109 protein-coding genes and 1 riboswitch (2 of these 110 cut by a window edge) are annotated in these 113,302 nt (G+C 59.7%); of the genes, 59 read left to right on the forward strand and 50 right to left on the reverse strand.

Annotated elements, in window-relative coordinates:
- Together GIW79_RS01855 and GIW79_RS01860 are read right to left on the reverse strand one after the other, a co-directional pair.
- Positions 1–767: the start of a PepSY domain-containing protein gene (locus tag GIW79_RS01855; protein WP_236452327.1), read on the reverse strand. The gene continues 1,759 nt to the left of window position 1, outside the view; only the first 767 of its 2,526 coding nucleotides appear in the window; the start codon lies at positions 765–767; the stop codon falls past the left edge of the window.
- A gap of 123 nt (positions 768–890) precedes the next feature.
- Complete coding sequence (locus GIW79_RS01860; RefSeq protein WP_236452326.1) at positions 891–3,176, reverse strand: TonB-dependent receptor; 2,286 nt, start codon at positions 3,174–3,176, stop codon at positions 891–893.
- A gap of 205 nt (positions 3,177–3,381) precedes the next feature.
- Between GIW79_RS01860 and GIW79_RS01865 the strand changes: the two genes are divergently transcribed.
- Together GIW79_RS01865 and GIW79_RS01870 are read left to right on the forward strand one after the other, a co-directional pair.
- The gene (locus GIW79_RS01865) at positions 3,382–4,062 is read left to right on the forward strand and encodes a Fe2+-dependent dioxygenase (protein ID WP_236452323.1); all 681 of its coding nucleotides are present in this window, start codon (positions 3,382–3,384) and stop codon (positions 4,060–4,062) included.
- A 2-nt stretch (positions 4,063–4,064) separates the two neighbouring features.
- Complete coding sequence (locus GIW79_RS01870) at positions 4,065–4,808, forward strand: tetratricopeptide repeat protein (protein ID WP_236452322.1); 744 nt, start codon at positions 4,065–4,067, stop codon at positions 4,806–4,808.
- Between the two features lie 121 nt (positions 4,809–4,929).
- Here GIW79_RS01870 and GIW79_RS01875 read toward each other — a convergent pair whose 3' ends face one another.
- The 5 genes from GIW79_RS01875 to GIW79_RS01895 all read right to left on the reverse strand — a co-directional run bounded on the left by GIW79_RS01875 (position 4,930) and on the right by GIW79_RS01895 (position 9,988).
- A complete protein-coding gene (locus tag GIW79_RS01875) occupies positions 4,930–6,093 on the reverse strand; it encodes a type III PLP-dependent enzyme (RefSeq protein WP_014716890.1) in 1,164 nt (387 codons plus the stop codon).
- A 444-nt stretch (positions 6,094–6,537) separates the two neighbouring features.
- Positions 6,538–7,695 (reverse strand): osmoprotectant ABC transporter ATP-binding protein OsmV, encoded by a 1,158-nt coding sequence (locus tag GIW79_RS01880; RefSeq protein WP_014716891.1) that lies wholly within the window; start codon positions 7,693–7,695, stop codon positions 6,538–6,540.
- Complete coding sequence (locus tag GIW79_RS01885; RefSeq protein ID WP_003188473.1) at positions 7,692–8,345, reverse strand: ABC transporter permease; 654 nt, start codon at positions 8,343–8,345, stop codon at positions 7,692–7,694. The genes GIW79_RS01880 and GIW79_RS01885 overlap by 4 nt, the downstream gene beginning before the upstream one ends.
- Before the next feature lie 12 nt (positions 8,346–8,357).
- The gene (locus GIW79_RS01890; RefSeq protein WP_034126274.1) at positions 8,358–9,251 is read right to left on the reverse strand and encodes a glycine betaine ABC transporter substrate-binding protein; all 894 of its coding nucleotides are present in this window, start codon (positions 9,249–9,251) and stop codon (positions 8,358–8,360) included.
- Between the two features lie 20 nt (positions 9,252–9,271).
- Positions 9,272–9,988 (reverse strand): ABC transporter permease, encoded by a 717-nt coding sequence (locus tag GIW79_RS01895; RefSeq protein ID WP_003188475.1) that lies wholly within the window; start codon positions 9,986–9,988, stop codon positions 9,272–9,274.
- A 332-nt stretch (positions 9,989–10,320) separates the two neighbouring features.
- On the opposite strand from GIW79_RS01895, the gene GIW79_RS01900 reads away from it, so the two are divergent.
- The 3 genes from GIW79_RS01900 to GIW79_RS01910 all read left to right on the forward strand — a co-directional run bounded on the left by GIW79_RS01900 (position 10,321) and on the right by GIW79_RS01910 (position 12,653).
- The gene (locus GIW79_RS01900; protein ID WP_034126275.1) at positions 10,321–11,904 is read left to right on the forward strand and encodes a peptide chain release factor 3; all 1,584 of its coding nucleotides are present in this window, start codon (positions 10,321–10,323) and stop codon (positions 11,902–11,904) included.
- A gap of 153 nt (positions 11,905–12,057) precedes the next feature.
- On the forward strand, positions 12,058–12,303 hold the full coding sequence (locus tag GIW79_RS01905; protein WP_034126276.1) for a hypothetical protein: 246 nt from the start codon (positions 12,058–12,060) through the stop codon (positions 12,301–12,303).
- Between the two features lie 95 nt (positions 12,304–12,398).
- Positions 12,399–12,653 carry a hypothetical protein gene (locus GIW79_RS01910; RefSeq protein ID WP_072447040.1) on the forward strand — a complete coding sequence of 85 codons (255 nt, stop codon included), beginning with the start codon at positions 12,399–12,401 and terminating at the stop codon, positions 12,651–12,653.
- Positions 12,654–12,732: 79 nt separating this feature from the next.
- Here the strand turns inward: GIW79_RS01910 and GIW79_RS01915 are convergent, their stop codons facing one another.
- From GIW79_RS01915 to GIW79_RS01975, 13 genes are all read right to left on the reverse strand, one after another.
- The gene (locus GIW79_RS01915; RefSeq protein ID WP_236452320.1) at positions 12,733–14,991 is read right to left on the reverse strand and encodes a TonB-dependent siderophore receptor; all 2,259 of its coding nucleotides are present in this window, start codon (positions 14,989–14,991) and stop codon (positions 12,733–12,735) included.
- Positions 14,992–15,403: 412 nt separating this feature from the next.
- Positions 15,404–16,375 carry a peptide ABC transporter ATP-binding protein gene (locus GIW79_RS01920; RefSeq protein WP_236452319.1) on the reverse strand — a complete coding sequence of 324 codons (972 nt, stop codon included), beginning with the start codon at positions 16,373–16,375 and terminating at the stop codon, positions 15,404–15,406.
- Entirely contained in the window at positions 16,375–17,343 is a 969-nt protein-coding gene (locus GIW79_RS01925) for an ABC transporter ATP-binding protein (protein ID WP_034126279.1), read from the reverse strand. Before GIW79_RS01925 ends, GIW79_RS01920 begins: the two co-directional genes overlap by 1 nt.
- Positions 17,344–17,353: 10 nt before the next feature.
- Positions 17,354–18,265 (reverse strand): ABC transporter permease subunit, encoded by a 912-nt coding sequence (locus GIW79_RS01930; RefSeq protein ID WP_236452314.1) that lies wholly within the window; start codon positions 18,263–18,265, stop codon positions 17,354–17,356.
- Positions 18,266–18,275: 10 nt separating this feature from the next.
- A complete protein-coding gene (locus GIW79_RS01935) occupies positions 18,276–19,286 on the reverse strand; it encodes an ABC transporter permease subunit (RefSeq protein ID WP_003171721.1) in 1,011 nt (336 codons plus the stop codon).
- Between the two features lie 75 nt (positions 19,287–19,361).
- On the reverse strand, positions 19,362–20,960 hold the full coding sequence (locus GIW79_RS01940) for an ABC transporter substrate-binding protein (RefSeq protein ID WP_034126280.1): 1,599 nt from the start codon (positions 20,958–20,960) through the stop codon (positions 19,362–19,364).
- Between the two features lie 80 nt (positions 20,961–21,040).
- A complete protein-coding gene (locus tag GIW79_RS01945) occupies positions 21,041–22,435 on the reverse strand; it encodes an OprD family outer membrane porin (RefSeq protein WP_003188488.1) in 1,395 nt (464 codons plus the stop codon).
- A 171-nt stretch (positions 22,436–22,606) separates the two neighbouring features.
- Complete coding sequence (locus tag GIW79_RS01950) at positions 22,607–24,160, reverse strand: ABC transporter substrate-binding protein (RefSeq protein WP_371920470.1); 1,554 nt, start codon at positions 24,158–24,160, stop codon at positions 22,607–22,609.
- 356 nt (positions 24,161–24,516) lie between these two features.
- A complete protein-coding gene (locus GIW79_RS01955; protein WP_034126282.1) occupies positions 24,517–26,145 on the reverse strand; it encodes an ABC transporter substrate-binding protein in 1,629 nt (542 codons plus the stop codon).
- Positions 26,146–26,403: 258 nt separating this feature from the next.
- Positions 26,404–28,005, reverse strand: coding sequence for an ABC transporter substrate-binding protein (locus GIW79_RS01960; RefSeq protein WP_236452312.1), 1,602 nt, complete (start codon positions 28,003–28,005; stop codon positions 26,404–26,406).
- A gap of 97 nt (positions 28,006–28,102) precedes the next feature.
- Positions 28,103–31,447 carry a dermonecrotic toxin domain-containing protein gene (locus GIW79_RS01965; protein WP_057976840.1) on the reverse strand — a complete coding sequence of 1,115 codons (3,345 nt, stop codon included), beginning with the start codon at positions 31,445–31,447 and terminating at the stop codon, positions 28,103–28,105.
- Positions 31,448–31,631: 184 nt separating this feature from the next.
- On the reverse strand, positions 31,632–32,345 hold the full coding sequence (locus GIW79_RS01970) for an SIMPL domain-containing protein (RefSeq protein WP_034126285.1): 714 nt from the start codon (positions 32,343–32,345) through the stop codon (positions 31,632–31,634).
- A 125-nt stretch (positions 32,346–32,470) separates the two neighbouring features.
- The gene (locus GIW79_RS01975) at positions 32,471–34,918 is read right to left on the reverse strand and encodes a dermonecrotic toxin domain-containing protein (protein ID WP_125919866.1); all 2,448 of its coding nucleotides are present in this window, start codon (positions 34,916–34,918) and stop codon (positions 32,471–32,473) included.
- A gap of 214 nt (positions 34,919–35,132) precedes the next feature.
- Here GIW79_RS01975 and GIW79_RS01980 point away from each other — a divergent pair, with 214 nt between their 5' ends.
- The 3 genes from GIW79_RS01980 to GIW79_RS01990 all read left to right on the forward strand — a co-directional run bounded on the left by GIW79_RS01980 (position 35,133) and on the right by GIW79_RS01990 (position 38,772).
- A complete protein-coding gene (locus GIW79_RS01980) occupies positions 35,133–36,395 on the forward strand; it encodes an ATP-binding protein (protein ID WP_003188495.1) in 1,263 nt (420 codons plus the stop codon).
- A complete protein-coding gene (locus GIW79_RS01985) occupies positions 36,388–36,948 on the forward strand; it encodes a response regulator transcription factor (protein WP_236452310.1) in 561 nt (186 codons plus the stop codon). The genes GIW79_RS01980 and GIW79_RS01985 overlap by 8 nt, the downstream gene beginning before the upstream one ends.
- Positions 36,949–37,047: 99 nt before the next feature.
- Positions 37,048–38,772: an ABC transporter ATP-binding protein/permease gene (locus tag GIW79_RS01990; RefSeq protein ID WP_057976845.1), complete on the forward strand. Its 1,725-nt coding sequence runs from the start codon at positions 37,048–37,050 to the stop codon at positions 38,770–38,772.
- 195 nt (positions 38,773–38,967) lie between these two features.
- On the opposite strand, the gene GIW79_RS01995 is transcribed toward GIW79_RS01990, so the two are convergent.
- Positions 38,968–39,405, reverse strand: coding sequence for a YhcB family protein (locus GIW79_RS01995; protein WP_003171734.1), 438 nt, complete (start codon positions 39,403–39,405; stop codon positions 38,968–38,970).
- Positions 39,406–39,551: 146 nt separating this feature from the next.
- On the opposite strand from GIW79_RS01995, the gene GIW79_RS02000 reads away from it, so the two are divergent.
- The 3 genes from GIW79_RS02000 to zapE all read left to right on the forward strand — a co-directional run bounded on the left by GIW79_RS02000 (position 39,552) and on the right by zapE (position 42,727).
- Positions 39,552–40,181, forward strand: coding sequence for an alpha/beta hydrolase (locus GIW79_RS02000; RefSeq protein ID WP_236452309.1), 630 nt, complete (start codon positions 39,552–39,554; stop codon positions 40,179–40,181).
- Positions 40,182–40,197: 16 nt separating this feature from the next.
- Positions 40,198–41,553 (forward strand): tryptophan--tRNA ligase, encoded by a 1,356-nt coding sequence (locus GIW79_RS02005; protein ID WP_236452307.1) that lies wholly within the window; start codon positions 40,198–40,200, stop codon positions 41,551–41,553.
- 79 nt (positions 41,554–41,632) lie between these two features.
- On the forward strand, positions 41,633–42,727 hold the full coding sequence (zapE, locus tag GIW79_RS02010) for a cell division protein ZapE (protein WP_003188500.1): 1,095 nt from the start codon (positions 41,633–41,635) through the stop codon (positions 42,725–42,727).
- Positions 42,728–42,866: 139 nt separating this feature from the next.
- Here the strand turns inward: zapE and GIW79_RS02015 are convergent, their stop codons facing one another.
- Entirely contained in the window at positions 42,867–43,787 is a 921-nt protein-coding gene (locus tag GIW79_RS02015; RefSeq protein WP_236452354.1) for a GlxA family transcriptional regulator, read from the reverse strand.
- A 220-nt stretch (positions 43,788–44,007) separates the two neighbouring features.
- Here GIW79_RS02015 and GIW79_RS02020 point away from each other — a divergent pair, with 220 nt between their 5' ends.
- Positions 44,008–45,144 carry an acyl-CoA dehydrogenase family protein gene (locus tag GIW79_RS02020; RefSeq protein WP_236452306.1) on the forward strand — a complete coding sequence of 379 codons (1,137 nt, stop codon included), beginning with the start codon at positions 44,008–44,010 and terminating at the stop codon, positions 45,142–45,144.
- Between the two features lie 144 nt (positions 45,145–45,288).
- Here the strand turns inward: GIW79_RS02020 and GIW79_RS02025 are convergent, their stop codons facing one another.
- The gene (locus GIW79_RS02025; protein WP_054919333.1) at positions 45,289–46,329 is read right to left on the reverse strand and encodes an NADP(H)-dependent aldo-keto reductase; all 1,041 of its coding nucleotides are present in this window, start codon (positions 46,327–46,329) and stop codon (positions 45,289–45,291) included.
- 250 nt (positions 46,330–46,579) lie between these two features.
- Between GIW79_RS02025 and rplM the strand changes: the two genes are divergently transcribed.
- From rplM to GIW79_RS02065, 8 genes are all read left to right on the forward strand, one after another.
- Positions 46,580–47,008, forward strand: a complete 429-nt coding sequence (rplM, locus tag GIW79_RS02030; protein WP_003188508.1) for a 50S ribosomal protein L13 — start codon at positions 46,580–46,582, stop codon at positions 47,006–47,008.
- A 14-nt stretch (positions 47,009–47,022) separates the two neighbouring features.
- Complete coding sequence (rpsI, locus tag GIW79_RS02035) at positions 47,023–47,415, forward strand: 30S ribosomal protein S9 (RefSeq protein WP_002555064.1); 393 nt, start codon at positions 47,023–47,025, stop codon at positions 47,413–47,415.
- 265 nt (positions 47,416–47,680) lie between these two features.
- Entirely contained in the window at positions 47,681–48,274 is a 594-nt protein-coding gene (gene petA / locus GIW79_RS02040; RefSeq protein WP_003188524.1) for a ubiquinol-cytochrome c reductase iron-sulfur subunit, read from the forward strand.
- Positions 48,274–49,485 carry a cytochrome b gene (locus GIW79_RS02045; protein WP_003188526.1) on the forward strand — a complete coding sequence of 404 codons (1,212 nt, stop codon included), beginning with the start codon at positions 48,274–48,276 and terminating at the stop codon, positions 49,483–49,485. The genes petA and GIW79_RS02045 overlap by 1 nt, the downstream gene beginning before the upstream one ends.
- A complete protein-coding gene (locus GIW79_RS02050) occupies positions 49,485–50,264 on the forward strand; it encodes a cytochrome c1 (RefSeq protein ID WP_014716911.1) in 780 nt (259 codons plus the stop codon). The genes GIW79_RS02045 and GIW79_RS02050 overlap by 1 nt, the downstream gene beginning before the upstream one ends.
- 148 nt (positions 50,265–50,412) lie before the next feature.
- The gene (locus GIW79_RS02055; protein WP_003188529.1) at positions 50,413–51,030 is read left to right on the forward strand and encodes a glutathione S-transferase N-terminal domain-containing protein; all 618 of its coding nucleotides are present in this window, start codon (positions 50,413–50,415) and stop codon (positions 51,028–51,030) included.
- Positions 51,031–51,047: 17 nt separating this feature from the next.
- The gene (locus GIW79_RS02060) at positions 51,048–51,467 is read left to right on the forward strand and encodes a ClpXP protease specificity-enhancing factor (RefSeq protein ID WP_014716912.1); all 420 of its coding nucleotides are present in this window, start codon (positions 51,048–51,050) and stop codon (positions 51,465–51,467) included.
- Positions 51,468–51,626: 159 nt separating this feature from the next.
- A complete protein-coding gene (locus GIW79_RS02065) occupies positions 51,627–52,376 on the forward strand; it encodes a FadR/GntR family transcriptional regulator (protein ID WP_186527579.1) in 750 nt (249 codons plus the stop codon).
- A gap of 141 nt (positions 52,377–52,517) precedes the next feature.
- Here the strand turns inward: GIW79_RS02065 and GIW79_RS02070 are convergent, their stop codons facing one another.
- Positions 52,518–53,675 (reverse strand): phospholipase, encoded by a 1,158-nt coding sequence (locus tag GIW79_RS02070; RefSeq protein WP_236452305.1) that lies wholly within the window; start codon positions 53,673–53,675, stop codon positions 52,518–52,520.
- Between the two features lie 232 nt (positions 53,676–53,907).
- Between GIW79_RS02070 and kdgD the strand changes: the two genes are divergently transcribed.
- The 5 genes from kdgD to GIW79_RS02095 all read left to right on the forward strand — a co-directional run bounded on the left by kdgD (position 53,908) and on the right by GIW79_RS02095 (position 60,592).
- Positions 53,908–54,819 carry a 5-dehydro-4-deoxyglucarate dehydratase gene (gene kdgD / locus GIW79_RS02075; RefSeq protein WP_003188537.1) on the forward strand — a complete coding sequence of 304 codons (912 nt, stop codon included), beginning with the start codon at positions 53,908–53,910 and terminating at the stop codon, positions 54,817–54,819.
- A 54-nt stretch (positions 54,820–54,873) separates the two neighbouring features.
- Positions 54,874–56,319 carry an aldehyde dehydrogenase family protein gene (locus GIW79_RS02080; protein ID WP_054897027.1) on the forward strand — a complete coding sequence of 482 codons (1,446 nt, stop codon included), beginning with the start codon at positions 54,874–54,876 and terminating at the stop codon, positions 56,317–56,319.
- Between the two features lie 183 nt (positions 56,320–56,502).
- On the forward strand, positions 56,503–57,867 hold the full coding sequence (locus GIW79_RS02085; protein WP_003188541.1) for an MFS transporter: 1,365 nt from the start codon (positions 56,503–56,505) through the stop codon (positions 57,865–57,867).
- A gap of 10 nt (positions 57,868–57,877) precedes the next feature.
- Positions 57,878–59,431 (forward strand): galactarate dehydratase, encoded by a 1,554-nt coding sequence (gene garD, locus GIW79_RS02090; protein ID WP_032903376.1) that lies wholly within the window; start codon positions 57,878–57,880, stop codon positions 59,429–59,431.
- A gap of 219 nt (positions 59,432–59,650) precedes the next feature.
- The gene (locus GIW79_RS02095; RefSeq protein WP_034126295.1) at positions 59,651–60,592 is read left to right on the forward strand and encodes an AEC family transporter; all 942 of its coding nucleotides are present in this window, start codon (positions 59,651–59,653) and stop codon (positions 60,590–60,592) included.
- Positions 60,593–60,716: 124 nt separating this feature from the next.
- Here the strand turns inward: GIW79_RS02095 and GIW79_RS02100 are convergent, their stop codons facing one another.
- From GIW79_RS02100 to gatC, 6 genes are all read right to left on the reverse strand, one after another.
- Positions 60,717–61,100, reverse strand: a complete 384-nt coding sequence (locus GIW79_RS02100) for a carboxymuconolactone decarboxylase family protein (protein ID WP_034126296.1) — start codon at positions 61,098–61,100, stop codon at positions 60,717–60,719.
- Positions 61,097–62,176 (reverse strand): calcium/sodium antiporter, encoded by a 1,080-nt coding sequence (locus GIW79_RS02105; RefSeq protein WP_057976859.1) that lies wholly within the window; start codon positions 62,174–62,176, stop codon positions 61,097–61,099. Before GIW79_RS02105 ends, GIW79_RS02100 begins: the two co-directional genes overlap by 4 nt.
- A 26-nt stretch (positions 62,177–62,202) precedes the next feature.
- On the reverse strand, positions 62,203–62,574 hold the full coding sequence (locus tag GIW79_RS02110) for a septal ring lytic transglycosylase RlpA family protein (RefSeq protein ID WP_060764722.1): 372 nt from the start codon (positions 62,572–62,574) through the stop codon (positions 62,203–62,205).
- Between the two features lie 130 nt (positions 62,575–62,704).
- A complete protein-coding gene (gene gatB, locus GIW79_RS02115; protein WP_060764721.1) occupies positions 62,705–64,150 on the reverse strand; it encodes an Asp-tRNA(Asn)/Glu-tRNA(Gln) amidotransferase subunit GatB in 1,446 nt (481 codons plus the stop codon).
- Positions 64,151–64,160: 10 nt separating this feature from the next.
- Entirely contained in the window at positions 64,161–65,612 is a 1,452-nt protein-coding gene (gene gatA, locus GIW79_RS02120) for an Asp-tRNA(Asn)/Glu-tRNA(Gln) amidotransferase subunit GatA (protein ID WP_205548448.1), read from the reverse strand.
- 16 nt (positions 65,613–65,628) lie between these two features.
- Complete coding sequence (gene gatC, locus GIW79_RS02125; RefSeq protein WP_003188556.1) at positions 65,629–65,916, reverse strand: Asp-tRNA(Asn)/Glu-tRNA(Gln) amidotransferase subunit GatC; 288 nt, start codon at positions 65,914–65,916, stop codon at positions 65,629–65,631.
- A gap of 210 nt (positions 65,917–66,126) precedes the next feature.
- Between gatC and mreB the strand changes: the two genes are divergently transcribed.
- The 8 genes from mreB (at position 66,127) to tldD (ending at position 77,291) form a co-directional block, all read left to right on the forward strand.
- The gene (gene mreB, locus GIW79_RS02130) at positions 66,127–67,164 is read left to right on the forward strand and encodes a rod shape-determining protein MreB (RefSeq protein WP_002555108.1); all 1,038 of its coding nucleotides are present in this window, start codon (positions 66,127–66,129) and stop codon (positions 67,162–67,164) included.
- A 139-nt stretch (positions 67,165–67,303) separates the two neighbouring features.
- A complete protein-coding gene (gene mreC / locus GIW79_RS02135; RefSeq protein WP_072447076.1) occupies positions 67,304–68,377 on the forward strand; it encodes a rod shape-determining protein MreC in 1,074 nt (357 codons plus the stop codon).
- Entirely contained in the window at positions 68,377–68,865 is a 489-nt protein-coding gene (gene mreD / locus GIW79_RS02140) for a rod shape-determining protein MreD (protein ID WP_003188558.1), read from the forward strand. Before mreC ends, mreD begins: the two co-directional genes overlap by 1 nt.
- A gap of 51 nt (positions 68,866–68,916) precedes the next feature.
- On the forward strand, positions 68,917–69,513 hold the full coding sequence (locus GIW79_RS02145) for a Maf family protein (RefSeq protein WP_054897022.1): 597 nt from the start codon (positions 68,917–68,919) through the stop codon (positions 69,511–69,513).
- 70 nt (positions 69,514–69,583) lie between these two features.
- Positions 69,584–71,041, forward strand: a complete 1,458-nt coding sequence (gene rng / locus GIW79_RS02150; protein ID WP_003188562.1) for a ribonuclease G — start codon at positions 69,584–69,586, stop codon at positions 71,039–71,041.
- Positions 71,042–71,119: 78 nt separating this feature from the next.
- On the forward strand, positions 71,120–74,935 hold the full coding sequence (locus tag GIW79_RS02155; RefSeq protein WP_054897021.1) for a YhdP family protein: 3,816 nt from the start codon (positions 71,120–71,122) through the stop codon (positions 74,933–74,935).
- Between the two features lie 48 nt (positions 74,936–74,983).
- Entirely contained in the window at positions 74,984–75,832 is an 849-nt protein-coding gene (locus GIW79_RS02160) for a carbon-nitrogen hydrolase family protein (RefSeq protein ID WP_236452304.1), read from the forward strand.
- 16 nt (positions 75,833–75,848) lie between these two features.
- Positions 75,849–77,291, forward strand: coding sequence for a metalloprotease TldD (tldD, locus tag GIW79_RS02165; RefSeq protein WP_003188566.1), 1,443 nt, complete (start codon positions 75,849–75,851; stop codon positions 77,289–77,291).
- A gap of 45 nt (positions 77,292–77,336) precedes the next feature.
- Here the strand turns inward: tldD and yjgA are convergent, their stop codons facing one another.
- Positions 77,337–77,858, reverse strand: a complete 522-nt coding sequence (gene yjgA / locus GIW79_RS02170; protein ID WP_003188568.1) for a ribosome biogenesis factor YjgA — start codon at positions 77,856–77,858, stop codon at positions 77,337–77,339.
- 108 nt (positions 77,859–77,966) lie between these two features.
- Here yjgA and pmbA point away from each other — a divergent pair, with 108 nt between their 5' ends.
- The 6 genes from pmbA (at position 77,967) to GIW79_RS02200 (ending at position 83,219) form a co-directional block, all read left to right on the forward strand.
- Positions 77,967–79,313 carry a metalloprotease PmbA gene (gene pmbA / locus GIW79_RS02175; RefSeq protein ID WP_034126305.1) on the forward strand — a complete coding sequence of 449 codons (1,347 nt, stop codon included), beginning with the start codon at positions 77,967–77,969 and terminating at the stop codon, positions 79,311–79,313.
- A 146-nt stretch (positions 79,314–79,459) separates the two neighbouring features.
- Positions 79,460–79,855 (forward strand): hypothetical protein, encoded by a 396-nt coding sequence (locus GIW79_RS02180; protein ID WP_003188570.1) that lies wholly within the window; start codon positions 79,460–79,462, stop codon positions 79,853–79,855.
- Positions 79,848–81,224, forward strand: coding sequence for a class II fumarate hydratase (locus GIW79_RS02185; protein ID WP_054897019.1), 1,377 nt, complete (start codon positions 79,848–79,850; stop codon positions 81,222–81,224). Before GIW79_RS02180 ends, GIW79_RS02185 begins: the two co-directional genes overlap by 8 nt.
- Positions 81,225–81,251: 27 nt before the next feature.
- Entirely contained in the window at positions 81,252–81,680 is a 429-nt protein-coding gene (locus tag GIW79_RS02190) for a hypothetical protein (protein WP_054897018.1), read from the forward strand.
- Position 81,681: 1 nt separating this feature from the next.
- Complete coding sequence (locus GIW79_RS02195; RefSeq protein WP_054897017.1) at positions 81,682–82,293, forward strand: superoxide dismutase; 612 nt, start codon at positions 81,682–81,684, stop codon at positions 82,291–82,293.
- Between the two features lie 32 nt (positions 82,294–82,325).
- Complete coding sequence (locus tag GIW79_RS02200) at positions 82,326–83,219, forward strand: ZIP family metal transporter (protein WP_054897016.1); 894 nt, start codon at positions 82,326–82,328, stop codon at positions 83,217–83,219.
- Between the two features lie 117 nt (positions 83,220–83,336).
- Here the strand turns inward: GIW79_RS02200 and GIW79_RS02205 are convergent, their stop codons facing one another.
- From GIW79_RS02205 to GIW79_RS02250, 10 genes are all read right to left on the reverse strand, one after another.
- A complete protein-coding gene (locus GIW79_RS02205; protein ID WP_003188577.1) occupies positions 83,337–83,609 on the reverse strand; it encodes an HPr family phosphocarrier protein in 273 nt (90 codons plus the stop codon).
- A 16-nt stretch (positions 83,610–83,625) separates the two neighbouring features.
- Entirely contained in the window at positions 83,626–84,483 is an 858-nt protein-coding gene (gene rapZ, locus GIW79_RS02210; RefSeq protein WP_034126310.1) for an RNase adapter RapZ, read from the reverse strand.
- Between the two features lie 2 nt (positions 84,484–84,485).
- Entirely contained in the window at positions 84,486–84,950 is a 465-nt protein-coding gene (gene ptsN / locus GIW79_RS02215; protein WP_034126311.1) for a PTS IIA-like nitrogen regulatory protein PtsN, read from the reverse strand.
- Positions 84,951–84,960: 10 nt separating this feature from the next.
- Positions 84,961–85,266, reverse strand: coding sequence for a ribosome hibernation-promoting factor, HPF/YfiA family (gene hpf / locus GIW79_RS02220; RefSeq protein ID WP_003171804.1), 306 nt, complete (start codon positions 85,264–85,266; stop codon positions 84,961–84,963).
- A gap of 75 nt (positions 85,267–85,341) precedes the next feature.
- On the reverse strand, positions 85,342–86,835 hold the full coding sequence (locus GIW79_RS02225) for an RNA polymerase factor sigma-54 (RefSeq protein WP_034126312.1): 1,494 nt from the start codon (positions 86,833–86,835) through the stop codon (positions 85,342–85,344).
- 184 nt (positions 86,836–87,019) lie between these two features.
- Complete coding sequence (gene lptB, locus GIW79_RS02230) at positions 87,020–87,745, reverse strand: LPS export ABC transporter ATP-binding protein (protein WP_003188582.1); 726 nt, start codon at positions 87,743–87,745, stop codon at positions 87,020–87,022.
- Positions 87,745–88,278 carry a lipopolysaccharide transport periplasmic protein LptA gene (lptA, locus tag GIW79_RS02235; RefSeq protein ID WP_032893554.1) on the reverse strand — a complete coding sequence of 178 codons (534 nt, stop codon included), beginning with the start codon at positions 88,276–88,278 and terminating at the stop codon, positions 87,745–87,747. Before lptA ends, lptB begins: the two co-directional genes overlap by 1 nt.
- A complete protein-coding gene (lptC, locus tag GIW79_RS02240) occupies positions 88,265–88,837 on the reverse strand; it encodes an LPS export ABC transporter periplasmic protein LptC (protein WP_236452303.1) in 573 nt (190 codons plus the stop codon). The genes lptA and lptC overlap by 14 nt, the downstream gene beginning before the upstream one ends.
- An 8-nt stretch (positions 88,838–88,845) precedes the next feature.
- Entirely contained in the window at positions 88,846–89,370 is a 525-nt protein-coding gene (locus tag GIW79_RS02245; protein WP_034126313.1) for a KdsC family phosphatase, read from the reverse strand.
- Entirely contained in the window at positions 89,371–90,345 is a 975-nt protein-coding gene (locus GIW79_RS02250) for a KpsF/GutQ family sugar-phosphate isomerase (RefSeq protein ID WP_034126314.1), read from the reverse strand. It abuts the gene before it with no gap.
- 310 nt (positions 90,346–90,655) lie between these two features.
- On the opposite strand from GIW79_RS02250, the gene GIW79_RS02255 reads away from it, so the two are divergent.
- The 10 genes from GIW79_RS02255 to hisC all read left to right on the forward strand — a co-directional run bounded on the left by GIW79_RS02255 (position 90,656) and on the right by hisC (position 98,681).
- Positions 90,656–91,465 (forward strand): ATP-binding cassette domain-containing protein, encoded by an 810-nt coding sequence (locus tag GIW79_RS02255; protein ID WP_003188590.1) that lies wholly within the window; start codon positions 90,656–90,658, stop codon positions 91,463–91,465.
- Positions 91,465–92,262, forward strand: coding sequence for a lipid asymmetry maintenance ABC transporter permease subunit MlaE (gene mlaE / locus GIW79_RS02260; protein WP_236452302.1), 798 nt, complete (start codon positions 91,465–91,467; stop codon positions 92,260–92,262). The genes GIW79_RS02255 and mlaE overlap by 1 nt, the downstream gene beginning before the upstream one ends.
- Positions 92,262–92,729: an outer membrane lipid asymmetry maintenance protein MlaD gene (mlaD, locus tag GIW79_RS02265; RefSeq protein ID WP_003188593.1), complete on the forward strand. Its 468-nt coding sequence runs from the start codon at positions 92,262–92,264 to the stop codon at positions 92,727–92,729. Before mlaE ends, mlaD begins: the two co-directional genes overlap by 1 nt.
- An 11-nt stretch (positions 92,730–92,740) precedes the next feature.
- On the forward strand, positions 92,741–93,388 hold the full coding sequence (locus tag GIW79_RS02270) for an MlaC/ttg2D family ABC transporter substrate-binding protein (protein WP_054919319.1): 648 nt from the start codon (positions 92,741–92,743) through the stop codon (positions 93,386–93,388).
- On the forward strand, positions 93,385–93,690 hold the full coding sequence (locus GIW79_RS02275; protein WP_003188596.1) for an STAS domain-containing protein: 306 nt from the start codon (positions 93,385–93,387) through the stop codon (positions 93,688–93,690). Before GIW79_RS02270 ends, GIW79_RS02275 begins: the two co-directional genes overlap by 4 nt.
- Before the next feature lie 114 nt (positions 93,691–93,804).
- Positions 93,805–94,044, forward strand: coding sequence for a BolA family protein (locus GIW79_RS02280; RefSeq protein ID WP_003188597.1), 240 nt, complete (start codon positions 93,805–93,807; stop codon positions 94,042–94,044).
- Positions 94,045–94,067: 23 nt separating this feature from the next.
- Positions 94,068–95,333, forward strand: coding sequence for a UDP-N-acetylglucosamine 1-carboxyvinyltransferase (gene murA / locus GIW79_RS02285; protein WP_034126315.1), 1,266 nt, complete (start codon positions 94,068–94,070; stop codon positions 95,331–95,333).
- Between the two features lie 211 nt (positions 95,334–95,544).
- On the forward strand, positions 95,545–96,180 hold the full coding sequence (gene hisG, locus GIW79_RS02290) for an ATP phosphoribosyltransferase (protein WP_003188599.1): 636 nt from the start codon (positions 95,545–95,547) through the stop codon (positions 96,178–96,180).
- A gap of 128 nt (positions 96,181–96,308) precedes the next feature.
- On the forward strand, positions 96,309–97,625 hold the full coding sequence (gene hisD / locus GIW79_RS02295) for a histidinol dehydrogenase (protein ID WP_054919317.1): 1,317 nt from the start codon (positions 96,309–96,311) through the stop codon (positions 97,623–97,625).
- Positions 97,626–97,628: 3 nt separating this feature from the next.
- On the forward strand, positions 97,629–98,681 hold the full coding sequence (hisC, locus tag GIW79_RS02300; RefSeq protein WP_054897013.1) for a histidinol-phosphate transaminase: 1,053 nt from the start codon (positions 97,629–97,631) through the stop codon (positions 98,679–98,681).
- A gap of 127 nt (positions 98,682–98,808) precedes the next feature.
- Here the strand turns inward: hisC and GIW79_RS02305 are convergent, their stop codons facing one another.
- Together GIW79_RS02305 and upp are read right to left on the reverse strand one after the other, a co-directional pair.
- Positions 98,809–100,083, reverse strand: a complete 1,275-nt coding sequence (locus tag GIW79_RS02305) for a uracil-xanthine permease family protein (protein ID WP_003188606.1) — start codon at positions 100,081–100,083, stop codon at positions 98,809–98,811.
- A 2-nt stretch (positions 100,084–100,085) separates the two neighbouring features.
- The gene (gene upp / locus GIW79_RS02310; protein ID WP_003188608.1) at positions 100,086–100,724 is read right to left on the reverse strand and encodes a uracil phosphoribosyltransferase; all 639 of its coding nucleotides are present in this window, start codon (positions 100,722–100,724) and stop codon (positions 100,086–100,088) included.
- Between the two features lie 164 nt (positions 100,725–100,888).
- Here upp and GIW79_RS02315 point away from each other — a divergent pair, with 164 nt between their 5' ends.
- The 3 genes from GIW79_RS02315 to GIW79_RS02325 all read left to right on the forward strand — a co-directional run bounded on the left by GIW79_RS02315 (position 100,889) and on the right by GIW79_RS02325 (position 102,394).
- Positions 100,889–101,446: a hypoxanthine-guanine phosphoribosyltransferase gene (locus GIW79_RS02315; RefSeq protein ID WP_003188610.1), complete on the forward strand. Its 558-nt coding sequence runs from the start codon at positions 100,889–100,891 to the stop codon at positions 101,444–101,446.
- A gap of 3 nt (positions 101,447–101,449) precedes the next feature.
- Entirely contained in the window at positions 101,450–101,917 is a 468-nt protein-coding gene (locus GIW79_RS02320) for a WbuC family cupin fold metalloprotein (protein ID WP_034126318.1), read from the forward strand.
- Positions 101,918–102,106: 189 nt separating this feature from the next.
- Positions 102,107–102,394 carry a PA4642 family protein gene (locus tag GIW79_RS02325; RefSeq protein ID WP_003188614.1) on the forward strand — a complete coding sequence of 96 codons (288 nt, stop codon included), beginning with the start codon at positions 102,107–102,109 and terminating at the stop codon, positions 102,392–102,394.
- Positions 102,395–102,492: 98 nt separating this feature from the next.
- Here the strand turns inward: GIW79_RS02325 and mqo are convergent, their stop codons facing one another.
- Positions 102,493–104,031, reverse strand: a complete 1,539-nt coding sequence (mqo, locus tag GIW79_RS02330; protein WP_236452301.1) for a malate dehydrogenase (quinone) — start codon at positions 104,029–104,031, stop codon at positions 102,493–102,495.
- Between the two features lie 727 nt (positions 104,032–104,758).
- Positions 104,759–104,992: a hypothetical protein gene (locus GIW79_RS02335; RefSeq protein ID WP_034126320.1), complete on the reverse strand. Its 234-nt coding sequence runs from the start codon at positions 104,990–104,992 to the stop codon at positions 104,759–104,761.
- Positions 104,993–105,175: 183 nt separating this feature from the next.
- Here GIW79_RS02335 and GIW79_RS02340 point away from each other — a divergent pair, with 183 nt between their 5' ends.
- Entirely contained in the window at positions 105,176–105,760 is a 585-nt protein-coding gene (locus tag GIW79_RS02340) for a YajG family lipoprotein (RefSeq protein WP_034126321.1), read from the forward strand.
- 60 nt (positions 105,761–105,820) lie between these two features.
- Here the strand turns inward: GIW79_RS02340 and GIW79_RS02345 are convergent, their stop codons facing one another.
- On the reverse strand, positions 105,821–106,030 hold the full coding sequence (locus GIW79_RS02345) for a hypothetical protein (RefSeq protein WP_003188620.1): 210 nt from the start codon (positions 106,028–106,030) through the stop codon (positions 105,821–105,823).
- A 182-nt stretch (positions 106,031–106,212) separates the two neighbouring features.
- Here GIW79_RS02345 and GIW79_RS02350 point away from each other — a divergent pair, with 182 nt between their 5' ends.
- The gene (locus GIW79_RS02350) at positions 106,213–106,470 is read left to right on the forward strand and encodes a hypothetical protein (protein ID WP_096143156.1); all 258 of its coding nucleotides are present in this window, start codon (positions 106,213–106,215) and stop codon (positions 106,468–106,470) included.
- Positions 106,471–106,635: 165 nt separating this feature from the next.
- Here GIW79_RS02350 and GIW79_RS02355 read toward each other — a convergent pair whose 3' ends face one another.
- Entirely contained in the window at positions 106,636–107,799 is a 1,164-nt protein-coding gene (locus GIW79_RS02355; RefSeq protein WP_169918829.1) for a 1-acyl-sn-glycerol-3-phosphate acyltransferase, read from the reverse strand.
- 132 nt (positions 107,800–107,931) lie between these two features.
- Here GIW79_RS02355 and GIW79_RS02360 point away from each other — a divergent pair, with 132 nt between their 5' ends.
- The 4 genes from GIW79_RS02360 to GIW79_RS02375 all read left to right on the forward strand — a co-directional run bounded on the left by GIW79_RS02360 (position 107,932) and on the right by GIW79_RS02375 (position 110,003).
- A complete protein-coding gene (locus tag GIW79_RS02360; RefSeq protein ID WP_054897012.1) occupies positions 107,932–108,114 on the forward strand; it encodes a CPXCG motif-containing cysteine-rich protein in 183 nt (60 codons plus the stop codon).
- Positions 108,115–108,146: 32 nt separating this feature from the next.
- Positions 108,147–108,407 (forward strand): putative signal transducing protein, encoded by a 261-nt coding sequence (locus GIW79_RS02365; RefSeq protein WP_032893538.1) that lies wholly within the window; start codon positions 108,147–108,149, stop codon positions 108,405–108,407.
- A 36-nt stretch (positions 108,408–108,443) separates the two neighbouring features.
- Positions 108,444–109,064 (forward strand): SOS response-associated peptidase, encoded by a 621-nt coding sequence (locus GIW79_RS02370; RefSeq protein ID WP_054919310.1) that lies wholly within the window; start codon positions 108,444–108,446, stop codon positions 109,062–109,064.
- Between the two features lie 120 nt (positions 109,065–109,184).
- Positions 109,185–110,003, forward strand: a complete 819-nt coding sequence (locus tag GIW79_RS02375) for a M48 family metallopeptidase (RefSeq protein ID WP_014716953.1) — start codon at positions 109,185–109,187, stop codon at positions 110,001–110,003.
- A 141-nt stretch (positions 110,004–110,144) separates the two neighbouring features.
- Here the strand turns inward: GIW79_RS02375 and GIW79_RS02380 are convergent, their stop codons facing one another.
- The 3 genes from GIW79_RS02380 to GIW79_RS02390 form a co-directional block, all read right to left on the reverse strand.
- Positions 110,145–110,729, reverse strand: coding sequence for a TMEM165/GDT1 family protein (locus GIW79_RS02380; RefSeq protein WP_054897011.1), 585 nt, complete (start codon positions 110,727–110,729; stop codon positions 110,145–110,147).
- Between the two features lie 87 nt (positions 110,730–110,816).
- A riboswitch (yybP-ykoY riboswitch) is annotated at positions 110,817–110,936 on the reverse strand.
- A 50-nt stretch (positions 110,937–110,986) separates the two neighbouring features.
- The gene (locus GIW79_RS02385; RefSeq protein ID WP_034126326.1) at positions 110,987–111,985 is read right to left on the reverse strand and encodes a class I SAM-dependent methyltransferase; all 999 of its coding nucleotides are present in this window, start codon (positions 111,983–111,985) and stop codon (positions 110,987–110,989) included.
- 30 nt (positions 111,986–112,015) lie between these two features.
- A complete protein-coding gene (locus GIW79_RS02390; RefSeq protein ID WP_236453956.1) occupies positions 112,016–112,981 on the reverse strand; it encodes a 2-hydroxyacid dehydrogenase in 966 nt (321 codons plus the stop codon).
- A gap of 84 nt (positions 112,982–113,065) precedes the next feature.
- Between GIW79_RS02390 and GIW79_RS02395 the strand changes: the two genes are divergently transcribed.
- Positions 113,066–113,302, forward strand: partial view of a LysE family translocator gene (locus GIW79_RS02395; RefSeq protein ID WP_014716957.1) — the start only. Its footprint extends 396 nt past the window's final position; the window shows 237 of its 633 coding nt (coding positions 1–237); its start codon is at positions 113,066–113,068; its stop codon lies off the right edge, out of view.

A 113,302-nucleotide genomic window follows, 5' to 3' on the forward strand; every position in this document is an offset into this window, starting at 1 on the left:
TTGCTGTAGATGCTGCTCCAGATTGCGTCATAGTTGGCCACCGGAGCCGGGCCTGCGGGAGCCGGGCCGCGCTTGCGCATGCGTTCGTTCTGCGGCGCGTCGGACAGCAGTTTGGTCACGCCACGGTTGTACCAGTCGTAGGACCAATACAGCCCGGTCAACGCCGCCAAAAGATAAAACAACAGGCACCAGGTGCCGAATACCGAGTGCAGGTCCCAATTGAAGCTGCGGCCCTTTTTGCGCCAGTCCAGGGTCAGCCAGACGCGCCAGCTTTTCACCTGGCGCGGCCAGCGCAGGTACAGGCCGGAGAGGCAGAAAAACAGCAGGATCAGGGTGCAGGCGCCGGTGATATTGCGCCCGGTATCGCCGATGGCGAGGAAGCGGTGCAGTTGCAGGATAAAACCGAACAGGTCCTGGCCGACCGCGTCGCCCATGTAGTCGCCGGTGTACGGGTCAAAGTAGCGCATTTGGCCACGGCGCTCGCCAGGCGGCGGGGTGAAGGACACGCGGCCGGCGTTGCCGCTTTCGCTTTCTACCCACAGCATGGCCACGGTCTTGCCTTCGGCCGCTTCCAATTTGCGTACCAGCTCGGCGGGCGGCAGTACACCGGCCTCGCGTTTCTGCACGCTCAACACGTTGGGGTTGAGCGCCCGCAGGATCTCGTCCTGGAACGAGTACGCGGCCCCGGTGACCCCCATCAAGGCCAGCACCAGCCCGGCCGTGATGCCGAAGAACCAATGCAACTGGAACAGGGTTTTCTTCAACACGTCGGAGCGCCTCGCTTAGCTGGATATCTGATCACGGCGCGCATTATGCCGTGAGTTGCCGGGAAACACGCAAAAGCCCCACGCATCCGATGTGTGGGGCTCCTGGCTGAACCTTGACCGCTTTTAGAAGTGGAAGCTGGTGGTCAACAACGCCGTACGACCGGCCGCCTGGTTGGCGAAATGCGCCGAGTAGGCCTTGTCGTAGTAGGTCTTGTCGGTCAGGTTCTGCACGTTTAATTGCAGGTCGACGTTTTTGGTCAGCTTGTAGCTGGCCATGGCGTCGTAGCGGGTGTAGGACGGCACATACACGGTGTTGCCGGCATCGCCGTAAACCTCATCGACGTAGAAGGCGCCGCCGCCGACGGTCAGCTTGGGCGTGATGTCGTAGGTGGTCCACAGGCTGAAGGAGTTCTTCGGCGTGTTGGGCATCTGATTGCCTTTGTTGGAGCCGGCACTGACTACGCCGTTACGCCCGTTGAGGCCGGATTTGACCAGTTCGCTGTCCAGATAGCTGTATCCCGCAAACACCTGCCATTGATCGGTGATTTTGCCGCTGGCGGACAACTCGATGCCGTCGACCTGAGATTCCCCGGCGTTCTGGTAGGTGAGCGCATCCACCAGGATGCGGGTGTTTTTCTTCTCGGTGCGGAACACGGCTGCGGTCAGGGACAGGCGGTCGTGGAACAGGTCCCACTTGGTGCCCAGTTCGTAGTTGACGGTTTCTTCTGGCTGCAAGTCGCTGGTGGCGGCACCGGCAGACAGCGGGTTGCCGTCGGATCCTTCGCCTACCAGGCCACCGGCTGGCGTGGCCGATGTGGCGTAAGAGGCGTAGATGCTGGCGTTCTCCACCGGCTTCCACACCAGGCCGGCCTGCCAGTTGAAGAACTGGCTGTCGTCCTTGATCTTGGTGCGCCCGGCGACGGCGTTGGTGTTGGCTTCGGTGTCAAAGGTGTCGTAGCGCAACCCCACGTTCAGTAGCCATTTTGGATCGAGTTCGATGGTATCGAACACGTAGGCGGCGCGGCTGGTGGCCTTGGTGTTGGTACCGTTGTAGTTGCGCGCGATGCTGCCGTTCCAGGCGTCGTCGGGGTTCGGGTTGCTCAGTGAGGTGCACTGGCCGCCCAGGCTGCCCTTGGGCGTTGTGCACACCGGGTTGGCGTTAGGGCTGACGGTGTAGCCGCTGACACGGGTTTCTTCGCCGGTAAATTCCAGGCCGGTGGAGTAAGTGTGCTTGAAGCCCAAGGCCTGAAAGCTGCCAAACAGATCGGTCTGGTTGGTGGTTGTGGTCGTGGTGGAGACACGGCTGTTGGCGCGACGCCAGACAGTGCCGTAGCGGTTGACGTTGAACTTGCTGTCATCCGGCTGAGTAAGCACATAGTCCTGGCCGGTGCTGCCGTGGCGCAGGGTGTTCTTGAGCGTCATGTTGTCGTTCAAGTCGTGTTCGATGGAGAACGTGCTGATGTCCGCACGGGTCTTGCGGAAGTCACGGCTTTTCAAACCGTAGAAGTTGTTGCTGTCGCCGCCGTCGTTGGGTTTGTCATGCACGTGGGCTGTAGCGGTCGACGAACCGTAGCCGTAGGGAATCCCCGAATCCGGCAGGTCATCACTTTCCATATGGTAGTAGCTGAGGTTGACACGGGTCGGTGTGCCCAAGCCAAAAGTCAGCGACGGCGCAACGCCCCAACGGTCGTAATTCACCGCGTCGCGGCCGGCCACGTTTTGTTCATGGCTCATCAGGTTCAGGCGGAATGCCGCGCTGTCGTCCAGGAACTGGCGGTTCACGTCGAGCACGTAGCGGCGGGTCTGGTCGGAGCCGTAGGTAAAGCCGCCGTTGGTGAAGTCCCGCGCTTGCGGGGTCTTGCTCACCAGGTTGAGGCTGCCACCGGCTGAGCCACGGCCGCCGAACGAAGAGTTCGGGCCTTTGCTGACTTCGATGGACTCGATGTCGAAGATCTCGCGGCTCTGGCCACCGGTATCGCGTACGCCATCGAGGTAGGTATCGCCCTGGGCGTCGAAACCACGGATGAACGGGCGGTCGCCCTGAGGGTTGCCACCTTCACCGGCGCCGAAGGTGATACCCGGTACGGTGCGCAAGGCGTCCTGCAGCGAGGTGGCGGCGGTGTCCTTGAGTACTTGTTGCGGCACCACAGTGACCGAGCGCGGCGTGTCCACCAGCGGCGCGGTGTACTTCTGCGACGAGGCTTTCTCCACCTGGTAGGAGGTGTTGTCCTGCTCCTGGCCGGTGATGTTGGTGGCGCCGAGGGAGATAGGGTTGCGCTCGCCTGTTGGCTCGGTATTTTCAGCGGCCTGTGCCAGGTGGGCGGCGGAGCCGGCACTCAGGGCAACGCCAATGGCGGAGGCCAGCATGCGTGGCGAACTGGCCGGTATTTTTAGAATAGTGCGCGACATGACGTGTCCCTTCCCCAAGGATGTGAGGCCGCGGAATATAGGGCCAACAAGACTTTGTATCAATTGCGAGATATTGCTATTCGCATCAAATTTACATTCTTTACACTTTTTTGTTACGGATTTTGCGCTCTCGTTCGTCCCTGTATTTTACAGAGAGGATAAGAATCAATACCATTGACACCTCTCTGATCGCAGGTATTGCCCCATGTTGCTGCACGTTCCCGGCCTGTTCTCTCGCGAGGAGGTGCTGCGCATTCGCCAGGCCCTGGAAGAGACCGAATGGGCTGACGGCAAAATCACCGCCGGTCACCAGTCGGCCAAGGCCAAGCACAACCTGCAATTGCCTGAAGGTCACCCGTTGGCCAAGGAAATTGGCGCAGCCATGCTGGAGCGGTTGTGGAGCAACCCGCTGTTCATGTCGGCCGCGCTGCCGCATAAAGTCTTCCCGCCACTGCTCAACTGCTACACCGCTGGCGGCAGTTTTGACTTTCATATCGACAATGCGGTGCGCCAGCCCAAAGGCAGCCACGAGCGCGTGCGCACCGACCTGTCGTCCACGCTGTTCTTCAGCGACCCCGACGACTATGACGGTGGGGAACTGGAGATTCAGGATACGTTCGGCCTGCAGCGGGTCAAGCTACCCGCCGGCGACATGGTGCTGTACCCCGGCTCCAGCCTGCACAAAGTCAACGCGGTGACCCGTGGCGCGCGTTATGCCTCGTTCTTCTGGACCCAAAGCCTGGTGCGCGAAGACAGCCAGCGCACCCTGCTGTTCGAGATGGACGGCGCGATCCAGCAACTGACCCGCGACGTCCCCGACCACCCTGCGCTGATCCAGCTCACCGGCACCTACCACAACCTGTTGCGCCGCTGGGTCGAGGTCTGAGCATGGGTTTTTTATTGCGCCGCGAAGAAGTGCTCAATGTCGAACAATTGCAGAGCATGCTCGATGACTCCCCGGTGCGCGCCGCCCAGGCCATCCTGATCGCCGCCAAGGCAGGTGTGGTCGAGGCCCAGGCCCTGCTCGGGCAAATCCTGCTGGAAGGGCGCGGCATTGCCCGCGATGAAGCCCTGGCACTGCGCTGGTTCCAGATTGCCGCGCAGGGCGGGCACCTGATGGCGCGCAATATGATCGGGCGTTGCCGGGAGCATGGCTGGGGCTGCGCTGTCGATGAAGCCGCCGCAGCACGGGAATATCGCCTGGCGGCACACGCCGGGTTGGATTGGGGGCAGTACAACTACGCCAACCTCTTGGCTACCGGCCGTGGCGTTGTTGAAGACCAGGCACAAGCACTGGCGCTGTATCGCCAGGCTGCCGAACAGGGCCATGCCAAGTCGATGAACCTGCTCGGGCGTTACCTGGAAGACGGGCAGCATTGCCCCAAGGATGTTGAGGCGGCCGTTGAGTGGTACCGCCGCTCAGCCGAGGCAGGTGATTTTCGTGGGCAGTTCAGCCATGCGGCGGTGCTGGCCGACAGCGGCCAGATCGACGCGGCGCTGGAATGGTTGCACAAGGCGCTGGCAGGCGGGAATCTCAAGTTTCTGCAAACGGCACACAAGGCGCTGGCACGGGCGGATGACCCGCGAATTCGCGCCATGGCCAAGTTGTACCGGCAACGAGCTACGAGCTGATCGTACCCACGCTCCGCGTGGGAATGCCGCCCTGGACGCTCCGCGTCCGCACTTGAGCGCGTAACGCAGAGCGTCACAGGAGGCGTTCCCACGCAGAGCGTGGGTACGAGCGGGGGAGGGGTTAAACGTAGAAGGATTTCAGCGGCGGAAACCCATTGAACTCAACCGCGCTGTAGCTGGTGGTGTAGGCACCGGTCGATAACCAGTACAGGCGATCACCAATGGCCAGGTTCAATGGCAGGCCGTACTTGTAGTTTTCGTACATGATGTCGGCGCTGTCGCAGGTCGGGCCAGCGATGACCACTTCTTCCATCTCGCCTTTCTTCTCGGTCCAGATCGGGAACTTGATGGCTTCGTCCATGGTTTCGATCAGGCCGGAGAACTTGCCCACATCCGTGTACACCCAGCGCTCGACGGCGGTACGGGACTTGCGCGCCACCAGCACCACTTCGCTGACCAGGATACCGGCGTTGGCGATCAACGAACGGCCTGGTTCCAGGATGATTTCCGGCAGGTCGTCCCCGAAGTCTTCCTTGAGGAAGCGGATGATTTCTTCAGCGTAGGTTTCCAGGCTGTTGGTGCGGGTGATGTAGTTGGCCGGGAAGCCGCCGCCCATGTTGATCAGCTTCAGGTGGATGCCGTCTTCTTCTTTGAGGCGTTCGAAGATCACCTTGACCTTGGCGATGGCCGCGTCCCACACGCTGATGTCGCGCTGTTGCGAGCCGACGTGGAACGAGATGCCGTAAGGCACCAGGCCCAGGTCGCGGGCGAGGATCAGCAGGTCCATGGCCATGTCGGTCTGGCAGCCGAATTTGCGCGACAACGGCCAGTCAGCAGTGGTCGAGCCTTCGGTGAGGATACGCACATACACTTTCGAACCCGGCGCAGCCTTGGCGATGTTGCGCAGGTCGGCTTCGGAGTCGGTAGAGAACAGGCGCACGCCCTTCTCATAGAAGTAGCGGATGTCCTTGGATTTCTTGATGGTGTTGCCGTAGCTGATACGGTCGGCGCTGACGCCGCGGTCCATGACCTTGTCCAGCTCGTAGATCGAAGCGATGTCGAAGCTCGAACCCTTGTCTTTCAAAAGGTCGATGATCTCAACGGCGGGGTTGGCCTTGACCGCGTAATACACCTTGGCGAATTCGAAACCGGCGCGCAGGTCATCGTAGGCCTGGCTGATCATCGCGGTGTCGATCACCACGAACGGGGTTTCTTGCTTGTCGGCGAACGCCTTCATTTTGTCAAAAGTGGCGCGCGCGAAATAATCTTCGACGTTGATCGACATGCTGGGAACTCCTAAGGGCAAACTAATTTGATCAATGGGTGCAAATGAACGTCCTCCGTATCCCCACTTTGGTTCGCCTACTTCCCAAGGCATGTCGCCGAAAGCAAAAAGGCCATGGGGTAAGCTGCCCTTGGCCTTGCTGTCTCGTCGTCAGTACTTGAGCCGGATGGATCGTTTCCAGCATGGACGTTCGGCGCGAACTTTAGGGCTTGGCGGGCGTGGGATCAACTAAAAATGTCGCGTTTTTGCACGCGTTCGTCGCGCGGCCGCGTGCAGCTACTTATGTAACCGACCGGTGTGACGGATTGATGTTCCCCGGATGGGGCCAATCAGGTGGATTTGCGGTGTATTCATCGCAGGCAAGCCAGCTCCCACATTTGAACTGCATTCTTATGCTGGAATGCATTCCCCTGTGGGAGCTAGCTTGCCTGCGATAGCGATCTATCAAGCCAAAGCAGTTTCGGCAGGCGAGACAATGCTGGTCTTGCCGCCACGGGATTTACCGGAACTCAGGTACTCGGCAATCGACTCCTGGGTCACTTCACCCAGGAACACGCGCTCGGCATCCATCACCGGCAACCACGAACGGTTGAACTCGTACATGCGCGACAGCAGGATGCGTAAATGCTCGTCGTACGCCGCCGTGGCGTTGAACTCGCGCAGGTACTGGCCGCAGGTGCCGGCCTGGCGGTGCAGGTCGCGACGGCGTACGTAGCCCAGCGCCTTGTTCTCCGAACAGGTGACCACCACATAGCGGCGGTCGTGCTCGTCCATCAATTCCAGCGCATCGGCCACGGGTGTTTCCGGGCTCACCGACGGGGCGTTGTCCGCCGCGTCTTCGGCTTTTACCAGCAGCAGGCGCTTGAGGGTGCTGTCCTGGCCCACGAAATTGCTGACGAACTCGTCGGCCGGGTGCGCCAGCAGCGTGTCCGGGTGGTCGATCTGCAGCAGCTTGCCGGCGCGGAAGATGGCGATCTTGTCACCCAGCTTGATGGCTTCGTCGATGTCGTGGCTGACCATGATCACGGTCTTGTTCAGCGCGCGCTGCATCTCGAAGAATTCGTTCTGGATCATCTCGCGGTTGATCGGGTCGACCGCGCCGAACGGCTCGTCCATCAGTAGCAGCGGCGCATCCGCCGCCAGGGCGCGGATCACACCGATGCGCTGTTGCTGGCCACCGGACAGTTCACGCGGATAGCGATGCAGGTACTGCTTGGGCTCCAGCTTGATCATGCTCATCAACTCGCGGGCGCGGTCGTGGCATTTCTGCTTGTCCCACCCGAGCAGCTTGGGCACCACCACGATGTTCTCTTCGATGGTCATGTTGGGGAACAGGCCGATCTGCTGGATCACGTAGCCGATGTTGCGACGCAGGGTCACCTCGTCGAGGTCGGTGGTGTCTTCGCCGTTGATCAAAATCTTGCCCGAGGAGGGCTTGATCAGTCGGTTGATCATTTTCAGCGTAGTGCTCTTACCGCAGCCCGAGGGCCCCAGGAACACGCAAATCTCGCCTTCGTTGACGGTCAGGCTCACATCGTTGACGGCGGTGACCGTCTTGCCGTTGCTTTGGAAAGTCTTGGACAGGTTTTGAAGTTCGATCATTTGAGCAATCCTTTTGGAGTCAGCGAGCGTTGCAGCCATTGCAGAAGCAGGTCGGCGAAGATGGCCAGGAGACTGACCAGCACGGCGCCGACGATCAGCATCGACATATCGCTGCGGCTGATGGAAGCCAGAATAAGTACACCCAGGCCACCGGCACCGATGGTGGCGGCGATGGTCATCACACCGATATTCATCACCACGGCGGTACGCACGCCAGCGAGAATCACCGGCACCGCAATCGGCAGTTCGACCATGCGCAGGCGCTGGCCGAAGGTCATGCCGATGCCGCGTGCGGCTTCGCGAATGCCTGGCTCAACGCCGGTGAGGGCCAGGTAGGTGTTACGCATGATTGGCAGCAGGGAGTAAAGGAACACGGCGGTGATCGCCGGCATTGGCCCCAGGCCCTGGCCGAACTTGGAGTAGAACGGCAGCAGCAGGCCGAACAGCGCGATGGATGGCACGGTCAGCAACACTGTGGCGCTGGCTTGCAACGGGCCGGCCAGGGTCGGGAAGCGCGTCATCAGAATGCCCAAGGGCACGCCGATGAAGATCGCGAGGATCACGGCGATGCCGACCAGGGTAATGTGCTGCCAGGTCAGGTGCAGGACCTGGGCCCAATCAAGATGGGAAAAGGCGTTCAAAAATTCCATGTCTTCTCCTTTTTAGTTGATTGGATGTTGGCGCAGGAAATCGGCGGCAACGGCGGACGGGCTTTCATGGTCGACGTCGACCCGTGCGTTCAGTTGGCGCATGGTTTCATCGTCGAACAGGTTGGCCAAAGGCTTGAGTTCGGCGGCCAGCTGCGGGTGTTTGTCGAGGTATTCCTGGCGGATCACCGGGGCTGCGGTGTAGTCGGGGAAGTAGTGCTTGTCGTCTTCGAGCAGCTTCAACTTAAAGGCGTTGAGGCGCCCGTCGGTGGTGTAGACCAGTCCGGCAAACACCTGGCCATTACGCAGCGCGGTGTAGACCAGGCCCGCGTCCATCTGCCGGGTGTTGTTGCGCGTCAGGTTCATGTCGTACAGCTTGACCATGCCCGCCAGGCCGTCGGAGCGGTTGGCGAACTCGGTGTCCAGGGCGACCAGGCGGTGCTCTTTGGTGTCTTCGGCCATGGCTTTGGTGAGATCGCTGATGCTGTTGATCTCGGGATGTTCCTCAGCAACTTTCTCCGGCAGCGCCAGTGCGTAGGTGTTGCTGAAACGCGACGGCGACAGCCAGACCAAGCCTTTTTTCGCATCGAGTTCTTTGACCCGAGCGTAGGACTGTTCGCTGTCGAGTTTCTCGTCGATATGGTTGTAGGCCACCAGCGACACGCCGGTGTATTCCCAGATCAGATCCAGTTGCCCGCTTTCCTGGGCGCTACGCGCCAGGTTGCTGCCCAGGCCGCCGGTCACACGGGCGTCGTAGCCCTTGGTGCGCAGGTACTGGGAGGTGATTTCGGCGAGCAGGGTTTGCTCGGTGAACACCCGGGCGCCAATGCGGATCACGGGTTTTTCAGCGGCTTGCGCAATACCTGCAAACAGCAGGGCGCAGCCTAATATCAAGCTCAGCTTTTTCATGTGATTTCCTTTACCGGGCCTTAAGACGGGCGCAACCCGCGTTCCAGCCAGAGGCGGCTGGCCATGGTCACCAGGCCATCAAGCAGCAATGCCAGCAGCGCGGTACACGCGGCGCCGAGCAACAGTTGCGGCTGGTTGTTCAGGGCGATGCCAGGGAAAATCAGGCTGCCCAGGCTGTTGGCGCCAATCAGGAACGCCAGCGGTGCGGTACCGACGTTGATCGCCAGGGCCACGCGTACACCGCCGATGATGATCGGCACGGCGTTGGGCAGCTCCACGCGAAACAGCACCTGGCGCGGGGTCATGCCGATGCCGGTGGCGGCTTCCTTGAGGGAGCCCTGAACGTTTTTCAGGCCTTCGTAGGTGTTGCGCACGATGGGCAGGAGCGAGGCAAGGAACAGCGCGAAGATGGCCGGGCCGCTGCCGATGCCGAGGACGCCGAGGGCGATGGCCAGTACGGCCAGGGGAGGGACGGTGTTGCCGATGTTGAAGATCTGCATGAAACGTTCTGCGCGCCCGACCATGTTGGGTCGGCTGAGCAGGATACCGGCGGGGATGCCCACAATCAGGGCCGCCAGCATGGAGACTAAAACCAGAATCAGATGAGCTTGCAGGTAAAACAACAAATCGTCGCGGTACAGTTCGATCGTGTTGATGCCGATCCAGTGGACCAGCAGGGCCAGGAGAGCGACGACAACCACTGCTCCTATCAGCCCTTTGCCATAGCGAATAGCCACAGGCGGACTCCTTTTTTTCTTTTGTCGGCGAACACATTCTCCGGCGGCAATGCCATTCCTGGCTGTCGGCGAATAGGTTCGCGAAAAGCAGCTCGCCGATACTGGCAATGCAGTATGCGATCAAGCCATGAGCGCAGCCTCGTCAGGCTAACTTGCTGATATTTCAGCCCCTGTTCCGAGTGCGGTAGCAGGGGAGTGGACGTCTCGACCTTTTAAAAGGTTCCACACTTGGGCGCATTTAGCCACCCCCAATGGGCTCAACGGTGGTCCGTACCCTCGCGTTTGCGCTATACTCGCCGCCCTTTTTTGACTCACCTGCCAGGCGATTTCCCATGACCCACCAGGCCGCCGAAGTCGCGAAACGCCGCACTTTCGCCATTATTTCCCACCCCGATGCCGGTAAAACCACCATCACCGAAAAGCTGTTGCTGATGGGCAAGGCGATCGCGGTAGCCGGCACGGTGAAATCGCGCAAATCCGACCGCCATGCCACCTCCGACTGGATGGAAATGGAAAAGCAACGGGGTATTTCCATTACCACGTCGGTCATGCAGTTCCCGTATCGCGAGCACATGATCAACCTGCTCGACACCCCAGGGCACGAAGACTTCTCCGAAGATACCTACCGCACCCTCACCGCTGTGGACTCGGCGCTGATGGTCCTCGACGGCGGTAAAGGCGTCGAGCCACGTACCATCGCGCTGATGGACGTGTGCCGTCTGCGCGACACGCCGATTGTCAGCTTCATCAACAAACTCGACCGCGATATCCGCGACCCCATCGAACTGCTCGATGAAATCGAAGCCGTCCTGAAGATCAAGGCCGCGCCGATCACCTGGCCGATTGGTTGCTACCGCGACTTCAAGGGCGTGTACCACCTGGCCGACGACTACATCATTGTCTACACCGCTGGCCACGGTCATGAACGCACCGAAACCAAGATCATTGAAAAGCTCGACTCCGACGAAGCCCGCGCCCACTTGGGTGACGAGTACGACCGTTTCGTCGACCAGCTGGAACTGGTGCAGGGCGCTTGCCATGAGTTCAACCAGCAAGAGTTCCTCGACGGTCAGTTGACCCCGGTATTCTTCGGTACCGCCCTGGGCAACTTTGGCGTCGACCACGTACTCGACGCCGTCGTGGACTGGGCGCCGCGCCCGCTGGCCCGCGTCGCCAACGAGCGCACCGTGGAGCCGGTGGAAGAGAAGTTCACCGGCTTCGTGTTCAAGATCCAGGCGAACATGGACCCCAAGCACCGCGACCGTATCGCCTTCATGCGTATCTGCTCCGGCCGCTACGAAAAAGGCATGAAGATGCGCCATGTGCGCACCGGCAAGGACGTGCGCATTGGCGATGCACTGACGTTCTTCTCCTCCGAGCGTGAACAGCTCGAAGAAGCCTACGCCGGCGACATCATCGGTTTGCATAACCACGGCACCATCCAGATCGGCGACACCTTCACCGAAGGCGAAGCGCTGGGCTTCACCGGTATCCCGCACTTCGCCCCGGAATTGTTCCGCCGCGTGCGCCTGCGTGACCCGCTCAAATCCAAGCAATTGCGCCAAGGCTTGCAGCAATTGGCCGAAGAGGGCGCCACCCAGGTGTTCTTCCCCGAGCGCAGCAACGACATCATCCTCGGCGCCGTGGGTGTGCTGCAGTTCGACGTGGTCGCCAGCCGCTTGAAAGAGGAATACAAGGTGGAGTGCTCCTACGAGCCGATCACCGTGTATTCGGCGCGCTGGATTGATTGCAGCGATAAGAAGAAGTTGGAAGAGTTCTCCAACAAGGCCGTGGAAAACCTGGCGATCGACGGCGGTGGTCACCTGACCTACCTGGCCCCGACCCGGGTCAACCTGGCGCTGATGGAAGAGCGTTGGCCGGATGTGAAATTCCGCGCGACCCGCGAACACCACTAAGGTCTGGGCGGGTGAAAGAGGGGCGAAGCTGTGATGGCTTCGCCCCTTTTTATTGGCTTCAACTACCCAGGGTCTGGTCTCTATAAGGTTGGAAATTGGCGATAACCCTGCATTGGGTCTAGCTTTCACACAGTGACTGTGAAGGAGAGCACCGTGCGAAATGTTCGATTCGCCATCCATCTGGTGTTGCTGGCAAGCCTGGGAGCGACGACCTTTCCGACTTTTGCCGATACCGGCACGCCCCAATGGAAAGACACCGGTCCGGTCAGCAAGAAAAAGGCCAATGAAGTCAACTCCGGCAGTTGGCAGCCCCAGGTCCAACCGGCGCCCAAGGAGGATCAGGAGAACCCCTATAACGAAGGGGAAGCCAGCGATACCTATGACGACGGCGAGACCTGAAGCCTGGCGTAAATCCAGAATCGCGACTAGCGTCAACGCGGGTGGCGGCAAGTTATTGCCGGCAGAATTCATCTATTGACTGGACGGAATCGACCATGGGTATTGTTCAACGCGTAGTGCTATTGATGAAGGTGCTGGTGCTGTTGTCGTTGGGGATGTCGACGGCCTGGGCGCACGCCCCGGTGCATGGCCCAGAGATGGTGGCGAGTAGCCAGATTTCGGACTTGCAGTTGGCCAAGTCCGAAGCGGAGCCCGGCGATAAAGGCCAGGGTGGCAGCGAAGACGATGACGACTCGACCACCGACGAGCCTGACAGCGACGACGCAGACGAAGGCGATAGCCAGACGTAGGCTCGCCAAGGGGGAGCGTTTCAAACAATCAATGCCTTGGAAGGGACCCCCAAGGCATTTTTATTGGCCGCCCTTTTCTTCAGAACGAAGTGGTCACCGACGCGAAGTAAGCACGGCCCGGCTCATTGTAAGTCTGCGCGCCCGCATCCTCGGCGTTGCCTTTGCGCGACAGGCGCTTGTCCAGCAGGTTATTGATGCCCACCCGCACGCTCAGGTTTTTGCTGAACGCGTAGCCGCTGCTCAGGCCCATCAACCCGTACGGGTCGACGTCCTGCTGGGCGCTGCGATCGTAACTGCTGGCGCTGCGCGAGTTGAGCGTCGGTGCTTCTTGTTTGCCGTAATAGGTGCCGCTGACCTGGAATGACAGCTTGTCAGTGGCTTGCCAGTCCAGCGTGGTGTTGATGGTGTACTTGGGGATGATGCTCAAGGGTTCGCCGGTGTCTTTGTCCTTGGAGTCGATCATATAGGTCAGGTTGGTGTTCAAGTCCAAGTCATCGCGCAGGCTGACGAACAGGTTGCCTTCAACGCCCTGTACCAAGGCTGGGCCGCTGTTTTCCCACTCCAATACACGTCGGCCGTTGCCCAGACGGAAAGCCGCCTCGTTACTGGCGTTGATCTTGTTCTTGTAGTCATTACGGAAATACGTCGCACTGGTGCGCCAGGTGCCCTTGTCGAAAGCCAGGCCGATTTCCTTGTTGACACTGATTTCCGGCTTCAGGTCCCGGTTGCCCACCAGGTAGCAACCGCCCATGTTGGCTTCGCTGGCGTTGCAGCCATTACCACGGCTGTAGAGCAAATAGTTCGGGTTGGACTGGTACAGGTTGGGGGTTTTGTAGGCGCGGGCAATGCCGCCCTTGATGCTCAGTTCGTCGGTCAACTGGTGCGAGGCATTGAAGCTGGGGCTCCAGTTGCCGCCGTATTCCTCATGATCGTCGAAGCGCAAGCCAGGCGTGATGACGGTTTTGCTGCCCAACTTGATGTTGTTCTCGGCAAACAAGGCGTAGCTCGAGGCGGTGGTCTTGGTGCTGTTGCGGCTGACGCCCGGGATGGCGGGTACGCCGCCGGTGCCCGGGTCATAGCTTTGCGGGCGCAACGAGCCTGGGTCGTTCATCGACTCGTAGAGGTATTCGCTGCCCAGGGTCAGCACCTGTTCGGCACCGACGCTCAGGAGCAGGTTGACCTGCGCAGTGGCCCGGGTATTACGCAAGCGCGATTCGAAACGACCAGCGCTGGCGGAGGGCGCGCCTTCGCCGGAACCGGCCAGGCCTTCGTTTAGACGTTCGTTGCGAGTCAGGTCGTGGGTCAACGAGGCCAGGGTCGAACCCCAATCGAATTCGCCGCGGTGCGTGGCTGAAAAGCTGCTGCGCTGAATCACACTGGTTTCCTTGCCCACCAGGCTTTCCACGAATGCGCCACCGCCGTTGAGCATGGTGTCGCCGGCGAAAATATTGCCCTGGCGGCTGTAGCTGGCCTCCAGGTCGAGGGTTTGCTCAGGAGTGAACTGCCAGCTCAGCAAACCATTCACATCTTTATTGCGCACGCCTTCGCGGCCGGCCACCAGCGAGTCCGGGGTCGCCTGCGCTGCGCGGTTGATGTCGGCGTCATCGGCATCGGTCTTGTTCAGGCCGCCATAGACGCGGAACGCCAGGGTGTCGGTCAACGGGCCGCTGAGGTTGAAGTTGGTGCGTTTGCTCGCGCCTTCGGCATCGTTTTCGGGGAAGGCGGTGTAGGCGGTCAGCGAGCCGTGCAGTTGGTCGGTGGGGCGTTTGGTGATGATGTTGATCACCCCGCCCATGGCGCCGGAGCCATAACGGGCAGCAGCCGGGCCGCGCAGGATTTCAATGCGTTCGACTTCTTCGGCCGGTACCCAGTTGGTTTCGCCACGGGTATCACGGTCGCCACTCCAGCCATAACGCACGGCATTGCGCGAGGTCGACGGTTTGCCATCGATCAGAATCAGGGTGTTTTCCGGGCCCATGCCCCGCAGGTCGATCTGACGGTTATTGCCACGGCTGCCGCTGGAACTGTTGCCGGTCAGGTTCACGCCCGGCTCGCGACGGATGATCTCCGACAGGTCGTTGGTGGGCGGGCGCTTCTTGATGTCTTCGGCAGTGATGATCGACACGCCGGGCGCTTGCTTGAGTTCTTCGGCGGCGGTGCCCAGCACGTGCGTCTCGCCCAGCACCAGGGCTTGGGGCGTGCCGTCCACAGGCAGGTCTGTCGCTTCGATCGGCACCTTGTCGCGTTCTTTTTCCACACTCTGCGCCAGCAGCGCGGGGGACGAAAGGGTGGCGATAAACGCCAACGATAGATGGCTGAGCCTGAATTGAGACGACATGTCCACAAAGTCCTTTAGGAGGGGCGATTGAACGAGAGTCGTCTGAATTTTTTCGTGCATCCAGCGCTCTTCATGCGCCGTAATGGTATTGATTCTCAAACAGAATTAAATTGCATTTACAATCTATACACTTTCCTTAAGGCTCTGGCTCAATGTTTTCAAGGCTGTCGGCTGTGAAGGGCGAGGTTTAATCGGTATGTTCTTTGTTACAAACGCGCAAAAAAAAGCCCCTCCGGCCAGACTGATGCGCAATCTGGCGGGAAGGGCGATGGAACTCATTGAAACCGCGGCCCCTGTAGGAGCGAGCTTGCTCGCGAAGAACGTATGAACACCGCGTTAAACCAGACTACCCGCGTTATCGTTGACGTCTTTCGCGAGCAAGCTCGCTCCTACAGGAGGAGGTTGTGTTGCTTCAGGCCACGAATTGCTCCGCGTAGTGGCAAGCCACCTGCCGGTTATCCAAAGGACGCAACAGCGGCTCTTCACTGCTGCAACGCGCCGTCGCATACGGGCAACGCTTGTGGAATGCGCAGCCAGGCGGCGGGTTCAGTGGGTTGGGCAGTTCGCCGACGATCTTGATCTTCGGCTTGCTCGGGTCCGGGTGAATGGTCGGCGTGGCCGACAGCAGCGCCTGGGTGTAGGGGTGCAGCGGGCGTGCGTAGATGTCTTCCTTGGGGCCCACTTCCACTGGGCGGCCGAGGTACATCACCATCACATCGTCAGCCACGTGCTGCACCACCGCCAGGTTGTGGGAGATGAACACGTAGGCGGTGTTGAATTCCTGCTGCAAATCCATGAACAGGTTGAGCACCTGCGCCTGGATCGACACGTCCAGTGCCGATGTCGGTTCGTCCGCCACCAGCACTTTGGGTTGCAGCATCATGGCGCGGGCCAACGCGATGCGCTGGCGCTGGCCGCCGGAGAACATGTGCGGGTAGCGCTGATAATGCTCAGGGCGCAGGCCCACTTGCTTCATCATCGCCTGCACTTTCTCGCGGCGTTCGGCGGCGGACAGGTTGGTGTTGATCAGCAGCGGTTCGGCCAGTTGATCACCGACTTTCTGGCGTGGGTTCAGCGAGGCATAGGGGCTCTGGAACACCATCTGCACGTCTTTGCGCAATTGCTTGCGCTGGGCCTTGTCGGCGCCGGCCACTTCTTGCCTGGCGATTTTCAACGAGCCCGACGAGGGCTCTTCAATCAGCGTGAGGGCGCGGGCCAGGGTGGATTTGCCACAGCCCGACTCGCCTACCACGGCGAGGGTTTTGCCGGCTTCCAGCTCAAAAGACACACCATTGAGGGCACGCACGGTGGCATGACCCTTGAACAGGCCGCGGGACACTTCGTAGTGACGGGTGAGGTCGCGGGCGGTAAGTACGACGGCCATTACGCCACCTCCTGGTTCAGCGGGTAGAAGCAGCGGGCAAGGCTGTGGCTTTTCGGATCAAGGCCCGGCCGCTGGGCGCGGCAGGAGTCCTGCACGTACGGGCAGCGCGGCGACAGCAGGCAACCCTGCGGACGGTCGTAGCGGCCGGGCACGATGCCCGGCAACGTGGCCAGGCGCGTTGCGCCGAGGCTGTGCTCGGGAATGGCCTTGAGCAACGCTTCGCTGTACGGGTGTGCCGGAATGTCGAACAGCTGCGGCACCTGGCCGACTTCCACCGCCTGGCCTGCGTACATCACGCACACGCGCTGGGCGGTTTCGGCAACCACCGCGAGGTCGTGAGTGATCAGCACCAGGCCCATGTTCTGCTCTTTTTGCAGGGCCAGCAGCAGTTCCATGATCTGCGCCTGGATGGTCACGTCCAACGCAGTGGTCGGTTCATCGGCAATCAGCAACTTGGGCTCACCGGCAATTGCCATGGCGATTGCCACGCGTTGGCTCATACCGCCGGACAATTGGTGCGGGTAGGCATCCATACGGCTGGCAGCGCCTGGGATCTCAACTTTTTCCAGCAGCTCGATAGCCCGCTTGCGCGCTTGTTTGCCGGACATTTTCAGGTGCAGGCGCAGCACTTCTTCGATCTGGAAACCCACGGTGTAACTGGGGTTCAACGCGGTCATCGGGTCCTGGAACACCATCGCCAGGTCTTTGCCGACAATCTGGCGGCGCTGGCGGTTGCTCAACTTGAGCATGTCCTTGCCGTCGAAGTTCAGGGCGTCGGCGGTGACGATGCCAGGGTGCTCGATCAGGCCCATCAGCGCCATCATGGTCACGGATTTACCCGAGCCCGACTCGCCAACGATCGCCAGGACTTCGCCTTTGTCGACCGAAATGTCGAGGCCATCGACCACCGGCACGGCGGTCTTGTCGCCGAAGCGCACGTTGAGATTCTTGATTTCTAACAGTGACATGGGAATCTCCTCAGGCGGCGTTCTTGAGTTTCGGGTCCAGCGCGTCGCGCAGGCCGTCACCCATCAAGTTGATTGCCAGCACGCTGAGCAAAATGGTCAAGCCAGGCAGGCTCACGACCCACCAGGCGCGTTCGATGTAGTCTCGGGCCGAAGCCAGCATGGTGCCCCACTCAGGGGTTGGCGGTTGTACGCCAAGGCCGAGGAAGCCCAGGGCCGCGGCATCGAGAATCGCCGAGGAAAAGCTCAAGGTCGCTTGTACGATCAGCGGCGCCATGCAGTTAGGCAGCACGGTGATGAACATCAGGCGTGGCAGGCCGGCGCCAGCGAGGCGGGCGGCAGTCACGTAGTCGCGGTTCAGTTCGCCCATCACGGCGGCGCGGGTCAGGCGCACATAGGATGGCAACGACACGATGGCGATGGCGATCACGGTGTTGATCAGGCCAGGGCCGAGGATGGCGACAATCGCCACGGCCAGCAGCAGCGATGGCAGGGCCAGCATGATGTCCATCAAGCGCATGATGGTCGGGCCGAGCAAGCGCGGGAAGAACCCAGCGAACAGGCCCAGCAGGATGCCCGGGATCAGCGACATCACCACCGACGACAAACCGATCAGCAACGACAGGCGCGAGCCCTGGATCAGGCGCGAGAGCAAGTCACGGCCCAGTTCGTCGGTGCCCAGCAGGAACTGCATCTGCCCGCCGTCCAGCCAGGCCGGTGGCGTGAGCAGGAAGTCACGGTATTGCTCGCTGGGGTTATGCGGTGCAACCCACGGGGCGAAGATCGCGCAGAACACGATCAGCAACATGAACAGCAGGCCGGCGACCGCGCCTTTGTTCTTGGAGAAGGCTTGCCAGAATTCTTTGTACGGGGACGGGTACAGCAGGCTCTGATCGACTGCTGACACTTGAGTAGGTGTGGTCATGGTCATGATCTCAGCGCTGGTGACGGATGCGTGGGTTGGCGAAGCCGTAGAGGATATCCACCACGAAGTTCACCAGGATCACCAGGCAGGCGATCAGCAGAATGCCGTTCTGCACCACCGGGTAGTCCCGCGCGCCAATGGCTTCGATCAGCCATTTGCCGATGCCGGGCCACGAGAAGATGGTTTCGGTCAGTACCGCACCGGCCAGCAGCGTGCCGACTTGCAGGCCGACCACGGTGAGCACCGGGATCAGTGCGTTACGCAGGCCGTGCACGAACACCACGCGGGCTGGCGACAGGCCCTTGGCCTTGGCGGTACGGATGTAGTCCTCACGCAGCACTTCGAGCATCGACGAACGGGTCATGCGCGCGATCACCGCCAGCGGGATGGTGCCGAGCACGATGGCCGGCAGGATCAGGTGGTGCAATGCATCCCAGAACGCGTCCGGCTCGTCGGCCAGCAGGGTGTCGATCAGCATGAAGCCGGTGCGCGGCTCGATGTCATAGAGCAGGTCGATACGCCCGGATACCGGGGTCCAGCCCAGGCTTACCGAGAAGAACATGATCAGGATCAGGCCCCACCAGAAGATCGGCATCGAATACCCCGCCAGGGAGATGCCCATCACCCCATGGTCGAACAGGGATCCTCGCTTGAGTGCCGCGATCACCCCGGCCAACAGGCCCAGGATACCGGCGAACAACAGCGCGGCCATGGACAGCTCCAGGGTCGCGGGGAAGAGAGCGGTGAATTCGGTCCACACGCTGGTGCGGGTGCGCAGCGATTCGCCAAGGTCGCCCTGGGCGAGCTTGCCGACATAGTCCAGGTATTGCGCATACAGCGGCTTGTTAAGGCCAAGGCGCTCCATTGCCTGTGCGTGCATTTCGGGGTCAACCCGTCGCTCGCCCATCATGACTTCTACGGGGTCGCCTGGAATCATGCGAATCAACGCAAAGGTCAGCAACGTGATGCCGAAGAACGTGGGGATCAATAACCCCAGTCGGCGGGCAATAAAACTAAACATCTTGGTGTGTACCTCAATCAGCCGGTTAGGCAGGTCCGGCACCGTCAGTGTCGACGGTGCCGAGCGTTTTTCTTATTACTTCACCTGGGTGGTGGCGAAGTTATTCGTACCCAGAGGGCTTTGGATGAAGCCTTCTACGTTCTTGCGCATGGCGGTGAACAGTTTCGGGTAAGCCATGGGAAGCCATGGTTGGTCTTTTTCGAAGACATCCTGTGCTTGTTCATAGAGCGCGGCCCGTAAGGCCGGTTCCTTTTCCGCACGAGCTTTGTCGATCAAGTCCTGAAACTCTTTGTTACACCAGCGGGCGTAGTTTTCGCCGTTTTTCGCCGCATCGCAACTCAGGTTCGGGGTGAGGAAGTTATCCGGGTCGCCGTTATCACCGACCCAGCCTGCCGACACCATGTCGTGCTCGCCGTTTTTAGCGCGTTTGAGCATTTCGCCCCATTCCATGACTTTGATATTGACCTTCAGGCCAACCTGCGCCAGATCCGCCTGCATACGCTGGGCGCCGAGCATCGGGTTAGGGTTTGTCGGGCCGCCGCCGTTACGGGTGAACAGCGTGAACTCGGTGCCTTCCGGCACGCCGGCTTCCTTGAGCAGGGCGCGCGCCTTATCCAGGTCGCGCGGTGGGTTTTTCAGCTTTTCACTGAAACCCAGCAAGGTCGGCGGATACGGGCCGGTGCCCACGACTGCATTGCCTTTGCCGAACAGCGCTTCGGTATAACCGGCCTTGTCGAACGCGATGTTGATCGCGTGACGTACTCGGGCATCGCTCATGTATTTGCGAGTGGTGTTCAATGCGGTGTAGCTGGTGGTCATCGCCGCCAGTTCATCGACCTTCAGGTTCGGGTCTTTCTTGATGCTTGGAATGTCATCCGGCTTGGGGAACAACGCGATCTGACATTCGTTGGCCTTGAGCTTTTGCAGGCGCACGTTGTTATCGGTGGTGATCGCCAGAATCAGCGGGTCGACCGCCGGCTTGCCGCGGAAGTAGTCCGGGTTGGCCTTGAAGCGCGCCTGGGCATCTTTCTGATAACGATTGAAGACGAATGGGCCAGTGCCGATAGGCTTGGCGTTGAGGTCTTCAGTTTTACCGGACTTGAGCAACTGGTCGGCGTATTCCTTCGAGTGGATTGAAGAGAATGCCATACCCAGGTCGGCCAGAAACGGAGCTTCCGGACGGGTCAAGGTAAAGACGACGGTGTGATCGTCGGTCTTTTCTACGCTCTTGAGCAGTTCCTTGAACCCCATGCTTTCGAAGTACGGGTAGCCCACGAGGGACTTGTTATGCCACGGGTGATTCGGGTCCAGCTGGCGCTGGAAGCTCCAAAGCACATCATCGGCATTCAGGTTGCGCGTGGGTTTGAAATAGTCGGTGGTGTGGAACTTGATGTCGTCACGCAGATGGAAGGTGTAGGTCAGGCCATCGGCGCTGATTTCCGGCAGGTCTTTGGCCAGGGCAGGGACCACTTCAGTGGTGCCGGGCTTGAAGTCCACCAGGCGGTTGAACATGGTTTCAGCGGCGGCGTCAGCAGTCACAGCAGTGGTGTACAGGACCGGGTCGAAACCTTCCGGGCTGGCTTCGGTGCAGACCACCAGCGGTTTGGCCGAAACGCCGATCGCCACGCTCAACAGCGCAGCGGCCATGGCGGCTTGTAGTGGGAGCATTTTCATTCAGAGCCCTCTGCAATCGATGGAGCCAGAAAAGCGTAGGCGGCGGGCTCGTCCTGAGCTCGCCGCCTGCCTGGCGCTAATTAAAGGATGTTGAACGGGATGGTGGTAACCAGACGGAACTCTTTGATGCTGCCATCGGACTGGAACTCGCTGCCACGGTGCTCAACATAGGTTGCGCGCACGGTGGTGGCTTTGAGTGGGCCGCTCTGCAGCGCGTAAGAGGCGCCTACACCGTATTCCTGGTGCTTCTCGCCGTCCTGGGACTGGATGCCGTCATAAGCAAACTTGGCCCGGCCATTGTTGCCGGTGTAGTGGGTACCGTCGATGCCCCAGCCGCGTGCCGAGTAAGCGTTGAACTTCAGGCCGGGTACGCCGTATTCAGCCATGTTGATGGCATAGGCGATCTGGAAGGATTTCTCGTTCGGGCCGTTGAAGTCAGACGTCAGGGAGTTGGCCAGGTAGATACCGTTGGTTTCGTGCAGGTAGTCGAAGTACTCGTTACCGTTCACTTGCTGGTAGCCGAAGGTCAGGCTGTGTGCCTGGTGAGTCAGGCCCAGGGAGAGGGAGAAGGTATCGTTGTCGATTTCCCCCATCTCTTTTTTGCCTTCATCGACAGTCTTGTAGTAGTTGAAGCCGGTGGTCAGGCCCAACTGCTGCGCGTCGCCCAGCTCGTGGGTGGCGCCGAAGTAGTACTGGTTCCAGAAGTCCTTCACGTTGGCGGCGAAGAAGCTGGTTTTCAGGCTTTTCAGCGGCTGGTAGTTCACACCCAGGGTCGACACTTTGTCGGTTTCTGCGCCATTGCCGTATTCGCTACGGAATTTCGACAGGCTCTGCTCGCTACGTGGCGAAACGCGGTCGAACACGCCGCCCTGGAACGACAGGTTGCTGAACTCTTCGCTGTTGAAGCTCACACCCTGGAAGCTCGAAGGCAGAGCACGGTTGCCGATAGTGTCGACGATGCCGCTGCTGAAGTTCTGGCGACCGGCGGTCAGTGTGGTGTTGGACACGCGGAATTGCACGTTGGCCAGGCCCAGTTTGCTCCACTGGTCTACGGCGTCACCGTTGGAGTCGGCCAGGGTACGGTTGGAGCCGCCTTTGATATCACGCTTGCTGCGATCCAGCACCAGGGCGTTGTACACCGCCACTTCAGTCTTGACCCCTACGGTGCCCTGGGTGAAACCCGAGCTGGCGTTGAGGATGGTGCCCTGCACCCAGTTGGTACGGTTGCGATCGGTCAGGGTCTGGCCGTGCTTCTGGTACGAGAAGGTGCCCCCACGGTATTTGCTTTCATGGGAGTACCAGTTACGCGTGGTGCCGCCCAGGCTGAAATCTTCGATAAAGCCTTTGGCCTCGCTTTGGGCGCTGGTGCCGGCCAGGGTGGTAGGAACGAAGTCCTGGCTTTGCGTTTCAGCGTAGGCGGTGGCCGTGATGCTGCTGATGGCCAAGGCCAGAAGCGCTTTGCTGCTCAGTTTCATGGGTGAAGCTCCTTTGGTTCTCTTTTTTAATGCCGGTCTTTTTGGGTGATCCGGCTATTGGGTGTGGAACTCGTTCAAGCTATTGCAAACGTTTGGCGTAGGAAATTTCCCAACAAAAGCCTGCACGTTTGCCGGGAAGCGTATTTCGCTTCCCGCCATCCGGTTATTTTCTTATGGGTTGATGCTGACGCCCGAGAACACGTTGCGGCCGAAGGGGCTTACCTTGAAGCCTTCGACTTTGGCGCTTAACGGCTGGTTTACCGTCGAGTGGGCGATGGGCGTGATCGGCACCTGCTGCTTGAGCAATTGCTGCGCCTGTTTGTACAGAACAGTCCTTTGTTCGCGGTCGGTCACGACCTTGGCTTGCTTGATCAGCTTGTCGTAGGCCGGGTCGCACCACATGGAGTAGTTGTTCCCGCCGATGGCGTCGCAGCTGTAGAGGGTGCCGAGCCAGTTGTCCGGGTCACCGTTGTCGCCGGTCCAGCCGATCAGGCTGACATCATGCTCACCGTTCTTGGTGCGCTTGATGTACTCGCCCCATTCATAGCTGACGATCTTGACCTTGAGGCCGATCTTGGCCCAGTCGTTCTGCAGCATTTCCGCCATCAGCTTGGCGTTGGGGTTGTACGGGCGTTGCACTGGCATGGCCCACAGGGTGATCTCGGTGCCTTCCTTGACCCCGGCGGCCTTGAGCAACTGCTTGGCTTTTTCCGGGTCGTAGGCGGCGTCCTTGATGCTGTCGTCGTAGGACCACTGCGTCGGCGGCATGGCGTTGACCGCCAGTTGCCCGGCGCCCTGGTACACAGCATTGAGGATGCTCTGCTTGTTCACCGCCATGTCCAGCGCCTGGCGTACTTCAAGCTGATCGAATGGCTTGTGGCGCACGTTGTAGGAGATATAGCCCAGGTTAAAGCCCGGCTTGGTCAGCAGTTGCAGGTTCGGGTCGGCCTTGAGGGCCTCGACATCGGCAGGGCGTGGATGCAAGGTCACCTGGCATTCGCCGGCCTTGAGCTTCTGTACGCGTACCGAGGCGTCGGTGTTGATGGCGAAGATCAGTTGGTCCAGCTTGACGCGGCTCGGGTCCCAGTACTGCTTGTTGCCCACGTAGCGGATCTGCGAGTCTTTCTGATAGCGCTGGAACACGAACGGGCCAGTGCCGATCGGCTTCTGGTTGATGTCGCTGGGCCGGCCTTGCTTGAGCAACTGCTCGGCGTATTCCGCCGAAAGGATCGCGGCAAAGCTCATGGCGATGTTCTGCACGAACGCGGCGTCGACCGTGTTCAGCGTCATCACCACGGTGTACGGGTCGGTTTTCTCGACCTTGGCGATGTTCTTGTTCAGGCTCATCCCGTTGAAGTACGGAAACTCGGTGGGGTAGGCCTTGCGGAACGGGTGTTCGGGGTCAAGCATGCGGTTGAAGGTGAACAGCACGTCGTCGGCGTTGAAGTCCCGTGTCGGCTTGAATTCCTTGTTGCTGTGGAACTTCACCCCTTCACGTAGGTGGAAGGTGTAGGTCAGGCCATCCGGGGAAATATCCCACTTGGTTGCCAGCCCAGGGACGACGTCGGTCGCGCCTTTTTCGAACTCCACCAAACGGTTATACAAAGGCTCCGCCGCATCGTTGTCGGTAGCGGTGGTGTATTGCGCAGTGTCAAACCCTGCCGGGCTGCCTTCGGAGCAGAACACCAGGCTCTTTTTCTCGGCGGCTTGGCCCATGGTGGCCATGGCCAGCAGGCTGGTGGCAAACAGAGCGGATACAACGGTGGTATGGCGCATGACGATCCCGGTCCTTGTTTGTAGTTATCAACAGCGAGCCTTCCTGCTGGCTTACAGCCAGGCAGACATCACTGATCCCACACACAGCAAGTGCCCTTCCCAGAGTGATGCCTCTGCTGTCCTACGACCTTATGGGGCGCTGACCTTGCAGTAAATGCGTCAATTCTGACTGACCTTGTAGGCAACGGAGGCACGGGTCGCAGTTCATTGCTGTAAGACGGCAACGCTTGCAAACGTAGTCTGTTTCCTAAGGTCCAGGCGGATGGAATAACGGCGACGTTATGAAACGTCGCCGTTATTGAACCTTACTTGCCGCTGACGCTAACGCCGTAGAAGGAATTCAAGCCAAACGGGCTGATCTTGAAGTCCTGCACGGTATTACGCATGGGTTGATACACCGTCGAGTGCGCGATAGGTGTCATCGGGACTGCATCTTTGAGGATATGTTGCGCCTGCTTATACAGCTCGGTGCGTTTGGCGACATCCGATGTGGCCTTGGCTTCTTTAACGATGCCGTCGAATTTCTTGTCGCACCATTTGGAGAAGTTGTTGCCCGACAGCGAGTCGCAGCCGAACAGCACGTTCAGCCAGTTGTCCGGGTCACCATTGTCGCCGCTCCAGCCAATGATCATGGCCTGGTTCTCGCCGCCTTTGGAGCGCTTGATGTACTCGCCCCACTCGTAGCTGACGATGTTGACCTTCAGGCCGATCTGTTTCCAGTCGTTCTGCAGCATCTCGGCCATCAATTTGGCGTTGGGGTTGTAGGGGCGCTGGACCGGCATGGCCCACAGGGTGATCTCGGTGCCTTCCTTGACGCCAGCGGCTTTGAGCAATTCCTTGGCCTTGGCAGGATCGTACTTGGCATCCTTGATGGTGGTGTCATAGGACCACTGGGTCGGCGGCATGGCGTTGACCGCCAGTTGGCCGGCACCCTGGTACACGGAGTCGATGATCTGCTGCTTGTTCACCGACATGTCCAGGGCTTCACGGACGCGCAGATCAGCCAGCGGGTTCGCGGCGGTCTGGCCCTTGAGTACTGGCATGACGTTATAGGCGATGTAGCCCAGGTTGAAACCGGCCTGGTGCGGCAGTTTCAGGTCCTTGTCCTCACCCAGCGCCTTGAGGTCGGCCGGACGTGGGAACAGGGTGATCTGGCATTCGTTTTTCTTGAGCTTCTGGATACGCACCGACGGGTCGGTGGTGATAGCGAAGATCAGGTTATCGATCTTCACGTCTTCAGGTTTCCAGTAGTCCTTGTTGCCGGTGTAGCGAATGTTCGAGTCTTTCTGGTAGCTCTTGAACACGAACGGGCCAGTGCCGACCGGCTTCTGGTTGATGTCGGCAGGCTTGCCTTCCTTCAACAACTGCGCAGCGTATTCGGCGGACTGGATCGAGGCGAAGCTCATGGCCAGGTTCTGGATGAACGCGGCGTCCACGGTGCCAAGGGTGAACTTGACGGTGTGGTCATCGATTTTTTCGATGTTCTTGATGTTGGTGTCCATCCCCATGTCCGTGAAGTACGGGAACTCGGTGGGGTAGGCCTTACGGAATGGATCGTCTTTATTGATCATCCGGTTGAAGGTGAACAGTACGTCGTCAGCCGAAAATTCACGAGTTGGCTTGAAATACGGGGTGGTATGGAACTTGACGCCTTCGCGAAGGTGGAAGGTGTACGTCAGGCCATCCGGGGACACGTCCCAGCTAGTGGCCAGGCCAGGAACGACGGCGGTGCCGCCACGTTCGAACTGGCTCAGGCGGTTGAACATGGTTTCGGCCGAGGCATCGAAGTCTGTTCCGGTGGTGTACTGGCCTGGATCAAAACCGGCCGGGCTCCCTTCGGAGCAGAACACCAGGTTAGTTGCCGCAAGGGCTACGGGGGCTGCGGCCATAAGGCCAGCGCTCACTAATAACGGAAGGACTGCGTGTTTAAGCATGTTGGCCTCATGATTTGTTGTCATTTTTGGTGGTGAGGGCGACCTCGTGAGTCGGCCTGCGGATACTTATGCAGGCGCCATACCCAATGCAAGATGCAGAGCGGTTGCAAAGGGAAAACTGTGGTACGAACGTACAGGAATGTCGCAATTATGAAAGTTTCGACACAAAAGTGCCTGTTTGGAGGGTTTTTTCGGTGCAAATGGCGCACCAAAAAAGCCCAGCCGAGGCGTCTAGCGCACTCGGTTGGGGCGCGGCTGTTACTTATCTAGACCCACACCGTAGAACGGCGTTAGCCCAAACGGGCTGATCTTGAAGTCACGCACTTGCTTGCGCATAGGCTGGAAAACCGTCGAGTTCGCAATAGGCGTTATAGGTACCTGTTCCTTAAGGATTTTCTGTGCCTGTTGATACCACTTGATGCGCTGCTCGCGGTCGCTGCTGAACTTGGCTTGCTGCACCAGCTTGTCATACGCCGGGTTACACCATTTGGCGTAGTTGCTGCCCTTGACCGCAGCACAACTGTAGAGCACGCCCAGCCAGTTATCGGGGTCGCCATTGTCGCCGGTCCAGCCATAAATCATTGCATCGTGTTCGCCATTTTTGGCGCGCTTGATGTATTCGCCCCACTCATAGCTGACGATGTTGGCCTTGATGCCGACCTTGGCCCAATCCTGTTGAATCATTTGTGCAGACATCCGCGCATTCGGATTTGAGGCGCGTTGTACGGTCATTGCCCACAGGTTGATGGTGGTACCTGGTGCAACCCCTGCTTCTTTTAGTAGCAACCTTGCCTTGGTCGGGTCGTAGGGGGCGTCCTGGATTTTCGGGTCATAAGACCACTGCGCGGGAGGTAGTGCGTTCTGCGCCAATTGCCCGGCGCCCTGGTACACGGCCTTGATGATTGCGGGCTTGTCGATGGCCATGTCCAGTGCCTGGCGAACCTTGAGTTGATCCAGCGGCGGGTGAGTCACGTTATAGGCCAGGAAGCCCAGGTTGAAGCCCGCTTGTTGCAGTACGCGCAGGTTGGGGTCTTGCTTCATCACCTCGATATCGGCGGGGCGCGGGTAACCGCTGACCTGGCATTCGCCCGCCTTGAGTTTCTGCAGGCGCGCGGCGGCGTCCGGGGTGATGGCGAACACCAGGTTATCGAGCTTCACATCCTCGGGCTTCCAATACTGTTTATTGGCCACATAACGGATCTGCGAGTCTTTCTGGTAGCGCTTGAACACAAACGGCCCGGTGCCGACCGGTTGCTGGTTGATCTGCTCCGCCTTGCCTTGTTTCAACAACTGGGTGGCGTATTCGGCCGATTGCACAGAGGCGAAGCTCATGGCCAGGTTTTGCACGAACGAAGCATCGACCGTGTTCAGGTTGAACCGCACGCTGCGCTCGTCGAGTTTTTCGACGTTCTTGATCGTGGTGTTCAAGCCCATGTCTGTTAAGTAGGGCGACTCTGAGGGGTAGGCCTTGCGAAACGGGCTGTCGGCATCGAGCAGGCGATTAAAAGTGAACAGCACGTCATCGGCGTTGAAGTCACGAGTCGGGGTGAAGAAGTCGGTGGTATGGAACTTGACGCCTTCACGCAGGTGAAAGGTGTAGGTCAGGCCATCCTTGGAAACATCCCAACTGGTGGCCAGGCCAGGTTCGACTTCGGTACCGCCGCGCTTGAACTGGGTCAGGCGGTTGAACACGGTTTCGGCGGACGCATCGAAATCGGTGCCGCTGGTGTACTGGCTGGGGTCGAAGCCGGCGGGGCTGGCTTCGGAGCAGTAGACCAGGGTGGTGGCTGCCTGGGTCATTGGTATAAAGGCCAGAAGGCTTGCGGCGAGGAGCAGTGGCTTGACGGCGATTTTTTCCATGGAGACCCCTGAGGCGGCGGGCATCTTAAAGCAGCCCAAACAAAAACGGCGGTCACCGAGGTTACCGCCGTTCAGCTGGCTTAGGTAGGGGATACCTTTATGCGGGGGATACCTCTATACGGGTGGGAGCCGATTTATCGATTGTAACGGGCGGGCCGTCTATTTCATTACTTTCACGAAGGGTGAAAGTCCGAGTGGCTGTTATGTTCACGTCATCGACGAGGGTGGACTCACCTCTAACATCATATTTCAGGTGCCATTGGGTGACTATTGTGACCTCGGTCTCATTTTTTAGAGGGTTGTAGTCGATGAAGTACTGCCGGTCGCCAACGCTGCTGCTATAGCCGTCTTTCACTCGCGGAGGTTGCAATTCAAACCACGCAGGAGCGGAAGAACCTTGATGAGCAACCTCTGAAATTGCCGCTCGCATGTCAGGATTGGGCACGGTGCGCTCAAATGTATCGATCCCGTCCCTTACCAGACCCTCACGAATTGACCCTTCTAAGTTATCTGGGATGGTCATTCCTGCTAGCTGCCGGGGTATGTTGATCTCAACGTTCTCCAGGCCAGGGCGTCTTATTGTGTAAGGGTCTCGGTCGATGTCTTTGATAAAGTATTCGGAGTAATTGCTGCTACCAAACGAGGAGGGGGAGGCTGTTTCCGATGCAAGTACGGTGAAATCCGCGCTGTCTGCTGTCCAGGAAAAGACAGGACGATTTTCTAAAATACCGTTATTTTCCCTGAAAGTGACGCCATATTTATAGTTCGCTTGCTCTTCAACGTTGAAATACTTGTCGAATAGGTCAGCGCCTTTCATTTTGGTGCCGTCTAACTCAATAAAATTATCCGATACATGTGCGGGCGTTTTTAAATCGTTACTGGGTGTCGGGGACTCAGGACGTTGCCACGGCCACGGCCATTTTATCCCGCCATCACCCGGTGCCCGCGCCCACTCTCCGTTACGCCCGGGTGTGATGACCATCAGCCCCGCGCCGTTATCGGGGTTGATGACTCTGGCAAATGCATCACCGGTCCGGTAACGCCCCGATATCTCAAATACCTTGCTCGCCCCCGTCTCGTCGGTAAGGCGCACTAACTGGCGCAGCACTCCCTGGCTGTCGGTTACTCGATAAACACCCAACGCGTCGCGAGGCGCGTTCTTTATCAGCTGTTCACCCTCCGGGACGGCATATTGCGCCATTGGAATGAGTGAACGGGATCTGGGGAGTGGGGCGTTAACGGAGTCGCTAACCACAGGGATGCCTGTGGACGTCCCAGGTTGTGGTTCGCGAGCGTTTGCCCTGGGGAGAGGCTGGGGCTTAAGGCGCGGCAGTTCTTTTTCTGCGGGCAGTGCAAAAGGGTCTTCCGGCACAGCACTGGCACCGTAGGAAAACACTGTATTGAGTAAGCCATCGAACGCTTTGGAGGCGCCCTCATCCCGCTCTGTCACGGTGTCGCCAGACGAGGTTTTTTCTGCCCCTAGCGCCACCTCGGTCAACCCGGCCGCCACCGCTGCGGCGGCTACGGGCGCGGCGATGGGCGCGAGTTTGACCAGCAGGCCGGCGGCTACGGTGATGTCGTTCAGCCACGTATCGCGAATCACCTCGCTGTCGGACTTGATGACTACATCGGCGTCACTGTTCATCCGTTCTTTGGCGGCCGTCGCCAATGTGGAAAAAACGTCGTCTTTAATGGCAGCGTGGCTGCGGTCAATCGCTGACCCCTTCAACTCACCACTGGCCATTTTCGCCAAGAGGGTGTCCAGGCCATCCTTCTTTTCGCCCACATGGGTGAACCACAGAATGGGCATCAGTACTTTTGCCGCGCGTTCAGCAAAGCTCTTGGTCTGGTCCTGGCGATAGATCATCGGGAAGTGAGCCGCCAGTGCTTCGCGTTTTGCAGGGTCCTTGGCTTGCTCGAGCAGCCACTGATCCAGCTTCTCAATAGAATCAAAGCGCAAGAATGCGGGTTCGGCGCCCGGTATATAGAGCACTTGCCGGCCACCGTCCGCAGCGCTGAATCTCACTATATCGCTGGACGTAACCCCGTGGAGGCTCAGGGCATGCGCTTGAACGTTGCCGTTTGCCGGTGCTTTGGCCTTGAGTTGTTCCACGGTGATCGGGGCGTTTTCATCGAGCGTAAGGTTGGACACAGCACCCATCACCAAACGGTAGTCGTCACGGGTGAACTGGTGCTCGGGCGCTTGCAAGGAACGTTCAAGAGGGGGTCTGCTCTCGGCGCTTTTCAATTGCTTGCGGGCCTGGAAGATGAATTCACCTTTGATCGTCGTCTCATACTCGTCGTTATGCGTGCTCCAGAAGTGGTCAATCTTCTGGGTCATTTGGGTCTGAAAGTCGGTTTTCCAGCTTTCATGCATCACTTGGGACGGCTTGAGGTCGATTTGATTGTGTTTGCCGTAGCCGCCTTTTTCGCTTTGCCCAGCAGGCTGGGTATATAGCCCCGCTTCCAGGTCCAGGTTGCCGGGCACCCAGTCGTGCTCGGAGAAGTTCTTCAGCAAGGCGTCGGGCAAGCGCAGCGAAGACCAGGGTTCTTGAAAGGTGTGTTCCCAGCCGGTCGCCGTGTCTGCGCTTTCGCCACCTTTGAAACGGTTCAAGTACACGGTGTCGGAGTCGATAGGTTTGCCCGTGAGTTTGAGCAGCAGGTCATCCGCCCACTTTTTGGCCTCTGCCCGCGTATTGGGCAGGTTGTCGGCGACGTCAACGGCCAGGCGCTTGTAAGCCAAGGCTTGTGGTGCGGTGCTGTAGTAGTTGGCGGCGTTGTGTTTTTGCACCTGCAGCGCCTGTGGCGAGCGGCTGCTGGCAGGGCGCAGGCGGTCATCGGCGGGGATAGGATCGAAGGTGTCTTTGTGTTCCAGGTGCCTTATTTGTGTTCGAGCCTGTGACAGCTTTTGGGGAAGGGGCACACCTTCAAAGTTGGCCACCACTTTTGCGCTGACCTTGATGGAGTCCTTGCCCAGCCTCACACGTAAATCACCGTTATTTCCAGGGGCGATAATCTTTGCGGCGTCCAGCAATGGTCCTGAAATTTGTCCCCAGCCTGATGAATCCGAGAGATGGAAGGTTTTAGTTTTGCCCTCGACCTTGGCGGACAAGGTACCTGTAGACGGGTTGATTGAAAGCAAGGTGTCCGGGGCGAAGTGTTGTTCCTGCAGCCAGCCTTGTACCACGGCGTTTTCCAAATGCATGCGATACAGCCCAAGCCACTGGCCCAGAGTGCTCTGGGGCGGCACGGTTATAAGCCCGGCATTGCCGTGTAACACCTTACGTTGTGCGGCCTCGAGATAGGCCTTGAGCAGTGCTGTTTCGTCGGGTTGGGCGGTTTTTGCAGTGGGCGGTGTCGCCTGCGCTTGAATGGCCGACGTCGGTTTGGCGACTACGAGTGGCAGCGATAACCTGTGGGTTGAGTTGAGTGACAGGGACATATATTCGGCTCTCATTGTATGAATAAATGCCAGCACATCCCTCCCTGGTAGCTATGGCAGTAATGAGTCGTGGAAGCCGGGCACTTGATTCCTGCGAGATGTACTGCTGGATATGACGTGGCGCTAACGCGCAAAAAAAAGGCGCAAGCCCCGTGGGGTTGCGCCGTGGTCCTGTCTAAAAAAGTTACTGTAAAACTTCGATCACGCCGTCGGCGCTCATGTTGACCTGGCTGGTGCCGGCTTCCACTTCAGGCGTCGGTGCTGAATCGGCCATGGCGGCTTTCATCATCATGCCGCCATTGCGGGCGTAGGGCATCGGGTAGCCATTAGTGTTGAAGTTCAGGTTGACGATCTTGTAGCCCTTGCCACCGAGTGCATCGGTAGCCAGTTGCGCACGCGCCTTGAATGCAGCCACGGCATCTTTGAGCAGCGCATCTTCGCTGGCCTTGCGCGTGGCATCGGCGATGGCGAAGTCCATGCTGTCCATCTTCAGAGTGTTGAGCAGCTCGCCGGTAAGTTTGGACAGTGCCGGGAAGTCCGCGCTTTCCATACGCAGTTCTGCACGTTCACGCCAGCCAGTGATCTTCTGGTTCTTGCTGTCGTAGATCGGGTAGCTGTTGCGGCTGCCCTGGCGCAAGGTCACGCCTTTGACTTCGCGAGCCTGGCCCAGCGCCTGGTTCAGGGTGGTGGTGATTTCGGCCGCGAGCTTGGCCGGGTCGGCGTTTTGCGATTCGGTGTAAAGGGTGACGATCATCTTGTCGCGGGCCACTTCCTGGCTGACTTCGGCGCGCAGGGAGATCTGGTTGTAATTCAGTGCATCGGCGGCCATAGCCGGCAGGCTGGCCAGGGCGCTGGCGCTGAGGGTGAGAACAACTGCACTGCGAGTGAAACGAGACATGGAAGCTCCTGGGGATATTCGTGTTCGGTAAGACTGTAGACGTAGCCTTGGGGTTCGTCGGGTTTACCCAATACAAATAAATTTCAGCGTGGCGTGCGCTACCCTCACGCCACGCGAGGACCCTGTTACAGGGTGGCCCCTTTTGGAGTAAACGTCACAGGCTTGTAGCTGAAATTCCACCATTTGAACGGGTGATCGAAAATCGAATACGGGTTGGTCTTCACCGGCTTGAATTCTTTACCCGAAACGCCATCGTCGGGACTGGGATGATCGAAGGTTACAGGGGGTTTGCCACTTTCGTAGATTGTCTGGTTATCTCCCAGGATCTCTTCGGGCGAGTACCTGGCAGTCAGTTCACCTACATAGCCTTTCACTGGGCGTCCGGTGAGCCGCTGAAATTGAGCGGCGAAGGAGTTCTCGCCCTGCGCCCCGGAGTAACAGCTCAGAATGCGAATATTGTCATAGCTCTCCGGGAAGATGCCATTGCGCTTGAGCGTGTTGTACAACCCCTGCGGGGTGTGTTTGCCACCTTTGTAATAAATATGGGTGCCATCGCCATGGCCAATGATGTTGAGGCGATGCTCCAGGCCATTTTTATTCATGTCGGTGAAAATGTGCAGGTTGTCTTCGACTTTGACCAGGTTATCCTTGGTGCCCGTGAGGGTGACCAACTTACCGTCCGTCGACAGTGTTTCGGAGACCGGCGCCACAGGTTCCGATTCGGGGAGTAAGGAGGCAAAGTTATTGTCGACGTTAAGGTCGACCGAGGGCTTGCCCGGATGGGCATCAGTCACTGGCTGCCCAACAGGGCGTTGCGAACTGGCCGAGGCCCCTTCTTCCACCACTGTACCGGCCTGGGACACCAGGCGTGTGGCTACAGGCAGCGCGGCATTGAGCACGCCAAAAATCAAATGACCGACGCCGCCGGGTTTGCCCTTGGCCAAATCGTCGGCGCCAATGCCTGCTTCGGTGATACCCGAGGCGATGTACAGCCCATCCAACGCCAAAGCCACTTCGGGCACGGCGATGGCCACCGGGGCAAAGAGCATCGCGATCATGGCTGCCTTGCTGAGACCCGACAGGATATTGGCTTTGGTGACGTCGGCATCGGAGGTGATCTGCGACTTGGCGTCGTCGAACGACCGATCGTATTGGCGTTGGCCGATCTGTTGAAAGACATCGGCGGTGGCGTCGATATCAGGGCCGGTATTTGAACGCCCGGTGGCGTTGAAGCGCTGGAGGCTCAAGGTCGTTGCAGGAGGCCAGGTACGGTGGTGCGCATATTTGGGCCACACGGCCATCCCTTTGAGCATTTCACGCACGCCGCTTTTGAACGGGCCGCTGTTCAAGTCCTTGAAGGTGAAGTGTCCTTCCAGTGCCTTGAGTTTTTCCGGGTCTGCGGCCTGGCTCGCCAACCACTGCTTCATTTGCTCTACGCTGTCAAAAGCGTGGATTGGCGAAGAGTTGCCCGGGATGACCAGCAGTGTGCGGTTGATCGGTTTGCCATCGGCACCCTGGCGGGTGTTTTTGTCGGTGATCACCATCAGGTCGGTGGATTTGTATTGCCCTACGCTCAACAGGCCTACGTCTAGTCCAGGATCGGGCCGCGTCGGGCGTGTGAGGTCGTTGAACAGCGTATCGGCCCAGGCCAGGGTGTTGCCAGGCAGCCCCGCTGCGCGCAGGACCAGTTGTTTGTCTTCCTGCGTCAGGCTGCCCTCCTGATGTTGCGAGTGTGCAGCTTTGACGAGTGCCGCCTTGGCCACAATAGGGTATTGACGGTCGTGCTTGTCCCAGAAGTCGTTAAGGAACTCGATGTAGGGGCGCTGGAAGTCGGTGGCCCAGACTTGCTCCTTGAAGTCCTTTGGCGACACTGACAGCTGGGTTGAAGGCGCATAGACCTGCGGGGTGCCGGGCGTGGAGGCGGTATAAATGCCTTGGTAGGTGTGGGTAATGTGGGCCGACTCGCGATTGGGGTTGAATCGGTCGGCGACGTCGAATACGCCTGGTGCAATATGGGGCAGGTGATCGACCAGCCTCACTGCTGGGCCGCCGGCATAATGAGGAACCAGCGCCCCCCTTCCTTCGGGCGTAGTCTGGCTGTTTTTTACCAGGGCGTCCGTCAGTGTAATCTGTTCGACCAGCTTGGCCGGGTAGGGCGGCTTGCCGGTAGTGTTGTAGTTGAACGTCGTCAGATACGTTCTGTCCGGGTCGATGTCCAGGTTCCACTTGTCCTTGAACAGTTGCTTGACCGTCTGCGCGGCATCTTGCGTTACCGACTTGAAGGCCAAGGCCAGGTTCTCGGCATTGCTGGCGCTGTCGATATTGATCCCCACATCCACGGGTACAATTGTTTTGTCATGGGCTCCCACCGTCTTGCCGGGATCGTGGTTCACGCTGACGAGTTCGTAACCGTCACCACCGTTATTGGATAAATCCCTGCGCACGCTTTCCACGAGGTATTGCTCGTTGTTTGGGCTCTGGTCTATCGCACGTCGCTGGCGGCTAAGAGTGGCACCTGATGGCGGTTCAGCGGTGTAGGGCCTTTGAGTGGGGAGTGCGTTATTCATCTGCATGAAAGCGTTCCTGAGTGGCGAGGCATGATGATGCCCATCGGTGGGCGGTAGGCCTCTGGGTGGTCCGATGCTCACCTTGGTTCCTGTAAGTAATGCGCCAAATTATGTGGGCAGGAGAAGGTCGCGCTGTGGCGGTTTGCCGCATAAGCCCTGCCGTCCTCGTGTCTTGGTTATACTCGGTGCGATATACCTGCAGCGCTCATCAGGAGAGCTCATGCTCGCCGCCGTAAAACTGACTTCCGCCACCCGCCAGAACCTTTGGCGCCTGACGTTCATTCGCACCCTGGTATTGGCCGCACAGGCCGGTTCCGTCGGGCTTGCCTATTGGTTCGACCTGTTGCCGCTGCCCTGGCTGCAATTGGCCGTGACCCTGGGGTTCTCCACCGTATTGTGTGTGTTCACCGCCATTCGACTGCGCACCACTTGGCCTGTGACCGAGCTGGAATACGCCCTGCAACTGGCCTGCGACCTGTTTATCCACAGCGTGTTGCTGTACTTCTCCGGTGGTTCTACCAACCCCTTCGTCTCCTACTATCTGGTGCCTTTGACCATCGCTGCCGTCACCCTGCCGTGGCGCTATTCGGTGGTGCTGTCGGGCATTGCGCTGACGCTGTACACCCTGCTGTTGGCGCAGTTCTACCCCTTGCAGACATTCCCCATCGCCCGGGAAAACCTGCAGATCTACGGGATGTGGTTGAGCTTCGCTCTGTCTGCGGCAGTCATTACCTTCTTTGCCGCGCGCATGGCCGAAGAATTGCGCCGCCAGGAAGAACTGCGCGCCATTCGCCGTGAAGAGGGCCTGCGTGACCAGCAACTGCTGGCCGTTGCCACCCAGGCCGCTGGCGCCGCCCATGAGTTGGGCACGCCGCTGGCGACCATGAGCGTGCTGCTCAAGGAAATGACCCAGGACCATCACGACCCGGCCCTGCAAGATGATTTGAGCGTACTGCAGGAGCAGGTCAAGCAGTGCAAGTTGACACTCCAGCAACTGGTGCGCGCCGCCGAAGCCAACCGCCGTCTGGCGGTCGAAATGCAAGACGTCACCCAGTGGCTCGATGAGGCGCTCAACCGCTGGCACCTGATGCGCCCCGAAGCCAGTTACCGTTTCAACCTGTTGGGCCAAGGCAGCGTACCGCGCATGGCGCCACCGCCGGACTTGACCCAGGCGCTGCTCAACTTGCTGAACAATGCAGCCGACGCCTGCCCTGAAGGCCTCGGGGTGCAGTTGGACTGGGACGCGGAAAACGTCACCATCAGCATTCGTGACCACGGCGCGGGCGTGCCACTGGCCATTGCCGAGCAAATCGGCAAACCCTTCTTTACCACCAAGGGCAAAGGCTTCGGCCTGGGCCTGTTTTTGAGCAAGGCCAGCGTGACCCGCGCGGGCGGCTCAGTGAAGCTCTATAGTCATGAGGAAGGTGGCACGCTCACCGAGCTGCGCCTGCCCCGTGTCGCACGAGGAGATATCGATGAGTGACGAGATCCAAGTCGAAGGCGAAGAACTGCCGCACCTGTTGCTGGTAGATGACGACGCGACCTTTACCCGCGTGATGGCGCGCGCCATGAGCCGGCGCGGTTTTCGCGTCAGCACCGCAGGTTCTGCTGAAGAGGGCCTGACCATCGCCCAGGCCGACCTGCCGGACTACGCCTCCCTCGACCTTAAAATGGACGGCGACTCGGGCCTGGTGCTGCTGCCAAAGCTGCTGGAACTCGACCCGGAAATGCGCGTGGTGATCCTCACCGGTTACTCCAGCATCGCCACCGCCGTCGAGGCGATCAAGCGCGGCGCCTGCAATTACCTGTGCAAACCCGCGGATGCCGACGACGTGCTGGCCGCCTTGCTGTCCGAGCATGCCGACCTCGACACCCTGGTGCCGGAAAATCCGATGTCGGTGGACCGCCTGCAGTGGGAACACATCCAGCGCGTGTTGACCGAACACGAAGGCAACATCTCCGCCACCGCCCGCGCCCTGGGCATGCACCGCCGCACGCTGCAACGCAAGTTGCAGAAGCGCCCGGTACGACGCTGAACGGCGACTGAACAACTCGCTTCAGGCTGCACGGACGCACGAACCGATCACCTATGATCGGTTCAAACGCCTGTGACTTTTTCCTACCGAGCCTGAACGATGAATCAGAATGCTGAATATCGCGCGGTCAACGACGCGGTGCGTGGGCAATTCTTCCGCCGAACCTGGGCGATGATCACACCCTATTGGCGCAGTGAAGAGAAGGGCAGGGCCTGGCTGCTGCTGGCCGCAGTGATTGGCCTGTCGCTTTTCAGCGTGGCGATCTCCGTGTGGATCAACCACTGGTACAAAGACTTCTACAACGCCCTGGAGAAGAAAGACACCGCGGCCTTCTGGCAACTGATCGGCTATTTCGGCGGGATTGCGGCGGTGGCGATACTCGGCGCGGTGTACCGCCTTTACCTGACCCAGATGCTGACAATCCGCTGGCGCGCCTGGCTCACCGAAAAACACTTCAGCCGTTGGCTGGCCCACAAGAATTATTACCAGCTGGAGCAGGGCGGCTACACCGATAACCCGGACCAGCGGATTTCCGAAGACCTTAACAACTTCACCTCCGGTACCTTGAGCCTGGGCCTTGGGTTGCTGCGTAACGTGGTCAGCCTGGTGTCATTCTCGATCATCCTGTGGGGCGTCTCGGGTAGCATCGAAGTGTTCGGCGTCACCATCCCCGGTTACATGTTCTGGTGTGCACTGCTGTACGCCGCTGTGGGAAGTTGGCTGACGCACTTGATCGGCCGGCGCTTGATCGGCCTGAGCAACCAACAGCAACGCTTCGAAGCGGACCTGCGTTTTTCCATGGTGCGGGTGCGTGAGAATGCCGAAAGTATTGCCCTGTACAACGGCGAGCCGAATGAAAGGCAACGCCTGAGTTCGCGCTTCGGCAAGGTCTGGCAGAACTTCTGGGACATCATGAAAGTGTCAAAGCGCCTGACCTTTTTCACCGCTGGCTACAGCCAGATCGCGATCATCTTCCCCTTTATCGTCGCCGCGCCGCGCTACTTCACCGGCAAGATCGAGCTGGGCGAGCTGATGCAAATCAACTCGGCGTTCGGCAACGTGCAAGAGAACTTCAGCTGGTTTATCAACGCCTATTCGGAGCTGGCGACATGGCGCGCCACCAGCGACCGTCTGCTGAGTTTCCAGCAGGCCATGAGCGACAACGAGCAACGCACGCCGGCGATCGACGTGCGCCCTGAAGGCGAGCGCCTGGTGATCAAGGACCTGGGTATGGACCTGGCCGACGGCCGCCATTTGCTCACCGACGCCGACATGACCGTGGAGCCTGGCCAGCGCGTTATGCTCAGCGGGCGTTCCGGCAGCGGCAAGAGCACTTTGCTGCGGGCGATGGGGCATCTGTGGCCCGCCGGTCATGGCAGCATTCGCTTGCCGGCGACGCGCTACCTGTTCCTGCCGCAAAAGCCTTACCTGCCGATTGGTACGCTCAAGGCCGTGTTGAGTTATCCACAGGACGACAGCGTCTATTCACCAGAACGTTATGCACAGGTGCTGGAAACCTGTCGCCTGCCCCATCTGGTCAGCCGCCTGGATGAAGCCAACCACTGGCAACGCATGCTCTCGCCCGGCGAGCAACAGCGCCTGGCCTTTGCCCGCGCGTTGTTGTTTGCACCGCGATGGCTGTACATGGACGAAGCGACCTCGGCCATGGATGAAGAAGACGAGGCAACCTTGTACCAGGCGTTGATCGATCAATTGCCGGGGTTGAGCATCGTCAGCGTCGGCCACCGCAGCAGCCTCAAGCGTTTCCATGGGCGGCATGTGCGCATCGACGGTGGGCGGTTGCAGGAACAACAACTCACTTGAGTGCCTGCTCGCTCAATGTGGGAGCCGGGCTTGCCCGCGATGGCGGAGTGCCTGAGGCAGGTGTGTCAACGGGCACACCGCTATCGCAGGCAAGCCAGCTCCCACAGGGGCATGGTGTTGTCTGATGGTTCAGGCACCCAACAAAAAGCCCGGCAGATCATCGATCAGCCGGGCTTTTTGTTGCTCGAAGATGACTTACTTCTTCAAGCCGTAATGCTCATCCAACATGCCTGGAGCGTTCGGCGTCTTTGGCGCGTAGTCCCGTGGTGGCTCCTGGTTTTCCCGAGGCGGGGTCAGGCGTTCCCGTGGGGTTTGCGGTGCATCGGAATGCAGCGCGGCCAGCAGGCGCTGGCGGGTGATGTCGTCGAGGGCCAGGCGGTTAGCGCCATCGGCGAGGTGATCCTGTACTTCCTGGTAGCTCTGGGTGAGCTTCTTGACCAGGGTCGCGGTGCTGTTGAAGTGGGTAACAACCTCGTTCTGATAACTGTCAAAACGTTCCTGAATGTCATCCAGCTGACGCTGCGTGCGGTTAGGCGCGGCATTCGGCAGCAGGCGGGCAACCAGGAAACCAATGGCGACACCGGCAACCAGGGCAAGAGTCGGCAACAACCAAACTAAGAGCGAGTGTTCCACGAGTCCTTCCTCTATAAACGGCTTTGCTTTACGTTAACGGCTCAAACCTGCGCTGTATACCGCGATTAAGCTCGCAATGATGCCATGCACAGACTTTTAGCTAGACGAGTCGACCCCTTGAGAGGTCACGGAGTTCATCCTTGCTCATGCGTGAAACCCCCGTTTTGATCGATGGCCCGGTGGGCCAATTGGAAGCCTTGTACCTGGATCACCCCGAACCACGTGGCCTGGCGCTGGTTTGCCACCCTAACCCGGTGCAGGGGGGGACCATGCTCAATAAAGTCGTCTCGACCCTGCAACGCACTGCCCGCGATGCGGGTTTGATTACTTTGCGCTTCAATTACCGTGGCGTAGGTGCCAGTGCCGGTACTCACGATATGTCCACCGGTGAGGTCGACGATGCTGAAGCGGCCGCCACCTGGCTGCGGGAAAAGCACCCGGACCTGCCAATCACCTTGCTCGGTTTTTCTTTCGGTGGGTATGTGGCCGCCAGCCTCGGCGGCCGCCTGGAAGCCAAAGGTGAAAAGCTCGCACACCTGTTCATGATTGCCGCTGCGGTGATGCGCCTGCGCGATACCGACGCGTTACCGCTGGGCTGCCCGTTGACCCTGATCCAACCGAAAAGCGACGAAGTGGTTGACCCGCAGCTGGTCTACGACTGGTCCGCCGCCCTCAAACGCCCCCATGAGTTGCTGAAAGTGGCAGAATGCGGACACTTTTTTCACGGCAAGCTGACCGATCTCAAGGATCTGGTGCTGCCACGCCTTTCGAATTGATGACAAGCGATCACCCATGACGACCCGTACCCGTATCCTCACCGGCATCACCACCACCGGCACGCCGCACCTGGGCAACTACGCCGGTGCGATTCGCCCGGCGATCCTCGCCAGCGAAGACGCGAATGCCGATTCCTTCTACTTCCTGGCCGACTACCATGCCCTGATCAAATGCGATGACCCGCAGCGCATCCAGCGCTCGCGTATGGAAATCGCCGCGACCTGGCTGGCCGGTGGCCTGGATGTGAACCGGGTGACCTTCTACCGCCAGTCGGACATCCCGGAAATCCCCGAGCTGACCTGGCTGCTGACCTGCGTTGCCGCCAAGGGCCTGCTCAACCGCGCCCATGCCTACAAGGCCTCGGTGGACAAGAACGTGGAAAACGGTGAAGACCCGGATGCGGGCATCAGCATGGGCCTGTACAGCTACCCGGTGCTGATGGCAGCGGACATCCTGATGTTCAATGCGCACAACGTGCCGGTGGGCCGCGACCAGATCCAGCACGTGGAAATGGCCCGCGACATCGGCCAGCGCTTCAACCACCTGTTCGGCAACGGTAAAGAATTCTTCACCATGCCCGAGGCGCTGATCGAAGAAAGCGTGGCCACCTTGCCAGGCCTGGATGGTCGCAAGATGTCCAAGAGCTACGACAACACCATCCCGTTGTTCACCAGCGCCAAGGACATGAAGGACGCGATCTCGCGGATCGTCACCGACTCCCGCGCGCCAGGCGAAGCCAAGGATCCGGACAATTCGCACCTGTTCACCCTGTACCAGGCGTTCGCGACCAAGGCCCAGGAAGCCCAATTCCGTGGTGAGCTGCTAGAAGGCCTGGGCTGGGGCGAGGCGAAGAACCGTCTGTTCCAACTGCTCGACGGCCAGCTCGGCGAAGCGCGCGAGCGTTACCATCAACTGATGGCGCGCCCATCGGACATGGAGGACCTGCTGCAGGTCGGCGCCAAGAAGGCCCGCGCTGTGGCGGCACCGTTCCTGGCCGAGCTGCGTGAAGCGGTGGGCCTGCGTTCGTTCGTCAACCAGACGGCGGCGCCGGTCGCCACCAAGAAAAAAGCAGCGAAGGCTGCACGGTTTGTGAGCTTCCGCGAAGACGATGGCAGCTTCCGCTTCCGCCTGCTGGCGCCTAACGGTGAACAGCTTCTGGTTTCGCGCAAATTTTCTGATGGTAAGTTGGCAGGCGCTGCAACTAAAGATCTTCAGTCGGGTAAGGCACTGGATATTCGCGAAGAAGGAACCACCTTCAGCGTCTGGCTGGAAGGCTACTGCATCGCAGATGGGCCTTTCTTCGAAGAGATTTCATCTCGCGATGCCGCCATCGCCGCTTTGCGCGCTGCGTTGACCCCAATCGAGGATTAACCCGACCAAGGGTTGATTGCCATTATCCAGGGCCGTCGTTACAGTGTCGGCCCGTTTTTGTTGCCTTGCTAACGAAATTATGACGCCCCTAGAACGATATCAAGCTGATCTGAAACGCCCCGAGTTCTTCCACGACGCGGCCCAGGAAAATGCCGTGCGTCATTTGCAGCGCCTGTACGAGGACCTCGTGGCCGCGTCGCAAAGCAAGCCAGGGATGTTCAGCAAGCTGTTTGGCAAGAAAGACCACACGCCGGTCAAGGGCCTGTATTTCTGGGGCGGCGTGGGCCGGGGCAAGACTTACCTGGTAGACACCTTCTTTGAAGCGCTGCCGTTCAAGGAAAAGGTGCGTACGCACTTCCACCGCTTCATGAAGCGCGTGCACGAAGAGATGAAGACCCTACCGGGCGAGAAAAACCCGCTGACCATCATCGCCAAGCGCTTCTCCCAAGAGGCCCGGGTGATCTGCTTCGATGAATTCTTCGTCTCTGACATCACCGACGCCATGATCCTTGGCACGCTGATGGAAGAACTGTTCAAGAACGGTGTGACCCTGGTGGCCACGTCGAACATCGTGCCCGATGGCCTGTACAAGGACGGCCTACAACGTGCGCGCTTCCTGCCGGCCATTGCGCTGATCAAGCAGAACACCGATATCGTCAACGTCGACAGCGGCGTCGACTACCGCTTGCGTCACCTGGAGCAAGCCGAGCTGTTCCACTTCCCGCTCAACGAAGCGGCGCACGAAAGCCTGAAGAAAAGCTTCCGTGCGCTGACGCCGGAATGCACGCAAGCGGTGGAAAACGACAAGCTGATGATCGAGAACCGCGAAATCATCGCGCTGCGCACCTGCGATGACGTGGCCTGGTTCGAGTTCCGCCAACTGTGCGATGGGCCACGCAGCCAGAACGATTACATCGAGCTGGGCAAGATCTTCCACGCCGTGATCTTGAGTGGTGTGGAACAGATGGGCGTGACCACCGACGATATCGCCCGACGGTTCATCAACATGGTCGATGAGTTCTACGACCGTAACGTCAAGCTGATCATCTCGGCGGAAGTCGAACTCAAGGATCTCTATACCGGCGGCCGCTTGAATTTCGAATTCCAGCGCACCTTGAGTCGCCTGCTGGAAATGCAGTCCCACGAGTTCCTGTCGCGCGGCCACAAGCCTTAATCAATCTCCGGCTCAATGGAGATCTAATGTGGGAGCCGGGCTTGCCCGCGATGGGGGTGTATCAGCCAACTATAGGCTGGCTGATACACCGTCATCGCAGGCAAGCCAGCTCCCCACAATGGTTTGTGTTGGCCTGGAGTCAGGCGGCCTGCTGAAATTGCTGGCGATACTGGTTGGGCGACAACTCCGTGTGCTGCCTGAACAACCGCGCAAAGAAACTCGCATCGTCGTAACCCACCTCGTAGCTGATGGTCTTGATGCTCTTGCGGCTGCCCGAGAGCAGGCCCTTGGCGGTCTCGATGCGCAGGCGTTGCAGGTAATGCAGCGGCTTGTCACCGGTCGCGGTCTGGAAGCGGCGCATGAAGTTGCGGATGCTCATGCCGTGTTCCCGGGCGACGTCTTCAAAGCGGAATTTGTCGGCAAAGTGCTCTTCAAGCCAATGCTGGATCTGCAGGATGATCACGTCCTGATGCAGCTTCTGCCCGCCAAACCCGATCCGCCCAGGTGAATAGTTGCGCTGCACCTCGTAGAGAATGTCGCGGGCCACCGCCTGGGCGATGTTGGCGCCGCAGAAGCGTTCGATCAGGTAGATATAAAGGTCGCAGGCCGACGTGGTGCCACCGGCGCAATACAGGTTATCGGCATCCGTGAGGTGCTTGTCCTGATTGAGCTGCACCTTGGGGAAACGCTCGCTGAAGGCATTGAAGAAGCGCCAGTAGGTGGTCGCCTCCTTGCCATCGAGCAGCCCGGCTTCGGCCTGCCAGAACACCCCGGTGGCCTCGCCGCAGAGTACGGCGCCGCGGGCGTGCTGTTCGCGCAGCCACGGCAGCACTTGCGGGTAGCGCGAGCACAGGGCATCGAAGTCGTCCCAGAAAGCTGGCAGCACAATGATGTCGGCGTCTTCGAGGCCGCCGTCCACCGGCATGATCACATCGCTGAAGCTGCGCACGGACTGGCCGTCGGGGCTGACCAGGCGCGTTTCGAACCCTGGGGTCAGGCCCAGGCCTTGCTGTTTGCCATGGCGCAGGCTGGCGAGATGGAAGAAATCCTTGGCTTGCATGAGGGTTGAAGCGAATACCCGATCAATGGCCAAAATGCTGACGCGCCGCAACGGCGTGGAGATTTGGTTAGACATAATTTCATTTATTCTTATAGGGGAAAGTGGTCACCAGACGGCTGGATCGTCTTATTTTTTGTCGCATGTGTCCAGTGTCCCGTGACGCCTTCGGGGCATAGGCTCTGTGGGCTCGTCCTTGTCCGACAATCCACGCAGGTGACCCATGATCCCCAGAACCTTGTTCAGCTCGGAGCACGAACTCTTCCGTGAGAGCGTGCGCACCTTTCTCGAAAAGCACGCCGTGCCCTTCCATGGGCAATGGGAAAAGCAGGGCTATATCGAACGTAACCTGTGGAACCATGCGGGGGAGGCGGGCATGTTGTGTTCCCACCTGCCAGAGGAATATGGCGGGCTGGGCGCGGATTTTCTCTACAGCGCGGTGGTGATCGAAGAAGTCAGCCGCCTGGGTTTGACCGGCATCGGCTTTTCCCTGCACTCGGATATCGTCGCGCCTTACATCCTGCATTACGGCAGTGAAGCACTGAAGCACAAGTACCTGCCCAAGTTGATCTCCGGGGAGATGGTCACGGCCATTGCCATGACCGAGCCGGGCGCTGGTTCCGACCTGCAGGGCGTCAAGACCACAGCGGTTTTGGAGGGTGATGAGTACGTGATCAACGGCTCCAAGACCTTTATCACCAACGGCTACCTGGCCGATCTGGTGATTGTCGTCGCCAAGACCGACCCCAAGGCTGGCGCCAAGGGCACCAGTCTGTTCCTGGTGGAAGCCGACACGCCGGGCTTCGACAAGGGCAAGCGCCTGGAGAAAGTCGGCATGAAGGCGCAGGACACCTCGGAACTGTTCTTCCAGGATGTGCGCGTGCCCAAGGAAAACCTGCTGGGCCAGGCGGGCATGGGCTTTGCCTACCTGATGCAGGAGCTGCCACAAGAACGCCTGACCGTGGCGATTGGCGCGCTGTCCTCAGCCGAAGCAGCGTTGCAATGGACCCTCGAGTACACGCGAGAGCGCAAGGCGTTCGGCAAGGCGATTGCCGATTTCCAGAACACCCGGTTCAAGCTGGCGGAGATGGCCACCGAGATTCAGATTGGCCGCGTGTTTGTCGATCAGTGCATGGCCTTGCATCTGGAAGGCAAGCTGGACGTGCCCACAGCGGCGATGGCCAAGTACTGGGCCACGGACCTGCAATGCAAGGTGCTCGATGAGTGCGTGCAGTTGCATGGCGGCTACGGCTTCATGTGGGAATACCCGATTGCCCGGGCCTGGGCGGATGCGCGGGTGCAGCGCATTTATGCGGGGACCAATGAGATCATGAAAGAGATCATTGCGCGGGCGCTTTGATTGTTAGGTGCTCTTGATTGATCGTTCCCACGCTCCGCGTGGGAACGCCTCATGTGACGCTCCGCGTCACGACTCTGAAAGCGGACGCAGAGCGTCCGAGGCGGCATTCCCACGCGGAGCGTGGGAACGATCAGTGCGGATCAATCAAGGTGCTGGATTCGGATGATCCTTCTGAATCGCCTCAATCCCTTCCAGCACCTCTTTCGACAATTTCAGTTCGGCACTGGCGATGTTGCTGTCCAGTTGTTCCAGTGATGTGGCCCCAATGATATTGCTGGTCACAAACGGCTGCTGTGTCACAAACGCCAGCGCCATCTGCGCCGGGTCCAGGCCATGTTCCCGCGCAAGAGCCACATACCGGCTGCACGCCGCTTCCGATTGCGGGTTGAAGTAGCGGCTGAAGCGGCTGTACTCGGTCAGGCGCGCCTTGGCCGGGCGAGCGCCATTTTCGTACTTGCCACTGAGCATGCCGAACGCCAAAGGCGAATAAGCCAACAAGCCGCACTGTTCACGAATGGCAACCTCCGCCAGGCCCACTTCAAAGCTGCGGTTGAGCAGGTTGTAGGGGTTCTGGATCGACACGGCGCGCGGCCAACCGCGGGCTTCGGCCAGGGCGAGGAATTTCATGGCGCCCCACGGCGTTTCGTTGGACAGGCCAATGTGGCGGATCTTGCCGGCCTTTACCTGTTCATCCAGGGCTTCGAGCGTTTCCTCCAGTGGGGTGAGGTCGTCTTCGTCCTTGTGCTTGTAGCTCAACTGGCCGAAGAAGTTGGTGCTGCGCTCCGGCCAATGCAGTTGGTAGAGGTCGATCCACTCGGTCTGCAGGCGCTTGAGGCTGGCGTCCAGGGCTGCGGCGATGTGCTTGCGGTTGTGGCGCAGGTGGCCATCGCGGATATAGTCGATGGTGTTGCCGGGGCCGGCGATCTTGCTGGCGAGAATCCAGTCGGCGCGGTCGCCACGGCTTTTGAAGTAGTTGCCGATGTAGCGCTCGGTGGTGGCGTAGGTGTCGGCCTTGGGCGGCACCGGGTACATTTCTGCGGTGTCGAGGAAGTTGATCCCCGCGGCCTTGGCCCTTTCGATCTGCGCGAAGGCCTCTGCCTCGCTGTTCTGCTCGCCCCAGGTCATGGTGCCCAACGCGATCGCGCTGACATTCAGATCGGTGCGGCCCAGCTGTCGGTAATCCATCGGGTACTCCTTCGGGGTAAAACAATCATAAAAGCAGGTTGAATTTTTTTTCGCAATCTGCATAATTGCCCACCTCTTTCTGCAGTGGAAGTGATGCGCCGCCTGCCGAAGAATCTTGCCGTTGAACGGACGCGCCGACCCGAGCCCCCGATAGCGTCTGTATCCGGCTGCCTTTGACCTTGTCAAAGTACGCACTATTCAGTAAGATCCGCCGTCTAAATTTACAGGCGGCCCCTGAGGCTATTAAAGAATGACAACTTTTACTGCAAAACCGGAAACAGTTCAGCGCGACTGGTTTGTCGTCGACGCCGCTGGTCAGACCCTGGGTCGTCTGGCCACTGAAGTCGCCAGCCGTCTGCGTGGCAAGCACAAGCCTGAATACACCCCGCACGTTGATACCGGCGACTACATCGTCATCATCAATGCTGAGCAGGTTCGTGTAACCGGCAACAAAGCAAGCGACAAAATGTACTACCGTCACTCCGGTTTCCCAGGCGGTATCAAGTCTTCCAACTTCGAAGGCCTGATTGCCAAGAAGCCTGAAGCCCCGATCGAAATCGCGGTCAAAGGCATGCTGCCTAAGGGCCCACTGGGTCGCGATATGTTTCGCAAGCTGAAAGTCTATGCGGGCGCTGTACACCCTCATGCTGCTCAGCAGCCCCAAGAACTGAAGTTTTAACGGAATAGTTCATTATGTCGGCGACTCAAAATTACGGCACTGGCCGTCGCAAAACCGCAACCGCACGCGTTTTCCTGCGTCCGGGCACTGGTAACATCTCGATCAACAACCGCTCCCTGGACAACTTCTTCGGCCGCGAAACTGCCCGCATGGTAGTTCGTCAGCCGCTGGAATTGACCGAGACCGTTGAAAAGTTCGACATCTACGTCACCGTTATCGGTGGCGGTGTAAGTGGTCAAGCTGGCGCAATCCGCCACGGTATCACTCGCGCTCTGATGCAGTACGACGAAACCCTGCGTGGCGCTCTGCGCAAAGCTGGCTTCGTGACTCGCGATGCTCGTGAAGTTGAACGTAAGAAAGTCGGTCTGCGTAAAGCGCGTAAGCGTCCGCAGTACTCGAAGCGTTAATTCGCTTTACGTTCCACAAAAACGCCCAGCTCCTCACGGAGCTGGGCGTTTTTTATTGCCTGTGATTTATGCACATTTTTCGCCGTGACAACTTGCCACATCCGTAGACCCCCTATACTACAAGGCCTGGAGACGGAGCCCCGGGCAATTCCCTTGTCATACGTGGGGCTTTTCATTACCATCCGTCAAAATTTTTATAAGTAAAGATTCAACACTTAGTAGACGCCTGATTTAACAGGCCAAAAAGCTGATGGGAGAGGACTGAATGAGCAATGACGGCGTGAATGCAGGCCGGCGTCGCTTCTTGGTAGCAGCCACATCCGTGGTGGGTGCTGCAGGAGCGGTGGGGGCTGCGGTCCCGTTCGTGGGGTCATGGTTTCCCAGTGCCAAGGCGAAAGCCGCAGGTGCACCGGTGAAGGTGAATGTCAGCAAGATCGAGCCAGGCCAGCAGATGATTGCTGAGTGGCGCGGCCAGCCGGTTTTCATTGTTCGTCGTACCGAGGAAATCCTGGGGAATCTGAAGAAGATCGAAGGCCAGCTGTCTGACCCGACATCCGAAAAGTCCGACCAGCCCGCCTACGCCAAGAACGAAGCACGTTCGATCAAGCCAGAGATTCTGCTGCTGGTTGGTCTTTGTACCCATCTGGGTTGCTCACCTACCTTCCGCCCGGAAGTGGCGCCTGTCGATTTGGGCAAAGACTGGGTCGGCGGTTATTTCTGCCCGTGCCACGGTTCCCACTATGACCTTGCGGGCCGCGTCTACAAATCCCAGCCCGCCCCCCTGAACCTGCCGGTTCCTCCTCACAATTACGAATCTGACGACATCATTGTCATTGGCCTCGACAAGGAGAACGCGTGATGAGCAAGTTCATGGATTGGGTGGATGCGCGCTTCCCCGCCACTAAAATGTGGGAAGACCATCTCAGCAAATATTACGCGCCGAAAAACTTCAACTTCTTCTACTTCTTCGGCTCCCTGGCCCTGTTGGTGCTGGTCAACCAGATCGTCACCGGCGTGTGGTTGACGATGAGCTACACGCCGTCGGCGGAAGAGGCGTTTGCCTCTGTCGAATACATCATGCGTGATGTCGAGTACGGCTCGATCCTGCGCCTGCTGCACTCCACCGGCGCGTCGGCGTTCTTTATCGTCGTCTACCTGCACATGTTCCGCGGCCTGCTCTACGGCTCGTACCAGAAGCCCCGTGAGCTGGTGTGGGTCTTCGGCATGTTGATCTATCTGGCGCTGATGGCCGAAGCCTTCATGGGCTACCTGCTACCTTGGGGCCAGATGTCTTACTGGGGCGCCCAGGTGATCATCTCGCTGTTCGGCGCAATCCCGGTGATCGGCAACGACCTGACCCAGTGGATTCGTGGTGACTACCTGATCTCCGGCATCACCCTGAACCGCTTCTTCGCCCTGCACGTGGTGGCCTTGCCGATCGTGATCCTGGGCCTGGTGGTATTGCATATCCTGGCGCTGCACGAAGTGGGTTCCAACAACCCGGATGGCGTGGACATCAAGAAGCACAAGGACGAAAACGGCATCCCGCTGGATGGCATTCCGTTCCACCCGTACTACACCGTGAAAGACATTGTCGGCGTGGTCGTGTTCCTGTTTGTGTTCTGCTCGATCGTGTTCTTTTTCCCGGAGATGGGTGGTTATTTCCTGGAGAAGCCTAACTTCGAACAGGCCAACGCCTTCAAGACACCTGAGCACATTGCCCCGGTCTGGTACTTCACGCCGTTCTACGCGATCTTGCGTGCGATCCCCGACAAACTCATGGGCGTGATCGCCATGGGCGCGGCCATCGCGGTGCTGTTCGTGCTGCCGTGGCTCGACCGTAGCCCGGTCAAGTCAATGCGCTACAAAGGCTGGCTGAGCAAGATCTGGCTGTGGGTGTTCTGCATTTCGTTCGTGATCCTGGGTGTGTTGGGTGTATTGGCGCCCACCCCTGAACGGACCTTGCTGTCGCAGGTCTGCACCTTCCTGTACTTCGCCTACTTTATTCTGATGCCGTTCTATACCCGGCTCGAGAAGACCAAACCGGTTCCGGAAAGGGTGACTGGCTGATGAAAAAATTACTCGTTGCATTCGTGCTTGCGGCGCTGCCGCTACTGTCCTTCGCTGCCGAACATGGTGCGCAGCTGGAAAAAGTCGATATCGATGTGTCTGACAAAGCCGCCATGCAGGATGGGCTGCGTACATTCACCAACTACTGCATGGGGTGCCACAGCGCCAAGTTCCAACGGTACGAGCGCGTTGCCGATGACCTGGGAATCCCCCATGAAGTGATGCTCAGCCACGCGGTGTTCACAGGCGCCAAGATCGGCGACCACATGAACATCGGCATGCAGCCGGCCGACGCCAAGACCTGGTTCGGCGCCGCGCCCCCCGACCTCACCCTGGTGGCTCGTGTACGCGGTACCGACTGGCTCTACGGTTACCTCAAATCCTTCTACGAAGACCCTGCACGCCCCTATGGCGTGAACAACAAAGTCTTCCCGAACGTCGGCATGCCGAACGTTCTGGTCGGCCTGCAGGGGCGCCAAGTGGTAGGATGCAAACAGGTTCAGGTCGTTGAAGACGGCAAGAAGCAATATGATCCGTTGACCGGCACGCCGCTGACCCATGAGGCGTGCGATCAACTGACCATCGTGCCCAAGACCGGTACGCTGAACGAAGAGCAGTTCGACGAGAAGGTCAAGAACCTGGTGACCTTCCTGGCCTACTCGGCCAACCCGGTCAAACTGCAGCATCAGCGCATCGGTACCTACGTCTTGCTGTACCTGGCTTTCTTCTTTGTATTCGCTTATTTGCTCAAGCGTGAATACTGGAAGGATGTGCATTGATCCAACCGTAAGCAATTGCTGTTAATCTTGCGCGCCCAGCGGCATCTCTGAACACGTAGCGTCGGTTTGAACCGGACGTTACAGGGATGCTTTCTGGGCGCGCTCGTTTTTGAGCTTTCGATAATTTCAACAAGCGAGGAGGACCGCCATGGGCGTGACCAACCGGTTGGCCTGTTACTCCGACCCCGCCGACCACTATTCCCACCGAGTACGCATCGTGCTCGCAGAGAAGGGTGTCAGCGCCGAGATCATCAGTGTGGAGGCGGGCCGTCAGCCGCCGAAGCTGATCGAAGTGAACCCTTACGGCAGCTTGCCCACCCTGGTCGATCGTGACCTGGCGTTGTGGGAGTCGACCGTGGTGATGGAATACTTGGATGAGCGTTACCCTCATCCGCCTTTGCTGCCGGTGTACCCGGTGGCGCGTGCCAACAGCCGCCTGCTGATCCATCGGATCCAGCGTGACTGGTGCGGGTTGGTGGATGTGATCCTGGATTCGCGTTCCAAAGAAGCCGCTCGTGTGCAGGCGCGCAAGGAATTGCGCGAGAGCCTCACCGGCGTTTCGCCGTTGTTCGCCGATAAACCTTTTTTCCTCAGTGAGGAACAAAGCTTGGTGGATTGCTGCCTATTACCCATACTCTGGCGCTTGCCGATTCTGGGCATTGAACTGCCACGGCCGGCCAAGCCGTTGCTTGATTACATGGAGCGCCAGTTTGCGCGTGAGGCTTTCCAGGCAAGTCTGTCTGGTGCCGAACGTGATATGCGCTAAGGCTTAAGGAGCCGTTGATGAACTCCAGTCGACCTTACCTGGTCCGCGCGCTCTATGAGTGGATTGTGGACAACGATTGCACCCCGCACATGCTGGTCAATTCCGAATTTCCTGCGGTTCAGGTACCCCAGGGTTTTGCCAGTGACGGACAGATTGTGCTGAACGTATCGCCCAGTGCCGTGCGCCACCTGCACATGGACAACGAAGCGGTGAGCTTCGAAGGGCGTTTCGGCGGTGTGCCCCATACGCTGTTCGTGCCCATCGGTGCCATCCTCGGGATCTACGCCCGGGAAAATGGCCAGGGCATGGTGTTCGATCTGGAGTCGCCTTTGGAGGATGACGAAACGATCGAAGGCGAAGACGGTGATGATGTACCGCCACCGGATACCGAGCCGCCGCGCCCTAGCGGTCGGCCAAGCCTGAAAGTGGTGAAGTAGGCGGATTTCGCTTACACACCCGTCTGAAAAATGCCCCGACGTCGGTCGGGGCATTTTTTTTGCGTGAAGGATATGGATGAAAGTCGCGCCAGAACGGTGATCGTACAACCACCATGGGCTATGATGCGGTCTTTAGTTCGTCGAGAAAGATGGTTCATCATGGAAAACGCCAGCGCCGCCCCACGTCTTCCCCGCAAGCGCCGCAGCCTTGCCCAGGAATTGGTCACGGTGTTGTCCGAGCAGATCCGCGATGGCCAGCTCAAACGCGGCGACAAGTTGCCCACCGAGTCGGCGATCATGGACGCCCATGGCGTCAGCCGGACGGTGGTGCGTGAAGCCATCTCGCGCCTGCAAGCGGCGGGGCAGGTCGAGACTCGCCACGGTATCGGCACCTTCGTGCTGGACACGCCAAGCCCCAGCGGTTTTCGCATAGACCCGGCCACTGTGGTGACCTTGCGCGATGTGCTGGCGATTCTGGAGCTGCGTATCAGCCTGGAAGTGGAGTCTGCGGGCCTCGCGGCGCTGCGTCGCAGCGAGGAGCAACTGGCGGCCATGCGTGCGGCCCTCGATGCCTTGAATGAAAGTGCGGCCCACGCCGGCGATGCGGTGGCGTCGGACTTTGCCTTCCACCTGGAAATTGCACTGTCTACCGGCAACCGCTACTTCACCGACATCATGACCCACCTGGGCACCAGCATCATTCCGCGTACCCGCCTGAATTCGGCGCGCCTGGCCCATGATGATCAACAGCACTACATGAGCCGCTTGAGCCGCGAACACGAAGAGATCTACGAGGCGATAGCCCGCCAGGATTCGGATGCGGCGCGGGCTGCGATGCGCTTGCATTTGACCAACAGTCGCGAACGACTGCGCCATGCCCATGAAGAGGCAGAGGCGCAGCGGGTCTGATCGTTCCCCCGCTCTGCGTGGTAACGCCTCTATGGACGCTCCGCGTCCCGGTGCGCGTGAATTTCTCAAGCCCTCGCAGGGTGACGCGGAGCGTCATAGGCTGTATTCCCACGCAGAGCGTGGGAACGATCATGCCAGCCGTTAGTTGACGGGTTGGTTTGGCTTATAGTCTTTAAGCAGCAAGTACGTACTCCACCCCCACCAATCATTGGTCCAGTGCTTGTCGTTCAAATCGTTGACGTCCTTGCGCCGCAGCACCTTGTCCCCCTCCATCTTGAACAGCGGCGAGAAGTTATTCGTCGGGTTTTGCGCGGCGTTCAGGTCGGGCACATACAGCGGTGCCTTGAACTCAGCCGGGGAGGGCGCGATACCGCTGATGAAGGTTTCGAAGACTTCATCTGCTGAGGCCTGTACCGCCCGTTTGACCTGCACGCGATTGTCGGCGTCGATGCTGTCGAAGTAGCGCTTGTCGCCGTATGCATGCCACTGAGCGCCCATGGCATTGCGCACCTTGAGCCCGAATTTGCTGTCTTCATCGTGCATGAAGCGGCTGATCAGCGAGCCGAGTTCTCCAGGCGTCACGACCGCTGCCAGTTGTTTGCGCGGTACCCGCAGGTGGCCGGCGGAAAACAGGTCGGTCAAAAAATGATCGGCAAAGCTGTTCATGGCGTAGGCCAATTCCAGGGCCTGGTCGGTGCCGGTCTGATGGGCCATCACTGCCTGTTGCAGTGCTGCCGTATGGCCGGCCATGTAGGCCGACAAGGCCCACTCACCGAAGTGATCGGCGTTGTCCGCTGCCAGTTTCAGGTAGCGGCCTAGTGGCACGAGGGCCGAAACAGCGCTGCCGCCGCCAGTGATGCGGTTCCACTCCTCGGACAACGTATCACCCAGGGCGTCGTAGGCTTCGTGCGGCTGTTTGCCGTCCTTGATCGCCTGGTTGACGGCGTTGATCTCCTTTTGCATCACCGCCAGGATCTTCTGCGCTTCTTCCCGTGAAGCGGGCAACACGGCAAGAGAATTGAAGGCCGCGTTAAAGCGTTGCACGCGTTCGGCCGGGGAGTTGCCATCGCTGATCGGTTGGCCGGGGATGCCATAGAAGTCGCCGCCCAGGGCGATCACTTGGCCATAGGTCAGCGCAAGCCCGTTGGGCAGGTGCAGTTCGACTTGGCGCGCAGGAATGGCGGGGGCGTCCTTGACGAAGCGAAGCAGGGTGTCATCGCCGATGGCGGTGTGTTCACCGCCTTCGAAGCGCAGGGTAGGTGGTGTTTTTTCGGGTGCTGCGAGTTCAAGACCTGACATGTTAGCTCCTTGCTATGTCGTAGGAATCTTCCGGGATAACTGTATATGCATACAGTTATCTGAATCATAGGTGAGAAATTTCCTACGTCAAGAACTACGTCTTAAGCCGTCAAAGGATTACGCCGGATGAATTGCAGTTGACGAATTTATTTATAGTTGTACGATGACGTACGACATCATAAAACCAACAACAACCTTTCGTTAGAAAGTCTTCGCCCAGGGTGTTCGAATAATGAATCCACAAGAACTGAAGTCCATCCTCTCCCACGGTCTGCTGTCTTTCCCGGTGACCGATTTCAACGCCCAGGGTGATTTCCACCAGGCGGGTTACATCAAGCGCCTGGAATGGCTGGCCCCTTATGGCGCCAGCGCCTTGTTCGCCGCAGGTGGCACAGGTGAGTTTTTCTCCCTGGCGGCCAGCGAATATTCCCAGGTGGTGAAAACCGCCGTGGATACCTGTGCGTCCAGCGTGCCGATCCTGGCCGGTGTAGGCGGTGCCACCCGCCAGGCCATCGAGTATGCCCAAGAGGCCGAACGCCTCGGCGCCAAAGGTTTGTTGCTGCTGCCGCACTACCTCACCGAAGCCAGCCAGGACGGGGTTGCCGCCCACGTTGAAGCCGTGTGCAAGTCGGTCAAGATCGGCGTGGTGGTGTACAACCGCAACGTCTGCCGCCTGACCGCACCGCTGTTGGAGCGCCTGGCCGAGCGTTGCCCGAACCTGATCGGCTACAAGGATGGCCTGGGTGATATCGAGCTGATGGTGTCGATCCGCCGTCGCCTGGGCGACCGTTTCAGCTACCTCGGTGGCTTGCCGACCGCAGAGGTTTACGCCGCGGCCTACAAGGCCCTAGGCGTGCCGGTGTACTCCTCGGCGGTGTTCAACTTCATCCCCAAGACTGCGATGGATTTCTACCACGCCATTGCCCGCGAAGATCACGCCACCGTTGGCAAGATCATTGACGACTTCTTCCTGCCATACCTGGATATCCGTAACCGCAAGGCCGGTTACGCGGTGAGCATCGTCAAGGCCGGTGCGAAAATCGTCGGTTATGACGCAGGCCCGGTGCGCACGCCACTGACCGACCTGCTGCCGGAAGAGTACGAAGCCCTCGCCGCGCTGATCGACAAGCAAGGCGCGCAATAAATTATCCACAAGGCCGCTGAGCAATCAGCGGCCTTTTGCGTCAGGAGAAGATTCGTGTCCCAGGCAAAGCGTTTTGAGAACTACATCAATGGCGAATGGGTAACCGGCGCCGACTACTGCACCAACATCAACCCGTCGGATGTGTCCGACGCCATTGGCGAATACGCCAAAGCCGACGTGGCCCAAGTCAACGCGGCCATCGACGCTGCCCGCGCCGCGTTCCCGGCGTGGTCCACCTCCGGTATCCAGGCGCGTCACGATGCGCTGGATAAAGTCGGCAGCGAGATCCTCGCCCGTCGTGAAGAACTCGGCACCCTGCTGGCCCGGGAAGAGGGCAAGACCCTGCCCGAAGCCATTGGCGAGGTGACCCGCGCCGGCAATATCTTCAAATTCTTCGCCGGTGAATGCTTGCGCCTGTCGGGCGATTACGTGCCGTCGGTGCGCCCGGGCGTCAACGTTGAAGTGACCCGCGAAGCCCTCGGTGTGGTGGGTCTGATCACCCCGTGGAACTTCCCGATCGCCATCCCCGCGTGGAAAATCGCCCCGGCCCTGGCCTACGGCAACTGCGTGGTGATCAAGCCTGCCGAGCTGGTGCCGGGCTGCGCCTGGGCCTTGGCCGAAATCATCTCCCGCGCCGGTTTCCCCGCCGGTGTGTTCAACCTGGTGATGGGCAGTGGCCGTGTGGTCGGCGACGTGTTGGTCAACAGCCCGAAAGTCGATGGCATCAGTTTCACCGGGTCGGTGGGCGTTGGGCGTCAGATCGCGGTCAGTTGTGTATCGCGCCAGGCCAAGGTGCAGTTGGAGATGGGTGGCAAGAACCCGCAAATCATTCTCGACGATGCCGACCTCAAGCAGGCTGTCGAGCTGTCGGTACAGAGTGCGTTCTACTCTACCGGCCAGCGTTGCACGGCCTCGAGCCGCTTGATTGTCACCGCGGGGATCCACGACCAGTTTGTCGCCGCCATGGCCGAGCGCATGAAGTCGATCAAGGTGGGCCACGCTTTGAATAGCGGCACCGACATTGGCCCGGTGGTGTCCCAGGCCCAGTTGGATCAGGACCTGAAATACATCGACATCGGCCAGAGCGAAGGTGCCCGGCTGGTGAGTGGGGGCGGCCTGGTGACCTGCGACACCGAAGGCTATTACCTGGCGCCCACACTGTTTGCCGACAGTGAAGCGGGCATGCGCATCAGCCGTGAAGAGATCTTCGGCCCGGTGGCCAACGTGGTGCGCGTGGCGGACTACGAGGCGGCGCTGGCCATGGCCAATGACACCGAGTTCGGCTTGTCGGCCGGTATTGCCACCACCTCGCTCAAATATGCCAACCACTTCAAGCGCCACTCCCAGGCCGGGATGGTGATGGTCAACCTGCCGACGGCAGGGGTGGATTACCACGTTCCATTTGGTGGCCGTAAGGGTTCATCCTACGGTTCGCGTGAGCAGGGTCGCTATGCGCAAGAGTTCTACACCGTGGTGAAAACCAGCTACATCGGTTCGTAACACGCAGCATCCTCTCTGTAGGAGCGAGCTTGCTCGCGAAAAACTCAAATTCACCGCGTGCATCCTGAATGCCCGCGTGATCGTTGAAGTTCTTCGCGAGCAAGCTCGCTCCTACAGGGAGACGCAACCAGGCAATACAAAATCATTACCCGCAAAAAAAATAATTAGTGGGAGTACTTCTACATGCAAGCGACCAAGCCGACCCACGTCCGCTATTTGATCCTGCTCATGCTGTTCCTGGTGACCACGATCAACTACGCCGACCGGGCCACCATCGCTATCGCCGGCTCCAGCCTGCAAAAAGACCTCGGCATCGACGCGGTCACCCTCGGTTATATCTTCTCTGCATTCGGTTGGGCCTACGTGGCCGGGCAAATTCCCGGTGGCTGGCTGCTCGACCGTTTCGGCTCGAAAAAAGTCTATGCCCTGAGCATTTTCACCTGGTCGCTGTTCACCGTGCTGCAAGGCTATGTCGGTGAGTTTGGCGTCTCCACTGCGGTGGTCGCGCTGTTCATGCTGCGCTTCATGGTGGGCTTGGCCGAGGCGCCCTCGTTTCCGGGAAATGCCCGTATTGTTGCGGCGTGGTTTCCTACGGCTGAACGCGGCACTGCGTCGGCGATCTTCAACTCGGCCCAGTACTTCGCCACGGTGCTGTTCGCGCCGTTGATGGGCTGGATCGTCTATCGCTTCGGCTGGCAGCACGTGTTTATCGTGATGGGCGTGATCGGCATTGTTTTCTCGCTGATCTGGCTGAAAGTTATCCACAGCCCGCGCCAGCATCCGATGATCAACGAAGCCGAGTTCAATCACATCGCCGCCAATGGCGCGATGGTCGATATGGATCAGGACAAGGGCAAGGGTAAGAAAACCGACGGGCCGAAGTGGGATTACATCCGCCAGCTCCTGACCAACCGCATGATGCTCGGCGTCTACCTGGGCCAGTACTGCATCAACGGCATCACCTACTTCTTCCTGACCTGGTTTCCGGTGTACCTGGTGCAGGAGCGTGGCATGACCATCCTCAAGGCCGGCTTCATTGCCTCGTTACCGGCGATCTGCGGCTTTATCGGCGGTGTGCTCGGCGGGGTGATTTCCGACTATCTGCTGCGCAAAGGCCATTCGCTGACCTTCGCACGCAAGGCGCCGATCATCGGTGGACTGCTGATTTCCAGCAGCATCGTGGCGTGCAATTACGTGGACATCGAATGGATGGTGGTGGGCTTCATGGCCTTGGCCTTCTTCGGCAAAGGCGTTGGCGCACTGGGTTGGGCGGTGGTGTCCGACACCTCACCGAAACAAATCGCCGGGCTCAGTGGCGGCTTGTTCAACACCTTCGGTAACCTGGCGTCGATCACCACGCCGATTGTGATTGGCTACATCATCAGCACCACCGGCTCGTTCAAATGGGCGCTGGTGTTCGTCGGCGCCAACGCGCTGGTGGCGGTATTCAGCTACCTGGTGATTGTCGGCCCGATCAAGCGCGTGGTGCTCAAGGAGCCGCCTACCCAGGGCCCGGAGTTGACCAATCTTTCCCAAGCGCATTCCTGAGGTTCGTGTGATGCAGTTGATTGAACATGCTGACTCGCCGCGCTCGATCCGTTTGCACGAGCGCGACAATGTGGTGATCGTGGTGAACGATCAAGGGGTACCCGCCGGTACCGAGTTTCCCGACGGCCTGGTCACCGTGGATTTCATCCCGCAGAGCCACAAGGTGACCCTGGAAGACATCCCCGAGGGCGGCCAGATTATTCGCTACGGCCAGACCATCGGTTATGCCCTGGCGCCGATTCCGCGTGGCAGTTGGGTGCAGGAGGACCAGTTGCGCATGCCCACCGCACCGCCGCTGGACAGCTTGCCGCTGTCCACCGAGGTGCCTGAAACCCAGGCGCCCCTGGAGGGGTTTACCTTCGAGGGCTATCGCAATGCGGACGGCACCGTGGGCACGCGCAACATCCTCGGCATTACCACCACCGTGCAATGCGTTACCGGCGTGCTGGACCATGCGGTCAAGCGCATCAAGGACGAGTTGCTGCCCCAGTACCCGCATGTCGATGACGTGGTGGCGCTGACCCACAGCTACGGCTGCGGCGTGGCGATTACGGCGACGGATGCCTACATCCCCATCCGCACCGTGCGCAACCTGGCGCGCAACCCCAACCTGGGCGGCGAAGCCTTGGTGATCAGCCTGGGCTGTGAAAAGCTCCAGGCCGGCCAGGTGATGCACGACAACGACAGCTCCGTGGACCTGAGCGAGCCGTGGCTGTATCGCTTGCAGGATTCCAGCCATGGTTTTACCGAAATGATCGAGCAGATCATGGCCCTGGCCGACGTGCGCTTGAAAAAACTCAACCAGCGTCGCCGCGAAACCGTGCCGGCCTCCGAGTTGATCCTGGGCATGCAGTGCGGCGGCAGCGATGCGTTCTCCGGCATCACCGCCAACCCGGCGCTGGGGTATGCCTCGGACCTGTTACTGCGCGCCGGCGCGACGGTGATGTTTTCCGAAGTGACTGAAGTGCGCGATGCGATTTACCTGCTGACCTCACGCGCGAAGAACCCGGACGTTGCCCGCGAGCTGGTCCGGGAAATGGACTGGTATGACCGTTACCTGGCCAAGGGCGAGGCAGACCGCAGCGCCAATACCACGCCGGGTAACAAGAAGGGCGGGCTGTCGAATATTGTCGAGAAGTCGTTGGGTTCCATCGTCAAATCCGGCAGCAGTGCCATCAACGGCGTACTTGGCCCTGGCGAGCGCTTCAAGGAAAAGGGCCTGATCTTCTGCGCCACACCGGCCAGTGATTTTGTCTGCGGCACCTTGCAACTGGCAGCGGGGATGAACCTGCACGTGTTCACCACCGGGCGCGGCACGCCGTATGGGCTGGCGATGGCGCCGGTGGTGAAGGTCTCCACCCGCACCGAGCTTGCCCAGCGTTGGCCGGACCTGATCGATATCGACGCCGGGCGCATTGCGACGGGGCGGGCGAGTATCGAGGAGCTGGGTTGGGAGCTGTTCCACTTCTATCTGGATGTGGCCAGCGGCAAGAAGCAGACCTGGGCAGAGCGGCATAAGCTGCATAACGACATCACGCTGTTCAACCCGGCGCCGATTACCTGAAACCAGGCGCTAACCCTGTAGGAGCGAGCTTGCTCGCGAAAGACGCCAACGATAACGCGTGTTAACTGAATGAACGCGGCGCCTGGGAGTTTCTCGCGAGCAAGCTCGCTCCTACGACGGCAAGCCAGCTCCCACATTTGAATGGCGTTGCCCACACGAACCCGCTCGTACTGGCTTATCATTAGCCAACTAACGACGCCCACCAAGGTTCTCCCCGGCATGCTGGCAATCTTCCTCACCACCCTCACCATCACCGCGCCGGTGTTTGCCATGCTGTTCCTGGGCGTGTTTCTAAAGCGCATCAACTGGATCAATGACAACTTTATCCACACCGCATCGTCCCTGGTGTTCAACGTGGCCATGCCGGCGCTGCTGTTCCTTGGCATTCTGCATGCCGACCTGCACTCGGCGCTCAAGCCGGGCCTGCTCATCTACTTCTGCGTCGCCACCCTGGTGAGCTTTGCCGTGGCCTGGGGTTGGGCGATCTTTCGCTGCAAGCGCGAAGACCGAGGCATCTACGCCCAAGGCGCGTTTCGTGGCAATAACGGGGTCATCGGCCTGGCACTGGCGGCCAGTATGTACGGCGATTACGGCATATCCCTGGGCGCGATCCTCGCCGCGCTGGTGATCCTCTTTTACAACACGCTGTCGACCATTGTGCTGGCGGTCTATAGCCCGGTGATCAAGTCCGACCCGTGGAGCATCTTCAAAAGCGTATTGGCCAACCCGCTGATTATCAGCGTGATCGTCGCTACGCCGTTCGCGTACTTCCAGATCGGCGTGCCCGGTTGGCTTGAGAAATCCTTGCAGTACCTGTCCGATACCACGCTGCCGCTGGCGCTGATTTGCATCGGTGGCACCTTGTCCATGGCCGCGCTGCGCAAGAGCGGCAACATGGCGCTGAGCGCGAGCCTGATGAAGATGATCTGGCTACCGGTGATCGCCACCCTGGGCGCGTGGTTGCTGGGGTTCCGAGGGCCGGAGTTGGGGATTCTGTTCCTGTATTTCGGCGCGCCGACCGCCGCCGCAAGCTTTGTGATGGCCCGGGCGGCGCAGGGTAATCATGAGCTGGCGGCCGCGATTATCGTGATCACCACGCTGATGGCGGCGGTGACCACGAATATCGGGATTTTTGTGTTGCAGGCGGGTGGTTGGATCTGAAATCGGCGGGCAGCTTGAGGCCCCATCGCAGCGATGCGGCGACCCGACAAGCCAGCTCCCACATGTGGACGTGTGAATACCCTCAAGTGTGGGGGCTGGCTTGCCTGCGATAGCTACAGGACAGTCACTGCTGATCGGCCTGATACGCCTCAATCACTTCTTGCGCCGCCCGAAACGCATCAATCGCCGCCGGCACCCCTGCATACACCGCGCAATGCAGCAGCGCTTCGCGGATCTCCTCCACCGTACAGCCATTATTCAGCGCACCGCGCACATGGCCCTTGAGTTCCTGCGGGCACTTGAGGGCGGTGAGGGCGGCGAGGGTGATCAGGCTGCGGGTCTTGAGCGGTAACCCTTCGCGGTTCCAGACGCTGCCCCACGCGTGCTCATTGACGAAGTCCTGCAGCGGTTGGGTGAACGCCGTGGCATTACCCAGGGCGCGGTCGACGAACGCATCGCCCATGACCTGGCGACGTACTTCAACCCCGGGTTTTTTCTGTTCGGTCATTGCGATTCCCTCTTGTGTTGGCGGTGCCAGGCGCGCAGTGAGGTGAACAACAGCAGAGCCCCTAACGCTGGCAGGACGTAATACAGCATCAATTGTTCAAGCTTGTTGGCCAGCGGCATGCCAGTGGTGAAGGCCATGACATGCAGCCCGTACGCCAGGTACAGCCCCAGCAGCACCAGCCCTTCGATACGTGTTACCCGATAGCCGGTATAGAACACCGGCAGGCACAGGATGATGGCGCCGAGCATCACCGGTAAATCGAAGTTCAGGGCGTTGGGCGAGACCGACAGCGGCGTCGGCGCCACCAGTGCGGTAAAGCCCAGCACTCCGAGCAGGTTGAACAAGTTGCTGCCGATCACGTTGCCCACGGCGATCTCCCGTTCGCCACGCAACGCGGCGATCAGCGACGTGGCAAGGCACGGCAGCGAGGTGCCGACGCCGATCAACGTGAGGCCGATGACGCGCTCCGACAATCCGAGATCGCCCGCTACATCCACCGCTGCGCCGAGCAACAAATGCCCGGCCAGCACCAGCACCAGCAAACCGCCGAGCATCAGCAGCACACTGCTCAGCCATGGCGCCTTTGCCACGGTGTCCAGAGTGCGCGGGCGGCGGGAATGACGCGTCTGGTAATGCAATACGCCAAGGTAGGCCACCAGCGCCACCAGCAGCACGGCGCCATCGAAGGGCGTCAGCATTTCGTTAGCCGCCAGGATAAATACCAGCAGGCCGGCGACGATCATCACCGGGATATCTACGCGCACCAGTTGCCGCGAGACCCGCAACGGAATGATCAGTGCGGACAAGCCCAGGGTCACGAGGATGTTGAAGATACTGCTGCCGATGACACTGCCCACAGCGATATCCGTGTTGCCGGCCAGCGTGGCCTGAAGGCTGACGGTCATCTGCGGCGCACTGCTGCCGAAGGCGACGATGCTCAAGCCGATGATCAGTGGCCGCACCTTGAGGCTCGCCGCCAGGCGTACTGCGGCGCGTACCAGGATTTCAGCGCCGATGATCAGCAAGATCAGGCCGCCCACCAGTTCGAGCAGGCTCCAGGGTGAGAGGGCGTTCAATCCGAAAATGCTCAAGGCTGCCTCGATCAGTTGTTCAGGGCTTGCACGCGTACCCGTGCGGTACCGCTGCGCAGCATGCGCAACTGCTCGGCAGCCCTGCGTGAAACGTCGATCAGGCGGCCACGGGTATGCGGGCCGCGATCAGTGATACGCACCACGACAGAACGGTTGTTGTCGAGGTTGGTCACCTTGACCTGCGTGCCGAAGGGCAGGCGCCGATGGGCAGCGGTCAAGGCGTTCTGGTTGAAAGGTTCACCGCTGGCGGTTTTCTTGCCATGGTGCTTGGCGCCGTAATAGGACGCGGTGCCGGTTTCGTCGTAGCCGTTGGGGTCGATGAGGCCGCTGGCGCAACCGGCCAGCAGGGAGGACAGGGCCAGGAGGCCGAGTAGACGCTTCATTTCAAGATGTCCCCGTTGGATCGTTCCCACGCTCTGCGTGGGAATGCTGCTGGTGACGCTACGCGTCACAAAAGCGGACGCGGAGCGTCCCGTGAGGCGTTCCCACGCAGAGCGTGGGAACGATCATGGATCAGCCTTCGAGCTTGCTTTTGAGCAGTTCGTTCACCTGTTGCGGGTTGGCTTTGCCCTTGGAGGCTTTCATCGCCTGGCCGACAAAGAAGCCGAACATCTTGCCGCGCTTGGCTTCGTCCGCGGCGCGGTATTGCTCGACCTGTTCGGCATTGGCCGCGAGCATTTCATCGAGCACGGCCGAGATCGCGCCGCTGTCGGTGACTTGTTTGAGGCCACGCTTATCGATGATCTCGTCGGCATTGCCTTCACCGGCGGCCATCGCTTCGAACACGGTCTTGGCAATTTTACCGGAGATTGTGTTGTCCTTGATGCGCAGCAGCATGCCACCCAGTTGTTCGGCGGTGACCGGCGCGTCGTCGATTTCCAGGCCCTGTTTGTTCAACAGGCTGCCCAGCTCGACCATCACCCAGTTGGCCGCCAGCTTGGCGTCGCCGGCAATGCTCACGACTTTTTCGAAGTAGTTGGCTTGTTCACGGCTGGAGGCCAATACGCTGGCATCGTAGACCGACAGGCCGAACTGCTCCTGGAAGCGCTCGCGTTTTTGCTGCGGCAGTTCCGGCAGGGTGGCGCGGATGTCATTCAGGAACGAATCCTCCAGCACCACCGGCAACAGGTCCGGGTCGGGGAAGTAACGGTAGTCGTTGGCTTCCTCTTTGCTGCGCATGGCGCGGGTTTCGTCTTTGTTCGGGTCGTACAGGCGCGTTTGCTGGATCACCTTGCCGCCGTCTTCGATCAGCTCGATCTGGCGACGTACTTCGCTGTTGATCGCTTTCTCGATGAAGCGGAACGAGTTGACGTTCTTGATCTCGCAGCGGGTGCCGAACTCGACCTGGCCCTTGGGGCGGATCGACACGTTGCAATCGCAACGCAGCGAGCCTTCGGCCATGTTGCCGTCGCAGATGCCCAGGTAGCGCACCAGCGCGTGGATGGTCTTGACGTAGGCCACGGCTTCCTTGGCGCTGCGCATGTCCGGCTCGGACACGATCTCCAGCAGCGGCGTGCCGGCACGGTTCAGGTCGATACCGGTGGCGCCCGGGAATTCTTCGTGCAGGCTTTTGCCGGCGTCTTCCTCCAGGTGTGCACGGGTGACGCCGACGCGCTTGATGGTGCCGTCTTCCAGTGGAATGTCCAGGTGGCCCTTGCCGACAATCGGCAGTTCCATCTGGCTGATCTGGTAGCCCTTGGGCAGGTCCGGGTAGAAGTAGTTCTTGCGCGCAAACACGTTGTGCTGGCCGATTTCGGCGTCAATCGCCAGGCCGAACATCACCGCCATGCGCACCGCTTCCTGGTTCAGCACCGGCAGCACGCCGGGCATGCCCAGGTCTACCAGGCTGGCCTGGGTATTGGGCTCGGAGCCGAACGTAGTGGCGCTACCGGAGAAAATCTTCGATTGGGTGGCGAGCTGGGTATGAATCTCCAGCCCGATCACAACTTCCCATTGCATAGTGTTCTCCTCAGAAGCCGGTAGGGGTGCGGGTGTGCCAGTCGGTGTTCAACTGGTACTGGTGCGCCACATTGAGCAGGCGGCCTTCCTGGAAATACGGGGCGAGCAGTTGCACGCCCACCGGCAGGCCATCGACGAAACCTGCGGGCATGGACAAGCCCGGCAAGCCCGCGAGGTTGGCGGTGATGGTGTAGAGGTCTTCCAGGTACTCGGCGATCGGGTCGCCGGTCTTGGCGCCGATCTTCCACGCGAGGTTCGGCGCGGTCGGGCCGAGGATCACATCGACTTCTTCAAAGGCGGCCATGAAGTCGTTCTTGATCAGGCGACGGATTTTTTGCGCCTTGAGGTAGTACGCGTCGTAGTAGCCGGCCGACAGGGCGTAGGCCCCGACCATGATCCGGCGCTGCACTTCACTGCCGAAGCCTTCGCCACGGGAGCGCTTGTACAGGTCGGTGAGGTCTTTGGGGTTTTCGCAGCGATAGCCGAAGCGCACGCCGTCGAAACGCGACAGGTTGGAAGACGCCTCTGCTGGCGCGATCACGTAGTAGGCGGGAATCGCGTGCTGGTTGTTCGGCAGGCTGATTTCCTTGATCACGGCGCCAAGCTTCTCCAGCTCTTTGATGCTGTTTTGCACCAGATCGGCGATACGCGGGTCGAGGCCGGCGCTGAAATACTCTTTTGGCACACCAATGCGCAGGCCCTTGATCGATGTATTCAGGCCGGCGCTGTAGTCCGGCACGGGCTCGTCGATGCTGGTGGAGTCCTGTTTATCGAAGCCTGCCATGCCTTGTAACAATATTGCGCAGTCTTCAGCGGTGCGTGCCAACGGGCCGCCCTGATCCAGGCTGGACGCATAGGCAATCATGCCCCAGCGAGACACACGACCGTAGGTCGGCTTCAGGCCGGTGAGGTTGGTGAAGGCGGCTGGCTGGCGGATCGAACCGCCGGTATCGGTGGCGGTAGCGGCGGGCAGGAAGCGCGCGGCCACGGCCGCAGCCGAACCACCGGAGGAGCCACCCGGTACGTGTTCCAGGTTCCACGGGTTTTTCACCGCGCCGTAGTAGCTCGACTCGTTGGCCGACCCCATGGCGAATTCGTCCATGTTGGTCTTGCCCAGGGTCACGGCCCCGGCAGCGGCCAGCTTGGCGACCACAGTGGCGTCGTAGGGCGCCTTGAAGTTGTCGAGCATCTTCGAGCCGCAGCTGGTGCGAATGCCCTGGGTGCAGAACAGGTCCTTGTGGGCGATCGGTGCGCCGAGCAGCGCGCCGTTCTCACCGTTGGCGCGACGGGCGTCGGCGGCCTTGGCCTGGCTCAGGGCCAGCTCTTCGGTGAGGCTGATGAAGCTGTTGACCTTGGGATCGAGCGCGGCAATACGCGCAAGCAAAGCCTGGGTCAGCTCTTCGGAAGAAAACGATTTGTCGGCGAGACCGCGGGCGATCTCGGCCAGAGTCATGTGATGCATGAAAGGCTCTTTCCCTTTAGTCGATGACTTTCGGAACCAGGTACAGGCCGTTTTCGACCGCTGGCGCGATGGACTGGTAGGCCTCGCGATTATTGCGTTCGGTCACGACGTCTGCGCGCAGGCGCTGGCTGGCTTCCAGTGGGTGAGCCAGGGGCTCGATGCCGTCGGTATTCACGGCCTGCATTTGGTCGACCAGCCCGAGAATGCTGTTCAGGGCTGCGGTGGTCTGTGGAAGATCGGCATCATTAAGGCCAAGCGAGGCCAAATGTGCGATTTTTTCCACGTCGGAGCGTTCAAGCGCCATGGGATTCTCCAGTGGAAAACAGAACGGAGGGCGTCCGTGTGTTAGATTGTCGGAACACTACCGCATTTCTACGGTCATAAGGCCGCGATTGTGGGGGTTGGTGCACAGAAAGTCGGCCAATTTAGCACATTGGCGCCTTGCCCAAAATCCCTGTCGTTGTTAGAGTTTGCCGCACTTTTTTACCCACGCGTTGCCTAGGGTCCTTTCTCCATGTTCAAGAAACTGCGTGGCATGTTTTCCAGCGATCTCTCCATTGACCTGGGCACTGCCAACACCCTTATTTACGTGCGCGAGCGCGGTATCGTTCTGAATGAGCCATCGGTTGTGGCCATTCGGACCCATGGTAATCAGAAAAGTGTCGTTGCCGTTGGCACCGAGGCCAAGCGCATGCTCGGCCGTACACCAGGCAATATTGCTGCCATTCGTCCGATGAAGGATGGCGTGATCGCCGATTTCAGCGTCTGCGAAAAGATGCTGCAGTACTTCATCAACAAAGTTCACGAAAACAGCTTCCTGCAGCCCAGCCCTCGCGTGCTGATCTGCGTTCCGTGCAAGTCCACCCAGGTGGAGCGTCGCGCCATCCGTGAATCGGCCCTTGGCGCCGGTGCCCGTGAAGTATTCCTGATCGAAGAGCCAATGGCGGCTGCGATCGGTGCCGGCCTGCCGGTGGAAGAAGCGCGCGGTTCGATGGTGGTGGATATCGGTGGTGGTACTACCGAAATCGCCCTGATTTCCCTGAACGGTGTGGTGTATGCCGAATCCGTGCGCGTGGGCGGCGACCGCTTCGACGAAGCGATCATCACTTATGTGCGTCGTAACTACGGCAGCCTGATCGGCGAATCCACCGCCGAGCGCATCAAGCAGGAAATCGGCACCGCTTACCCAGGCGGTGAAGTGCGCGAAGTCGATGTGCGCGGTCGCAACCTGGCCGAAGGCGTTCCACGTGCCTTCACCCTGAACTCCAATGAAGTGCTGGAGGCTCTGCAAGAGTCCCTGGCCACCATCGTTCAGGCGGTGAAAAGTGCCCTGGAACAATCGCCGCCGGAGCTGGCTTCCGATATTGCCGAGCGTGGCCTGGTACTGACCGGTGGTGGCGCCTTGCTGCGCGACCTCGACAAGTTGCTGGCCCAGGAAACCGGCCTGCCAGTGATCGTCGCCGAAGACCCGCTGACCTGCGTTGCCCGTGGCGGTGGTCGTGCGCTGGAAATGATGGATAAACACACCATGGACCTGCTCTCCAGCGAATAAGATTGCCTGGATGGTTCATGCTTCGTCGGCAGGCAGCACTTTGCAGTGCTGCCTGTTGGCGTTTATCTTCTTCAATCTGCATCCAGGCCGGTTTGATGCCGTATGAATAAAGAGAACATTTGCCTGGGAGGAGCGGCTTATTAAACCGCTTTTCGCCAAAGGCCCCTCATTGGGTGTGCGCTTATTGGTGCTGACCGTGCTTTCGGTCGCGCTGATGGTGGTCGATGCCCGCTTTGCACTGCTCAAGCCGGTGCGCAGCCAGATGTCGCTGGTGTTGATGCAGACCTACTGGATCACCGACCTGCCGCAACGTCTCTTCCAGGGCGTGTCCAGCCAATTTGGCAGCCGCACCGAACTGGTCGCCGAGAACGAAAAACTCAAGACTGAAAACCTGCTGTTGCAGGGGCGCATGCAAAAGCTGGCGGCCCTCACCGAGCAGAACGTTCGGCTGCGCGAGTTGCTCAATTCTTCCGCGCTGGTCAACGAAAAGGTCGAAGTGGCCGAGCTGATCGGCATGGACCCCAACCCCTTTACCCACCGCATCATCATCAACAAGGGTGAGCGCGACGGTGTGGTGCTTGGCCAGCCGGTGCTCGATGCCCGTGGCCTGATGGGCCAGGTGGTGGAGTTGATGCCCTACACCTCGCGGGTACTATTGCTGACGGATACGACCCACAGCATTCCGGTGCAGGTCAACCGTAACGGCTTGCGCGCAATCGCCAGCGGCACCGGTAACCCGGAACGCCTGGAGCTGCGCCATGTGGCGGATACCGCTGACATCAAGGAAGGCGACCTGTTGGTCAGCTCTGGCCTGGGCCAGCGCTTCCCGGCGGGTTATCCGGTGGCGACGGTCAAAGAGGTGATCCACGATTCCGGCCAGCCGTTCGCTATCGTTCGGGCGGTACCGACTGCCGCGCTGAACCGCAGCCGTTACCTGCTGCTGGTGTTCAGCGACAACCGCACCCCGGAAGAGCGCGCTAACGACGCTGCCCAGGCCCAGGAAGCGGAGGACCAGCAGAATGGCACCGCGCCTATCGTGCCGGCCACGGTGCCAAAACCTGCTTTTGTTGGCCCACCTGCACCCGCCCCAGCCACGTCACCTGCACCGGCAGCTGCAGCACCTGTGGCAACGCCGGCCAAACCTGCCGCGCATAACGCGCGCCCGGCTAAACCGACCGCCGCTCCGGCCACCACACCGCAGAGGGGGGACTAATGGCGGGTACTCATTCACGCAATGGCTGGATCGTCTGGCTGACCTTCGCCATCGGCTTGCTGCTCAGCGTCTCGCCGCTGCCGCAGTTCATGGAAATCCTTCGCCCGCTCTGGCTGGCCTTGTTGCTGGCGTTCTGGTCATTGAACCTGCCGCACAAGGTGGGCATGGTCACGGCCATGTGCCTGGGGTTGGCCGAAGATGTGCTGTATGGCACCTTGCTAGGCCAGAACGCGTTGATCCTGACCCTGATTACCTTTCTGGTGCTGTCGCTGCAGCAGCGCTTGCGCATGTTCCCGATGTGGCAGCAGTGCCTGGTGATCCTGGTGATCTTCGGCCTGGCGCAGTTGGTGCAGCTATGGCTCAGCGCGTTGACCGGCAACCGCCAGCCGACCCTGGCCTTGGTTCTGCCGGCGCTGGTCAGCGCCTTGTTATGGCCCTGGATCAGTTTTGGCCTGCGTGGGCTGCGTCGTCGCTATAAAATCAATTGAATGGATTGCGAGGCTCTGCCTGGTTATCGAACCCCACAGGGAGAGTCTGCAATGAATTCGCTTTATCTGGCCTCGGGCTCCCCGCGGCGACGTGAACTGCTGGCCCAGATCGGTGTGCCCTTCACCCTGGTCAGCGCCGCTATTGATGAAACTCCCCTGAACGACGAACCTGCCGTTGCCTATGTCGAGCGCCTTGCGCGGGGCAAGGCGACGGCAGGTTTTGTCGCGCTTGGCCACACCTCGGGCACCTGCGTACTGGGGGCCGACACGGCGGTGATTGTCGATGGGCGGATCCTGGGCAAGCCGGTGGACCAGGCTGATGCACTGGCCATGCTGATGGCCCTTTCCGGCCGCGAGCATGAAGTGCTCACCGCCATTGCCCTGACCGACGGCCAGCAATGTGAAACCCGATGTGTCAGCAGCCGTGTACGTTTCCGCGAGGTTTCTGTGCGGGAGGCTACCACCTACTGGCACAGTGGCGAACCGCAGGACAAGGCCGGCGGCTATGCTATCCAAGGGCTGGGCTCGGTGTTTGTGGCCGGGCTGAATGGCAGTTATTCCGCCGTGGTGGGCCTGCCAGTCTGCGAAACCGCGCAACTGCTCGCCCAATTCGGCATACCCTGTTGGCAAAACCTTACCGTGTGCTGAACGCCGTATTCCAGCGCCAAGCCTTAAGCGAACGGTCACTATTGTGAAAACGCCTGAACGAGACCCAGCCATGAGTGAAGAGATTCTGATCAATATCACGCCGATGGAATCGCGCGTGGCGGTGGTAGAGAACGGTGTTCTGCAAGAAGTGCATGTCGAGCGCACCCAGAAGCGCGGGATCGTCGGCAATATCTACAAAGGCAAGGTGGTGCGCGTATTGCCGGGCATGCAGGCGGCCTTCGTCGACATCGGCCTGGACCGTGCAGCGTTTATCCATGCCTCGGAAATTTCCTTGCGCGAGGGCCCTGCGGTGGAAAGCATCAGCGCTCTGGTGCACGAGGGCCAGAGCCTGGTGGTGCAAGTCACCAAGGACCCCATCGGTTCCAAGGGCGCCCGCTTGACCACCCAGCTGTCGATTCCCTCGCGCTACCTGGTGTACATGCCGCGCACCGCCCATGTGGGCATTTCCTTGAAGATCGAAGATGAAGCCGAGCGCGAGCGTCTGAAGAAGGTGGTCAGCGACTGCGTCGCCGCCGAGGGCATCAAGGAAGCGGGCGGGTTTATCCTGCGCACCGCCGCAGAAGGCGCGGGCGCTGACGAGATCCTCATGGATATTCGCTACCTGCGGCGCTTGTGGGACCAAATCGACGCGCAGATCAAGACCATTGGCGCGCCCAGCGTCATTTATGAAGACCTTGGCCTGGCGTTGCGCACGTTGCGCGATCTGGTCAGCCCGAAGATCGAGAAAATTCGCATCGATTCGCGGGAAACCTTCCAGCGCACCACGCAATTTGTTGCTGAGTTGATGCCAGAAATCGCCGATCGCCTGGAACACTACCCCGGCGAGCGGCCGATATTCGACCTGTATGGCGTCGAAGACGAAATCCAGAAAGCCCTGGAGCGCAAGGTGCCACTCAAGTCCGGCGGCTACCTGGTGGTGGACCCGGCAGAAGCCATGACCACCATCGACGTCAACACCGGTGCCTTCGTGGGCCATCGCAACCTTGAAGAGACGATCTTCAAGACCAACCTCGAAGCGGCCACGGCCATCGCTCGTCAACTGCGCCTGCGTAACTTGGGCGGCATCATCATCATCGACTTCATCGACATGGAAGATGAAGAGCACCAGCGCCAGGTGCTGCGTACGCTTGAAAAACAACTGGAGCGCGATCACGCCAAGACCAACATCATCGGCATCACCGAGTTGGGCCTGGTGCAGATGACCCGCAAGCGCACGCGTGAAAGCCTGGAACAGGTACTGTGCGAGCCGTGCAGCAGTTGCCAAGGGCGCGGCAAACTGAAGACCCCGGAAACGGTTTGCTACGAGATTTTCCGCGAGATCCTGCGGGAGGCACGCGCCTATCAGGCGGAAGGTTATAGAGTGCTTGCCAATCAGAAGGTGGTGGATCGCCTGCTAGACGAAGAGTCCGGTAACGTCGCCGAACTGGAAAGTTTTATCGGTCGCACCATTCGCTTCCAGGTCGAAACCATGTATTCCCAGGAACAATACGACGTGGTGTTGCTCTGATCCCCAACTGTGCACTTTCTTCGAGACCGGCAGACCTTGATCTGCCGTCCGCTAACTGTTTTTTGAGGGTCGCCTGACATGGAGCGTCTGATACGCTTTTTTGCCGCTTTGACCCGTTGGAGTCTGGGCCTGTGTGCGTTGTTGCTGGTATTGGCGGCGGTGTACGTGAGCCTGGGGCGCGAACTTACCCCGCTGGTGGCCGAATACCGCGCCGAAGTCGAGGCCAAGGCCCAGGCTGCGCTGGATACGCCGCTGCATATCGGCAGCCTTGAAGGCCGCTGGAGCGGGTTTGCCCCGGTATTGCTGGCCCATGACGTCATGGTGGGCGAGGGCAGCAGTGCCTTGCGCCTGGACCAGGTGGAAGTGGTGCCGGATATGTGGGCCAGCCTGTTGGCCCGCGAAGTGCGTATCGCCCATCTGCAAGTCAGTGGCTTGCAACTGAGTGTCAAGGAAGACCAGGACGGCCGCTGGACCCTGCAAGGCTTGCCGGTGCAGGACGACCAGCCGTTGGACCCGCAACAACTGCTGACGCGCATGCAAATGGTCAAGCGCGTGTCGGTGCTGGACAGCCAGGTGACCCTGCAACCCTTCGACCAGGCACCAGTGACCGTGACCTATGTGGGCCTGAGCCTGCATACCGGCATGAGCCAGCAGCGTCTGGACGCTCGCCTGACATTGCCCGATGGCCAACCGTTGGCGGTCAGCCTGCGTAGCCGCATTCGTGCCAGCCAGTGGCAAGACGCTGAGGTCGATGCCTACCTGAGCCTGCCGCAGAGCGACTGGGCCAAGTGGATTCCCGCCAAACTGACCCAGCAATGGAAGCTGACGCAATTGAAGGCTGGCGGCGAGTTTTGGCTCAGTTGGGCCAAAGGTACGGTGCAAAGCGCTGCCGTGCGCCTCAATTCGCCCCAAGTGAAGGGCAGCTATGCCGACCGTAAGCCGGTACACCTCGAAAACCTGGCCCTGACCGCCTACCTGCAGCGCAGTGACACTGGCCTCAAGGTGCTGTTTGATTCCCTGGCGATGAACATTGGCGAAACCCGCTGGGAGTCGCGCCTGCAATTGCAGCAAAGCCTGGCGACCGACAAGGAACAGGAAGTGTGGAAATTGCAGGCCGACCGCCTCGACCTGACCCCCATTACCCCGTTGCTCAACGCCTTGGCGCCGCTGCCGGACGGTTTCGCCAAGGCCGTCGAACACCTCAAAGCCACTGGCCTGTTACGCAATGTGCTGGTGGACTTCCGACCGCAAGACACCACCGATCGCAAACTCAGTTTTGCCGCCAACCTGGAGCGTGTCGGCTTCGATGCCTACTTTGGCGCGCCGGCCGCACGCAATGTGTCCGGCAGCATCAGTGGCGACCTGGGCCAAGGTGAGTTGCGCATGGACAGCAAGGACTTTTCCTTGCATCTGTATCCGATCTTCGCCAAGCCGTGGCAGTACATCCAGGCCAATGCGCGCCTGACCTGGAAGTTGGACAAGCAAGGCTTCACCCTGATCGCCCCGTATATCAAGGTCCTGGGCGAGGAAGGCAAGGTGGCGGCGGACTTCCTGATTCGTCTGCATTTCGACCACAGCCAGGAAGACTACATGGACCTGCGGGTCGGCATGGTCGATGGCGATGGCCGTTTCACCCCCAAGTATCTACCCGCCGTGTTGAGCCCGGCGCTGGATGAATGGCTGCGCACGGCGATCCTCAAGGGCGCGGTGGACGAAGGCTTCTTCCAGTACCAGGGCTCGCTCAGCCACAATGCGCTGCCCGCATCGCGCAATATCAGCCTGTTCTTCAAGGTGCATGATGCCGAACTCGCCTTCCAGCCGGGCTGGCCTCATGTGAACAAGGTCAATGGCGAAGTGTTTGTCGAGGAGAGCGGCGTACGCATTCTGGCGAGCAAGGGCCAGTTGCTCGACACCCAGGTCAAGGATGTCTACGTCAATATCCCCCACGCCCCAGCGGGCGGGGACAGTCATCTGCTGCTCACGGGCGGGTTCTCCGGCGGTTTGGGCGACGGCCTGAAGATCCTTCAAGAAGCCCCTATCGGCACGGCGTCTACGTTCGCCGGCTGGAAAGGCGAGGGCGACCTGCAAGGTAGCCTGGACCTGGACGTACCGCTGGCCAAAGGCACTGAGCCCAAGATCGTGGTGGACTTCAAGACCGACAAGGCGCGCCTGCAATTGGCCGAGCCGCCGCTGGACCTGACCCAGCTCAAGGGTGATTTTCGCTTCGACAGCGCCAAGGGCCTGAGCGGGCAGAAGATCTCGGCCCAGGCGTTCGACCGCCCCATCACGGCGCAGATCTTTGCCGAAGGCAAACCGGGCAATATCAGCACGCGGGTGACTGCCAATGGCCAAGTCACCGTCAAGCGCCTTACGGACTGGTTGAAAATCAGCCAGCCGTTGCCGGTCTCCGGCGATATTCCGTACCAGTTGCAAGTGATCCTGGACGGCGCGGACAGCCAGTTGATGGTCAACTCCAACCTCAAGGGTGTCGCGGTGGACCTGCCGGCACCGTTCGGCATGCCCGCCAGCCAGGGGCGTGACAGCACCTTTCGCATGACCTTGCAGGGTGCTGAGCGCCGTTACTGGTTTGATTACGGCGAGTTGGCGAATTTCACTTTTGCCGCGCCGCCGGACAAGTTCAATGATGGCCGCGGCGAACTGTTCCTCGGCGACGGTGATGCCATGTTGCCCGGTGCCAAGGGCCTGCGCATTCGTGGCGTGCTGTCGGAACTGGATATCGATCCCTGGAAGAAACTTGTGGATCGCTACGCGGGCAATGATCCAGGTGGCAATGCCAAGCAGCTGCTCAGCGGTGCGGACTTCAAGGTGGGCAAACTGACCGGGTTTGGTACCCAGTTTGATCAGGTCAGCTTGCAGCTCGATCGCAAACCAGCGGCCTGGGGCTTGCAACTCGATAGCCAGCAAGCCAAGGGCGCGGTGAACCTGCCGGACGCCAAAGGCGCGCCGATTGCGGTCAACCTCAAGTATGTGAAATTGCCTGCGCCAGACCCGACCGCGCAGGCGGACGAAAACGCGCCGGACCCGCTGGCCGATATCGACCCAAAAAGCATTCCGGCGCTGGATATTGCCGTCGACCAGCTTTTCCAGGGCTCGGACCTGATCGGGGCCTGGTCGCTGAGGATCCGCCCCACCGCCAAAGGGCTGGCCTTCAATAACCTCGACCTTGGCCTCAAGGGCATGCTGCTCAAGGGCGCCGGGGGTTGGGAAGGTGCGCCAGGCGCCAGCAGCAGTTGGTACAAGGGCCGCCTTGATGGCCGCAACATTGCCGACGTGCTCAAGGGCTGGGGTTTTGCGCCTACGGTGACCAGCGAAGACTTTCATCTGGACGTGGATGGCCGCTGGCCGGGGTCGCCGGCCTGGGTCGGGCCCAAGCGGTTTTCCGGCAGCCTGGATGCCGCGTTCCGTAAAGGTCAGTTCGTCGAAGTGGAGGGCGGGGCCCAGGCGTTGCGAGTGTTTGGCCTGCTTAACTTCAACTCCATTGGCCGGCGTTTGCGTTTGGACTTTTCCGACTTGTTCGGCAAGGGCTTGAGCTACGACCGGGTCAAAGGCTTGTTGGCCGCCAGTAATGGCGTGTTCGTGACCCGCGAGCCCATCACCATGACCGGGCCTTCCACCAACTTGGAGCTTAACGGCACCCTGGATCTGGTGGCCGATCGCGTCGACGCCAAATTGCTGGTCACCTTGCCTGTGACCAACAACCTGCCGATTGCGGCACTGATTGTCGGTGCGCCGGCCATTGGTGGTGCGTTGTTTTTGATCGACAAGCTGATCGGTGACCGGGTTTCGCGCTTCGCCAGTGTGCAATACAAGGTGCAAGGCCCCTGGAAGGATCCAAAAATCACCTTCGACAAGCCATTTGAAAAGCCAAACTGAGAGCCTGTGGAGTAGCATGGCCCCATGCCCTGTATGGAGTGTCGGCCCATGTCCTTTGCGGTAATTCAAATGGTCAGCCAGAGTGACGTGCTGGCCAACCTCGCCCAGGCGCGTCGCCTGCTGGAGCAGGCGGCGGCCGATGGTGCGAAACTCGCGGTGCTGCCAGAGAATTTCGCCGCCATTGGCCGCCGCGACCTGGCCGACATAGGCCGTGCCGAGGCGTTGGGCCAAGGGCCTGTGCTGCCCTGGTTGAAACAGGCCGCCCGCGACCTCACCTTATGGATAGTGGCCGGCACATTGCCGCTGCCGCCCAAGGACCAGCCCCACGCCAAACCCAATGCTTGCTCGCTGCTGATCAATGATCAGGGTGAAATCGTCGCTCGCTACGACAAACTCCATCTGTTTGATGTGGACGTGGCGGATGCTCGCGGTCGTTATCGCGAATCTGACGACTATGCTTTCGGTAACCATGTGGTGGTGGCGGATACGCCGGTGGGCCGTGTGGGGTTGACGGTGTGTTACGACCTGCGTTTCCCCGAGCTGTACAGCGAGTTACGTGCGGCGGGGGCTGAACTGATTACCGCGCCCTCGGCCTTCACGGCGGTGACCGGGGCTGCACACTGGGATGTGCTGATTCGCGCACGTGCCATCGAAACCCAGTGCTACCTGCTGGCAGCCGCCCAAGGCGGTGTGCACCCAGGCCCACGGGAAACGTTTGGCCATGCGGCGATTGTCGACCCTTGGGGCCGAGTGCTGGCGCAACAGGATGAAGGCGAAGCGGTGTTAATGGCCGAACGCGATAGCAGTGAACAGGCGTCGATACGGGCGCGCATGCCGGTGGCCAATCACCGGCGCTTTTTCTCGCAGGGCGCGCAGCGGCCTGCTTCAGAACGATGAATTTAAGGCCAAACCTATGAGCGAGTTGTTGTCCTCAGTCAGTGATCACCTCCTGGCACCCGGTGGCGTGACCATCGAAAGCCTGCAAACCGTACTTGGCGATCTGGCCGGGCCGGGTATCGATGCGGCTGACCTGTATTTCCAGGGGCAGATTTCCGAGTCCTGGGCGTTGGAAGATGGGATCGTCAAGGAAGGCAGTTTCAACCTTGACCAGGGCGTAGGCGTTCGCGCGCAATCGGGTGAGAAGACCGGATTTGCCTACAGCAATGCGATCACCCTAGAGGCCCTGGGCCTGGCGGCGCGTGCCGCCCGTTCGATCTCCCGTGCCGGGCAGAATGGCACGGTGCAGGCGTTCAGTACCCAGGACGTGGCGCAGTTGTATGCGCCGGATAACCCCTTGGAAGTGATCAGTCGTGCGGAAAAGGTAGAGCTGCTCAAGCGTATCGACGCTGCTACCCGTGCCTTGGACCCGCGTATCCAGCAAGTGACCGTGAGCATGGCTGGCGTGTGGGAGCGCATCCTCGTGGCGTCAACCGACGGTGGGCTGGCGGCGGATGTACGGCCGCTGGTGCGTTTCAATGTGAGTGTGATCGTCGAACAGAACGGGCGCCGCGAGCGCGGCGGACATGGCGGCGGTGGGCGCACCGACTACCGTTATTTCCTTGCTGACGACCGTGCCATGGGCTATGCCCGTGAGGCGCTGCGCCAGGCATTGGTCAACCTGGAAGCGATTCCCGCGCCGGCCGGCACCTTGCCGGTGGTGCTGGGTTCGGGTTGGTCTGGCGTGTTGCTCCACGAAGCCGTGGGCCATGGCCTGGAGGGCGATTTCAACCGCAAGGGCAGTTCCGCCTACAGCGGGCGCATGGGCGAAATGGTTGCGTCCAAGCTGTGCACCATTGTCGATGACGGCACCCTGGCCGGCCGCCGTGGTTCGCTGAGCGTCGATGACGAAGGCACGCCGACCGAATGCACCACCCTGATCGAGAACGGCGTGCTCAAGGGCTATATGCAAGACAAGCTCAACGCCCGCCTGATGGGCGTGGCGCGCACCGGTAACGGCCGTCGTGAGTCCTATGCGCATCTACCGATGCCGCGCATGACCAACACCTACATGCTCGGTGGCCAAAGCGATCCGGCAGAAATCATTGCCTCGGTAAAACGCGGTATCTACTGCGCCAACCTCGGCGGCGGCCAGGTGGATATCACCAGCGGCAAGTTCGTGTTCTCCACCAGCGAGGCGTACCTGATCGAAGACGGCAAGATTACCGCGCCGGTCAAAGGGGCGACGCTGATTGGTAACGGGCCGGAAGCCATGAGCAAGGTGTCGATGGTCGGTAACGACCTGTCGCTGGACAGCGGCGTGGGCACGTGCGGCAAGGATGGGCAGTCGGTGCCGGTAGGTGTCGGCCAGCCAACTTTGAAAATTGATGCGATTACCGTGGGTGGCACGGGATCGTAGGAGCCGGAGCTTCGGGTGGCGAAGACCGCCACCCGGGGAAGAGGATCAGCGCAGACCGCGTTGAGTCTCGTCCAGCTCACGGATGTACTTGAAGATTTTACGGCTGGTGGCCGGCGCCTTGTTATGCGCCAGCTCGTGCTGGGCCTGACGGATCAGGGAGCGCAATTGCTGGCGGTCCGCGTCCGGGTAGTCCAGTACGAATTTCTCCAGCACCGCGTCATCGCCCGAGATCAGGCGGTCACGCCAACGTTCCAGGTTGTGGAAGCGTTCGTTGTACTGGCGAGTGGAGGCATCGGTTTGATCGAGCAAAGTCAGAATGGCGTCAATGTCTTGGTCGCGCATCAGTTTGCCGATAAACGAGATGTGCCGTTTACGCGCGATATTCGCGGTGTGCTTGGGCGCATCGGCCAGGGCCCGACGCATTTCGTCGGTCAGTGGCAGTTTGGCAACCAAATCCTTTTTGAGCGTTGTAAGGCGCTCGCCAAGGTCAACCAGAGCATGCAGCTCACGTTTGACCTGGGTTTTGCTTTTCTCCCCATCGAGGGAGTCGTCGTAAGAATCAACCATGGTGGCAGTCCGCAAAGAAACGCCGCCATGATAACCAGTCGGGGGCCGCTTGTCCGGCCCGGTCGCTCGATGGCCATTACCGAAAGCAGAATTTGAGTGGAGAAAACCATGAGTGCAGCCCAAAGCGTCGGTCCACAAGCGTTACCGGCACTGCAGGAACAAGTCGAGCAGATCCTTGCCGAAGCCAAGCGCCAGGGGGCCAGCGCCTGTGAAGTGGCGGTGTCGCTGGAGCAAGGGTTGTCGACTTCGGTGCGCCAGCGGGAAGTGGAAACGGTTGAATTCAATCGCGACCAAGGGTTTGGCATTACCTTGTATGCGGGCCAGCGCAAAGGCTCGGCCAGCACTTCCGCCAGTGGCCCTGAGGCGATTCGCGAGACCGTCGCCGCAGCACTGGCGATTGCCAAGCACACCTCCGAGGATGAAAGCTCGGGCCTGGCCGACAAGGCGTTGATGGCCAAGGATGTGCAGGATTTTGACCTGTTCCACGCCTGGGATATCACGCCTGAGCAAGCCATCGAGCTGGCGCTGACCTGCGAAGCGGCAGCGTTCGATGCCGATGCCCGCATCAAGAATGCGGACGGCACCACCTTGAGCACCCATCAGGGTTGCCGCGTCTACGGCAACAGCCATGGCTTTATCGGTGGTTATGCCTCCACGCGTCACAGCCTCAGTTGCGTGATGATTGCCGAAGCCAATGGGCAGATGCAGCGTGATTACTGGTACGACGTAAACCGCCAAGGCGATTTACTGGCAGACCCTGCAAGCATTGGCCAGCGTGCGGCGCAACGGGCCGCGAGCCGCCTGGGCGCGCGCCCGGTGCCGACCTGCGAAGTGCCTGTGCTGTTTTCCGCAGAGCTGGCCGGTGGTTTATTCGGCAGCTTCCTGGGCGCGATTTCCGGTGGCAACCTGTATCGCAAGTCTTCGTTCCTGGAAGGCGCCATCGGTCAGAAACTGTTCCCTGAGTGGCTGACCATTGACGAGCGCCCGCATCTGATGCGCGCGATGGGCAGTTCGTCGTTCGACGGCGATGGCCTGGCGACCTATGCCAAGCCGTTTGTCGAGAAGGGTGAGCTGGTGTCCTATGTGCTGGGCACTTATGCCGGTCGCAAGCTGGGCCTGCCAAGCACCGCTAACGCGGGCGGTGTGCATAACCTGTTCGTGACCCACGGTGATGAAGACCAGGCGGCGTTGTTGCGGCGGATGGGGCGCGGGTTGCTGGTGACTGAATTGATGGGCCATGGCCTGAACATGGTCACCGGTGACTACTCGCGGGGTGCGGCGGGCTTCTGGGTGGAGAATGGCGAGATTCAGTTCGCCGTCCAGGAAGTGACCATCGCCGGCAATATGCGCGATATGTTCAAGCAGATCGTTGCCGTGGGTAACGACCTGGAACTGCGCAGCAATATTCGCACGGGTTCGGTGCTTATCGAACGCATGACGGTCGCTGGCAGCTAATTCCTCCCGCACGTCCTGAAAGGCGCGCCATCGCAAAGATGGCGCGCCTTTTTTATTGCCTTGTCACGACAGGATTAATGGGCTGCTCTTGTTTTGATTCTCAATATCATTTAATAATAAATATCATTACCGAATGAGTGTGGCTCATGAGTTCTGTCCTGCATGAGGATCCCTATCTGGAAAGCTGGCGTTGGATGAGCCGCCAGATTCGCTGTGGCCTCGATCCCAATGAACCCCGCCTGATTGAGCACTACCTGAACGAAGGTCGGTATCTGGCGTGTTGCACCGCAACCCATCCGTGGACGATCGCTGAAACCTCATTTCGTTTGTTGATCGACACCGCCGCTGATGTCGCATTGCCCTGGCATTGGCGCTCCCTGTGCCTGGACCAGGCCTGGCGGCCACTGCGCGACCTGGAAAAACTCTCCCACTGTGCCTGCCGCCTCAAGCGCTGGCAGACCTTTGCCTGGCAATTGGCGAGCTGCGAATTACTGCCTTCGATTTCCGTTTCTGACTTGGTGCAAGGATCTAATGATGAGTGACACCCGTATCGAACGCGACAGCATGGGCGAACTGCATGTGCCGCAAGAAGCTTTGTATGGCGCACAAACACAGCGTGCGGTGAACAACTTTCCCATCAGTCATCAACCCATGCCGGCGCAATTCATCCGCGCCCTGATCCTGGCCAAGACAGCCGCGGCCAAGGTCAACGTCGAGCTCAAGCAAATCAGCGAAGGGCAGGGCAAGGCCATTGTCGATGCCGCCCAAGGCTTGCTGGAAGGCGACTACATGCAGCACTTCCCGGTGGATATCTTCCAGACCGGCTCCGGCACCAGTTCCAACATGAACGCCAACGAAGTGATCGCGACCCTTGCCAGCCGTTTGCTGGGCGAGGCGGTCAACCCCAACGATCATGTGAATTGCGGCCAGAGCAGCAACGACATCATCCCAACCACCATCCACGTCAGTGCCGCGTTGGTGCTGCACGAGCAAACGTTGCCGGCCCTGCTGCATCTGGTGCAAGTCATCGAGCAAAAAGCCGAGGCGGTTCACCCGTTCATCAAGACCGGCCGCACGCATTTGATGGACGCCATGCCGGTGCGCATGAGCCAGGTGCTGAACGGCTGGGCGCAGCAGCTCAAGGCCAATATCGGTCACTTGCAGGACCTGCTACCGGCGCTGCAAGCATTGGCTCAGGGCGGCACGGCGGTCGGTACCGGGGTCAACGCACACCCCGAGTTTGCCAGGCGCTTCAGCCAGCAACTGAGCCTTTTGACCGGGGTGAAATTCACGCCCGGCAAGAACCTGTTCGCGCTGATTGGCTCCCAGGACACCGCCGTTGCAGTCTCTGGCCAGTTGAAAGCCACGGCGGTGTCGCTGATGAAGATCGCCAATGACCTGCGCTGGATGAACTCCGGGCCATTGGCCGGCCTGGGTGAAATCGAACTGGAGGCGCTGCAGCCAGGCTCTTCGATCATGCCGGGCAAGGTCAACCCGGTCATTCCGGAAGCGACCGCCATGGTAGCCGCCCAGGTTATCGGCAATGACACAGTGATCACGGTGGCCGGCCAATCGGGTAACTTCGAGCTGAATGTGATGCTGCCGATCATTGCCCAAAACCTGCTCAGCAGCCTGGAATTGCTGGCCAATGCCAGCCGGTTGCTGGCGGACAAGGCCATTGCCAGCTTCAAGGTCAATGAGCCCAAGCTCAAGGAAGCGCTGTCGCGCAATCCGATTCTGGTCACCGCACTTAACCCGATCATCGGCTACCAGAAAGCCGCTGAAATCGCCAAGAAGGCGTATCAGCAAGGCCGCCCGGTGATCGATGTCGCCCTCGAACACACCGACCTGCCTCGCAGCCAACTGGAAGTCCTGCTGGACCCGGAAAAGCTCACCGCCGGTGGCGTGTAATCAACGACCCTGCTTTGGAGGCTCACCATGGAGCACTGGAAACGCACGATCGATCGGGCCAATCGCTGCTTTATGGCAGGCGAGTTGGTTGACGCTCGCGAGGCCTATCTGCAAGCCCTGGCCCTGGCCCAAGTGTTGTTCGAACGCTGGGCGGATGCCGACGAAGCAGTGGCGGCCTGTGTCATTTCCCATCACAACCTGGCGGACCTGCACTTGCGCCTGAACCAGCCTGAGGAAAGCGCCGAATACCTCTGCGCTATCCATCAGCGCCTCTTGCAGACCATGCAGGACCCACGCCTCAGCCCGCCATTGCGCGAGGCCGCGTTGCGCCAGAGCAGCAAGACCTACGTCGAACTGCTGAATTTCATCAGCGATCACGGCGAATACCCACGCACTCATCGGCTGCTGGGCGGTGCTGCGACGCCAACGTCCACGTCCCACTTTGGAGCACATTGATATGACCTATACCTTGCCGTCCTTGCCTTACGCCTACGACGCCCTCGAGCCGCATATCGACGCGCAAACCATGGAAATTCACTACACCAAACACCACCAGACCTACATCAATAACCTCAATGCCGCGGTCGAGGGCACTGAGTTCGCCGGCTGGCCCGTGGAGAAGCTGGTGTCCAGCGTCGAAACATTGCCGGAGAAATTACGCGCTGCCGTGGTCAACCAAGGAGGCGGGCATGCGAACCACTCGTTGTTCTGGGCGGTCATGTCACCGACAGGGGGCGGCAAACCCGAGGGCGCGCTGGGCAAGGCTATCGACGAGCAATTGGGTGGTTTCGACAGCTTCAAGGAGGCGTTCACCAAGGCGGCCTTGACGCGATTCGGCAGCGGTTGGGCCTGGCTGAGCGTTACGCCACAAAAAACGCTGGTGGTGGAAAGCAGCGGCAACCAGGACAGCCCGCTGATGAGCGGCAATACGCCGGTGCTGGGCCTGGACGTCTGGGAGCACGCTTACTACCTGCAATATCAAAACCGACGACCGGAGTACATCAATGCATTCTATAGCGTCATCAACTGGCCGGAGGTTGCCGCGCGCTATCAGGCCGCTTTGGCCTGACATTCACTCCATAACAAGATCTAAGGCCGACTATGGGCACTCAAACACTGGCGATCGGTAGCGTGCGAATGTTTCGTTATGCGTTTGGCACGCTGCTGCTATTGGCAGGTACTGCGTTATTGGTGGCCCATGGGCTGGCCTGGTTGAACCTGGAACCGCGCATACTGCGTGCTTTGCAGGGGGGGGCGATTTGCGCGCTTGGCACGGCGCTGGGCGCGGTGCCGGTGTTGGTGATTCGGCGCATGCCGATGGCGCTTAGCGACACCCTGCTGGGCTTTGGTGCTGGTGTGATGCTGGCGGCGACTGCGTTTTCTCTGGTGGTGCCGGGTATCGCCGCCGCCGAAAGCCTGGGACTTTCACCTTGGGGCGCCAGTGGCTTGATCAGCTTCGGCATCATGCTCGGGGCGTTCGGCCTGTACCTCGTAGACCGCAAGGTTTCTGGCGCCAGCCCGGAAATGCTGGTGGGTACACCGGATAAACCGGTTATCCCGCCGCGTATTTGGTTGTTTGTGTTTGCCATCATTGCGCACAACATTCCGGAAGGCATGGCTGTGGGGGTTTCTGCGGGCGGAGGCATGGCGGATGCCGACAGCCTCGCCATGGGCATTGCCCTGCAGGATGTGCCTGAAGGGCTGGTGATTGCGCTGGTATTGGCTGGGGCGGGAATGTCGCGGATCAAAGCCTTTTTGATTGGCGCTGCATCAGGCTTGGTTGAGCCGGTATTTGCGGTGCTCTGTGCATGGCTGGTGAGCCTTGCCGAAGTGTTGTTGCCGCTGGGTTTGGCGTTGGCCGCCGGGGCAATGTTGCTGGTCGTGACTCATGAAGTCATCCCCGAGTCGCGCCGCAATGGCCATGAAAAGCTTGCCAGCCTTGGGCTGTGCCTCGGGTTTTGCGTGATGATGGTGATGGATACGGCGTTGGGCTGAGGGTGGTTCCATGTGGGAGCGAGCTTGCTCGCGAAAAACCTGAGAACACTGCGTTAAACCAGGATGCCCGCGTTATCGTTGACGTTTCGCCAGCAAGCTCGCTCCTACATAAGGGGGTTATTCGCCTTCGTCGAAGTAGTTGTTGATCAACTCGACCAGTGCGGCCATTGCTTCGTCTTCTTGCTCGCCCTCGGTGCTCAGATGAATTTTTGTGCCTTTGCCGGCCGCCAACATCATCATCGCCATGATGCTTTTGCCATCTACCATGGACTCTGGCGTACGCCCAGCACGGATCTGGCAGGGGAACTGGCCGGCCACGCCGACGAATTTAGCCGACGCCCGTGCGTGCAGGCCCAGCTTGTTGATGATTTCAATTTCCAGAGCAGGCATCGCGCAGGTGTTCCTTTCAACTCAGGTCGCGGTGGCGAACCTGGACGTTCTTGAGGGTTTGTTGCAGCACCTGGCCCAGGCGCTCAGTCAGATAGACCGAGCGGTGGTGGCCGCCAGTGCAGCCAATGGCAATGGTGACATAGGCTCGATTGCTGGCGGCAAAGCGCGGCAACCATTTGAGCAGGTAGCTGGAGATATCCAGGAACATCTCTTCTACGTCCGGTTGTGCGGCCAGGTAGTCGATCACGGGCTGATCCAGCCCGGACTGGTCGCGTAACTCCGGTTTCCAGTAAGGGTTGGGCAGGCAGCGCACATCGAACACAAGGTCGGCATCTACCGGCATGCCCCGCTTGAAGCCAAACGACTCGACCAGAAACGCTGTGCCCGGCTCAGGCTGGTTCAGCAGGCGCAGCTTGATCGCGTCGCGCAACTGATACAGGTTCAGGTTGGTGGTGTTGATCTTCAGGTCGGCCAGGTCAATGATCGGCCCGAGCAGCTTGGTCTCGTCCTCGATGGCTTCGGCCAGGGAACGGTTGGCGCTGCTGAGGGGGTGGCGTCGACGGGTTTCGGAGAAACGCTTGAGCAGGGTCTCTTCGTCGGCATCCAGGTACAGCACATCGCAATGAATGTGCTTGGCACGCACTTCTTCCAACAGTTCCGGGAAGCGCGAGAGGTGGCTGGGCAGGTTGCGCGCATCAATCGAGACCGCAACGAGCGGCTGCGCCAATTCGGTATGGATCAGTGCACGCTCCGCCAGCTCTGGCAGCAGGCCGGCAGGCAGGTTGTCGATGCAATAGAAGCCGTTGTCCTCAAGCACATTGAGGGCGGTGCTCTTACCGGAGCCGGAGCGACCGCTGACGATGATCAAACGCATGATTACTGCCCGTTTTGTTCATCCAGGACAACTTGGTACAACGCTTCATTGCTGGAAGCGCTGCGCAGTTTGTCGCGTACATCCTTGCGGTCTAGCATGCTGGCGATCTGCCGTAGCAGTTCCAGGTGCGCATCGGTGGCGGCTTCCGGGACCAGCAGCACAAACAGCAGGTCGACCGGGGCGCCGTCGATGGCGTCGAAATCAATCGGAGCGTCCAGGTGCATCAGCGCGCTCACGGGTTTATCACAACCTTTGAGGCGGCAGTGGGGGATCGCGATGCCGTTGCCAAAACCGGTGGAGCCGAGTTTTTCACGGGCAATCAGAGCTTCGAAGACATCTTGCATCTCCAGATCCGGAATTTCCCGGGCGATCAGGTTGGCAATTTGTTCGAGGGCGCGCTTTTTACTGCCGCCCGGCACGTTCACGAGGGAACGGCCGGGGGTCAGGATGTTTTCAAGTCGGATCATGGGGGGAGAGTTAACGACCTGTACCTTGCATCAGGTGCAGATTCTTTTCCTTATGCTTTATGAGTTGGCGGTCGAGCTTGTCGTAGAGGGAGTCAATGGCCGCGTACATATCTTCATGTTCCGCATTGGCGACGAGCTTGGCATTCGGTACGTGCAGGGTGGCCTCGATTTTCTGCTTGAGCTTATCGACCTCCATGATGACCTGCACGTTGGTGATCTTGTCAAAATGCCCCGCAAGCTTGTTCAGTTTGCTCTCGGTGTATTCACGCAGGGGCTTGGTGACTTCCAGCTGGTGTCCACTGATGTTGACTTGCATACAGCTTCTCCTTCGTTGCCAGTGCATAAAGCGGTGGGCAGGAATACCCACCACTGGAACGCTGTGGCCCGCCCGTCACATCAACCGCTTACGCTCGCTGGAAGGCGCGATCCCTAGGGACTCGCGGTACTTGGCGACGGTTCGACGGGCGACCTGAATGCCTTGTGCCTCCAGTAAACCAGCGATCTTGCTGTCACTCAACGGCTTTTTCTGATTTTCAGCGGCAACCAGTTTTTTGATGATCGCACGGATCGCCGTGGACGAGCATTCACCGCCTTCAGAGGTGCTGACGTGGCTGGAGAAAAAGTATTTCAGCTCATAAATACCCCGTGGGGTATGCATGAATTTCTGCGTGGTAACCCGGGAAATCGTCGATTCATGCATGCCGACGGCTTCGGCGATGTCGTGCAGCACGAGAGGCTTCATGGCCTCGTCGCCGTACTCCAGGAAACCGCGCTGGTGTTCGACGATCTGGGTTGCGACTTTCATCAGGGTTTCGTTGCGGCTTTGCAGGCTCTTGATGAACCACCGCGCTTCCTGCAACTGGTTGCGCATGAAGGTGTTATCGGCGCTGGTGTCGGCGCGGCGCACAAAACCTGCGTATTGCGGGTTGACCCGCAGGCGCGGTACTGACTCCTGGTTCAGCTCCACCAGCCAGCGTTCGTTGTCCTTGCGCACAATGACGTCGGGCACCACATATTCGGCTTCGCTGGACTCGATCTGCGAGCCTGGACGCGGGTTGAGGCTTTGCACCAGTTCGATGACCTGGCGCAAGTCATCTTCCTTGAGCTTCATACGGCGCATCAGTTGGCTGTAGTCGCGACTGCCCAGCAGGTCGATGTAGTCACTGACCAAGCGTTGCGCTTCCGTGAGCCATGGCGTCTTGGCCGGTAATTGGCGCAGTTGCAGTAACAGGCACTCGCTGAGTGTGCGTGCGCCGATGCCTGCGGGCTCGAATTGCTGGATGCGGTGCAGGACGGCTTCGATTTCGTCCAGTTCGATATCCAGTTCCGGGTCGAAGGCCTCGAGGATCTCGTCGAGGGTTTCGTCCAGGTAACCCTGATTATTGATGCAATCGATCAGGGTTACCGCGATCAGGCGATCGGTATCGGACATCGGCGCCAGGTTCAGTTGCCACAGCAAGTGGCTCTGAAGGCTCTCGCCCGCCGACGTGCGGGTAGTGAAATCCCACTCGTCATCATCGCTGCTTGGCAGGCTGCTGGCGCTGGTCTGGTAGACGTCTTCCCAGGCGGTGTCCACGGGAAGCTCGTTGGGAATGCGTTCGTTCCAGTCGCCTTCCTCCAGGTTGTCCACCGTCGGGGCGGTTTCCTGATAGGAGGGTTCCTGCACGTCGGAATTGGGTTTTTGCTCGATGTTATCGGCCAGAGGATCTGCGTTATCGAAGTCGTCGCCTTCTTCCTGGCGTTCGAGCATCGGATTGGACTCCAGGGCCTCCTGGATCTCCTGTTGCAGGTCCAGGGTCGACAATTGGAGCAGGCGGATGGCCTGTTGCAGCTGCGGTGTCATCGTCAGCTGCTGGCCCATTCTCAGGACTAGCGATGGTTTCATGGCAGGGGCTTAACACCTTATTCGCCGGCGCAATGCGCCATCCACGACAGGGCGCGTGAGCGCCAAACATAAGCAAATTATATGCCTGATCTCGGGGCCTTTGCCTAGAGCGCGGTAACAATAAAAAAACCGAGGTTTCCATTGACTCCCGCACGCTCCAGGTAAGAGCGCGATACCCCTGTGTTTACAGGCGGAACTCGTGACCCAGGTACACTTCCTTCACCAGCTCGTTGGCCAGGATGGTTTCGGCATCGCCTTCGGCAATCAGCTGACCATCGTTGACGATATACGCGGTTTCGCAGATATCGAGGGTTTCGCGCACGTTGTGATCGGTGATCAGCACGCCAATGCCCTTGGCCTTGAGGTGATGGATGATCTGCTTGATGTCGCCCACCGAAATCGGGTCGACGCCGGCAAAGGGTTCATCCAGCAGGATGAATTTCGGCGCGGTCGCCAGGGCGCGGGCGATTTCCACGCGACGACGTTCACCACCGGACAAGCTCATGCCGAGGTTGTCGCGAATATGGTTGATGTGGAATTCCTGCAGCAGGCTTTCCAGCTCCTGGCGGCGGCCATCGCGATCGAGTTCCTTGCGGGTCTCGAGGATCGCCATGATGTTGTCGGCTACCGACAGTTTACGGAAGATCGACGCCTCCTGCGGAAGATAGCCGATACCTGCCCGTGCACGACCGTGCATGGGTTGGTGGCTGACGTCCAGGTCGTCGATCAATACGCGACCCTGGTCCGCCTGGACCAGCCCGACGATCATATAGAAGCAGGTGGTTTTGCCGGCACCGTTAGGGCCGAGCAGGCCGACGATCTGGCCGCTGTCGATCGACAGGCTGACGTCGCGTACCACCTGGCGGCTTTTATAGGCCTTGGCCAGATGCTGGGCTTTCAGGGTTGCCATTACTCGGCCTTCTTCTTCGGCTGGATAACCATGTCGATGCGTGGGCGGGGTGCGGTGACCTTGTTGCCGTTGGCGCGACCGGCGTTAGCGATCTGCTTCACGGTGTCATAGGTGATTTTTTCACCTTCCGTGGAGTTGCCGTCCGGGCTCAGCACCTTGGCCTGATCAATCAGTACGATGCGGTTCTGCTGGGCGTGATACTGGATAGTCTTGCCGTAGCCTTTCATGGGGCCTGTATCGGTAGCGGACTGCTTCTGCTCGAAATAAGCCAGGTTGCCGACCGAAGTCACCACATCGATATCGCCGGTCTTAGTACGAGTCAGGGTCACCGTGTTGCCGGTAATCTTCATCGAGCCTTGGGTGATGATCACGCCGCCGGTGTAGGTGGCGACACCTTGCTTGTCATCGAGCTGCGCATCGTCAGCCGAGATGTGGATCGGTTGCTGGCTATCGTTCGGCAGAGCCCAGGCGCTCACGCTTCCCAGTGCTGCGCCCAGACCGAGCAAAATAGGGAGAGTTTTAACGAGCCTCATACTGTCCTCTTACGTTCGATAGCAGGTGTATCCTGCTTTCTTTCAAATACGCTTTCATTCCCTTGCCAGTCGATACACCGCCAGCGCCGTCGATTCTAACGTCTTGCTCGGTCTGCGCATATTGCTTCTGTGGGAATACGGTCATGCGACTGCTGGTAATGATGGTGTCGCGGTTCTGCGCGTCTGTACGTGCGACGCGAACCGAGTCGATCAGTTCAACTTCGGTGCCGTCAGGGTTGACTTCGCCACGCTTGCTGGTCACGTGCCAGGGAAATTCGGTGCCGCGATACAGGTTCAGGTCCGGATTCGTCAGCAGGCTGACTTCGGAAGCCTTCAAGTGCTCGACCTTGTCCGATGTCATCTCATACTGCACCTTGCCGTCGGGCAGATACTGAATGCTGTAGGCATTGGTGGCGTAATAGTCGATAAGGCCTTCGTCAACCTGTGCAACAGGCTTGTCGAGAAAGCGCTCCGGGCTGATATTCCAGTAGCCCACCGCCAGGAGCAGCGCGGCGCTGACCCCGAATAACAGGAAGTTGCGAATCTTTTTACTCAGCATATAACGCTCTATAGGTAGGCGGCGTGGGCCGCTTCAAGACTGCCTTGGGCACGCAGGATCAACTCGCAGAACTCGCGGGCGGCACCCTCGCCGCCACGGGCGGTGGTGATGCCATGGGCGTGTTCGCGGACAAACGCCGCGGCATTTGCGACGGCCATGCCCAGGCCCACCCGGCGAATCACCGGCAGGTCTGGCAGGTCGTCGCCCAGATAGGCGACTTGTTCATAGCTTAGGTTGAGTTGGCCAAGAAGCTCGTCCAGCACCACCAGTTTATCCTCGCGGCCCTGATACAGGTGAGGAATACCGAGGTTTTGTGCACGGCGTTCCACAACCGGTGTTTTTCGACCGCTGATAATTGCGGTTTGCACGCCCGCTGCCATCAGCATCTTGATGCCTTGGCCGTCGAGGGTGTTGAAGGTCTTGAATTCGCTGCCGTCTTCGAGGAAGTACAGGCGGCCATCGGTCAGCACGCCGTCAACGTCGAAAATCGCCAGCTTGATTTCTTTACCGCGTTGCAACAGGTCGCTGTTCATTTACATCACTCCTGCGCGCAGCAAGTCGCCAAGGTTAAGGGCCCCGATCGGCCGGTCATCGTCGTCGACCACGATAAGAGCACCTATGCGGTGATCTTCCATGATTTTCAACGCTTCGGCCGCAAGCATTTCAGCGCGCGCGGTCTTGCCGTGAGGGGTCATCACTGCGTCGATGGTCGCGGTATGAATATCAATGGTGCGGTCAAGGGTGCGACGCAGGTCACCGTCGGTGAATATCCCTGCCAGTCGGCCATCGGTTTCGACGATGGCAGTCATGCCCAAGCCCTTGCGGGTCATTTCCATCAGCGCATCCCTGAGCAGGGTGCCGCGTGGAACGCTCGGCAGCTCGGCGCCGCGATGCATGACATTTTCCACTTTCAGCAGCAGGCGACGGCCCAGTGCGCCACCCGGATGGGAAAATGCGAAGTCCTCGGCCGTAAACCCGCGGGCCTCCAGCAGTGCCACCGCCAGGGCATCGCCCATTACCAGCGCGGCGGTAGTGGAGGAGGTGGGCGCCAGGTTCAGCGGGCAGGCCTCATGGGCTACGTGCACGTTCAGGTTGACGTCGGCGGCCTTGGCCAGCGTTGACTCAGGGTTGCCAGTGAGGCTGATCATCTGGATGCCCAGGCGCTTGATCAGCGGCAGCAGGGTCACGATTTCGTTGGTAGTACCGGAGTTGGACAGGGCGAGGATCACGTCGTCCTTGGTGATCATACCCATGTCGCCGTGGCTGGCTTCGGCCGGGTGCACGAAAAACGCGGTGGTCCCGGTGCTCGCCAGGGTCGCTGCGATCTTGTTGCCAATGTGGCCGGACTTGCCCATGCCGACCACCACAACGCGGCCCTTGCTGGCCAGAATCATCTCGCAGGCGCGCACGAAATCCGCGTCGATATGCGCCAGCAAGCCCTCTACGGCTTCAAGCTCAAGGCGTATGGTGCGTTGTGCGGATTGAATAAGGTCGCTGGATTGGCTCATGTCTGAAATCGTATAGCCTGACGAAAAGTCGGCGATTATAGCGGTAATGATCAATTCCCTCACGCAAGTTCGTCAGGCTTTGTGCGCGGAATAACTGAAAACCACCGTCGGTAACATAGCAAGCAACGTTTTTTCCCTGTCTCAAATCTGAACCAGCGCTGTTCCGGCCTTGGGGGCTCTGTACCAGCAGTGATATAGTTCGCCGCCAGTTCGGTCCGCCCAACCCATGTGCTCAACTATTGCGCATCTGTTGAAAACCAAAGTCGCACACATGGTGTCTGAGTGAAAGGCTGCATCCCAAGGAGATTAGATGAGTGCCGATAACGCCTACGCGGTCGAGCTGAAGGGTCTTACCTTCAAGCGCGGTACGCGCAGCATCTTTAATAACGTCGATATTCGCATTCCTCGCGGCAAGGTCACGGGCATCATGGGGCCTTCCGGTTGCGGCAAGACCACCCTGTTGCGCCTGATGGGCATGCAATTGCGCCCCAGTGCCGGGGAAGTGTGGGTCAACGGCCAGAACCTGCCAACGCTGTCGCGTAGCGATCTGTTCGATGCGCGCAAGCATATGGGCGTGCTATTTCAGAGCGGCGCGCTGTTCACCGACCTCGATGTGTTCGAAAACGTAGCCTTTCCGCTGCGGGTGCACACCCAGCTGTCCGATGAAATGATTCGTGACATCGTGTTGTTGAAACTGCAGGCCGTAGGGCTTCGCGGCGCCATCGACCTGATGCCGGACGAGTTGTCCGGCGGCATGAAGCGCCGTGTTGCCTTGGCGCGGGCGATTGCCCTCGACCCACAGATCCTCATGTATGACGAGCCATTCGTAGGTCAGGATCCGATCGCCATGGGCGTGTTGGTGCGCCTGATCCGCCTGCTCAACGATGCATTGGGGATCACCAGCATCGTGGTTTCCCACGACCTGGCCGAAACCGCGAGCATCGCCGACTACCTGTATGTAGTGGGTGATGGTCAGGTGCTGGGGCAGGGTACGCCTGAAGAGCTGATGAACGCCGATAACCCGCGCATTCGCCAATTCATGACCGGCAACCCCGATGGCCCGGTGCCTTTTCACTTTCCGGCAGCGGACTACCGCTCAGATCTTCTGGGGAAGCGCTGATGCGCAAGACATCTCTTATCGAGAAGGTTCGCCTTTTCGGTCGCTCGGGCATCGACATCGTCGAAGTGCTGGGGCGTTCGACCATTTTCCTGTTTCACGCCTTGCTGGGGCGCGGCGGTATCGGCGGCGGCTTTGGCCTGCTGGTCAAGCAGCTGCACTCGGTGGGGGTGATGTCCCTGGTGATCATCGTGGTCTCCGGCGTATTCATCGGCATGGTGCTGGCGCTGCAGGGTTTCAATATCCTGTCCAGCTACGGCTCGGAGCAGGCGGTAGGGCAGATGGTGGCCCTGACCCTGTTGCGTGAGCTTGGCCCGGTGGTTACCGCCTTGTTGTTCGCGGGGCGTGCAGGTTCGGCGCTGACCGCTGAAATCGGCAATATGAAATCCACTGAGCAGCTGTCCAGCCTGGAAATGATCGGCGTGGACCCGCTCAAGTACATTGTTGCCCCGCGCCTGTGGGCCGGCTTCATTTCCCTGCCACTGCTGGCAATGATCTTCAGCGTGGTGGGTATCTGGGGTGGTTCGTGGGTGGCGGTTGACTGGCTGGGGGTCTACGACGGCTCCTACTGGGCCAACATGCAAAACAGCGTGACCTTCACCGGTGACGTGCTCAACGGCATCATAAAGAGCATTGTCTTTGCCTTTGTGGTGACCTGGATTTCCGTATTCCAAGGCTATGACTGTGAGCCCACTTCAGAGGGGATCAGCCGTGCCACTACCAAGACCGTTGTATACGCTTCGTTGGCGGTACTGGGCCTTGACTTCATTTTGACCGCCTTGATGTTTGGAGATTTCTGATGCAAAACCGCACTGTGGAAATCGGTGTCGGCCTTTTCTTGCTGGCTGGCATCCTGGCTTTACTGTTGCTGGCCCTGCGAGTCAGTGGCCTTTCGGCCAGCCCTACCGCCGATACCTATAAACTTTACGCGTACTTCGACAATATCGCCGGTTTGACGGTCAGATCCAAAGTGACCATGGCCGGTGTCACCATCGGCAAGGTCACGGCAATCGATCTGGATCGCGACAGCTTTACCGGTCGGGTGACGATGCAACTGGACAAGAAGGTAGATAATCTGCCAACTGACTCCACGGCATCTATCCTCACTGCGGGTTTGCTGGGCGAGAAGTACATCGGGGTCAGCGTGGGGGGGGAAACAGCCCTGCTCAAGGATGGTTCGACCATCCACGACACACAGTCGTCGCTGGTGCTTGAAGACCTGATCGGGAAATTTTTGCTCAATACGGTCAATAAAGACGCTAAATGAGGAATCTGTTCATGATCTCTACCTTGCGACGTGGCCTGCTGGTACTGCTTGCAGCATTGCCGATGATGGCCAACGCGGCAGGTTCTGCCCACGATTTGGTGCAGGACACCACCAGCAAAATGCTGGCTGACCTCAAGGCTAATAAAGAACAGTACAAGCAAGACCCTTCCAGGTTCTACAACGCGCTCAACACGATCGTTGGCCCTGTGGTCGATGCTGAAGGCATCTCCAAAAGCATCATGACGGTCAAATATTCGCGCAAAGCTACGCCTGCGCAAATGCAGACGTTCCAGGAAAACTTCAAGAAGGGGCTGTTCCAGTTCTACGGTAACGCTCTGCTGGAATACAACAACCAGGGCATTATCGTTGATGCGCCCAAGGACGAGTCGGGCGACCGTGCCGAAGTCGGAATGAAAGTCTCCGGCAGCAATGGCGCCGTGTACCCTGTGTCCTACACCCTGACGAAGATCAACGGTGAGTGGAAACTGCGTAACGTGATCATCAACGGTATCAACATCGGCAAGCTGTTCCGTGATCAGTTCGCCGACGCGATGCAGCGCAATGGCAACGATCTGGACAAGACCATCAATGGTTGGGCCGGTGAAGTGGCCAAGGCCAAGGAAGAAACCGATAAAGCTGCCGGGAAGCCTGCGCAATGACCGAGTCGGCTGTTCGTATCGGCGACGCCGGCGAGCTGTTCCTCAGCGGCGTGCTGGATTACCGCACCGGGCCTGACCTGCGCAAGCAGGGCCAGGCGCTGATCAAGGCCAGCAAGGCGCCAGAGCTGGTGCTTGATTGCTCGGCGGTGACCAAGTCCAGCAGCGTCGGCTTGTCGTTGTTGCTGTGCTTCATGCGTGATGCCGAGGCGGCGAAAAAGCCGGTAAGCATCCGTGCGTTACCAGAAGACATGCGCGAAATTGCCGAAGTTTCCGGTTTGACCGAGCTGCTGGCGCATCCCTGATACACATTATTAAAGAAGCCCCCCGTCAGAGTCCTGCTATGCGGGGTTCGCAGGCGCGGGGCTTTTTTGTATGATGTGCGACCCGTGCGCACTGGGCGCCGATAGAGGTTGAGCATGCAGGCCCTAGAAGTTAAGAGCTTCCTTGAAGGAAAGCTGCCTGAAACGACTGTAGAAGTCGAAGGCGAAGGCTGCAATTTCCAGCTGAACGTGATTAGCGATGAACTGGCGGCATTGAGCCCGGTCAAGCGTCAGCAGCAGATCTATGCCCATTTGAACCCATGGATCACCGATGGCAGCATCCATGCGGTCACTATGAAATTTTTCAGCCGCGCGGCCTGGGCCGAGCGCACCTGAGCCCCCAAGGCGTCGAGATTCTTATGGATAAATTGATTATTACCGGCGGTGCCCGCCTTGATGGCGAGATTCGCATTTCCGGTGCGAAAAACTCCGCCTTGCCGATCCTGGCAGCGACCCTGCTGTGCGATGGCCCGGTGACTGTGGCCAACCTGCCGCACCTGCACGACATCACCACCATGATCGAGTTGTTCGGTCGCATGGGCATTGAGCCGGTGATCGACGAGAAGCTGGCCGTCGAAATCGACCCACGCACCATCAAGACCCTGGTCGCTCCGTACGAACTGGTGAAAACCATGCGTGCGTCGATCCTGGTGCTGGGCCCTATGGTTGCCCGTTTCGGCGAAGCCGAAGTAGCCTTGCCTGGCGGTTGCGCCATTGGTTCGCGTCCGGTCGACCTGCACATCCGTGGCCTTGAGGCCATGGGCGCAGTCATCGACGTCGAAGGCGGCTACATCAAGGCCAAGGCGCCGGAAGGCGGCCTGCGCGGCGCGAACTTCTTCTTTGATACCGTCAGCGTCACCGGTACCGAGAACATCATGATGGCCGCTGCTCTGGCCAACGGTCGCAGCGTGTTGCAGAACGCCGCACGCGAGCCGGAAGTGGTCGACCTGGCCAACTTCCTCAACGCCATGGGCGCGAAGGTTTCCGGTGCTGGCACCGACACCATCACTATTGATGGTGTAGAGCGTCTGCACACCGCCACCTACAAAGTCATGCCTGACCGCATCGAGACCGGTACCTACCTGGTTGCCGCTGCCGTGACAGGTGGCCGTGTGAAGGTCAAGGACACCGATCCGACCATCCTGGAAGCCGTCCTGGAAAAACTCAAGGAAGCCGGCGCAGAGATCACCACCGGCGAAGACTGGATCGAGCTGAACATGCACGGCAAGCGGCCAAAAGCCGTCAACGTGCGTACCGCTCCGTACCCGGCGTTCCCGACCGACATGCAAGCGCAGTTCATCTCCTTGAACGCGATTGCCGAAGGCACCGGTGCCGTGATCGAGACCATCTTCGAAAACCGCTTCATGCACGTGTATGAACTGCACCGCATGGGCGCCAAGATCCAGGTCGAAGGCAACACCGCCATCGTCACCGGGATCGACAAGCTCAAGGGCGCGCCAGTCATGGCAACCGACCTGCGTGCCTCGGCCAGCCTGGTAATCTCGGCACTGTGCGCCGAAGGTGACACCCTGATCGACCGCATCTACCACATAGACCGTGGTTACGAGTGCATCGAAGAGAAACTGCAGATGCTCGGCGCGAAGATTCGCCGCGTACCGGGCTAGTCCCTGTTTGTGGCGAGGGAGCTTGCTCCCGCTGGACTGCGTAGCAGTCCCGCTCTTCGAGGGCCGCTTCGCGTCTCAGCGGGAGCAAGCTCCCTCGCCACAGTTTGTTGTTGACTGGTTTGTTTCAAATCGAGGCTGTCATGGCCTCGATCTGTGTCTGGCGCCGTTTGCGACCGGACAGCAATAGCCTGATGAAGGACTGACATTTCCCATGTTGACCATCGCACTGTCCAAGGGCCGCATCCTTGACGACACGTTGCCGCTTCTGGCTGAAGCGGGCATCGTGCCGACCGAGAATCCGGACAAGAGCCGCAAGCTGATCATCCCCACGACCCAGGACGACGTGCGCCTGCTGATCGTGCGGGCTACCGACGTGCCGACCTACGTTGAACATGGCGCCGCCGACCTGGGTGTTGCCGGCAAGGATGTGCTGATGGAATACGGCGGCCAGGGCCTGTACGAGCCCCTGGACCTGCGCATCGCACTGTGCAAGCTGATGACCGCCGGCCGCGTCGGTGATGTCGAACCCAAGGGCCGCTTGCGGGTCGCCACCAAGTTCGTCAACGTTGCCAAGCGCTATTACGCCGAACAAGGCCGTCAGGTCGATATCATCAAGCTCTACGGCTCCATGGAGCTGGCACCGCTGATCGGCCTGGCGGACAAGATCATCGACGTGGTCGACACCGGCAACACCCTGCGCGCCAACGGTTTGGAGCCCCAGGATTTTATCGCTGACATCAGCTCCCGCCTGATCGTCAACAAAGCATCGATGAAGATGCAGCACGCCCGTATCCAGGCGTTGATCGACACCCTGCGCAAGGCAGTGGAGTCTCGACACCGCGGTTGACTCCCCCGCGTAGCTGAAGAGCTACGCCCGTCTATCCGCCTCATAGCCAGAATTCTCAGGTGCCCAAGCGGAAACGACTGCTAGTTTAGGGCGCCTGAGTTTTTGCCAATTCTATTGAGGCCCTCGCTATGACCACGTCCACTGCAATTGCCCGACTCAACGCTGCCGACCCGGATTTCGCCCATCATCTGGATCATCTGCTGAGCTGGGAAAGCGTGTCCGACGACTCGGTCAACCAGCGGGTGCTCGACATCATCAAGGCCGTGCGTGAGCGCGGTGATGCAGCGCTGGTGGACTTCACCCGCCAGTTCGACGGCCTGGACGTGCAGTCCATGGCTGACCTGATCCTGCCGCGTGAACGCCTGGAGCTTGCGCTGACGCGCATCACCGCACCGCAGCGCGAAGCCCTCGAAGTCGCTGCGGCGCGGGTACGCAGCTATCACGAAAAGCAGAAGCAGGACTCCTGGAGCTACACTGAGGCCGACGGCACTGTGCTGGGCCAGAAGGTCACGCCACTGGACCGCGCCGGTCTGTACGTGCCGGGCGGTAAGGCGTCGTATCCATCGTCGGTATTGATGAATGCGATCCCGGCCAAAGTCGCAGGTGTGACCGAAGTGGTCATGGTGGTGCCGACCCCGCGTGGCGAAATCAACGAGCTGGTGCTGGCTGCCGCCTGCATCGCCGGTGTGGACCGTGTGTTCACCATCGGTGGCGCCCAGGCCGTCGCAGCGCTGGCTTATGGCACCGAAAGCGTGCCGAAGGTCGACAAAGTGGTCGGCCCCGGCAATATCTACGTCGCCACCGCCAAACGCCATGTGTTCGGCCAGGTCGGTATCGACATGATTGCCGGTCCTTCCGAAATCCTCGTGGTGTGTGACGGCCAGACCGACCCGGACTGGATCGCCATGGACCTGTTCTCCCAGGCGGAGCACGATGAAGACGCCCAGGCGATCCTGGTCAGCCCCGATGCCGAGTTCCTCGACAAGGTCGCCGCCAGCATCAATAAGCTGCTGCCGACCATGGAGCGTGCCGAGATCATCGAGAAGTCGATCAACGGCCGTGGTGCGCTGATTCTGGTGCGTGACATGGAGCAGGCCATTGAAGTGGCCAATCGCATCGCACCGGAGCACCTTGAGCTGTCCGTAGCGGACCCACAGGCCTGGTTGCCATCGATCCGTCACGCTGGGGCGATCTTCATGGGCCGTCACACCAGCGAAGCCCTGGGTGACTATTGCGCCGGGCCCAATCACGTGTTGCCAACCTCCGGTACTGCGCGTTTCTCGTCGCCGCTGGGGGTGTACGACTTCCAGAAGCGCTCGTCGATTATCTTCTGCTCGCCACAAGGCGCTTCCGAACTGGGCAAGACCGCCTCGGTGCTGGCCCGTGGTGAATCCCTCAGCGCGCACGCACGCAGCGCTGAATACCGCATCGTCAAGGGAGAGTAAGGCATGAGCAAATTCTGGAGCCCTTTCGTCAAGGACCTGGTGCCTTACGTACCCGGTGAGCAACCGAAGCTGACCAAGCTGGTCAAGCTCAACACCAACGAAAACCCCTACGGCCCATCGCCCAAGGCGCTGGCGGCAATGCAGGCCGAGTTGAACGACAACTTGCGCCTGTACCCGGACCCCAACAGCGACCTGCTCAAGCAGGCCGTGGCCAGGTATTACGGGATCGATGCCGGCAAGGTGTTCCTCGGCAACGGTTCCGACGAAGTCTTGGCGCACATCTTCCATGGTCTGTTCCAGCACGATCTGCCGCTGCTGTTCCCGGATATCAGCTACAGCTTCTACCCGGTGTACTGCGGCCTGTACGGCATCACGTTCGACGCGGTGCCACTGGACCAACAGTTCCAGATTCGGGCCACTGACTATGCCAGGCCCAACGGCGGGATCATCTTCCCCAACCCTAACGCGCCCACCGGCTGCGTACTGGCGCTGGACGCGGTGGAGCAGATCCTCAAGGCCAGCCCGGATTCGGTGGTGGTGGTCGATGAAGCCTATATCGACTTCGGCGGCGAAACTGCCATCAGCCTGGTAGACCGTTACCCGAACCTGCTGGTGACCCAGACCCTGTCCAAATCGCGCTCACTGGCCGGTTTGCGTGTGGGCCTGGCCGTGGGCCACCCAGACCTGATCGAAGCGCTGGAGCGGGTCAAGAACAGCTTCAACTCCTACCCGTTGGATCGGTTGGCGATTGTTGGCGCGGCGGCCGCGTTTGACGACCGTGAATATTTCGAGAAAACCTGTCAGTGGGTGATCGACAGCCGCAACCAGGTCGTCGCGCAATTGCAGGGCAAGGGGTTTGAGGTATTGCCGTCGGCAGCGAACTTCATCTTTGCGCGTCACCCGCGGCATGACGCTGCAGGGCTTGCCGCCAAGTTGCGTGAGCAAGGGGTGATCGTGCGGCACTTCAAGCAGGAGCGGATTGCTCAGTTCTTGCGCATCAGCATCGGGACGCCGGAGCAGAACCAGGCGCTGATCGACGGGCTCGGCGAGCTCTGACAGACGCTGAAAATCAAATGTGGGAGCTGGCTTGCCTGCGATGACGGTGTAACAGTCGACCTATCTGTCGTTTGATACACCGTCATCGCAGGCAAGCCAGCTCCCACACTGATTTGCGTTTAGTCAGTTACAGCAGCGGCTCATCCGGCTTCTTGTTCTTCCAGCCATCATTGCCCGGCAGCAACAAATTCAAACCAATCGCCACCACTGCACACAGGGCGATGCCCTTGAGGCCGAAATCATCCGGGCCGGTGCCGGTACCGACCAGCACACCGCCAATCCCGAACACCAGCGTTACCGACACAATCACCAGGTTGCGCGCCTCGCCCAGGTCGATCTTGTGGCGAATCAGCGTGTTCATCCCCACCGCGGCAATCGAGCCGAACAGCAGGCACAGAATCCCGCCCATCACCGGCACCGGGATACTCTGCAGCAGTGCGCCGAACTTGCCGATGAATGCCAGGCTGATGGCAAACACTGCCGCCCAGGTCATGATTTTCGGGTTGTAGTTCTTGGTCAGCATCACGGCGCCGGTCACTTCGGCGTAGGTGGTGTTTGGCGGGCCGCCAAACATGCCGGCAGCCGTGGTGGCGATACCGTCACCCAGCAGCGTGCGATGCAGGCCAGGCTTTTTCAGGTAATCGCGGCCGGTCACGCTGCCTACCGCAATCACACCACCGATATGCTCGATCGCCGGGGCCAGTGCTACCGGGACGATAAACAGGATGGCCTGCCAGTTGAACTCCGGCGCGGTGAAGTGGGGCAGGGCGAACCACGGCGCAGCGGCGATTTTCGCCGTGTCGACCACACCAAAGTAGAACGACATGGCAAAACCCACCAGCACGCCGGAAATGATCGGCACTAGGCGGAAAATGCCTTTGCCGAACACCGCCACGATCAAGGTGGTGAGCAGCGCTGGCATCGAAATCAGCATCGCCGTCTGGTAGTGGATCAGCTCTGCACCGTCGCCGGACTTGCCCATGGCCATGTTGGCGGCAATCGGCGCCATGGCCAGGCCGATCGAGATGATCACCGGGCCGATCACCACGGGCGGCAGCAGCCGGTCGATAAAGCCGGTGCCCTTGACCTTCACGGCCAGGCCCAGGAACGTATAGACGAAACCTGCTGCCATCACCCCGCCCATGGTCGCTGCGAGGCCGAACTGGCCCTTGGCGAGAATGATCGGGGTGATGAACGCGAAGCTCGATGCCAAAAATACCGGCACCTGCCGCCCTGTCACCACCTGGAACAGCAACGTGCCCAGGCCTGCGGTAAACAGCGCGACGTTTGGATCAAGACCTGTGATCAGCGGCATCAACACCAACGCGCCAAATGCTACGAAGAGCATTTGTGCGCCAGACAGGATCTGGCGCCAAAGCGGGTCGTTGAATTCATCCTGCATGCTCACGCGTCCTTCTGCTTGGTGCCGAAGATCTTGTCACCGGCATCGCCCAGGCCCGGAATGATGTAGCCGTGTTCATTCAGGCGCTCATCGATGGATGCGGTGTAGATCTGTACATCCGGATGGGCCTTCTCGACGGCGGCGATGCCTTCGGGCGCGGCCACCAGCACCATGGCGCGGATGTCCCGGCAACCGGCTTTTTTCAGCAGGTCGATGGTGGCGACCATGGAACTGCCGGTGGCGAGCATCGGGTCGATGATCATGGCCAGGCGCTCGTTGATTTCCGGGACGAGTTTTTCCAGGTAGGTGTGGGCCTGCAGTGTTTCTTCATTGCGGGCTACGCCCACGGCGCTGACCTTGGCACCCGGGATCAGGCTGAGTACACCTTCAAGCATGCCGATACCGGCGCGCAGGATCGGTACCACGGTAATTTTCTTACCGGCGATTTTCTCCACTTGTACGGGACCGGCCCAACCGGGGATCTCGTAGGTTTCCAGGGGCAAATCCTTGGTGGCTTCGTAAGTGAGCAACGCTCCGACTTCCTGAGCAAGCTCACGGAAGTTCTTCGTGCTAATGTCGGCACGGCGCATAAGGCCGAGTTTGTGTCGGATCAGCGGGTGGCGGATCTCGCGAGTGGGCATAGGAAAGGCTCCGGCGGCGGGCAAAAAAACCGGCCTAGATTAATCTATCCGAGGGTGTTGTCCTATAGACATCAAGTACGTTAGTCCATAAAGGCTTGATTGGAGCGCACGAGAAGCGTACCTTCGCCCGCTTTTCTTGCCACAGCACCCCCTTGGAGAGCGCCATGTCTGCTGATCTCGAGCATATCCGTCAAATCATGCACGAGGCTGACTGCCTGTACACCGAAGCGCAAGTCGAAGCAGCGATCGCCAAGGTCGGCGCGCACATTACTCGCGAAATGGCCGACACCAACCCGGTGGTCTTCTGCGTGATGAACGGTGGCCTGATCTTCGCCGGCAAATTGCTGACTCACCTGCAGTTCCCATTGGAAGCCTCTTACCTGCATGCCACCCGCTATCGCAATGAAACCAGTGGCGGCGACTTGTTCTGGAAGGCCAAGCCGGAAGTGTCTTTCATCGACCGTGATGTGCTGATCATCGATGACATTCTCGATGAGGGTCACACCCTGGGTGCGATCATCGACTTCTGCAAACATGCCGGCGCACGCAAAGTGCACACCGCCGTACTGATCGACAAAGACCACGACCGCAAGGCTCGTCCTGAGCTCAAAGCCGATTTCGTCGGATTGCCGTGCGTTGACCGTTATATCTTCGGGTATGGCATGGACTACAAGGGCTACTGGCGTAACGCCAATGGCATCTACGCCGTTAAAGGGATGTAATCGATGGCCCGCTTTCTTGATCAGACCTTATTTGCAGAGTTGGCCGAGAAAGCGGGCGATAGCCCCCGTGGCCGATACCACCATAATTTCCACCAGATGGAGGAGCCGTGTCATCGCCTCGCGGTGGCGCTGCAGCCGAGTACCTATGTGCCGCCTCATCGGCACCTGAGCGCCGACAAGGCCGAGACTTTGCTGGTGCTTCAGGGGCGCCTCGGTCTGCTGATATTCACCGATGCGGGTGAAGTGATCGCCAAACGCGTGATGCAGGCGGGTGGCGAGTGCGCAGGCGTCGATCTGCCACCGGGAGTGTTTCATGGCCTGGTGGTGCTGGAGCCTGACACGGTGATGTTCGAATGCAAGGCCGGGCCTTATCGACCGGTGGGTGAGGGCGAACTGGCTGATTGGGCACCGCGAGAAGGTGATGCAGGTGTGGCTGACTACCAGCGCTGGATGCTTGCTCAGTTCGACTGAACACTGGCATCCAAATGTGGGCGTCTAAAACGTCAACGATAACGCGTGCTTCCTGAATAAACGCGGCGCCTTTGAGCTTTTCACGAGCAAGCTCGCTCCTACAGGTATTAGGGCGAGCCCCCTCCCACATCCGGCGTCGCGCAGGTAGACTTCAAACCCCGTGTAAATGTCTGCAGGCTGGAGTCGGTAATGCGTAAAGATAAGAAACAGGTGATTGGCGACGAAATCGGTGACGACCAGATCAAGTTGTTCCTGGACTTCGAGCCGGTTGATGCGACGTCGCCGTCCCTGCACAAACTGATCAAGGCCTATCGCGGCCTGCGTATCGACGACTTCGAGCGTTTCCTGGGCTTTTTCAAAGAAGCAGGCCTGGACCTGGACGGCAAGGACGAGCATGGCCAGACCTTCGTCGACCTGATCAAGGACCAGCGCAACGCCGCCGAGTACATCGAACTGATCGACAACGCCCGCGGCTGATTGTCCGAGCAAAAAAAACGCCCCGGCTTTAGAGTCCGGGGCGTTTTGCTTTTAACGGTAGGAGCGAGCTTGCTCGCGAAGAACCTGAGAGCGGCGCCTTAATCCACTTGCGCCGCGTTATCGTTGACGTTTTTCGCGAGCGAGCTCGCTCCTACAGGTTCCACCAGCTCCAGGCTGATGTTGTTCTGCGTGTTGATCTTGCGATACAGCTCGGCGTCCGTCTCCAGCACTTTCTCGCGCGCCGGGAAGATCTCGTGCAGCTTGGTGGCCCATTCACCGGCGGCTTTCTGCGGGAAGCAGCGCTCGATCAGCTCCAGCATGATCGAGACGGTGACCGAAGCACCAGGAGACGCGCCCAGCAGCGCCGCAAGCGAACCGTCCTTGGCAGCAACCAGTTCGGTGCCGAACTGCAGCACGCCGCCTTTCTTCGGATCTTTCTTGATTATTTGCACGCGCTGGCCGGCCACTTCCAGGCGCCAGTCTTCGGCTTTCGCCTCGGGGTAGAAGCGACGCAGGGATTCCAGGCGCTGTTCCATGGACTGGCGCACTTCGCTGACCAGGTACTTGGTCAGGTCCATGTTGTCGCGGGCCACGGCCAGCATCGGGCCGATGTTGCCGGCGCGAATCGACATCGGCAGGTCAAGGAACGAGCCGTGTTTGAGGAACTTGGTGGTGAAACCGGCGTATGGCCCGAACAGCAGGGATTTCTTGCCATCCACCACGCGGGTGTCCAGGTGCGGCACGGACATCGGCGGCGAGCCCACGGCAGCCTGGCTGTAGACCTTGGCCTGGTGCTGCTTGACCACTTCCGGGTTGTCGCAACGCAGCCACTGGCCGCTCACCGGGAAGCCGCCGAAGCCTTTGCTCTCTTCGATGCCCGAGGCCTGCAGCAACGGCAGCGCCGCACCGCCAGCGCCGAGGAATACGAACTTGGCATCGACGTCGCGGCTGTTACCGCTGTTCACGTCCTTGATACTCACGGTCCAGCCCGCGCCGTTGCGCTTGAGGCCGGTCACGCGTTTGCAGTACTTGACCTGGGCGTCCGGCGAGCTGGTCAGGTGGCTGAGCAACTGATTGGTCAGGGCGCCAAAGTTGACGTCTGTGCCGTTCATCACACGGGTGGCGGCGATTTTTTCATCGAGCGGGCGGCCCGGCATCATCAGCGGCATCCACTCGGCCATTTCGCTGCGGTCTTCGGTGTAGTGCATGTCCGAAAACGCGTGGTGCTGGCTGAGGGTCTCAAAGCGCTTCTTGAGGAAGGACACGCCTTTGTCGCCCTGCACGAAGCTCAGGTGGGGCACCGGGCTGATGAACGACCTGGACGAGCCAAAGGTGCCCTTCTTGGTCAGGTAAGCCCAGAACTGCTTCGACACCTCGAACTGGGTGTTGATGTGCACGGCTTTCTTGATGTCGATGGAGCCATCGGCGGCCTCCGGCGTGTAGTTCAGCTCACACAGCCCGGCGTGGCCGGTACCGGCGTTGTTCCACGGGTTGGAACTCTCCGCGGCACCCGAATCCATCAGCTCAACGACTTCCAGCGTGAGGCCGGGGTCGAGCTCTTTGAGCAGTACGGCCAGGGTGGCACTCATGATGCCGGCCCCTACCAGTACTACGTCGACTGCTTCGTTATGCGCCATTTAACGCGTCTCCAAAATCTGCAGCACCAAATTGACGGCATGGCTGCCAGGAGTGATGGGGCGGTTCACGTGTTGCCCCAGGTTACCCATGGCCAGGATCGCCATGTCCGATTCGCAATTCTTTGCAACTTCAGCACACGCTTCCTGCCGGGCTAATCTGCCTATGAACGCATTCATGGGCGCCTGTGGCAATTCGACTTATGGTCAAAGCGTGCGATTCGTGCAACCAATCCGTAGCGGACAGGCTCAAGCTCCGGTTTTTGAGGAAGGCTCGATCCTGTGTAATTGGGCTGACCCAGACGCTGATGGTGCTTGTACAAACGCCAAACTATTCATTTGCTCGCCACACTCTTGTGAAGTTGTGAAAACCCGTTTTTTCACGCTCTTTTGAAGACGTGAACCTCAAAAAAGGGCTGCCCCAGCCTGGCACCTGGCCCGTAAACCTCTGCCGACACGCGGCAAAACGGGCAAACAACTCAAGTGGCCGAGCGCAATGGCAGCTCTGGCAGATTCGATAAAAGACGGGGTGGTTTGCAAAGGAAACAGCAAGCACGCCAGCTTCACTCGATCTGTGTGGGCGGCTCTCTGTGGGCGATTTTGGGGCTAATGCCTGGGCATTAACGATGCTGCGAGGCCCGATCAGGAGACGTCCTTATAATCGGGGGGAGATTGTAGCGAAGAACGTCAGTGAAATGGGCGTGTTTTATGACTTTTATTAGGGGCCTGGTCAGGAGGCCAACGCTTGCCGGTGTCGTGGGCGAAAAACCTTTGGGCTGACCCGGGCGCTGGCCGGCAGTGGGCGGTGCATCCAGCCCAGGTGAGTCTCGGTCACTTCCACCCAGCCTTCACCGACGGGCGGCAGGCTGCACTGCTTGAAGGCCAGGCAATGTCCGTGGGCATCAAGCAGGGCAAAGTGGCGATGACGAGCGTGGGACATGAACAGGGTCTTGAGAAGGCGCATGGCTGTGTACCTGGTGTGTTACATGCTTGAAGGTTGCCAGTGTGGCATGACACTGGGGTGACGAATTTATGCGAATTTGTAATTTGCGCAGGGGCTTCAGCCACCGTTCAGGATCGCTGGTGAGTGGTGCGCGTGCACCGTTATACTGGCGTCCTGTCTGCACCTAGTCCTGGAGAAATGCGTATGTTGCAACGCCTGTTGTTCGGTTTGATCACTGTGACCAGTTTGACCCTTGTCGGCTGCGCCAACAGCCCGCAACAACTCAGCCCGCAACCTAAAGTCACCGCGCAGTTGGCGGCGGTAGGCCACGGCCAGCCGGTATCGGTACGCGTGGTTGACGGTCGCCCGTCGCCAACCCTGGGTTCGCGTGGCGGCCTGTATCCTGAGACCGCGTTGATTTCGGTGAACGGCCAGGATGTGCTGCCCAAGTTGCAGGCCCAGGCTGAAGCCGCTGTGCGTTTGCTGGGCTTTACGCCGACCAACTCGCCAGGCGTGCCGCAACTGACCGTGACCCTGGCCGAGCTGAAATACCAGTCGCCCAAAGACGGCCTGTATGTGACCGAGGCTTCCATCGGCGCTACCTTCAAGTCTGACGTCAGTGCCGGTACCCGCCGCTACAGTGGCCGCTACGCAGCCTCGCTCAACCAGCGGTTCGGCATGTCGCCCAACCAGGAAACCAACACCAAGCTGGTCAGCGACGTGCTCAGTGATGCCTTGACCCGCCTGTTCAAGGACCCAAGCATCGGTCAACTGCTCAGCGCGCAATAAGCCGCTCACAAAAAACCGGGCTCATCGCTGAGCCCGGTTTTTTTGTGCCCGTGGTTTTTGTCATGCGGCCGTATCGACATAAAAGTCCAGCATGCTCACACCGGTGAGCAGATCCAGCTCCGGCAGATCGGCATGCTGGTGCCCGCCGAGGGCGCAATACACCAGCCAATGGCGGTCCTGAACGTTGAACGCGAGACTGCCGATCAGCGCCTCCTGTTCCTCGCTCTGGGCGATCAAATACAGCCGATCCTGGTTTTGCGCATGCAACATGACAAGCTCCTCAAGCGTCGAAGGGCAACAGAGTGGCTTGTTAAGGTGACGTTCAGGTGACGGCGTAAATTACTGGATACATTAGCCGTCAATGGGGAAGGAGCATTAAATGCGCAGGAGGCGACTGTCGTTCAGGTGTGTATCTGGACTGATACCCGAAGATTGATTTACCGAGGTTTGCGATGGCGCTGCCCGCACTGCTCATTAATATTGTTGCCCTGTTGGTTGCCTGCTCGGGCGCCTGGGTGCTGTTCATCACCCGCCTGCATGCACAGCGTGCGATGGCCGACCTGGCCCTGCGCAGTGAAGAGCGCGCTATCGACCAGCCGATGCTGTTTCTGGATACACGCACCGAACGAGCGCATCGCCTGGCGTACCGCGTCGGGTTCGCCTGCCTTGGCTTGGCCCTGGCCATCTCCTGGCTCAGCACCCGCTTATAATTCCACTGCGAAACCAAATGTGGGAGCGGGCTTGCCCGCGAAGGCGGTGTATCAGCCACTGAATCTTTAACTGAACCAACGCTATCGCAGGCAAGCCAGCTCCCACACTGGCCATGTACTGCCCGCTGAGTCAGCGCCTGCCACATATCCCCTGTGGGCTCACTATTACAGGGGGATCCCAGCCTTGACTCGGTATTGGTTGCGTACCGGCGTCGCATACTGCACCACCAGATAAGGCCGGTGCTCCGCCGGGCACTCGTTCAAGCGCCGCTCCCATTCCGCCTTCGCCTTGGCCAGCTCATCGGCCGGGAACACGTCCGCCGCCTTGGGCACCTGCAATTGCGGGTCGGCATCACTCCACTGCGCGTACGCCAGGTAGTGCACCGGAAACAAGCGGTAGCCACCGAGGATCTGCCGGTCCATTTCCGCGGCCAGCAGCTTGGTGTCTTCGAAACGCTCGGTGATCGGCGGCGCAAAGTTCACGTGCACTCGGCCTTTATAGCCGGTAATGCCCAAGGCAATGCTCACATCATCCTCTCCCGGTGCCTTGGTGTAGGTGCCGGTGGTGGCGCGGATATACAGCTCGCGGGCCTTGGCGGCATCGCAGGGGTCGTACTCGTAGCTGATGGACACAGGCGTCAGGTTCAACGACTGGATGACCTCGGCAAATGGCTCGTCCTTGCGGCTGACGTGGAACATCTTGAGGATCGCCGATTCGGTACGGTCATCGCCATCCTTGGCCCGGCCTTCAGCCTGGGCAATCCAGATCGACTGGCAGTCGTTGCGGATCGAATGGTTGATGTAGGCCGACAGCAAGTTGTAAGCCGCCATCTTCTCCTTTCGCCCGGTGATCGAACGGTGCACGATGAAGCTCTTGTTCAGGCGCATCAGGTCGCTGACAAACGGCTTTTGCAGCAGGTTGTCGCCGATGGCGATGCGCGGCGTCGGCAGGCCGGCGTGGTACACGGCGTAGTTGACGAAGGCCGGGTCCATCACGATGTCGCGGTGGTTGGCCAGGAACAGGTAGGCGGTGCCGGATTTCAGTTGCTCGACGCCGGTATAGGTCACGCCGTCGGTCGCCCGGTCAATGGTGTGGTCAACGTAGTACTCGACCTTGTCCTGCAGCGTGGCCACGGTGGTGACGCCAGCGAACTCGCGGCGCAGTTTGCGCGCAATCATTGGCTTGAGCAGCCAGCCCAGGGCGCCTGCAAAGCGCGGGAAGCGGAAGTGGGTCAGGATGTCCAGAAAGGCCTTGTCACTGAACAGGCGCGCCAGCACTGCCGGGACTTCGCTGTCGTTGTAAGGTCGGATGGTATCGAATTCGCCCATCATGCTCTCTTGTTAGAAACGGCTAGGGTAAGTAAAAGGAAATGTCAGGGTGCGGTCCGAATAAGGGGCCGGCCAAGAATAGCCCTGTAAATAGACCGGCGATTATACGCACAAGTCACCTAGGAGACTGCGATGCTCGAAACTGCGCTGTACGATTGTCCTTATTGTGGCGAAGCGGTCGAGACGACGGTGGATTTGTCTGGCGGGGACCAGACCTATATAGAAGACTGCCAAGTGTGTTGCCGGCCGATCACGTTCGACCTGCAAGTTGATGGTGAAGAGTGGATGCTTGAAACCCGCAGCGAAAATGAATAATGCGCAGCGAGAACGAATAAAAAGGTACGCCCATGCAGCGAATCTACGAACCGGAAAATCTGATGGAGGGCGAGTTGTTGCAGCAGATGCTTGCCAGTGAAGGTATCGAGGCGCACCTGGTGGGGCGCCATTTGCTCGGCGGCACGGGCGAGTTGCCGATATTCGGCTTGCTGGGGCTGGAGGTCGACAACGACCAGGCCGCCTGCGCCCGCGAACTGATCACCGCCTATATCGGCGCCCAACCCTTGCCCGGCGACGAACCCGACAGCTTCCCTGACGTGTTGGTCTGTTAGGCTGTCGGTCGGTTTACCCAAGAGTCGTGTTGCCCCATGTGTGGACGTTATGCCCTGTTTCGCTGGAACCCTGCCTTTACTGCCTTGCCCGGCTTCCCCGCCGACCAGCAGGCCCAGTGGAACATCTCCCCGAATGATTCGGTGCTGATCCAGCGCCTGAGCGAGGGCCAACTCACCCTGGCGCGTGCCCGTTGGGGCCTCACACCGCCCTGGCTGACAGACCTGTCGCGCACCCCGGCCCACGCTCGCGCAGAAACCCTGGCCGAACAACCGATGTTTCGTGAAGCCTTCCGCTTGCGCCGTTGCCTGCTGCCCGCCAATGGCTTTTATGAGTGGCGCGGCACCCAGCGCAAGCGCCCGTACTGGCTCACGCCGGGGGAGGGCTCCACGTTGTTCTTTGCCGCAGTGTGGGAAGCGTATCCGGTGCAGGAGCAGGTGTGGCTGAGCACGGCGGTGGTTACCCAAGCGGCGCAAAGTCAGCGGCGGCCATTGATCCTGGACGCGGCAGGGCAGGCCGCCTGGCTCGATCCCGAGACTCCGCTGCAGGTGCTACAGGGCCTGCTGGCGGCTGAGCCTGCCGTGCTGCGCGAGCGGGTGCTGGCCAATATGGTCAACGATCCGAAGCTCAATGGGCCGGAATGCCTGACCCCAGCATGAGCTTTGCCCGTCGGGCCGCGTTCGGATGTATCTTAAATTCAGCGGTTAAACGTCCAGGGTATCTGGCGCAGATACAAATGACCGCCTACGATACGCGCCATGTTTTCAGGGAGCGTGTTCATGAAGAAGTCATTGGTGGTAAGTGGTTTGGTTGCAGCAATGCTGCTGGCGGGTTGCCAGTCGGTCAATACCACCAGCGGCGGCGCCGTTGGGGTAGAGCGCAAGCAGTACATGTTCAGCATGCTGTCGAGCCAGGAAGTCGACCAGATGTATGCCCAGTCTTATCAGCAGACCCTGGGTGAAGCCAGCAGCAAAGGGGTGCTGGACAAGACCAGCGCCAACGCCAAGCGCGTGCAGGCCATTGCCAAGCGCCTGATCGCCCAGGCTCCGACTTTCCGCGCGGATGCGGCCCAGTGGAACTGGGACGTGAACCTGATCAAAAGCGATGAGATGAACGCCAACTGCGGGCCAGGCGGCAAGATCCTGGTGTACAGCGGCTTGATCGACAACCTCAAGCTCACCGATGACGAGCTGGCTGCCGTGATGGGTCATGAAATCGCGCACGCCCTGCGTGAACACGGCCGCGAAGCCATGTCCAAGGCCTACGGTATCCAGATGGCCAAGCAGGGCGCCGGGGCAATATTCGGTCTCGGCCAGGACAGCCTGGCACTGGCCGATACCGTGGCCAACTACGGCATGACCTTGCCCAACAGCCGCAGCAACGAAAACGAAGCCGACCTGATCGGCCTGGAGCTGGCGGCCCGCGCTGGCTACAACCCGAACGCGGCCATCACGTTGTGGAACAAGATGGCCAAGGCTTCGGAAGGCGCACCGCCGGAATTCATGAGCACGCACCCGGCTTCGGACAGCCGCATCGCATCCTTGCAGGCGGCGATTCCGAAGGTGATGCCGCTCTACCAGCAGGCCAAGAAGTCCTGATCGACGCCGTGTAGGAGCGAGCTTGCTCGCGAAAAACGTCAACGATAACGCGTGTTGCCTGAATAAACGCGGCGCCGGTGAGTTTTTCGCGAGCAAGCTCGCTCCTACAAGCATCAGGGCAAACCATCTTCCGTGTTTGCCTTAGATCCAGCCGCTGCTCTGCATGGCCTTGTACACTGCAATAATCGCCAGCACGAAGAACGCCGTAGCCGCCAAGCGACGAATCAAGGTCAGCGGCAGTTTCTCCGCGGCAAAATTCCCCGCCAGCACCACCGGCACGTTGGCAATCAACATGCCCAGGGTGGTACCGATAATCACCAGCCACAGTTCCGGGTATTGCGCCGCCAGCATCACCGTGGCGATCTGGGTCTTGTCACCGATTTCGGCGAGGAAGAACGCAATCAAGGTGGTCAGGAAGGGCCCGAACTTACGGGTGGTACTGGCTTCGTCATCATCGAGTTTGTCCGGCACCAGGGTCCACAGCGCCGTGGCGCAGAAGCTTGCAGCGAGGATCCAGTGCAGCACCGCATCCGAGAAGAAACTCCCGAACCAGGCGCCCACGGCACCGGCCGCCGCATGGTTGGCCAGGGTCGCGGCGACGATGCCGGCGATGATTGGCCAGGGCTTGCGAAAGCGAGCAGCAAGGATGAGTGCGAGCAGTTGCGTCTTGTCGCCGATTTCGGCCAAGGCAACGATTGCGGTAGGAACGAGTAGTGAATCCAGCATCAGGTAGTTTCCAGGGGCGGGTCGACACGGCTATGACACGTACAGCCTTCCCGCCCCGGGTAAGGTGTGCGTGTCATAGGTCTTGTCAAACCCCGGTCCGTCTGTGCGGACTCCTGGGTCGCATACGCCATGGTCTGCTGACCAAGTATGTTGACGTATGCCGGACGAGCATGGCTCGTGGGAGACTACTCCCCTAGGACGCTGCGGATTCTGCCTAGGCAAAACCCATTCGGCAAGCGTTCTTTTTCAAACGTCCGTCAGGGGCGCTTGGCGCGGTAAATGCGAAAACCATTGCCTTCGGCCTTGATTGCGCAGATGCCCAAATGCTCTTCGATCAGTGGCTGGTACTTCAGGAAGCTATTGGCAACCAGGCGAAGTTCGCCACCTTTTGCCAGGTGTTTCGCTGCTTTTCGCAGCAGGTTCTCCGTGGCGAAATAATCGGTGTGCACGCCGACATGGAACGGTGGGTTGCTCAAAATCGCGTTTAAACCCATGGGCGCCGCGTCGATTCCGTCGCCGGTCAACACGTCGGCTTCCAGGCCGTTCGCTGCCAGCGTCAGGCGGCTGCTGGCAGCGGCGAAGGCATCCACATCCAGCATTGTCACGGTGTTATGCGGGTAGCGGCGTTTGACCGCAGCCCCCAGTACGCCAGCGCCGCAACCGAAATCGAGCAGGTTGCCGCTGGGCAGCTTGTCCAAGTGCTCCAGCAGCAACTCGGTGCCGCGGTCCAGGCGACCATGGCTGAACACCCCTGGCAAGCTCACCACCTTCAGCGGACCTTCGGCCAGGGGTACGTCGAAGACCTGCGCCAGGCTCTCAAGCTCCACGGCTTGCGGCGCGTTAGCGACAGTGACCTGCCATAGTTGGCAATGCCGTGCGCTATCGAGCTTGCGCGGTTTGCCGAACGGAACCATCTGCTTGGCGGCACTTTCGATACCCCCCTTTTTCTCGCCCACCAGAAACAGCTCAGCGCCAGGCAGGCGTGCGGCCACGGCGTTGAGCAGGTAGTCGGTGAGGTCTTTGGACTTGGGCAGGAAAATCACCGCCGCATCAAAGGCGCGCTCGGGCACTGTCACGCCAAACTGGCTGCGTTCGGCGAAGCGCGCATCGAGCGCCGCCTGGTCACCGGCATGCCAGCACCAGCCGTGGGCATTGGGCAGGCGCCCAAGCAAATCGTCGGCAGGCAAACCTACGAGCAGCAGGTTGCCTTGAAAAAGTTCGGCCTGTCGAAGCAGTACTTCACTGCGCGGATCCATAGTCTGCTCCTTGAAAAGGGGCGCAGTTTATCAACTGACGACGCGCAGCGGGGCGCCGTTGAAAAAGCCCTGGGCGTTTTCCGTAAGCTGGCCGACGATGCGCTGCCGTGCTTCGTGACTGCCCCAGGCGTTGTGGGGCGTGACGATCAAGCGTGGAATGTCTCCCGCCAGCAGCGGGTTGCCATTGACTGGCGGCTCGACACTCAGCACATCAGTCGCCGCGCCGCCAAGGTGACCACTTCGCAGCGCGTCGGCCAGGGCCTGTTCATTGATCAAACCACCGCGCGCAGTATTGACCACAAATGCGCCGGGCTTGAGCAAGGCCAGTTCACGGGCGCCGATAAAGTCGCGGGTGTGTTCATTGAGTGGGCAATGCAGGGTCAGCGCATCGACCTGGGTCAGCAATTCGTCCAGCGGCACACGGTCGGCGCGGGCAGGGCGCCCAGGTATCGCGCCAAGCATCACGCGCATGCCGAACGCTTCGGCCAGGCGTGCCACGGCACTGCCCAATTCACCATGACCGAGCAGGCCGAGGGTTTTGCCTTCCAGTTCGACGATCGGATGGTCCAGCAGGCAAAACTGTTTGGCATGCTGCCATTTGCCAGCGGCCACATCCTGTTGGTAATCCTTCAAGCGCGTGGCGAGGTTGAGCAACAGCATGATCGTATGTTGCGCCACCGACGGCGTGCCGTAACCCTGGCAGTTGCTCACGGTAATCCCCTGGGCGCGGGCCGCTTCAAGGTCGATATTGTTGGTGCCGGTGGCCGACACCAGGATCAGCTTGAGCTCGGGGCAAGCCGCCAGGGTTTGCGCCGTGAGCGGGATTTTGTTGCTGATGGCGACTTGGGCGCCCTGCAAGCGCTCCAGCACATTCTCGGGCGTGGTCTGTTCAAACAACTGCAACTGGCTGAAGCAGCCATGCAAACCGCTGAGGTCGAGGTCGCCCAAGTCCAGGGAAGGGTGGTCGAGGAAGACGGCGCGGCGATTGTTCATGATCAACTGTACCTTTTGCGACGAGGTTCTAAGGCGTAATCTGCCGAGCCTATCAGATGAAATAATCAGTTACTTAATGGAGTGAGCATGTACGTCGCCGAGTTTTTGACCGTAGCCTTGATTCACTTGTTGGCAGTGGCTAGCCCCGGCCCGGATTTCGCCGTGGTGGTGCGTGAAAGCGTGACCCATGGCCGCCGTGCTGGAACCTGGACGGCCTTGGGCGTCGGTTCGGCGATTTTCCTGCATGTGGGTTACTCGTTGCTGGGTATCGGCTTGATCGTGTCCCAGTCCATTGTGTTGTTCAATGCGTTGAAGTGGGCCGCA

The organism is Pseudomonas sp. PA-7-1E, assembly GCF_021605325.1.
In the GTDB taxonomy this organism is placed as follows: Bacteria; Pseudomonadota; Gammaproteobacteria; order Pseudomonadales; family Pseudomonadaceae; genus Aquipseudomonas; species Aquipseudomonas fluorescens_BV.

Bases quoted from the DNA above. Each gene is read 5' to 3' on its own strand.
- GIW79_RS01860 (WP_236452326.1), bottom strand. From the start codon at position 3,176: ATGTCGCGCACTATTCTAAAAATACCGGCCAGTTCGCCACGCATGCTG.
- GIW79_RS01865 (WP_236452323.1), top strand. From the start codon at position 3,382: ATGTTGCTGCACGTTCCCGGCCTGTTCTCTCGCGAGGAGGTGCTGCGC.
- GIW79_RS01870 (WP_236452322.1), top strand. From the start codon at position 4,065: ATGGGTTTTTTATTGCGCCGCGAAGAAGTGCTCAATGTCGAACAATTG.
- GIW79_RS01875 (WP_014716890.1), bottom strand. From the start codon at position 6,093: ATGTCGATCAACGTCGAAGATTATTTCGCGCGCGCCACTTTTGACAAA.
- GIW79_RS01880 (WP_014716891.1), bottom strand. From the start codon at position 7,695: ATGATCGAACTTCAAAACCTGTCCAAGACTTTCCAAAGCAACGGCAAG.
- GIW79_RS01885 (WP_003188473.1), bottom strand. From the start codon at position 8,345: ATGGAATTTTTGAACGCCTTTTCCCATCTTGATTGGGCCCAGGTCCTG.
- GIW79_RS01890 (WP_034126274.1), bottom strand. From the start codon at position 9,251: ATGAAAAAGCTGAGCTTGATATTAGGCTGCGCCCTGCTGTTTGCAGGT.
- GIW79_RS01900 (WP_034126275.1), top strand. From the start codon at position 10,321: ATGACCCACCAGGCCGCCGAAGTCGCGAAACGCCGCACTTTCGCCATT.
- GIW79_RS01910 (WP_072447040.1), top strand. From the start codon at position 12,399: ATGGGTATTGTTCAACGCGTAGTGCTATTGATGAAGGTGCTGGTGCTG.
- GIW79_RS01915 (WP_236452320.1), bottom strand. From the start codon at position 14,991: ATGTCGTCTCAATTCAGGCTCAGCCATCTATCGTTGGCGTTTATCGCC.
- GIW79_RS01920 (WP_236452319.1), bottom strand. From the start codon at position 16,375: ATGGCCGTCGTACTTACCGCCCGCGACCTCACCCGTCACTACGAAGTG.
- GIW79_RS01925 (WP_034126279.1), bottom strand. From the start codon at position 17,343: ATGTCACTGTTAGAAATCAAGAATCTCAACGTGCGCTTCGGCGACAAG.
- GIW79_RS01930 (WP_236452314.1), bottom strand. From the start codon at position 18,265: ATGACCACACCTACTCAAGTGTCAGCAGTCGATCAGAGCCTGCTGTAC.
- GIW79_RS01935 (WP_003171721.1), bottom strand. From the start codon at position 19,286: ATGTTTAGTTTTATTGCCCGCCGACTGGGGTTATTGATCCCCACGTTC.
- GIW79_RS01940 (WP_034126280.1), bottom strand. From the start codon at position 20,960: ATGAAAATGCTCCCACTACAAGCCGCCATGGCCGCTGCGCTGTTGAGC.
- GIW79_RS01945 (WP_003188488.1), bottom strand. From the start codon at position 22,435: ATGAAACTGAGCAGCAAAGCGCTTCTGGCCTTGGCCATCAGCAGCATC.
- GIW79_RS01950 (WP_371920470.1), bottom strand. From the start codon at position 24,160: ATGGCCACCATGGGCCAAGCCGCCGAGAAAAAGAGCCTGGTGTTCTGC.
- GIW79_RS01955 (WP_034126282.1), bottom strand. From the start codon at position 26,145: ATGCTTAAACACGCAGTCCTTCCGTTATTAGTGAGCGCTGGCCTTATG.
- GIW79_RS01960 (WP_236452312.1), bottom strand. From the start codon at position 28,005: ATGGAAAAAATCGCCGTCAAGCCACTGCTCCTCGCCGCAAGCCTTCTG.
- GIW79_RS01965 (WP_057976840.1), bottom strand. From the start codon at position 31,447: ATGTCCCTGTCACTCAACTCAACCCACAGGTTATCGCTGCCACTCGTA.
- GIW79_RS01970 (WP_034126285.1), bottom strand. From the start codon at position 32,345: ATGTCTCGTTTCACTCGCAGTGCAGTTGTTCTCACCCTCAGCGCCAGC.
- GIW79_RS01975 (WP_125919866.1), bottom strand. From the start codon at position 34,918: ATGCAGATGAATAACGCACTCCCCACTCAAAGGCCCTACACCGCTGAA.
- GIW79_RS01980 (WP_003188495.1), top strand. From the start codon at position 35,133: ATGCTCGCCGCCGTAAAACTGACTTCCGCCACCCGCCAGAACCTTTGG.
- GIW79_RS01985 (WP_236452310.1), top strand. From the start codon at position 36,388: ATGAGTGACGAGATCCAAGTCGAAGGCGAAGAACTGCCGCACCTGTTG.
- GIW79_RS01990 (WP_057976845.1), top strand. From the start codon at position 37,048: ATGAATCAGAATGCTGAATATCGCGCGGTCAACGACGCGGTGCGTGGG.
- GIW79_RS02000 (WP_236452309.1), top strand. From the start codon at position 39,552: ATGCGTGAAACCCCCGTTTTGATCGATGGCCCGGTGGGCCAATTGGAA.
- GIW79_RS02005 (WP_236452307.1), top strand. From the start codon at position 40,198: ATGACGACCCGTACCCGTATCCTCACCGGCATCACCACCACCGGCACG.
- zapE (WP_003188500.1), top strand. From the start codon at position 41,633: ATGACGCCCCTAGAACGATATCAAGCTGATCTGAAACGCCCCGAGTTC.
- GIW79_RS02015 (WP_236452354.1), bottom strand. From the start codon at position 43,787: ATGCAAGCCAAGGATTTCTTCCATCTCGCCAGCCTGCGCCATGGCAAA.
- GIW79_RS02020 (WP_236452306.1), top strand. From the start codon at position 44,008: ATGATCCCCAGAACCTTGTTCAGCTCGGAGCACGAACTCTTCCGTGAG.
- GIW79_RS02025 (WP_054919333.1), bottom strand. From the start codon at position 46,329: ATGGATTACCGACAGCTGGGCCGCACCGATCTGAATGTCAGCGCGATC.
- rplM (WP_003188508.1), top strand. From the start codon at position 46,580: ATGACAACTTTTACTGCAAAACCGGAAACAGTTCAGCGCGACTGGTTT.
- rpsI (WP_002555064.1), top strand. From the start codon at position 47,023: ATGTCGGCGACTCAAAATTACGGCACTGGCCGTCGCAAAACCGCAACC.
- petA (WP_003188524.1), top strand. From the start codon at position 47,681: ATGAGCAATGACGGCGTGAATGCAGGCCGGCGTCGCTTCTTGGTAGCA.
- GIW79_RS02045 (WP_003188526.1), top strand. From the start codon at position 48,274: ATGAGCAAGTTCATGGATTGGGTGGATGCGCGCTTCCCCGCCACTAAA.
- GIW79_RS02050 (WP_014716911.1), top strand. From the start codon at position 49,485: ATGAAAAAATTACTCGTTGCATTCGTGCTTGCGGCGCTGCCGCTACTG.
- GIW79_RS02055 (WP_003188529.1), top strand. From the start codon at position 50,413: ATGGGCGTGACCAACCGGTTGGCCTGTTACTCCGACCCCGCCGACCAC.
- GIW79_RS02060 (WP_014716912.1), top strand. From the start codon at position 51,048: ATGAACTCCAGTCGACCTTACCTGGTCCGCGCGCTCTATGAGTGGATT.
- GIW79_RS02065 (WP_186527579.1), top strand. From the start codon at position 51,627: ATGGAAAACGCCAGCGCCGCCCCACGTCTTCCCCGCAAGCGCCGCAGC.
- GIW79_RS02070 (WP_236452305.1), bottom strand. From the start codon at position 53,675: ATGTCAGGTCTTGAACTCGCAGCACCCGAAAAAACACCACCTACCCTG.
- kdgD (WP_003188537.1), top strand. From the start codon at position 53,908: ATGAATCCACAAGAACTGAAGTCCATCCTCTCCCACGGTCTGCTGTCT.
- GIW79_RS02085 (WP_003188541.1), top strand. From the start codon at position 56,503: ATGCAAGCGACCAAGCCGACCCACGTCCGCTATTTGATCCTGCTCATG.
- garD (WP_032903376.1), top strand. From the start codon at position 57,878: ATGCAGTTGATTGAACATGCTGACTCGCCGCGCTCGATCCGTTTGCAC.
- GIW79_RS02095 (WP_034126295.1), top strand. From the start codon at position 59,651: ATGCTGGCAATCTTCCTCACCACCCTCACCATCACCGCGCCGGTGTTT.
- GIW79_RS02100 (WP_034126296.1), bottom strand. From the start codon at position 61,100: ATGACCGAACAGAAAAAACCCGGGGTTGAAGTACGTCGCCAGGTCATG.
- GIW79_RS02110 (WP_060764722.1), bottom strand. From the start codon at position 62,574: ATGAAGCGTCTACTCGGCCTCCTGGCCCTGTCCTCCCTGCTGGCCGGT.
- gatB (WP_060764721.1), bottom strand. From the start codon at position 64,150: ATGCAATGGGAAGTTGTGATCGGGCTGGAGATTCATACCCAGCTCGCC.
- gatA (WP_205548448.1), bottom strand. From the start codon at position 65,612: ATGCATCACATGACTCTGGCCGAGATCGCCCGCGGTCTCGCCGACAAA.
- gatC (WP_003188556.1), bottom strand. From the start codon at position 65,916: ATGGCGCTTGAACGCTCCGACGTGGAAAAAATCGCACATTTGGCCTCG.
- mreB (WP_002555108.1), top strand. From the start codon at position 66,127: ATGTTCAAGAAACTGCGTGGCATGTTTTCCAGCGATCTCTCCATTGAC.
- mreD (WP_003188558.1), top strand. From the start codon at position 68,377: ATGGCGGGTACTCATTCACGCAATGGCTGGATCGTCTGGCTGACCTTC.
- GIW79_RS02145 (WP_054897022.1), top strand. From the start codon at position 68,917: ATGAATTCGCTTTATCTGGCCTCGGGCTCCCCGCGGCGACGTGAACTG.
- rng (WP_003188562.1), top strand. From the start codon at position 69,584: ATGAGTGAAGAGATTCTGATCAATATCACGCCGATGGAATCGCGCGTG.
- GIW79_RS02155 (WP_054897021.1), top strand. From the start codon at position 71,120: ATGGAGCGTCTGATACGCTTTTTTGCCGCTTTGACCCGTTGGAGTCTG.
- GIW79_RS02160 (WP_236452304.1), top strand. From the start codon at position 74,984: ATGTCCTTTGCGGTAATTCAAATGGTCAGCCAGAGTGACGTGCTGGCC.
- tldD (WP_003188566.1), top strand. From the start codon at position 75,849: ATGAGCGAGTTGTTGTCCTCAGTCAGTGATCACCTCCTGGCACCCGGT.
- yjgA (WP_003188568.1), bottom strand. From the start codon at position 77,858: ATGGTTGATTCTTACGACGACTCCCTCGATGGGGAGAAAAGCAAAACC.
- pmbA (WP_034126305.1), top strand. From the start codon at position 77,967: ATGAGTGCAGCCCAAAGCGTCGGTCCACAAGCGTTACCGGCACTGCAG.
- GIW79_RS02180 (WP_003188570.1), top strand. From the start codon at position 79,460: ATGAGTTCTGTCCTGCATGAGGATCCCTATCTGGAAAGCTGGCGTTGG.
- GIW79_RS02185 (WP_054897019.1), top strand. From the start codon at position 79,848: ATGAGTGACACCCGTATCGAACGCGACAGCATGGGCGAACTGCATGTG.
- GIW79_RS02190 (WP_054897018.1), top strand. From the start codon at position 81,252: ATGGAGCACTGGAAACGCACGATCGATCGGGCCAATCGCTGCTTTATG.
- GIW79_RS02195 (WP_054897017.1), top strand. From the start codon at position 81,682: ATGACCTATACCTTGCCGTCCTTGCCTTACGCCTACGACGCCCTCGAG.
- GIW79_RS02200 (WP_054897016.1), top strand. From the start codon at position 82,326: ATGGGCACTCAAACACTGGCGATCGGTAGCGTGCGAATGTTTCGTTAT.
- GIW79_RS02205 (WP_003188577.1), bottom strand. From the start codon at position 83,609: ATGCCTGCTCTGGAAATTGAAATCATCAACAAGCTGGGCCTGCACGCA.
- rapZ (WP_034126310.1), bottom strand. From the start codon at position 84,483: ATGCGTTTGATCATCGTCAGCGGTCGCTCCGGCTCCGGTAAGAGCACC.
- ptsN (WP_034126311.1), bottom strand. From the start codon at position 84,950: ATGATCCGACTTGAAAACATCCTGACCCCCGGCCGTTCCCTCGTGAAC.
- hpf (WP_003171804.1), bottom strand. From the start codon at position 85,266: ATGCAAGTCAACATCAGTGGACACCAGCTGGAAGTCACCAAGCCCCTG.
- GIW79_RS02225 (WP_034126312.1), bottom strand. From the start codon at position 86,835: ATGAAACCATCGCTAGTCCTGAGAATGGGCCAGCAGCTGACGATGACA.
- lptB (WP_003188582.1), bottom strand. From the start codon at position 87,745: ATGGCAACCCTGAAAGCCCAGCATCTGGCCAAGGCCTATAAAAGCCGC.
- lptA (WP_032893554.1), bottom strand. From the start codon at position 88,278: ATGAGGCTCGTTAAAACTCTCCCTATTTTGCTCGGTCTGGGCGCAGCA.
- lptC (WP_236452303.1), bottom strand. From the start codon at position 88,837: ATGCTGAGTAAAAAGATTCGCAACTTCCTGTTATTCGGGGTCAGCGCC.
- GIW79_RS02245 (WP_034126313.1), bottom strand. From the start codon at position 89,370: ATGAACAGCGACCTGTTGCAACGCGGTAAAGAAATCAAGCTGGCGATT.
- GIW79_RS02250 (WP_034126314.1), bottom strand. From the start codon at position 90,345: ATGAGCCAATCCAGCGACCTTATTCAATCCGCACAACGCACCATACGC.
- GIW79_RS02255 (WP_003188590.1), top strand. From the start codon at position 90,656: ATGAGTGCCGATAACGCCTACGCGGTCGAGCTGAAGGGTCTTACCTTC.
- mlaE (WP_236452302.1), top strand. From the start codon at position 91,465: ATGCGCAAGACATCTCTTATCGAGAAGGTTCGCCTTTTCGGTCGCTCG.
- mlaD (WP_003188593.1), top strand. From the start codon at position 92,262: ATGCAAAACCGCACTGTGGAAATCGGTGTCGGCCTTTTCTTGCTGGCT.
- GIW79_RS02270 (WP_054919319.1), top strand. From the start codon at position 92,741: ATGATCTCTACCTTGCGACGTGGCCTGCTGGTACTGCTTGCAGCATTG.
- GIW79_RS02275 (WP_003188596.1), top strand. From the start codon at position 93,385: ATGACCGAGTCGGCTGTTCGTATCGGCGACGCCGGCGAGCTGTTCCTC.
- GIW79_RS02280 (WP_003188597.1), top strand. From the start codon at position 93,805: ATGCAGGCCCTAGAAGTTAAGAGCTTCCTTGAAGGAAAGCTGCCTGAA.
- murA (WP_034126315.1), top strand. From the start codon at position 94,068: ATGGATAAATTGATTATTACCGGCGGTGCCCGCCTTGATGGCGAGATT.
- hisG (WP_003188599.1), top strand. From the start codon at position 95,545: ATGTTGACCATCGCACTGTCCAAGGGCCGCATCCTTGACGACACGTTG.
- hisD (WP_054919317.1), top strand. From the start codon at position 96,309: ATGACCACGTCCACTGCAATTGCCCGACTCAACGCTGCCGACCCGGAT.
- hisC (WP_054897013.1), top strand. From the start codon at position 97,629: ATGAGCAAATTCTGGAGCCCTTTCGTCAAGGACCTGGTGCCTTACGTA.
- GIW79_RS02305 (WP_003188606.1), bottom strand. From the start codon at position 100,083: ATGCAGGATGAATTCAACGACCCGCTTTGGCGCCAGATCCTGTCTGGC.
- upp (WP_003188608.1), bottom strand. From the start codon at position 100,724: ATGCCCACTCGCGAGATCCGCCACCCGCTGATCCGACACAAACTCGGC.
- GIW79_RS02315 (WP_003188610.1), top strand. From the start codon at position 100,889: ATGTCTGCTGATCTCGAGCATATCCGTCAAATCATGCACGAGGCTGAC.
- GIW79_RS02320 (WP_034126318.1), top strand. From the start codon at position 101,450: ATGGCCCGCTTTCTTGATCAGACCTTATTTGCAGAGTTGGCCGAGAAA.
- GIW79_RS02325 (WP_003188614.1), top strand. From the start codon at position 102,107: ATGCGTAAAGATAAGAAACAGGTGATTGGCGACGAAATCGGTGACGAC.
- mqo (WP_236452301.1), bottom strand. From the start codon at position 104,031: ATGGCGCATAACGAAGCAGTCGACGTAGTACTGGTAGGGGCCGGCATC.
- GIW79_RS02335 (WP_034126320.1), bottom strand. From the start codon at position 104,992: ATGCGCCTTCTCAAGACCCTGTTCATGTCCCACGCTCGTCATCGCCAC.
- GIW79_RS02340 (WP_034126321.1), top strand. From the start codon at position 105,176: ATGTTGCAACGCCTGTTGTTCGGTTTGATCACTGTGACCAGTTTGACC.
- GIW79_RS02345 (WP_003188620.1), bottom strand. From the start codon at position 106,030: ATGTTGCATGCGCAAAACCAGGATCGGCTGTATTTGATCGCCCAGAGC.
- GIW79_RS02350 (WP_096143156.1), top strand. From the start codon at position 106,213: ATGGCGCTGCCCGCACTGCTCATTAATATTGTTGCCCTGTTGGTTGCC.
- GIW79_RS02355 (WP_169918829.1), bottom strand. From the start codon at position 107,799: ATGGGCGAATTCGATACCATCCGACCTTACAACGACAGCGAAGTCCCG.
- GIW79_RS02360 (WP_054897012.1), top strand. From the start codon at position 107,932: ATGCTCGAAACTGCGCTGTACGATTGTCCTTATTGTGGCGAAGCGGTC.
- GIW79_RS02365 (WP_032893538.1), top strand. From the start codon at position 108,147: ATGCAGCGAATCTACGAACCGGAAAATCTGATGGAGGGCGAGTTGTTG.
- GIW79_RS02370 (WP_054919310.1), top strand. From the start codon at position 108,444: ATGTGTGGACGTTATGCCCTGTTTCGCTGGAACCCTGCCTTTACTGCC.
- GIW79_RS02375 (WP_014716953.1), top strand. From the start codon at position 109,185: ATGAAGAAGTCATTGGTGGTAAGTGGTTTGGTTGCAGCAATGCTGCTG.
- GIW79_RS02380 (WP_054897011.1), bottom strand. From the start codon at position 110,729: ATGCTGGATTCACTACTCGTTCCTACCGCAATCGTTGCCTTGGCCGAA.
- GIW79_RS02385 (WP_034126326.1), bottom strand. From the start codon at position 111,985: ATGGATCCGCGCAGTGAAGTACTGCTTCGACAGGCCGAACTTTTTCAA.